93 protein-coding genes, 2 pseudogenes and 1 riboswitch (2 of these 96 only partly in view) are annotated in these 115,343 nt (G+C 72.8%); of the genes and pseudogenes, 49 read left to right on the top strand and 46 right to left on the bottom strand.

Annotation, left to right across the window (positions count from 1 at the left end):
- A protein-coding gene (locus JQX11_RS03265) for a LacI family DNA-binding transcriptional regulator (protein ID WP_204923435.1) crosses the window boundary here: on the bottom strand, positions 1 to 172 show its 5' portion. The gene continues 866 nt to the left of window position 1, outside the view; 172 of the gene's 1,038 nt are visible here — the first part of the coding sequence; its start codon is at positions 170 to 172; the stop codon falls past the left edge of the window.
- A 285-nt stretch (positions 173 to 457) separates the two neighbouring features.
- Between JQX11_RS03265 and JQX11_RS03260 the strand changes: the two genes are divergently transcribed.
- Positions 458 to 919: a VOC family protein gene (locus tag JQX11_RS03260; RefSeq protein ID WP_204923434.1), complete on the top strand. Its 462-nt coding sequence runs from the start codon at positions 458 to 460 to the stop codon at positions 917 to 919.
- A 290-nt stretch (positions 920 to 1,209) separates the two neighbouring features.
- On the opposite strand, the gene JQX11_RS03255 is transcribed toward JQX11_RS03260, so the two are convergent.
- Complete coding sequence (locus JQX11_RS03255) at positions 1,210 to 2,235, bottom strand: LacI family DNA-binding transcriptional regulator (protein WP_232377014.1); 1,026 nt, start codon at positions 2,233 to 2,235, stop codon at positions 1,210 to 1,212.
- On the opposite strand from JQX11_RS03255, the pseudogene JQX11_RS33295 reads away from it, so the two are divergent.
- The 7 genes and pseudogenes from JQX11_RS33295 to JQX11_RS32915 form a co-directional block, all read left to right on the top strand.
- A pseudogene (locus tag JQX11_RS33295) lies at positions 2,180 to 4,234 on the top strand (glycosyl hydrolase family 28 protein); the annotation flags it as partial. The gene JQX11_RS03255 and the pseudogene JQX11_RS33295 overlap by 56 nt on opposite strands.
- Before the next feature lie 87 nt (positions 4,235 to 4,321).
- Positions 4,322 to 4,756: pseudogene (locus JQX11_RS03250) on the top strand (cellulose binding domain-containing protein); the annotation flags it as partial.
- A 308-nt stretch (positions 4,757 to 5,064) separates the two neighbouring features.
- A complete protein-coding gene (locus tag JQX11_RS03245; protein ID WP_204923432.1) occupies positions 5,065 to 5,919 on the top strand; it encodes an ABC transporter permease in 855 nt (284 codons plus the stop codon).
- Positions 5,916 to 6,638 carry an ABC transporter ATP-binding protein gene (locus JQX11_RS03240; RefSeq protein WP_204923431.1) on the top strand — a complete coding sequence of 241 codons (723 nt, stop codon included), beginning with the start codon at positions 5,916 to 5,918 and terminating at the stop codon, positions 6,636 to 6,638. The genes JQX11_RS03245 and JQX11_RS03240 overlap by 4 nt, the downstream gene beginning before the upstream one ends.
- Before the next feature lie 87 nt (positions 6,639 to 6,725).
- Entirely contained in the window at positions 6,726 to 7,739 is a 1,014-nt protein-coding gene (locus JQX11_RS03235) for an ABC transporter substrate-binding protein (RefSeq protein WP_204923430.1), read from the top strand.
- 7 nt (positions 7,740 to 7,746) lie between these two features.
- Positions 7,747 to 9,234, top strand: a complete 1,488-nt coding sequence (locus tag JQX11_RS03230; protein ID WP_204923429.1) for an MFS transporter — start codon at positions 7,747 to 7,749, stop codon at positions 9,232 to 9,234.
- Between the two features lie 37 nt (positions 9,235 to 9,271).
- Positions 9,272 to 10,174, top strand: coding sequence for an ABC transporter substrate-binding protein (locus JQX11_RS32915; protein ID WP_204923428.1), 903 nt, complete (start codon positions 9,272 to 9,274; stop codon positions 10,172 to 10,174).
- Between the two features lie 87 nt (positions 10,175 to 10,261).
- Here the strand turns inward: JQX11_RS32915 and JQX11_RS03220 are convergent, their stop codons facing one another.
- The gene (locus JQX11_RS03220; protein WP_204923427.1) at positions 10,262 to 10,720 is read right to left on the bottom strand and encodes a MarR family winged helix-turn-helix transcriptional regulator; all 459 of its coding nucleotides are present in this window, start codon (positions 10,718 to 10,720) and stop codon (positions 10,262 to 10,264) included.
- Positions 10,721 to 10,804: 84 nt separating this feature from the next.
- Between JQX11_RS03220 and JQX11_RS03215 the strand changes: the two genes are divergently transcribed.
- Complete coding sequence (locus JQX11_RS03215; RefSeq protein ID WP_204923426.1) at positions 10,805 to 12,241, top strand: DHA2 family efflux MFS transporter permease subunit; 1,437 nt, start codon at positions 10,805 to 10,807, stop codon at positions 12,239 to 12,241.
- Positions 12,242 to 12,303: 62 nt separating this feature from the next.
- On the top strand, positions 12,304 to 12,867 hold the full coding sequence (locus tag JQX11_RS03210; RefSeq protein WP_204923425.1) for an NADPH-dependent FMN reductase: 564 nt from the start codon (positions 12,304 to 12,306) through the stop codon (positions 12,865 to 12,867).
- Between the two features lie 38 nt (positions 12,868 to 12,905).
- Here the strand turns inward: JQX11_RS03210 and JQX11_RS03205 are convergent, their stop codons facing one another.
- A complete protein-coding gene (locus JQX11_RS03205) occupies positions 12,906 to 15,077 on the bottom strand; it encodes a HelD family protein (protein WP_204923424.1) in 2,172 nt (723 codons plus the stop codon).
- Positions 15,078 to 15,422: 345 nt separating this feature from the next.
- Here JQX11_RS03205 and JQX11_RS03200 point away from each other — a divergent pair, with 345 nt between their 5' ends.
- Positions 15,423 to 16,466, top strand: a complete 1,044-nt coding sequence (locus JQX11_RS03200; protein ID WP_204923423.1) for an arabinan endo-1,5-alpha-L-arabinosidase — start codon at positions 15,423 to 15,425, stop codon at positions 16,464 to 16,466.
- Here the strand turns inward: JQX11_RS03200 and JQX11_RS03195 are convergent.
- Positions 16,460 to 17,464: a helix-turn-helix transcriptional regulator gene (locus JQX11_RS03195; RefSeq protein ID WP_204923422.1), complete on the bottom strand. Its 1,005-nt coding sequence runs from the start codon at positions 17,462 to 17,464 to the stop codon at positions 16,460 to 16,462. The genes JQX11_RS03200 and JQX11_RS03195 overlap by 7 nt on opposite strands.
- Before the next feature lie 54 nt (positions 17,465 to 17,518).
- Here JQX11_RS03195 and JQX11_RS03190 point away from each other — a divergent pair, with 54 nt between their 5' ends.
- The gene (locus tag JQX11_RS03190; RefSeq protein ID WP_204923421.1) at positions 17,519 to 18,202 is read left to right on the top strand and encodes an alpha/beta fold hydrolase; all 684 of its coding nucleotides are present in this window, start codon (positions 17,519 to 17,521) and stop codon (positions 18,200 to 18,202) included.
- 218 nt (positions 18,203 to 18,420) lie between these two features.
- Here JQX11_RS03190 and JQX11_RS03185 read toward each other — a convergent pair whose 3' ends face one another.
- Positions 18,421 to 19,155 carry an alpha/beta fold hydrolase gene (locus JQX11_RS03185; RefSeq protein ID WP_204923420.1) on the bottom strand — a complete coding sequence of 245 codons (735 nt, stop codon included), beginning with the start codon at positions 19,153 to 19,155 and terminating at the stop codon, positions 18,421 to 18,423.
- A 164-nt stretch (positions 19,156 to 19,319) separates the two neighbouring features.
- Between JQX11_RS03185 and JQX11_RS03180 the strand changes: the two genes are divergently transcribed.
- Both JQX11_RS03180 and JQX11_RS03175 read left to right on the top strand, forming a co-directional pair.
- Positions 19,320 to 19,694 (top strand): UBP-type zinc finger domain-containing protein, encoded by a 375-nt coding sequence (locus tag JQX11_RS03180; RefSeq protein WP_307826043.1) that lies wholly within the window; start codon positions 19,320 to 19,322, stop codon positions 19,692 to 19,694.
- A 58-nt stretch (positions 19,695 to 19,752) separates the two neighbouring features.
- A complete protein-coding gene (locus JQX11_RS03175; protein WP_204923419.1) occupies positions 19,753 to 20,289 on the top strand; it encodes a hypothetical protein in 537 nt (178 codons plus the stop codon).
- A gap of 111 nt (positions 20,290 to 20,400) precedes the next feature.
- Here the strand turns inward: JQX11_RS03175 and JQX11_RS03170 are convergent, their stop codons facing one another.
- The 6 genes from JQX11_RS03170 to JQX11_RS03145 all read right to left on the bottom strand — a co-directional run bounded on the left by JQX11_RS03170 (position 20,401) and on the right by JQX11_RS03145 (position 25,734).
- Entirely contained in the window at positions 20,401 to 21,837 is a 1,437-nt protein-coding gene (locus JQX11_RS03170; RefSeq protein WP_307826042.1) for an RICIN domain-containing protein, read from the bottom strand.
- A 280-nt stretch (positions 21,838 to 22,117) separates the two neighbouring features.
- Positions 22,118 to 22,600, bottom strand: coding sequence for a hypothetical protein (locus JQX11_RS03165; RefSeq protein WP_204923417.1), 483 nt, complete (start codon positions 22,598 to 22,600; stop codon positions 22,118 to 22,120).
- Positions 22,597 to 23,766, bottom strand: coding sequence for a molybdopterin-dependent oxidoreductase (locus JQX11_RS03160; RefSeq protein WP_307826041.1), 1,170 nt, complete (start codon positions 23,764 to 23,766; stop codon positions 22,597 to 22,599). The genes JQX11_RS03165 and JQX11_RS03160 overlap by 4 nt, the downstream gene beginning before the upstream one ends.
- Positions 23,763 to 24,404 carry a methyltransferase domain-containing protein gene (locus tag JQX11_RS03155; RefSeq protein ID WP_204923416.1) on the bottom strand — a complete coding sequence of 214 codons (642 nt, stop codon included), beginning with the start codon at positions 24,402 to 24,404 and terminating at the stop codon, positions 23,763 to 23,765. Before JQX11_RS03155 ends, JQX11_RS03160 begins: the two co-directional genes overlap by 4 nt.
- Complete coding sequence (locus JQX11_RS03150) at positions 24,401 to 25,078, bottom strand: TIGR04282 family arsenosugar biosynthesis glycosyltransferase (protein WP_307826040.1); 678 nt, start codon at positions 25,076 to 25,078, stop codon at positions 24,401 to 24,403. Before JQX11_RS03150 ends, JQX11_RS03155 begins: the two co-directional genes overlap by 4 nt.
- Positions 25,075 to 25,734 (bottom strand): glycosyltransferase family 2 protein, encoded by a 660-nt coding sequence (locus tag JQX11_RS03145; RefSeq protein ID WP_204923415.1) that lies wholly within the window; start codon positions 25,732 to 25,734, stop codon positions 25,075 to 25,077. The genes JQX11_RS03150 and JQX11_RS03145 overlap by 4 nt, the downstream gene beginning before the upstream one ends.
- A 143-nt stretch (positions 25,735 to 25,877) precedes the next feature.
- Between JQX11_RS03145 and JQX11_RS03140 the strand changes: the two genes are divergently transcribed.
- The 3 genes from JQX11_RS03140 to JQX11_RS03130 all read left to right on the top strand — a co-directional run bounded on the left by JQX11_RS03140 (position 25,878) and on the right by JQX11_RS03130 (position 30,361).
- Positions 25,878 to 26,930 (top strand): NAD-dependent epimerase/dehydratase family protein, encoded by a 1,053-nt coding sequence (locus tag JQX11_RS03140; protein ID WP_307826039.1) that lies wholly within the window; start codon positions 25,878 to 25,880, stop codon positions 26,928 to 26,930.
- 122 nt (positions 26,931 to 27,052) lie between these two features.
- Positions 27,053 to 28,360: a hypothetical protein gene (locus JQX11_RS03135; protein ID WP_372444539.1), complete on the top strand. Its 1,308-nt coding sequence runs from the start codon at positions 27,053 to 27,055 to the stop codon at positions 28,358 to 28,360.
- A 216-nt stretch (positions 28,361 to 28,576) separates the two neighbouring features.
- Positions 28,577 to 30,361, top strand: a complete 1,785-nt coding sequence (locus tag JQX11_RS03130; protein ID WP_204923412.1) for a DUF1996 domain-containing protein — start codon at positions 28,577 to 28,579, stop codon at positions 30,359 to 30,361.
- A 116-nt stretch (positions 30,362 to 30,477) separates the two neighbouring features.
- Here JQX11_RS03130 and JQX11_RS03125 read toward each other — a convergent pair whose 3' ends face one another.
- The 3 genes from JQX11_RS03125 to JQX11_RS03115 all read right to left on the bottom strand — a co-directional run bounded on the left by JQX11_RS03125 (position 30,478) and on the right by JQX11_RS03115 (position 34,279).
- Positions 30,478 to 32,034, bottom strand: a complete 1,557-nt coding sequence (locus JQX11_RS03125; RefSeq protein ID WP_204923411.1) for a cellulase family glycosylhydrolase — start codon at positions 32,032 to 32,034, stop codon at positions 30,478 to 30,480.
- Between the two features lie 127 nt (positions 32,035 to 32,161).
- Entirely contained in the window at positions 32,162 to 33,004 is an 843-nt protein-coding gene (locus JQX11_RS03120; RefSeq protein ID WP_204923410.1) for a LacI family DNA-binding transcriptional regulator, read from the bottom strand.
- Positions 33,005 to 33,022: 18 nt separating this feature from the next.
- A complete protein-coding gene (locus JQX11_RS03115; protein ID WP_307826038.1) occupies positions 33,023 to 34,279 on the bottom strand; it encodes an ROK family protein in 1,257 nt (418 codons plus the stop codon).
- Positions 34,280 to 34,497: 218 nt separating this feature from the next.
- Here JQX11_RS03115 and JQX11_RS03110 point away from each other — a divergent pair, with 218 nt between their 5' ends.
- The 7 genes from JQX11_RS03110 to JQX11_RS03080 all read left to right on the top strand — a co-directional run bounded on the left by JQX11_RS03110 (position 34,498) and on the right by JQX11_RS03080 (position 48,175).
- On the top strand, positions 34,498 to 35,499 hold the full coding sequence (locus JQX11_RS03110; protein ID WP_204923409.1) for a LacI family DNA-binding transcriptional regulator: 1,002 nt from the start codon (positions 34,498 to 34,500) through the stop codon (positions 35,497 to 35,499).
- A gap of 306 nt (positions 35,500 to 35,805) precedes the next feature.
- A complete protein-coding gene (locus JQX11_RS03105) occupies positions 35,806 to 37,182 on the top strand; it encodes an ABC transporter substrate-binding protein (protein WP_204923408.1) in 1,377 nt (458 codons plus the stop codon).
- A gap of 67 nt (positions 37,183 to 37,249) precedes the next feature.
- On the top strand, positions 37,250 to 38,209 hold the full coding sequence (locus tag JQX11_RS03100) for a carbohydrate ABC transporter permease (protein WP_088646828.1): 960 nt from the start codon (positions 37,250 to 37,252) through the stop codon (positions 38,207 to 38,209).
- Between the two features lie 3 nt (positions 38,210 to 38,212).
- Positions 38,213 to 39,100: a carbohydrate ABC transporter permease gene (locus JQX11_RS03095; RefSeq protein ID WP_204923407.1), complete on the top strand. Its 888-nt coding sequence runs from the start codon at positions 38,213 to 38,215 to the stop codon at positions 39,098 to 39,100.
- A gap of 71 nt (positions 39,101 to 39,171) precedes the next feature.
- On the top strand, positions 39,172 to 40,797 hold the full coding sequence (locus tag JQX11_RS03090) for a glycoside hydrolase family 13 protein (RefSeq protein WP_204923606.1): 1,626 nt from the start codon (positions 39,172 to 39,174) through the stop codon (positions 40,795 to 40,797).
- A gap of 115 nt (positions 40,798 to 40,912) precedes the next feature.
- On the top strand, positions 40,913 to 43,789 hold the full coding sequence (locus JQX11_RS03085; RefSeq protein WP_204923406.1) for a galactose-binding domain-containing protein: 2,877 nt from the start codon (positions 40,913 to 40,915) through the stop codon (positions 43,787 to 43,789).
- 99 nt (positions 43,790 to 43,888) lie between these two features.
- On the top strand, positions 43,889 to 48,175 hold the full coding sequence (locus JQX11_RS03080; RefSeq protein WP_204923405.1) for a discoidin domain-containing protein: 4,287 nt from the start codon (positions 43,889 to 43,891) through the stop codon (positions 48,173 to 48,175).
- Positions 48,176 to 48,272: 97 nt separating this feature from the next.
- On the opposite strand, the gene JQX11_RS03075 is transcribed toward JQX11_RS03080, so the two are convergent.
- Genes JQX11_RS03075 through JQX11_RS03065 form a run of 3 tightly spaced genes read right to left on the bottom strand, consistent with a single transcriptional unit; the run spans position 48,273 to position 50,544 of the window.
- Complete coding sequence (locus JQX11_RS03075) at positions 48,273 to 49,073, bottom strand: hypothetical protein (protein ID WP_307826037.1); 801 nt, start codon at positions 49,071 to 49,073, stop codon at positions 48,273 to 48,275.
- A gap of 35 nt (positions 49,074 to 49,108) precedes the next feature.
- Complete coding sequence (locus JQX11_RS03070) at positions 49,109 to 50,134, bottom strand: zinc-dependent alcohol dehydrogenase (protein ID WP_204923404.1); 1,026 nt, start codon at positions 50,132 to 50,134, stop codon at positions 49,109 to 49,111.
- Positions 50,131 to 50,544, bottom strand: a complete 414-nt coding sequence (locus JQX11_RS03065) for an L-rhamnose mutarotase (RefSeq protein WP_232377013.1) — start codon at positions 50,542 to 50,544, stop codon at positions 50,131 to 50,133. The genes JQX11_RS03070 and JQX11_RS03065 overlap by 4 nt, the downstream gene beginning before the upstream one ends.
- Positions 50,545 to 50,635: 91 nt before the next feature.
- Here JQX11_RS03065 and JQX11_RS03060 point away from each other — a divergent pair, with 91 nt between their 5' ends.
- A complete protein-coding gene (locus JQX11_RS03060) occupies positions 50,636 to 51,331 on the top strand; it encodes a FadR/GntR family transcriptional regulator (RefSeq protein WP_204923403.1) in 696 nt (231 codons plus the stop codon).
- Positions 51,332 to 51,342: 11 nt separating this feature from the next.
- On the opposite strand, the gene JQX11_RS03055 is transcribed toward JQX11_RS03060, so the two are convergent.
- From JQX11_RS03055 to JQX11_RS03035, 5 genes are all read right to left on the bottom strand, one after another.
- The gene (locus tag JQX11_RS03055; protein ID WP_204923402.1) at positions 51,343 to 52,224 is read right to left on the bottom strand and encodes an amidohydrolase family protein; all 882 of its coding nucleotides are present in this window, start codon (positions 52,222 to 52,224) and stop codon (positions 51,343 to 51,345) included.
- Positions 52,221 to 53,546 carry an enolase C-terminal domain-like protein gene (locus tag JQX11_RS03050; protein ID WP_204923401.1) on the bottom strand — a complete coding sequence of 442 codons (1,326 nt, stop codon included), beginning with the start codon at positions 53,544 to 53,546 and terminating at the stop codon, positions 52,221 to 52,223. The genes JQX11_RS03055 and JQX11_RS03050 overlap by 4 nt, the downstream gene beginning before the upstream one ends.
- A gap of 83 nt (positions 53,547 to 53,629) precedes the next feature.
- On the bottom strand, positions 53,630 to 54,667 hold the full coding sequence (locus tag JQX11_RS03045) for an ABC transporter permease (protein ID WP_204923400.1): 1,038 nt from the start codon (positions 54,665 to 54,667) through the stop codon (positions 53,630 to 53,632).
- On the bottom strand, positions 54,660 to 56,189 hold the full coding sequence (locus JQX11_RS03040) for a sugar ABC transporter ATP-binding protein (RefSeq protein ID WP_204923399.1): 1,530 nt from the start codon (positions 56,187 to 56,189) through the stop codon (positions 54,660 to 54,662). Before JQX11_RS03040 ends, JQX11_RS03045 begins: the two co-directional genes overlap by 8 nt.
- Positions 56,186 to 57,253 carry a sugar ABC transporter substrate-binding protein gene (locus JQX11_RS03035; protein WP_204923398.1) on the bottom strand — a complete coding sequence of 356 codons (1,068 nt, stop codon included), beginning with the start codon at positions 57,251 to 57,253 and terminating at the stop codon, positions 56,186 to 56,188. The genes JQX11_RS03040 and JQX11_RS03035 overlap by 4 nt, the downstream gene beginning before the upstream one ends.
- Before the next feature lie 657 nt (positions 57,254 to 57,910).
- On the opposite strand from JQX11_RS03035, the gene JQX11_RS03030 reads away from it, so the two are divergent.
- From JQX11_RS03030 to JQX11_RS03020, 3 genes are read left to right on the top strand one after another with little or no spacing between them, the layout of a single operon-like run.
- Positions 57,911 to 59,557 carry an amino acid adenylation domain-containing protein gene (locus JQX11_RS03030; protein ID WP_204923397.1) on the top strand — a complete coding sequence of 549 codons (1,647 nt, stop codon included), beginning with the start codon at positions 57,911 to 57,913 and terminating at the stop codon, positions 59,555 to 59,557.
- Positions 59,554 to 60,891, top strand: coding sequence for an FNR domain-containing protein (locus JQX11_RS03025; protein WP_372444531.1), 1,338 nt, complete (start codon positions 59,554 to 59,556; stop codon positions 60,889 to 60,891). Before JQX11_RS03030 ends, JQX11_RS03025 begins: the two co-directional genes overlap by 4 nt.
- A 16-nt stretch (positions 60,892 to 60,907) precedes the next feature.
- A complete protein-coding gene (locus JQX11_RS03020; protein ID WP_204923396.1) occupies positions 60,908 to 61,672 on the top strand; it encodes an enoyl-CoA hydratase-related protein in 765 nt (254 codons plus the stop codon).
- Positions 61,673 to 61,715: 43 nt separating this feature from the next.
- Here the strand turns inward: JQX11_RS03020 and JQX11_RS03015 are convergent, their stop codons facing one another.
- Complete coding sequence (locus JQX11_RS03015; protein ID WP_204923395.1) at positions 61,716 to 62,396, bottom strand: response regulator transcription factor; 681 nt, start codon at positions 62,394 to 62,396, stop codon at positions 61,716 to 61,718.
- A gap of 55 nt (positions 62,397 to 62,451) precedes the next feature.
- Entirely contained in the window at positions 62,452 to 63,816 is a 1,365-nt protein-coding gene (locus JQX11_RS03010; protein ID WP_232377012.1) for a sensor histidine kinase, read from the bottom strand.
- 498 nt (positions 63,817 to 64,314) lie between these two features.
- Here JQX11_RS03010 and JQX11_RS03005 point away from each other — a divergent pair, with 498 nt between their 5' ends.
- Positions 64,315 to 65,844: a non-reducing end alpha-L-arabinofuranosidase family hydrolase gene (locus JQX11_RS03005; RefSeq protein WP_204923393.1), complete on the top strand. Its 1,530-nt coding sequence runs from the start codon at positions 64,315 to 64,317 to the stop codon at positions 65,842 to 65,844.
- Positions 65,845 to 66,227: 383 nt separating this feature from the next.
- Here the strand turns inward: JQX11_RS03005 and JQX11_RS03000 are convergent, their stop codons facing one another.
- A complete protein-coding gene (locus JQX11_RS03000; RefSeq protein ID WP_204923392.1) occupies positions 66,228 to 69,782 on the bottom strand; it encodes a ThuA domain-containing protein in 3,555 nt (1,184 codons plus the stop codon).
- 523 nt (positions 69,783 to 70,305) lie between these two features.
- Between JQX11_RS03000 and JQX11_RS02995 the strand changes: the two genes are divergently transcribed.
- The 7 genes from JQX11_RS02995 (at position 70,306) to JQX11_RS32910 (ending at position 77,875) form a co-directional block, all read left to right on the top strand.
- The gene (locus tag JQX11_RS02995; protein ID WP_204923391.1) at positions 70,306 to 71,817 is read left to right on the top strand and encodes a sugar ABC transporter ATP-binding protein; all 1,512 of its coding nucleotides are present in this window, start codon (positions 70,306 to 70,308) and stop codon (positions 71,815 to 71,817) included.
- A gap of 114 nt (positions 71,818 to 71,931) precedes the next feature.
- Positions 71,932 to 72,906 (top strand): ABC transporter permease, encoded by a 975-nt coding sequence (locus tag JQX11_RS02990; RefSeq protein WP_204923390.1) that lies wholly within the window; start codon positions 71,932 to 71,934, stop codon positions 72,904 to 72,906.
- A 2-nt stretch (positions 72,907 to 72,908) separates the two neighbouring features.
- Complete coding sequence (locus JQX11_RS02985) at positions 72,909 to 73,892, top strand: ABC transporter permease (protein WP_204923389.1); 984 nt, start codon at positions 72,909 to 72,911, stop codon at positions 73,890 to 73,892.
- Positions 73,893 to 73,903: 11 nt separating this feature from the next.
- Entirely contained in the window at positions 73,904 to 75,088 is a 1,185-nt protein-coding gene (locus tag JQX11_RS02980) for a substrate-binding domain-containing protein (protein WP_307826036.1), read from the top strand.
- Positions 75,089 to 75,108: 20 nt separating this feature from the next.
- Positions 75,109 to 75,963, top strand: a complete 855-nt coding sequence (locus tag JQX11_RS02975; RefSeq protein WP_307826035.1) for a sugar phosphate isomerase/epimerase family protein — start codon at positions 75,109 to 75,111, stop codon at positions 75,961 to 75,963.
- 169 nt (positions 75,964 to 76,132) lie between these two features.
- Positions 76,133 to 77,212, top strand: a complete 1,080-nt coding sequence (locus tag JQX11_RS32080) for a cellulose-binding domain-containing protein (RefSeq protein ID WP_232377011.1) — start codon at positions 76,133 to 76,135, stop codon at positions 77,210 to 77,212.
- A 225-nt stretch (positions 77,213 to 77,437) separates the two neighbouring features.
- Positions 77,438 to 77,875 carry a cold-shock protein gene (locus tag JQX11_RS32910; RefSeq protein ID WP_307826034.1) on the top strand — a complete coding sequence of 146 codons (438 nt, stop codon included), beginning with the start codon at positions 77,438 to 77,440 and terminating at the stop codon, positions 77,873 to 77,875.
- A 45-nt stretch (positions 77,876 to 77,920) separates the two neighbouring features.
- Here the strand turns inward: JQX11_RS32910 and JQX11_RS02955 are convergent, their stop codons facing one another.
- The 6 genes from JQX11_RS02955 to JQX11_RS02930 are packed head-to-tail and all read right to left on the bottom strand — an operon-like array spanning position 77,921 to position 83,916.
- Positions 77,921 to 79,501 carry a hypothetical protein gene (locus tag JQX11_RS02955; RefSeq protein WP_204923386.1) on the bottom strand — a complete coding sequence of 527 codons (1,581 nt, stop codon included), beginning with the start codon at positions 79,499 to 79,501 and terminating at the stop codon, positions 77,921 to 77,923.
- Entirely contained in the window at positions 79,501 to 79,824 is a 324-nt protein-coding gene (locus JQX11_RS02950) for a YciI family protein (protein ID WP_204923385.1), read from the bottom strand. The genes JQX11_RS02955 and JQX11_RS02950 overlap by 1 nt, the downstream gene beginning before the upstream one ends.
- On the bottom strand, positions 79,821 to 81,143 hold the full coding sequence (locus JQX11_RS02945) for a helix-turn-helix domain-containing protein (protein WP_204923384.1): 1,323 nt from the start codon (positions 81,141 to 81,143) through the stop codon (positions 79,821 to 79,823). The genes JQX11_RS02950 and JQX11_RS02945 overlap by 4 nt, the downstream gene beginning before the upstream one ends.
- 43 nt (positions 81,144 to 81,186) lie before the next feature.
- Positions 81,187 to 82,011, bottom strand: coding sequence for an SDR family NAD(P)-dependent oxidoreductase (locus JQX11_RS02940; RefSeq protein ID WP_204923383.1), 825 nt, complete (start codon positions 82,009 to 82,011; stop codon positions 81,187 to 81,189).
- Positions 82,008 to 82,988: an alpha-ketoacid dehydrogenase subunit beta gene (locus JQX11_RS02935; protein WP_204923382.1), complete on the bottom strand. Its 981-nt coding sequence runs from the start codon at positions 82,986 to 82,988 to the stop codon at positions 82,008 to 82,010. Before JQX11_RS02935 ends, JQX11_RS02940 begins: the two co-directional genes overlap by 4 nt.
- Positions 82,981 to 83,916 carry a thiamine pyrophosphate-dependent dehydrogenase E1 component subunit alpha gene (locus tag JQX11_RS02930; protein WP_204923381.1) on the bottom strand — a complete coding sequence of 312 codons (936 nt, stop codon included), beginning with the start codon at positions 83,914 to 83,916 and terminating at the stop codon, positions 82,981 to 82,983. The genes JQX11_RS02935 and JQX11_RS02930 overlap by 8 nt, the downstream gene beginning before the upstream one ends.
- A 131-nt stretch (positions 83,917 to 84,047) precedes the next feature.
- Between JQX11_RS02930 and JQX11_RS02925 the strand changes: the two genes are divergently transcribed.
- The gene (locus JQX11_RS02925; RefSeq protein WP_204923380.1) at positions 84,048 to 85,178 is read left to right on the top strand and encodes a mandelate racemase/muconate lactonizing enzyme family protein; all 1,131 of its coding nucleotides are present in this window, start codon (positions 84,048 to 84,050) and stop codon (positions 85,176 to 85,178) included.
- 65 nt (positions 85,179 to 85,243) lie between these two features.
- On the opposite strand, the gene JQX11_RS02920 is transcribed toward JQX11_RS02925, so the two are convergent.
- The 6 genes from JQX11_RS02920 to JQX11_RS02895 form a co-directional block, all read right to left on the bottom strand.
- Positions 85,244 to 85,594 (bottom strand): L-rhamnose mutarotase, encoded by a 351-nt coding sequence (locus tag JQX11_RS02920; protein ID WP_204923379.1) that lies wholly within the window; start codon positions 85,592 to 85,594, stop codon positions 85,244 to 85,246.
- A gap of 103 nt (positions 85,595 to 85,697) precedes the next feature.
- Positions 85,698 to 86,531, bottom strand: coding sequence for a carbohydrate ABC transporter permease (locus JQX11_RS02915; protein ID WP_088644292.1), 834 nt, complete (start codon positions 86,529 to 86,531; stop codon positions 85,698 to 85,700).
- Complete coding sequence (locus tag JQX11_RS02910; protein ID WP_204923378.1) at positions 86,528 to 87,487, bottom strand: carbohydrate ABC transporter permease; 960 nt, start codon at positions 87,485 to 87,487, stop codon at positions 86,528 to 86,530. Before JQX11_RS02910 ends, JQX11_RS02915 begins: the two co-directional genes overlap by 4 nt.
- A 62-nt stretch (positions 87,488 to 87,549) precedes the next feature.
- Positions 87,550 to 88,845 (bottom strand): ABC transporter substrate-binding protein, encoded by a 1,296-nt coding sequence (locus JQX11_RS02905; RefSeq protein ID WP_232377010.1) that lies wholly within the window; start codon positions 88,843 to 88,845, stop codon positions 87,550 to 87,552.
- A 29-nt stretch (positions 88,846 to 88,874) separates the two neighbouring features.
- Entirely contained in the window at positions 88,875 to 89,861 is a 987-nt protein-coding gene (locus JQX11_RS02900) for a Gfo/Idh/MocA family protein (protein WP_204923377.1), read from the bottom strand.
- Positions 89,858 to 91,105, bottom strand: coding sequence for a M20 metallopeptidase family protein (locus JQX11_RS02895; protein ID WP_204923376.1), 1,248 nt, complete (start codon positions 91,103 to 91,105; stop codon positions 89,858 to 89,860). Before JQX11_RS02895 ends, JQX11_RS02900 begins: the two co-directional genes overlap by 4 nt.
- Before the next feature lie 111 nt (positions 91,106 to 91,216).
- On the opposite strand from JQX11_RS02895, the gene JQX11_RS02890 reads away from it, so the two are divergent.
- The 3 genes from JQX11_RS02890 to JQX11_RS02880 all read left to right on the top strand — a co-directional run bounded on the left by JQX11_RS02890 (position 91,217) and on the right by JQX11_RS02880 (position 94,586).
- The gene (locus JQX11_RS02890) at positions 91,217 to 92,041 is read left to right on the top strand and encodes an amidohydrolase family protein (RefSeq protein ID WP_204923375.1); all 825 of its coding nucleotides are present in this window, start codon (positions 91,217 to 91,219) and stop codon (positions 92,039 to 92,041) included.
- Between the two features lie 143 nt (positions 92,042 to 92,184).
- A complete protein-coding gene (locus tag JQX11_RS02885; protein ID WP_232377009.1) occupies positions 92,185 to 93,558 on the top strand; it encodes a glycoside hydrolase family 43 protein in 1,374 nt (457 codons plus the stop codon).
- A gap of 83 nt (positions 93,559 to 93,641) precedes the next feature.
- Positions 93,642 to 94,586, top strand: coding sequence for a hypothetical protein (locus JQX11_RS02880; RefSeq protein WP_204923373.1), 945 nt, complete (start codon positions 93,642 to 93,644; stop codon positions 94,584 to 94,586).
- Positions 94,587 to 94,636: 50 nt separating this feature from the next.
- Here JQX11_RS02880 and JQX11_RS02875 read toward each other — a convergent pair whose 3' ends face one another.
- Positions 94,637 to 95,026 carry a winged helix-turn-helix transcriptional regulator gene (locus JQX11_RS02875; RefSeq protein ID WP_307826033.1) on the bottom strand — a complete coding sequence of 130 codons (390 nt, stop codon included), beginning with the start codon at positions 95,024 to 95,026 and terminating at the stop codon, positions 94,637 to 94,639.
- Positions 95,027 to 95,151: 125 nt separating this feature from the next.
- On the opposite strand from JQX11_RS02875, the gene JQX11_RS02870 reads away from it, so the two are divergent.
- Entirely contained in the window at positions 95,152 to 95,805 is a 654-nt protein-coding gene (locus tag JQX11_RS02870) for an NAD(P)-dependent oxidoreductase (RefSeq protein WP_204923372.1), read from the top strand.
- A gap of 67 nt (positions 95,806 to 95,872) precedes the next feature.
- Here JQX11_RS02870 and JQX11_RS02865 read toward each other — a convergent pair whose 3' ends face one another.
- Positions 95,873 to 97,258, bottom strand: coding sequence for a short-chain fatty acyl-CoA regulator family protein (locus tag JQX11_RS02865; RefSeq protein ID WP_307826032.1), 1,386 nt, complete (start codon positions 97,256 to 97,258; stop codon positions 95,873 to 95,875).
- A 239-nt stretch (positions 97,259 to 97,497) separates the two neighbouring features.
- On the opposite strand from JQX11_RS02865, the gene aceA reads away from it, so the two are divergent.
- The 6 genes from aceA (at position 97,498) to JQX11_RS33680 (ending at position 105,417) form a co-directional block, all read left to right on the top strand.
- Complete coding sequence (gene aceA / locus JQX11_RS02860) at positions 97,498 to 98,769, top strand: isocitrate lyase (RefSeq protein WP_204923370.1); 1,272 nt, start codon at positions 97,498 to 97,500, stop codon at positions 98,767 to 98,769.
- Positions 98,766 to 100,373 carry a malate synthase A gene (gene aceB / locus JQX11_RS02855; RefSeq protein WP_204923369.1) on the top strand — a complete coding sequence of 536 codons (1,608 nt, stop codon included), beginning with the start codon at positions 98,766 to 98,768 and terminating at the stop codon, positions 100,371 to 100,373. The genes aceA and aceB overlap by 4 nt, the downstream gene beginning before the upstream one ends.
- 158 nt (positions 100,374 to 100,531) lie before the next feature.
- Positions 100,532 to 102,073: a glycoside hydrolase family 43 protein gene (locus JQX11_RS02850; RefSeq protein ID WP_204923368.1), complete on the top strand. Its 1,542-nt coding sequence runs from the start codon at positions 100,532 to 100,534 to the stop codon at positions 102,071 to 102,073.
- A 285-nt stretch (positions 102,074 to 102,358) separates the two neighbouring features.
- Positions 102,359 to 103,990, top strand: a complete 1,632-nt coding sequence (locus tag JQX11_RS02845) for an ABC-F family ATP-binding cassette domain-containing protein (protein WP_204923367.1) — start codon at positions 102,359 to 102,361, stop codon at positions 103,988 to 103,990.
- Positions 103,991 to 104,226: 236 nt separating this feature from the next.
- Positions 104,227 to 104,781: a PIG-L family deacetylase gene (locus JQX11_RS02840; protein WP_204923366.1), complete on the top strand. Its 555-nt coding sequence runs from the start codon at positions 104,227 to 104,229 to the stop codon at positions 104,779 to 104,781.
- 45 nt (positions 104,782 to 104,826) lie between these two features.
- Positions 104,827 to 105,417 (top strand): DUF7402 domain-containing protein, encoded by a 591-nt coding sequence (locus JQX11_RS33680; RefSeq protein WP_443673932.1) that lies wholly within the window; start codon positions 104,827 to 104,829, stop codon positions 105,415 to 105,417.
- Positions 105,418 to 105,482: 65 nt separating this feature from the next.
- On the opposite strand, the gene JQX11_RS02830 is transcribed toward JQX11_RS33680, so the two are convergent.
- From JQX11_RS02830 to JQX11_RS02820, 3 genes are all read right to left on the bottom strand, one after another.
- Positions 105,483 to 106,460 (bottom strand): ribonucleotide-diphosphate reductase subunit beta, encoded by a 978-nt coding sequence (locus JQX11_RS02830; protein WP_232377177.1) that lies wholly within the window; start codon positions 106,458 to 106,460, stop codon positions 105,483 to 105,485.
- Between the two features lie 53 nt (positions 106,461 to 106,513).
- Positions 106,514 to 108,889, bottom strand: a complete 2,376-nt coding sequence (locus JQX11_RS02825; RefSeq protein WP_204923364.1) for a ribonucleoside-diphosphate reductase subunit alpha — start codon at positions 108,887 to 108,889, stop codon at positions 106,514 to 106,516.
- 121 nt (positions 108,890 to 109,010) lie between these two features.
- Positions 109,011 to 109,224, bottom strand: a riboswitch (cobalamin riboswitch).
- 27 nt (positions 109,225 to 109,251) lie between these two features.
- Positions 109,252 to 110,139: a helix-turn-helix transcriptional regulator gene (locus tag JQX11_RS02820; protein WP_204923363.1), complete on the bottom strand. Its 888-nt coding sequence runs from the start codon at positions 110,137 to 110,139 to the stop codon at positions 109,252 to 109,254.
- A 127-nt stretch (positions 110,140 to 110,266) separates the two neighbouring features.
- Between JQX11_RS02820 and JQX11_RS02815 the strand changes: the two genes are divergently transcribed.
- The gene (locus JQX11_RS02815; RefSeq protein ID WP_204923362.1) at positions 110,267 to 111,169 is read left to right on the top strand and encodes an oxidoreductase; all 903 of its coding nucleotides are present in this window, start codon (positions 110,267 to 110,269) and stop codon (positions 111,167 to 111,169) included.
- Between the two features lie 55 nt (positions 111,170 to 111,224).
- Positions 111,225 to 111,944, top strand: coding sequence for a hypothetical protein (locus tag JQX11_RS02810; RefSeq protein WP_204923361.1), 720 nt, complete (start codon positions 111,225 to 111,227; stop codon positions 111,942 to 111,944).
- 137 nt (positions 111,945 to 112,081) lie between these two features.
- On the opposite strand, the gene JQX11_RS02805 is transcribed toward JQX11_RS02810, so the two are convergent.
- The 3 genes from JQX11_RS02805 to JQX11_RS02795 form a co-directional block, all read right to left on the bottom strand.
- A complete protein-coding gene (locus tag JQX11_RS02805; RefSeq protein ID WP_204923360.1) occupies positions 112,082 to 112,468 on the bottom strand; it encodes a hypothetical protein in 387 nt (128 codons plus the stop codon).
- 118 nt (positions 112,469 to 112,586) lie between these two features.
- Complete coding sequence (locus JQX11_RS02800) at positions 112,587 to 113,153, bottom strand: TetR/AcrR family transcriptional regulator (protein ID WP_204923359.1); 567 nt, start codon at positions 113,151 to 113,153, stop codon at positions 112,587 to 112,589.
- A gap of 6 nt (positions 113,154 to 113,159) precedes the next feature.
- A protein-coding gene (locus JQX11_RS02795) for a PEP/pyruvate-binding domain-containing protein (protein ID WP_307826031.1) crosses the window boundary here: on the bottom strand, positions 113,160 to 115,343 show its 3' portion. The gene runs 171 nt beyond the window's last position; only the last 2,184 of its 2,355 coding nucleotides appear in the window; its start codon lies off the right edge, out of view; it ends in the stop codon at positions 113,160 to 113,162.

Here is a 115,343-nt window from a genome sequence, read left to right as displayed (position 1 = left end):
GCCGGCTGGCCAGGCCCCGGGCCATCGCGTTGGGCTGGTAGTCGAGCTGCGCCATGGCGGCGAGCACCTTGGCCCGGGTCGCCTGGGAGATCGGCCGGGCCCCGGTGAGGACGTAGGACACGGTGCTGACCGAGACCTGCGCCAGGCGGGCGACGTCGTGCATGGTGGCCATCGCGCACCTCCTCCGGTCAGGCGGGGAACCGCACGTGAGTGATCGTCGAAGCGGTTCGACGAAGCGGTTCGACAGACGCTAAGCCCCCTGTTACGGCGACGTCAATAGCCGATGTCGAACGGGGGTCGCCGCCCGGGTGGGGTGGACCGTCGCCGGGGCCGGCGGGCAGGTGGAGATTTCCGGCATGACCCTGCTCCGCCCGCGGTAGGTGCCACTCCCTGTCACCTACTGCTGCGAGTCTCGTTCTCAAGCCAACCCCATCGGGAACAACCACAAGGAGCCCTCATGGCCATCACCACGACCACGCACCTGAACTTCCGCGGCGAGGCCCGCGCGGCGCTGGAGTTCTACCGGTCCGTCTTCGGCGGTCACCTCACCGTCGTCGCCTATCGCGACTTCGGCATGCCCGGTGACCTGCCCGACGCCGACAGGGTCGTCTTCGGTCAGGTCACCGCCGACAACGGCTTCACGATCATGGCCTACGACGTCCCCGGCCCGGGGCCCGCCGCGGTGCCGGCCGTGACCACCTCCCGCGAGCACGGCATGACCCTGACCGGTGAGCGGTTCTTCGTCTGCGTCCGCGGCGAAACCGCCGACGAGGTCAGCGCGCTGTGGGACGGGCTCGCCGACGGCGCCGAGATCATCGAGAGGTTCGGTCCCTCCCCGTGGACCCCGGGCTTCGGGATGCTGACCGACCGGTTCGGCGTCACCTGGATCCTCGACGTCGCCGTGGCCCACTCCCACTGACCCGACGCACCTCCCGCGGTCCGGGGCCGCCCGACACCCCGACTTCGGTCGGGGCGACCCTTGCCTACCCCGGCACTCTCGGCCATCCCGAGAGTGCCGGTATTCGCCGCCTCTGTACCGTCTGATCTGGAGGCCGGCGCCCGGACGGGATGCCCGTTGGGGGCCACCGGTGGTGCGGACCGCGAGCACGGCAGGCCCACTGTGGACTCTGGCGGCTTCCGCCGAGCGGGCGGTCAGAGCCGGGATGGTCGGGGCCGGCCGTCCGGGGTCGCGGCGTTCGACGTCGGCCGTCAGGCGTTGGGCGGAGCGGTGCTGTGCCGTACCGCAAGCGTCGTGGCCAGCTCGATCCCGGTCTGCGCGGGCCGCTCGCCCCGGCCCAGCGCGAGCACCATCCCGGTGGCGGTGACCGCCATCTGGCCCAGCGGCCGGTGGACCGTGGTCAGCGGCGGGTCCAACTGGGCGGCGACGGGCAGGTCGTCGAAGCCGATGACGCTGAGATCCTCCGGGATGCGCAGGCCGGCTGCCCGCGCAGCCTGGTAGACGCCCACCGCCTGCAGGTCGTTGCCGGTGACGACCGCGGTCGGCCGGTCCGGTCGGGCCAGCAGGTCGCGGGCGGCCGACCGGCCGCCCTCCCGGGTCAGGTCCCGCCGGGTCACGAGCGCCGGCTGCCCGGTGTGGCCGGCTTCCTCCAGCGCGGACCGGTGGCCGTCGAAGCGCGCCCGGCGGGACAGCACGTGGTCGGGTCCGGTGACCGCCGCGATGCGGCGGTGCCCCAGGCCGAGCAGGTGCCGGGTGGCAGCCCGACCACCCGACCAGTTCGTCGCCCCGACGAACGGCACGTCCTCGGGCAACTCGTGGGTGGGGTCGACGACCACGAAGGGGATCGCGTGCCGACGGAGCTGGTCCCGCGCGTCGGCGTCGAGCTGCGCGACGGCCACCACGCCGAGGGAACGACGCGACACCGCGTGGTCGAGCCAGTACCGTCCCGGGTCGTCGCCGGGACCCGACCCGGACAGCACCACACCGAGCTGGCGCTCGCGGGCGACCTGCTGGACGCCCTGGATGATCTCGATGCCCGGCAGCTCCCCGCCCTGCCCGATGACCAGCTCGATGGTGGTGCCGCCGGCCGGTGGAGCGGACTTGCGGTAGCCGTACTCGCTGATCAGCGACTCGACCCGGGCCCGGGTCCCGGGCGCCACCCCGGCCCGGCCGTTGATCACCTTCGACACGGTCGGCACGGACACGCCGGCCGTCCTGGCGATGTGGGAGATGGTCACCGGTCGCGGTGGGTCGGCTGCCGACCGCCTCGACGACATGCCCGCTCCCCTTCCTGCCGGCGTGCGGGTCCGACCGGCGCAAGCCGCCCCGGCGGACGCCGGCCGTCGGGGCGAGCGTATCGGGTCCGTCGCCCGGGGCGCCGGTCGGCGCGAGGGGGACAGGTCGGGGCGGTCCGCAGGGGTTCACCCCGCGGGCTCGATCCGGCACCGTCATCAGATCGGTCGATGGAAAGTTTCCGGCTTCCGATCCGATAGTTTCTATCCGCAACATCTCCCCTCATTGACGAATATCCATGTCAAGCGTAGTGTCCGCTGTGGAAACGTTTCTTGGCGGGGCCCATTTGCCGGTTCCGTGTCCCCGTTGCGAGAAAACCGGGCAGCGCGGCGAGCGACACGGAAGGGCCCGTCGGGACCAGTGCGGTCCTGCGCCACGGCCAGCGGTCGCGCCGGTGCCGACCCGCCTGTGGCGGGAGTCGTCCGGGCGTACCCAATCCATCCCCCGAGAAGGGTCCCCATGAAGAACAGACGCCTCGCGATCTGGGCAACGATCGCTCTCCTCGCCGTCGGCGGTGTCGCGACCGGCGCGGTGGTGGCACCGGTCCACGGTGCGACCGCGGCAGCCGCGAACGGCTCGTCAGGTGCGGCCGCCGGCGGCTGCGTCGCCGATCCCGCCCTGCGCGGCGCGACGAAGAGCACGTTCTACACCGTCACGGCGGACGCCACCCCGCTGTTCGTCGAGAAGATGACCAAGTACGCCCCGGAGATGCAGGTGCACTACGCGCACTGCTCAATGGCGGCGGCGGGAACCGCCCAGTTCTCGGTCACCGTCGCCGAGGGCTTCAGCTCGTACACCGTCAGCCCCAAGAGCCGGAAACTCGCTGTCGCCCGCAGCGGCAACACGATCAGCTTCACCAGCGGCCCCAACTACCTGATCGTCCAGTTCGACACCAAGGAACTGCTGTTCGTCCTGATCGACGCGCCCGAGGCGGACGCGCCGCAGGTGGGCGACGCCGACGTCAAGAGCCTGGCCGACTACGGCGTCGACAACACCGGGGGGACGCTGGTCACCTCCAAGATCCAGAGCGCCATCAACGCCGCGTCCGGGGCGACCCGGAACATCCTGTACGTGCCGCCGGGCCGGTACCAGGTCGGTGAGCTGTGGATGAGGAGCAACATGACCCTCTACCTGGCCGCCGGAGCGATCCTCTACGGCTCGAACCAGAAGGCGGACTTCAACACCGGCAGTGGCGGGGTGAACATCGAGGGCATGCAGCACGCCTCGCTGCGGATGTACCAGGTGCGCAACGCCAAGCTGCTGGGCCGTGGGGTGATCGACGGCAACGGCAAGTACCTGCGGGCCCAGGGCATCAACCTGGCCGTGCTGAAGATCGAGGAGAGCTCCGACATCCTGGTCGACGGCGTCACCGTCCGCGACTCCAGCTACTGGAACACCCTCGTCTACCGCAGCGACCGGGTCACCATCCGGAACTACAAGCTGATCAACTGCCGGCCGAACTCGGGGTACAACAACACCGACGGCGTGGACTTCGACGAGTCGACCAACAGCCTGCTGTCCAACGCGTTCCTCTACACGGGCGACGACAACATGGCGACCAAGAACGAGTTCGCCAGCGGCATCGTCAACACCAGGAACGTCGTCCACGAGCACGTCGTCTGCTACAGCAACTCCGCCTGCGCGAAGATCGGCACCAAGACCGAGGGAACGTCGATGGACGGGATCGTCTTCCGCGACATCGACGTGGTGAAGGCGGGACGTTCGATGGTGATCGACGCGGTCGACACCGCCGTCGTGTCCAACACCCGGTGGGAGGACGTCCGGGTCGAACAGACCGACAGCCTGATCGACCTCCAGGAGGACCGCCCGCCGTCCTGGCGGACGGTGAAGAACACCTCGACGATCCGCAACGCCTACTTCACCAACGTCTCCTCGGACGTGAAGAAGGTCGTCAACCTGCACGGGCGGTCCTCGACGGTCAACATCAGCGGCGTGCACTTCACCAACTTCACCGTCCAGGGTCGACAGGTCACCAGCCAGACCGACGGGGACGCGAGCTGGAACATCAACTCCTACGTCTCGAACATCACCTTCGCCACGACGCCGCCGACCACCCCGCCCCCCACGACGCCGCCGCCCACCACCCCGCCCCCGACGACGCCGCCCCCCACCACCCCTCCGCCCACCACGCCGCCCCCGCCCACCACCCCGCCGCCGGGCCAGTCCGGTGACTGCGCGGTGGGCTACACGATGAACTCCTGGAACGACGGGTTCACCGCCAGCATCCGCATCACCAACCGCGGCACGTCGGCGATCAACGGGTGGACCCTGGCGTTCACCCTGCCCACCGGGCAGACGCTCACCAACGGCTGGAACGCCACCTACACCGGCTCCAGCGGTCAGGTCTCCGCCCGCAACGTCTCGTACAACGCGACGCTGGCGGCCGGCGAGTCCACCGACATCGGCTTCCAGGCCACCCACACCGGCAACACCGGCCGGCCCGGCTCCTTCACCCTCAACGGGGTCAGCTGCGTCGTCTCCTGACCCGACCGTCACACCGGCCGGTGTGACCGCCTCCCCTCGGGGTTGCGGTCACACCGGCCGTTCGTGCGTGCACGCCGGGCCCGGTCACCCCGACCGGCGGCCGGACCCTGGACGCCCCGGTCGGTGACGGTCACCCGTTGCGCTCGGCCAACTACTCCACAAGATGTATCCCGTCAGATGGGACGACATTGCAAGCCTACTAATCCTATCGGCAGGATAGGAAATGCAGCGGCTGGCGTTGTCGTGCTGGTCACTGGTCTGCCGGCGTCGAGGACGACGCGGCCCGCGTACCGAAGGATGGGATGTCGATGACCGTCACGCACCCCGTCGGCGTCGAGGAGGTCGTGCTCGGCGGTCGGCGGTCGCCCGCGCCGCCGGGCCGCCCACCCGCCACCGGCGTCGCCGCACGCCTGACCCGGCCACTGCCCGCGCTGCTGCTCGTCGGCCTGCTCGCGGCCGGCTGGCAGCTCATGGCGCACACCGCCGGCAGCGCCCTGATCCCCGGCCTCGGGGAGATCGCCCGCAACCTGGCCGACATCACCACCAGCGGCGCGCTGGCGGAGAACGTCCGGGTCACCCTCACCCGCGTCGTGCTCGGCTTCGCGGCGGCGTTCGTCGTGTCCGTCGCCGCCGGCATCGCGATGGGCCGCAGCGAATGGCTGCGCCGCTTCCTGGAGCCCGCCGTCCTCATCGGACTGGCCACCCCCGGCCTGGTCAAGGCCCTGCTGTGCGTGATCTGGTTCGGGGTGAGCCTGCTCAACCCGGTCCTCACCGTGGCCCTCGCGGCAGCCCCCGCGCTGACTATCAACGTCGCCCAGGGCGTCCGCTCGGTCGACCCGGCGCTGAGCGAGATGGCCCACGTCTACCGGTTCGACGCGCTGACCCGACTGCGGTACGTGTGGCTGCCCGCCATCGTCCCCGACCTGTTCACCGGGGCGCGGCTGGGCATCGCGATGGCCTGGAAGGTCATCGTGCTGGTGGAGATCTTCGGCCTCGCCGACGGCGTCGGCTACCAGCTCAACCTGGAGTTCTCCCAGCACAACGTGGCCGGGGTGCTCGCCTGGACCGTCGCCTTCGCCCTGGTCATGGCCGCCATCGAGTACGGGCTGCTGCAGACCCTGGAACGCCGGGCGGTGCGCTGGCGGCGGGTGGCGCTGCGATGAGCGTCCGGATCAGCCTCGACAGGGTCGACAAGGCGTTCACCAACCGGCGTACCGGCGAACGGCAGCAGATCTTCCGCGACTTCTCCCTCACCCTCGCCCCCGACGAACTGGTGGCCGTGGTCGGCGGCTCCGGCACCGGCAAGACCACCCTGATGCACCTGATCGCCGGCCTGGAACGCCCCGATGCGGGCACCGTCTCCACCGGCGGCGGACGACCCCGCCTCGGCATGGTGTTCCAGCAGCCCCGGCTGCTGGACTGGACGTCCGTCGAGACCAACGTGCGGCTCGCCGCGACGGCGGCCGGCGTCGACACCGCGGAGGTCGCCCCGATCCTCGACGCCGTCGGCCTGACCGACTACGCCAGGTCGTACCCGTCGGTGCTCTCCGGCGGGCAGCGCCAGCGCGTCGCCGTGGCCCGCGCGTTCGTCGTCCGCCCCGAGGTGCTGCTGCTCGACGAACCGTTCAGCGCGCTCGACGAGCTGACCGCCCGCCGCCTGCGGCTGCTGCTGCAACAACTCTGGCTGCGGACCCCCCGCACCGGCCTGCTGGTCACCCACAACGCGCTGGAGGCCGCGTTCCTCGCCGACCGGGTGGTGGTGCTCGGCGGACGTCCCGCCGAGGTGGTCGGGGAGTACCGCATCGACCGCCCGCGCCCCCGAAGCCCCGAGGACCCGGACCTGTTCGACGTGCACCGCCGCATCGTCGCCGCCCTCACCTGAACCCGCCCCACCCGACGGCGCGGCCACCGGTCCGCCGCCCACACCCCGCGAGCCGGGGCACCCCTGAACCATCTGGAAGGAACCCCCGTGTCCACGACACCCCTCACCCGACGATCCCTGCTGCGTGCCGCCGGGCTTGTCGCCGGCGGCGCCGGCGCGGCCACCCTGCTGAGCGCCTGCGGCGACGACGAGCCGGCCGCCGCCGGCACCCGCAGCGCCAAGGTGCAGCCCCGCAGCCCCGGCACGGCGGGGGCGATCCGCGACTCCGTCGCCGAGCAGTTCGGCCTGGAGGCCAAGCACGGCCTCCGCCTCGACCGCAGGGCCGGCGGCGGCCCCGGCGCGGGGCAGGAGCAGCTGCTCACCGGCGTGCTCGACATCTACGCCTTCGGCCCGCTGGGCGCCACCGAGGTGAACACCAGCGGCCATGACGTGGTCATCGTCGGGCCGTCGCTGTGGAACCACGGCCGCTGGATCGTCCCGGCCGACAGCCCCTACCAGAGCATCGCCGACCTGAAGGGCAGGAAGGTCGGCGTGCAGCCACCCAGCAGCGACACCTACCGGGCGGCGGCGCTCGCCTCGGCCGTCAACGGCATCCGCTTCGACAGGGAGTTCAAGCTGTTCACCGGGCAGCCCATCGCCAACCTCGCCCTGTACGAGCGCGGCGACCTCGACGCGATCATCGCCATCGAACCCAACGCCACCCGCCTGGTCGGCTCCGGCAACCGGCAGCTCGCCTCCGTCGACGAACTGTGGCGCACCGGTACCGGCGACAGCAGCCCGTTGTTCCTCAACGGCACCGCCGTACGCCGCGACTGGCTGGCCGCCAACCGGGAGACCGCGAAGGCGTACGTCGACTTCACCCTGGACGCCTGGCGGCTGATCAAGAAGGACCCGACCCTGATCGGGAAGTACCACGCCGACTACGGCGTCCCCGCCGACGAGAAGAAGGCGATCCAACTGCTGCCGGAGCGGCTCGCCCCGGTCTACGCCGACGTGTGGGACGACACCGTCTTCGCCAACCTGGAGAAGCAGATCGACCTGGCGGTCGAGGTCGGCGTGCTGAAGAAGCGGGCCGCCAAGCCGGTGTACGAGAAGCTCTGACCCGGCGATGTCCCTGCCCTGGCGCAGCCGCGCCGCCCTGCTGGTGTGCTGCGGGACGCTGTTCCTCGGCGTCCTCGACGGCGCGGCGCTGAACCTGGCCCTGCCGTCGGTGCACCGCGAACTGCGGCTGAGCACGACCGAGCTGCAGTGGGTGGCGACCGGCAACGCGCTGGTCCGGGCCAGCCTCACCCTGCTCTGCGGTGCGGTCGCCGACCGGTACGGGCGGCGGCGGGTGTTCCGGGTCGGGCTGCTGGTGTTCGCGGCGGGATCGGTGCTGTGCGGGGTGGCCCCGCACGCGCCCGCCCTGATCGCCGCCCGGGGCGTGCAGGGGGTCGGGGGAGCGTTGATGGCCCCGCCCGCCCTCGCCCTCATCGCCAACCTGTTCCCCGACGCGGTACGGCGCGGCCGGGCGCTGGGCACCTGGAGCGCGACGGCCGGGGTGTCGGCCGCCTGCGGGCCCCTGGTCGGCGGGGTACTGGTGCAGGCCGCCGGCTGGCGCAGCCTGTTCGCCGTGAGCGTCGGCGGCGCGGCGCTGCTCTACCTGGGCACCCGGCTGCTGCCGCCGGGCGTGGTGGACGGCCCGCCCCGCCGCCTCGACGCGCTGGGCAACACCCTGGCCGCCCTGGTCCTGGTCGGCTTCACGTTCGCCCTGATCGACGGCCCCACCCGGGGCTGGTCGACCGGCCCGGTCCTGGTCGCCGTGGCCGTGGCGGTCGCCGCCGCCGTCGGCTACCTGCCGGCGGCCCGCCGCCGCCCCGACCCGGTGCTCGACCCGCGCCACCTGGCGATCCCCGCGCTGCGCGGCGCGGTGCTCACGGCGGTCGTGGCGTACCTGGTGCTGGGCGGGTTCACCTTCGTCAACACGTTCTACCTGCAACAGGTCCGCGGGTTCAGCCCGCTGGCCACCGGCCTGCTCACCCTGCCGACCACCCTCGGCACACTCGTGCTCGCCAACGTCTCCGGCCGGATCGTCGGCCGGCACGGCGGCCGGCTGCCCGCCACCGTCGGGCACCTGTCGTTCGTGGCGTCGATGACCCTGCTCGCCCTGACCGTCACCACCGACGCGGGCCTGGCCCCGCTGCTCGTCGGCTACCTCCTGCTCGGCGCCGGCATGGGCCTGGTCAACCCGCCGGCCACCAACACCGCCGTGAACAGCCTGCCCCGCGACCGGGCCGGGGTGGCCAGCGCCATCACCAGCGCCTCCCGGCAGATCGGCACCAACCTCGGCGTCGCCGTCCTCGGCGCGGTGGTGGTGTCCGTGCTGGCCCTGACCGGCCAGCCCACCGACGACGTCGCCCGGGTCGCCGCCGAGGCCGGCGACGACTTCACCACCGCCCTGCGCGTCGCGTACGGGCTCGTCGCGGCCACCGCCGCGTCCTGCGCGTACGCGACGTGGCGGCTGTTGCGACCGCCGTCCGACCCGACCCCGGGAGAGGAGGTGGTGGGGATCGAGGACGCCCCGACGGCAGCACCGACCGCCACACCCGCCCGATAACGCACAGCACGACACCAGTACAGAAAGGACCACCACGGTGGCACTCACCAAGGTCAGGAGCGTCCGCAGCGGCGCCATCTTCACCCTGCCGTACCTCGTCGGCCTGGAGCACGGCTACTTCGCCGAGGAGGGCATCGACCTGGAACTGGTCGCCCCCGGCTCGTACGACACGGTGCTCAAGCCGATCGAGGAGCACGAACTCGTCAGCTCGTTCGGCGGCATCTCCACACCGTTCGAGAGCGGCGACGTCTCCCTCTACCGGGCCTGCGAGTGGGGGCAGATCCGCCGCTCCCACGACAGCGGGCGCGGCGGCCAGATCATCGCCAAGCGGGCCTCGGTGGCCAGCCAGGCGATCTTCGTACGGCCCGACTCCGGCATCAAGCACCCGCAGGGCCTGGCCGGCCGGACGGTCGGGGTCAACTTCCACCACGGCTCGCACTACCTGGCCATCCAGTCCCTGGAGGGCTTCCTGGACCCCGACGAGATCAAGGTGGTGCACGCCGGCGGACCGGCCGAACGGTTCCGCAAACTGCGCGACGGCGAGATCGACGCGGTGGCGCTGATGGAGCCGTGGACCACCGCGGCCGAGAAGCTCGGCTACGTGCTGATCACCGAGGCGTTCTACGTCGGCTCGGAGATCGCCAGCGCCGACGTCGACCCGGCGACCTTCGCCGCCGTCGACCGGGCCGTCCGCCGGGCGGTCAAGAAGATCAACGAGGACATCCGGCCGTACCTGCACCACTTCGTCGCCGAGGTGCCCGAGGACCTGGTGAAGCTGGAGCCGGTGGACTTCCGGCTGGGCCGGTTGCGCTACGTCGACCCGCAGCCGTACCCGGAGGCCGAGTTCGAGCGCACCTACCGGTGGATGGTGAAGTGGGGTCTGATCACCCCCGAGTCGACGTTCACCTCCATCGTGGACAACCGGGTCGTCCCGGTCTGACCGGGGTGTCGGGGGCCGGCCCGGCCGACGACGTCCGGGTCGGCCCGGCACCCGCTGGACGCGGCCGGGCCGTCGGTGGCCTGCCGGTCAGCCCGGCGGCAGGTCGACCAGGCGGTGCAGGAGGCGGCTGAGCCGGGCGCGTTCGGCCGGGGTGAATCCGCTGAGCAGTTCGTCCTGGGCCGCGTCGACCAGGTCGTCCAGCTCGCGCATCCGGGCGGTCCCGGCGGCGGTGATGTGGACGACGTTGCGACGTCGGTCCGCCGGGTCCGGCTCGCGGCGCAGCAGCCCCTCGGCCGCCATCGCGTTGAGCGTGTCGACGGCGTCGCCCCGGTCGATGCCGAGCCGGCGGCACAGGTCCGCCTGGCTGATGCCGCCGAACTCGTCGAGCGCGGCGAGGATGGCGTACCGCATCCGGTCGGCGGGCCGGTCCAGGTGCCGGGTGACGACCCGGTTGGCGCGGGCCGCCGCGTGGTGGAGCAGCCAGCTGGTCAGCCGCGGCAGCCGGGCCGGTGGCGCTCCCGGTGTCGGTTCGCTGCGCTCTGTCATCCGCCCAGTGTACCTAAACGTTGGACCTCCAACGACTTCACTGATATCGTTGGAGGTCCAACAATTCTCGGGTCGGAGGTGGCGATGACGGCAGCCGGCGGGAACGCCGACCCGGCCTCCGCGACGGGACGTGTCCCCACCACGGCGGTGCCGGCCTCGGTGTGGTGGCTCGCGGTCGTCCTCGCCTCGGGCTCGGTGCTGACCGGCATCGACACCTCGCTGGTCAACGTCGGCATCGAGGTCATCGGGCGCGACCTGGGCGCGTCGTTGACCGAGGCGCAATGGATCAACAGCGGCTACCTGCTGGCTCTCGCCGCGACGCTGCCGGTCTGCGGCTGGCTCAGCCGGCGGATCGGGCCCGGCCGGCTCTGGCTCTGGTCGCTGGCCGGGTTCACGCTCACCTCCGCATCGTGCGCACTCGCCAGCAGCGCCGACATGCTCGTCGTCGCCCGGGTGCTCCAGGGGCTCACCGGCGGACTGCTCATCCCCGCCGGAATGGCCATCCTCGGCCAGGCCGCCGGCCGGGAGCGGATGGGTCGGGTCATCGCTGTCGCCAGCGTCCCGTCGATCCTGGCCCCGGCCTTCGGGTCGATCATCGGCGCCCTGCTCGTCGACAACTTCTCCTGGCACTGGTTGTTCCTGGTCAACGTGCCGATCGGGATCGTCGGACTGCTGCTGGCCCTGCGGGTGGTCCCACGCGGCGAGGCCGGCCGGGCCGGCCGGCTCGACCTGCCGGCCCTGCTGCTGGTCGCACTCGGGCTGCCGTTGCTCACCTACGCCGTCACCCGGGCGATGGACCACGGCGAACTGCTCGCGCCGCCGGTGCTGGTGCCCCTGGTGGCCGCGCTCGTCGCGTTGGCGCTCTTCGTCCACCGGTCGCTGCGCGCCGACGAGCCGTTGATGGACCTACGCCTGGCCCGGGACCCCGTCTACGCCGCCGCGGCGGGCACCATCGTCTTCTCCGGTGCCGCCCTGTTCGGTGGGCTGATCGTGATGCCGCTCTACTTCCAACTCGGGACGGGCCGGGACATCGTCGACACCGGGCTGCTGCTGATGGCGTTCAGCCTCGGTGCCGCGGTGACCTTTCCCCTCGCCGGCCGGTTGGCCGACGAGCACGGTGGCGGCGTCGTGGCCCTGGTCGGCCTGATGGTCGTCGTGGTCGGCACGATTCCGATGACGCTGCTGCCGGCCGACCCCGACCTGGTGCTCGTCGAGGCACTCCAGGTGGTCCGGGGTGTCGGTCTGGCGCTGGCCGGGTCACCCGTCGTCTCCGCTGCGCTGGCCCGGGTGCGATCCGACCAGATGTCGGACGCCAGTTCGCAGGTGAACACCCTGTCCCGGGTCGGCGGTGCGCTCGGCAGCGCGCTGTGCGCGGTGGTGCTTGCCGGCGCGCTGGCCGACGCCGGCTCCGACGCCGAGGTCGCCGCGGCCTTCCGGGTCACCTTCCGGTGGCTGACCGGCATGGCGCTGGTCGCCCTCGTCCTCGCCGCCCGGCTGCACCGGGCGCAGCGACGCGCCTGACGTGCACAGGCCCGGTGACCGGAACCCCACCGGGCACATCCCACCGATCAGGAGGTCATCTCATGCGTACCGCCATCATCATCGGCAGCACCCGACCGGGACGACGGGGCGCGGCGGTGGCCCGCTGGGTCCACCGGCTGGCCGCCGAGCGGGGCGACGCGGTCTACGAGGTCGTCGACCTGGCCGACCACGACCTGCCGCACCTCGACGAGCCGGTCCCGGCCGCCATGGGGCCCGAGCACTACACCGCCGCGCACACCCGCCGCTGGGCCGGGACCGTCGCTTCCTACGACGGGTACGTCTTCGTCACGCCGGAGTACAACCACTCCTGTCCCGGCGTGCTGAAGAACGCGATCGACTACCTCTACACCGAGTGGCACCACAAGTCGGCGGGTTTCGTCGGGTACGGCCTCAACGGCGGCGTCCGGGCCGTCGAGCACCTGCGGCTGGTGCTGGCCGAAGTGCACGTCGCCGACGTCCGCGACCAGGTCGGCCTGCACTGCTTCGCCGAGTTCGACGTCGACGGCGAGGTGCGGCCCACCGGCAACCAGGTGGACGTCCTGCACCGGATGCTCGACCAGGTGACGGCCTGGGGCGGTGCGCTGGCCACGGTGCGTCGGCGGTGACCGGCCGCCGGGGGTCGGCGGCACACCGCAGACTCCCGCTACGCGAGAACCAGCTGTCCGAGTTCCTGGGTGCATCGGGTGAGCGCGACGTAGAGGCCGTTCCATCCACGCGGCCCGGCGGCGATGCCCTGGGGGTCGACGAGGAGCGCCGCATCCCATTCCAGTCCCTTGGCCTGGACCGCGGTGAGCACCGGTACGTCACCCAGTACGGCGTGGAGTTCGGCGATGCGGTCGGCGGGGGCGATGACGCCCACCGTGCCGCCGTGCCACCGTTGCTGCAACTGCCGCACCGCCCGGGCAGCGGTGGCGGCAAGCTCCGCCGGGGCGACCGTGCGTATCCAGGGGTCGATGCCGCAGGAACGCACCGCCCGGGGCGGGGAGTTGTGGCTACCGGCCTGCTTCAGGACGGGCCCGGTGAGGTCCATGACCTCGCGCGGGGTGCGGTAACAGATGGTGAGTTCCGCCGCGGTCCACCGCTCGCCGAAAGCTGCCCGTACCGCCTGTGCCCAGGTGGTGTGCCGGTGCGCCGCCTCCGTCTGATCGATGTCGCCGACCGCCGTGACGGATCGACCGGGACAACGCCGTAGCACCATCTGCCACTGCATCTCGGACAGCTCCTGCGCCTCGTCGATGACGACGTGGCCGTACACCCAGCCGCGCTGCCGGCGGGCGTGGTCGGCGACGAAATCGCCAGGCGGCGGCGGGGCCTCGGTTTCGCCCAGCAGGTCGGCGACGGCGTCGAGCAGGGGGATGTCGCTCGAAGCCCACGGTGCGGTGGGCTCGGTCGATACGGCGGTGATCTCCGCTGCGGACAACCGGGGAACGAAGCGGGCGAGCAGGGCGGGGTCGGTCAGGAGATTCCTCACCAGCTCTTCGGCGTCGAGGGTGGGCCACCAGGCCTCGACGAACCGGGCGATGGTCGCGTTCTCCCCGATCCGACCCCGGAGAATGTCGATCTCCTCCTCGGAGAGCAGCCCGTCGACGTCACTGCCGGTGGGCCCACCTCCGGGCCGGTGGTCCTGCTCCATGCTCCGGTCGACGCGGGCGAGGATGTCCTCGAAACCCTCCTCCATCGCGTGCATCAGTGCCTCGCGTCGGTCGACGACGGCTTCGGTCAGGAGGTGGTGCAGCTGCTCGGCGCACGCCTCGCGGGCCCGGTGATAGGGACGCCCCCGCACCGAGGCGAGTATCTGGGCGACCGTCCCGGCGGGAATGACGTAGAACTCGCCCTCCCAGCGCAGCTTCAACTCACGGGGCCGGGGGAACAGTGAGCCGACATAGTTCTCGAGCGCGGCCTGCCACAGGGCGCGGCCCTTGATCTCGGCGAGAGTGCGGCTCTCGTCGCGGCCCACGCGGATGTCGGGCAGCAGGGTGTCGCAGGTCGCCGAGACGACGGCGGTCTCACCGAGCGCGGGCAGCACCTGGGCGATGTACCGGAGGAAGCGCGGGGAGGGGCCGAGGACCAGGACCGCCTGGTCGGCCATTGTCGCGTGGGCGAACAGCAGATAGGCGACGCGGTGCAGGGCCACCACCGTCTTGCCGGTGCCGGGACCGCCCTGCACGATCAGCGGGCCCGTCGCCTCCGCCCGGATGATGTCGTCCTGTTCGCGTTGCAGCGTGGAGATCGCTGCCGACATGTGACCGGTGCGCCGCTGGTCCAGGGCGGCCAGCAGTGCGCCCTCACCGACGAGTTCCGCTGTCATGGTCCCGTCCAGCGGCTCGTCGTCCACCCCGACGACCACCGGGCCCGTCGTGCGGATGTGCCGACGCCGCGCCTGCCCCTGCGGGTCGACAGCCGTCGCGGTGTAGAACGGCCGGGCCGCGGGAGCGCGCCAGTCCAGCAGCAGCGGCTCACCGTCCTCGTCGTCGTTGCGCAGGCCGACCCGGCCCACGTGCCGCACGGTGCCGTCACGACCGTCGAGGCGGCCGAAGACCAACCGTTCCTGCGCCTGCCGCAGCTGCTCGTACTGCTGGCGGAGCAGGCGCAGCCGCGCCCGTTCCAACACGTCCAGGGCAGCTGAGGAAAGCTCTGCCCGCAGGTGGTCGACGAGAGCGTCGCGCCGGGCCATGGCCGAGTCGAGAAACTGCTGTTCCTCGGCGACCGCGGACCGGCGCGCGGCGTCCGCTGCGGGGGAGGTTGACGTTCCACTGCGGGTAATTGCCGTGGTGACGTCGGCGATGCCATTGTCCAGAGCAGATTTCCGACGCATTCGTAGATCCTCGGACTGGTGCTTTTCCTGCCACCCGACCGGCCGCAGGCATTCCGGCGACAAGCATAGGGTCGCTGTCTCCTCGTCGCGTCCCGATGCTGTCGGCGGAGATGAGCGTCTCAATAGCTCGCAATTCCTTGCCGTTCGTGGCCCTGTCCCATCGTGGCGGGTCGTGCCGCCCCTTCCGGGAGCGTCCGCGGGCGGGGAGCAGCAGCGCTAAGCGTTGACATGCTTCGATGGCTGCGTTAACTTCGGGGAAAACACGAATGCAATGATCTCGACATTTTTGTCGACGTCTCGTCGCGTCGGCATCACGCTGCCCGACGCCCGACCCAGGGAACTGTCGTGACCACTTCGCTCGCGTCCGTACAGAATCCGTCCACCCTCCGCCGGCTGGCGTCGGTCTGCCTGTCGGTCGTGCTGGTGGCCGCCGGCATCGCCGGAGGATCACCGTCGGCGTCGACGGCCGCGCCCCGGGTGGCGGCGACCCCCACCACGCCACCCGCGTCCTACCCCGGCCCGGGTCGGGTCACCGGCGACGTCGGGGTGCACGACCCGACGGTCGTGATCCGCCCCGGTGGCGGCTACCTGCTGGCGCACACCGGCGACAACATCGCGCTCAAGACCTCCACCGACCGGGTCGCGTTCCGCAACGCGGGAACGGTGTTCCCCGGCGGCGCGCCGTGGACGACGACGTACACCGGGGGCAGTCGCAACCTGTGGGCACCGGACCTGACCTACCGCGACGGCCGGTACTGGCTGTACTACTCGGCCTCGACGTTCGGCTCCAACCGGTCGGCGATCTTCCTGGCCACGAGCACCACCGGTGCGTCGGGCAGCTGGACCAACCAGGGTCTGGTGATCGAGTCCCGGACCTCGGACAACTTCAACGCGATCGACCCCAACCTGGTGGTCGACGCCACCGGCAGGTGGTGGCTCAGCTTCGGGTCGTTCTGGTCCGGCATCAAGATGGTGGCGCTGAATCCGGCCACCGGGAAACGCTCCGACACGACCGTGCTCAGCATCGCGGGCCGCAACGGGGGCGCCATCGAGGCCCCCGTGATCGTGCGGCACGGCAACTACTACTACCTGTGGGTGTCGTTCGACAGGTGCTGCCAGGGCGCGGCGAGCACCTACCGGGTCATGGTGGGCAGGTCCACCTCGGTCACCGGCCCGTACGTCGACCGCAACGGGGTGGCGATGACCGCCGGTGGCGGCACCCAGGTGCTCGCCGGGCACGGCAGCATCCACGGGCCCGGGCACCAGGCGGTGTTCACCGACACCGACGCCGAGGTCCTCGTCTACCACTACTACGCCGACAACGGCACGTCGCTGCTCGGCATCAACCTGCTCGGCTACGACACCGCCGGCTGGCCGTTCGTCTACTGACCGGGGCGGGGTTCGTCCTCCGACCGCGCCGCCGCCGGTCCAGGGTCGTCGGCCACGGCGGCGGTGAGGCGGGCGGCGAGCGCGGCCACCGCGGCCCGCAGCTCGGGCCCCTCCTCCACGGTGAACCCGAACGGGACGGCGGCCAGCCACTCCCCGGCGTACATCCGGGTGTTGGTGGTGCTGCCGGTGAGCACGCAGCGCTCGCCGGCGGGCTCCAGCCGACCCATCGTCGGCCCGACCCAGGGGGCCACCCGTTCGTAGGGCTCGTGGAACACCACCCGGGTCGGGTACCTCCACCCGGAGCCCAGATGCGCCTCCAGGGTGGCGACGGGGTCGAGGTCGGCGGGCGGGGTGAACGGCTGCGGCAGGTGCCGCACCGCCCCGATCCGGTCGATCCGGTACGTGCGGACGGCGTCCGCCCGGTGCGAGTGGCACAGCAGGTACCAGCGGCCGTGGCGCACCACCACCGCCCACGGGTCGACCTCGACCTCCCACGACGTGCCACCCTCGGTGGTGTAGCCGACCGCCACCCGGCGACGGTCGGCCACGGCCGTGACCAGCGCGCTCGTCGTGATCGGGTCGGCGTGCACCGCCCGCCGGTCGGCGGCGGCCGCCGCGTACGTGCGTAGTACCACCGCCTGCCGTCCGACGTTGTCGGGCAGTGCCCGGATGAGTTTGCTCAACGCGGCGCCGACCAGCCCGTCGGCGTCGATCGCGGCCGGCTGTCCGTCGAGCACGGCCATCACCAGGCCGAGGACCTGCTCCTGGGTGAACACGACGGCCGGCAGCCGCGCACCCCGGCCGAGCCGGTAACCCCCGTAGGGCCCCCGGACGGACTCGACCGGGATTCCGGCCTCCCGGAGGACCTCGACGTAGCGGCGCGCGGCGCGCTCGGTCACGCCGAGGCCCGCGGCGAGCTGGGCGGCCGTCGTGCCGGGCCGGTCGCGCAGGATGTCGAGCGTCCGCAGGGCGCGGGCGGTGGGGCTGACGTTCTCCACGCCACGGACGGTACCGGAAGGAAAACGTCCGGAACCGGCTCTAGGTTGACCCGTATGACTGATGAACGGATCGTCCTCGTCGGTGGTCTCTGGCTCGATGCCCCGGTGTGGGACGGCGTGGTGGCCGAACTGGCGACGCGCGGCCGCCACGCGGTGGCGGTACGCCTGCCCGGCCAGGGGGACGGGAACACCACGGCGACGCTCGACGACCAGCTCGACGCGGTACTGGCCGCCGTCGACGCGGCACCGGGCGGGTCGGTGGTGGTGGGGCACTCGGCCGCCTGCTCCCTGGCCTGGCTGGCCGCCGACGCCCGGCCCTCCACGGTGAGCAGGGTCGTGCTGATCGGCGGGTTCCCACCGGCCGACGGGGACTCCTATGCCGACTTCTTCCCGATCGAGGACGGCGTGATGCCCTTCCCCGGCTGGGCGCCCTTCGAGGGCCCGGACGCGGCCGACCTCGACGACCGGGCCCGGCGGGAGTTCGCCGCCGCCGCCGTCCCGGTGCCCGAGCAGGTCGCCCGGGGGACCGTCCGGCTGACCGACACCCGGCGGTACGAGGTGCCGGTCGCGCTGGTCTGCCCCGAGTTCTCCCCGGCCCAGGCGCAGGCCCTGATCGACGCCGGTGACCTGCCCGAACTCGCCAAGGCCCGGCACGTCGACCTGGTCGACATCGACTCCGGGCACTGGCCGATGCTCAGCCGGCCGGTCGAACTGGCCGGCATCCTGGCCGACCTCTGACGGGTCCGGCGCGCACCCGGCCGACCCTGCCGGGCCCGCCGGTGACCCGGCGGCACCGGGCGACGGTGAACGGGGGCGCACCGGTGCGGTCGGGTGACCCGGGCCGGCGGGGCGCGTGGGAGCACCGCCGGGGGTGGTCCGCCCGGGGGTCGCCGGCGTCGGCCGGCGGCCCCGCAGCGGTACCCCGTAACGCGGCACCAGCCGTTCGGGCCGGGCGGTCAGGGCGTGGTGGTCGCCCCGGCGGCCTCCCTGATCAGGTCGACCAGCATGCCCGCCTCCGGGATGGCCACGGTGTGCGAACCGCCGGGCACCTCCACCGTCCGCCGGGAGCCGGCCCGCTCGGCCATGAACCGGTGGGCCGCCACCGGGATGTTGAGATCCTCGCTGCCGAACAGGAACCAGGACGGCAGCGACCGCCAGGCCGGCTCCCCGGACGGCTCACCCAGCGCCGCCTCGGCGATCGGCCGCTGGGTCACCGCCATCACCGCGGCCTGCGCCGCCGTCGAGTCGGCGGCGAACTGCCGGTGGTAGCGGTCCTGCCGGATGTAGAGGTCAGTCGCCCCGTCGGGCAGCGTCACCGGGGCCAGCGTGTCGCCCAGGGTGCTGCCGGGGAACCGGCCGGCCAGGTCGGCGGCGCTCTCCCCGGCCAGGGGTGCGAACGCCCCGACGTAGACCAGCGCGGTGACGTCCGTGCCGGCCACCGGCACGTTGGAGATCACCATGCCGCCGTAGGAGTGGCCGACGAGCAGCACCGGCCCGTCGATCCCGGTGAGCACGGCGCGCAGGTAGTCGGCGTCGTGCCGGACACCTCGCAGCGGGTTGGCCACCGCCACGGCGGGATAGCCGTCGTCGACCAGGGCGGCGATCACCCCGGCCCAGCTCGCCGACTCGGCGAACGCGCCGTGGACGAGGACGACCGTCGGGGTGCCGGGCCGTGCGGTGGTGATGGACATTGCCGGGTACCTCCGGACAGTGGCGCGGATGTCCGTTCCATTCTGCGGTCGTCGCCGCGCCACGTCGTGCCCCGGGCGGCCGGCTCACCCGGCCGGGGTAACCGGGGCGGGACGTCACGGCGACGGTCCGGGTACCGTAGCCGGCGAGTCGAGAGGAACGCCGCGTGCAGGATCAACCCGAGCCGATCACCGCGACCACGGTGGGGATCAATCCGGCCACCCCGCCCAGCGGCCCCGGCTGCGTCGAGTGCGAGTCGTCCGGCGGATGGTGGTTCCACCTGCGCCGCTGTGCGGCCTGCGGCCACGTCGGCTGCTGCGACTCGTCGCCGGGCCAGCACGCCACGGCGCACGCCACCGGCGAGGGGCATCCGGTGGTGCAGAGCTTCGAACCCGGCGAGGACTGGTTCTGGGACTACCCGGCCGACCAGTTCCACCCGCACGGCCCGGAGCTGGCCCCGCCGCAGTCGCGTCCGTCCGACCAGCCGGCCCCCGGCCCCGAAGGCCGGGTACCGGAGGACTGGAAGCGTCGGCTGCACTGACGCGCATGCCCGCGGGACGGCCCGTTTGGCCCGGTGACCTGCCGGGCAGGTCACTGCGGTGACCGCCGCCGACGAACCGTCCACCATCGAGTTCCGTCGCTCCCGCAGGCGTCAGGTCGCCCTCCTGGCGGCGGGCCTGCCGACGGCGGTGCTGGTGGTGGCGGTGGTCAACCTGGCCACCGGTGACCCGTGGTGGGACGGGCTGTGGATTCCGGGGTGGATCCTGGCCCTCGGGCTCCTGCGCGGGGCGGCTCGTCCGTCGTCCACCGGTCACCAGCCCCGGCTGCCGCTGCGGCTCACCCCGGACCACCTCGAGGTGACCGGGCCGGGGGAGCGCACCCTGGTCATCGGGTGGTCGAACGTCGCCCGCGCGGAGATCACGGGGCGGCTGTACCCGGTCCTGGTGGTCGAGCCGGCCGACCCGGACCGGACCGTCCCCCCGCTGGCCCGGTGGGAGTGGGCGGTCGCCGGGCAGAGCCGGCCGTACGAGATCCGGGTTCCACTGGTCTACCTGAGCCCCGGCCGTGACCGGCTGCGCCGCGAGCTGTCCCATCGCCTGCCCGGCCCCGCCGCCGGCAGCCGGCCCACCCCGTAGGGCCCGCTCCCGCGATCGCGGATCACCGGCCCACGGGAGACCCGACACCCGGCCACCGCACCGACCGCTCGGGTGCGCGGGTCGGTGCGGTGGCCGGGTCGGGACGGGGCGTCAGACGGCCGTGCGGGACCACTGCTGGTTGGCGCCGGTGTTGCAGGTGTACTGCTTGAGCACCTGGCCGTCGGCGGTCGACGAGGCCGGCACGTCCACGCACTTGTTGCTGTGCCGGGCCCGGAGCTGGAAGTAGCTGCCGTTGGTGACCATCTGGAACTGCTGGTTGGTGCCGCTGCCGCAGGTGTACTGGATGAGTTCGGCGCCGTCGGCGGTGGAGGCGCTGGTCACGTCGAGGCACTTTCCGCTGTGCCGGCTGACCAGCCGCCACCAGCCGCTGCCCGCGTCGACGAACTGCCACTGCTGCCAGGCGTTGCCGGCGTAGGTGTACTGGCCGACCCGCGCGCCGTTGTCGGTGTTCGGCTGCTGGACGTCCATCGCCTTGCCGCTGTGCCGCACGGTGAGCCGGTAGTACGTTCCGGTGCTCGGGGGTGGCGTGGTGGGGCCGTCGCCGACGGTGTCGCCCCACCCGTAGCGGACCCGGTCGGCCCCGGAGGGGTTGCGGATGCTCAGGTTGAGGTCGGTGCCGCTGCCGCTGAGCGCGTACATCGAGTACCAGTCGTAGCCGATGGTGCCGGGCTTGCCGCCGAGGGCGGGCCAGTAGGTGCCGCCCATCTGGTTGTCCCGCATCACCTGGGCCATGGCCCGGATGTGCCTGACGAAGTTGTCGGTGCTGTTGGCGTCGGCGTAGTTGCGGCCGTCGTTCATCGGCGCGCCCCACTCGGTGGCGACGGCGCGGGAGGCGCAGTTGCCCAGGCGGGTCTGGATGTGGCTGCGGAAGGCGTCGTAGCTCATCTCGCCGTAGAAGAAGGCGTAGTGGTGGAAGGAGAGCAGCGTCGCGTTGAACCGGCTGTCGTTGCAGATGTCCCGCAGGTCCTGGCTGAAGCCGGTGCCGCCGATGAGCACCCGGCCGGGCACCGCCGAGTAGTGGTAGCTGAGCCAGTTGGCGGCCACGGTGCGCCACTCCGCCGAGCTGTAGCCGTGCGGCTCGTTCATCGGTTCGAAGTAGACGTTGGGGTTGGTGCCGTAGGTGTTGGTCACCGTGGACCACATCGCGTTCCAGGCGGCGAGGTTGGTGATCCGGCCACCGGAGGCGGCGCCGTCCTCCCAGTACGCCAGGATGACCTTGAATCCGCGGGCGGTGGCGGCGTCGATGGCCCCCCGGTACGCCTCCCACCACGCCGTCCCGACGGTGTGCGTGTTGATCGGCAGCCGGACGGTGTTGACCCCCATGGTGGCGGCCATGTCGTCGTAGAGGGCGTTGGCCTTGGCCCGAACCGTCGCGTTGCTGTCGGAGGCGCTGAGGCCCTGCACGACGAGCGGGCCGGTGCTGAAGTTGTCGCCCAGCACGGCCCAGTTCATGCCACGGAACCCGCTGGTGGCGGCGGTGGCCGGGGACGACACGACGACCGCGCCGCCGACCATCGCGGTCGCCACGGCGGCCAGCGTGACCAGCAGCCGGCGGAGCGGACGGTGTCGCCGCGACGCCGCTGGGGACGACGTGGTCCGGGTCGGGGAGTGGTCGGTCACGTGATCGGGCCTCTCTGGTCGGGACATCGCACCGAGATCGCTGTTAGCGTTAACATTGGTGCGTCGCGACCGGTGCCCTGATTGTTGCCTACGTGTTGCAGACAAGTCTCAGCGATCGTTTCCGGGGTGTCAATAATCGACGGGCATCGTTCGATGTGGGGTGGTGTCGTCGTCGGGCGGCACCCGGTCACGGTGGATCGACAGGCCCTGGCGTGCTCGCGTCGTCGGCCCGCGACCTCGCCCCCGTCCCGCCCCGACCGGCCGTGCGTCGACGGTGCCGCAGCTCCACCGGCAGGCAGCCCACCGCCGTCGCGGCGGCGACGAGCAGCAGCACCACGGCGAGGTTGCGGCCGTACGGCAGCGGCAGCACCGACGGATCGTCCGGCGGGCGGCCGAAGCCCAGCACCAGTGGCAGCGCCACGACGGTGAGCGCGGCGGCACCGATCACCCCGGCCCGTACCACCGGCCGGTGCCGGCGCGGGACGAACCGGGCCAGCAGCGCCCCGACGGCCAGCACCCCGGCCATCCAGACGACGTCGTGCCCGACCAGCACCCCGGCCAGGAACACCAGCACCCCCGCCGGGGCCAGCTCCGGGTCGGCCCACGCGCCCGCCACGGCGTACCCGATGAGCAGGGTGCCGGCCGCGACGAGCGCCACCCGGGTCCTCACCCCGCCTCCCGCACGACGAGCCGGCCGACCCACTTGGTCTGGAGCACGCCCGGCCGGTTCGGCGCGATCAACCGGGCCGGGTAGCCGTGGTCGGGATGCAGGGGTTCCCCGCCCAGCCGCAACGCGATCAGCGTCGCCGGGTCACCCACGTGCGCCGGGCCGACCGTCGACGCCCGGTAGCGGCCGGCCGCCTCCAACGACTCGACGCGGACGCTCGCCCGGTCCGGGTCCGCCCCGACCAGCGCGACCAGGTCCCGCAGCCGCACCCCCGTCCACCGCCCCGTCGCGCTCCACCCCTCCACACAGGCGATCGGCAGGTCGGCGGTGTGCTGCGGCAGGGCGTGCAGGGCGGCGAGATCCAACGCGACCCGCCCGCCCGGCCCGTCGACCACCAGCCGGTACGCCGGATCCCCGACGTCCACCCCGGCCCGGCGGGCGGTCCGGTTCACCGGCAGCCCCTGCGGGCCGACGTCCGGCCGGCGCGGGGCGAGCACCGCCAGGCCGGACAGCGGCCGGACGGTCTGCCCGACCGTGGTCAGGGTGATCAGCCCGGCCGCGGCGGCCACCCCGGCGAGCAGCCCGCGCCGGCTGAGCCGCTCCTGCGGCGACTCGACGCCCGGGCGGGCCAGCGCGGCCCGGACCGCCGGCAACTGCACGCCGACGTGCACCAGCAGCGCACCCACCGCCAGCCACGCCACCCGGTAGTGCCCGGCGGTGAAGAAGAACGGCATCGGCGCGTACCAGCGGGCGACGTTCAACACCCCGCCGACCACCTCGAACAGGGCCGCGGCGACCAGCACACCGACGCTCGCGCGTTCGACCGCGTGCGCGACCGACCGCACCGGCGGCCAGCGGAACAGGTGGTGGTAGACCGACCACAGCTTGGCCCCGAGCAGCGGCACCGTGGCCAGCCCGGTCGCCACGTGCAGCCCCTGGGTGAACCGGTAGAGCCCCACCGGCCGGGCCGGCCACCGCAACCAGCCCGGCGGATGCTGGATCAGGTGGCTGAGCAGCCCGGTGAGGAAACACACGGCGAACGCCACCCCGAGCGCGACGCCGAGCTGGCTGGTCAGCCGGGTCGACCGCAGCGGGGACGGGAACCGGTCGGGGGCTGGTGCCGACCACCGTCGGGCGGGCCGCCGCAGCACCGGCGTACGGCCGCTCACCGGGGGTCGAGGGTGGCGAACCACCGGCCCGCCTCGGTCCAGGTGTCGCGCACCCGCAGCGCCGTCTGTCCGGCCAGCGTCGACAGACCGTCCAGGGGTACGCAGGCCCAGGGCAACGGACCGTCCGCACCGTCCGGCGTCCGCACCGTGGCCGTACCGGACCAGGCCGGCGTGCCGGGGGGCGCGCACTCGACGTGCAGCCGACCGTCGGCGGCCAGCAGCCGGCGGCACCGGCGCAGCAGCCGGTACGGGTCGCCGCCGATGCCCACGTTGCCGTCGGCCAGCAGCAGGTGCCGCCACCGCCCGGCCCCCGGCACCGGCCCGAACACGTCCCGGCGCAGGGCCACCGCGCCGCGCCGCCGGGCCAACCGGACGGCGGTGGCGCTGACGTCGATGCCGAGCGCGGGCCGCCCGGCGTCGATCAGCGCGCCGGTGAGCCGGCCCGGTCCACACCCGACGTCGAGGGTCGGCCCGGTGCAACGGGCCAGCAGCGACGCGTCCCCGGCGACGGCGTCCCGGCACCAGAGCGCCGGGTCGAAGCGCAGCACCCCGCCGCTGGGATGCCGGGCGGTGAACGCGGCGGGGACACCCGACGCGGCCCGGTCGAACGCGGCGTCGAACAGCGCCACCGCGTTCATCCGGCCACCGCCGTCGACGACGGGACGTCGACGGCGACCGCGCGGGCGAACCGGCTGCCCGGTGGGCACAGCGCCGCCACCGCGTGGGCGTCGACGGCGGTGTCCACGTCCCGCAGCCGGGGCAGCAGGTGCACCCGCAGGCCCCGGCGGCGCAACGCGGCCAGGGTACGCGCGCCGGTACTCGCCACGGAGGTGGGCACCGTCCGCAGCACCGTGGCGTGGCCGGGATCGCGCAGCCCCAGCGTCCACCAACCGCCGTCCTCGGCCGGCCCGAGCACCGCGTCCGGCCCGTCCGCCCGGCCGAGCAGGTCCCACGCGGTGTCCAGGTGCGCGGCGGTGAGCTGCGGGGTGTCCATGCCGACCAGCAGGGTCGCCGCGCCCGCCGTACGGGTGTCGACGAACGCGTGGGCGAGCCGGTCGGCGAGCGGGCCACCCCGCTGGGCGAGCCGCGTCCAGCCCGGCGGGGCCGGCAGGTCACCGTCGACGACCAGCACCCGGGCGTCGACGGTGGCCGTGGCGACGGTGTCGAGGGTGTCGGCCAGGGCCGCCGCGGCGACCCGGGCGGCCTGCACTGGCGTACAGGGCGGGCAGAGCCGCGTCTTGACCCGGCCGGGCACCGGCGTCTTGGCCAGCACCAGCACCCGCAGGGTGGTCGGTGGACGGTGGGCGTTCACCGGGCCAGCACCGTGCCCATGTCCCGCACGGCGCGGGCGGTGCCGAGCACCGTGCCGGTCACCTTCGACCGGGTACCGGCCGCCCGGGGGTGGTAGTCGACGTCGACCTCCACCACCCGCCAGCCCGCCCGGCCGGCCGCGATCAGCAGCTCCAGTGGGTAACCGAAGCGGCGGTCCCGCAACCCCAACGCCAGCAGGTCGTCGCGGCGGACGGCCCGGATCGGCCCGATGTCGTGCACGTCGAGGCCGGTGGTGCGGCGCAGCCGGTGGGCCAGCACGGCGTTGCCGACCCGGGCGTGCCAGGGCCACACCCCACGTCCCGTCGGCCGACGCCGGCCGGTGCCCAGGTGCGCCGCGCCGGACCGGACCGGATCGGCCAGCAGGGGAAGCTGCGCCGGGTCGAACGATCCGTCGGCGTCCAGCACGCACACCACCCCGTCGACCGGGTCGGCCGCCAGCACCCCGGCGTGCACGGCCGCGCCGTACCCGGGCTCGGCCACGCTGATCACCTCGGCCCCGCAGGCCCGGGCCACCGCCGCCGACCCGTCGGTCGAGCCGTTGTCCACCACGATCGGCCGGTAGCCGGCCGGCATCCGGGCCAGCAGGTCGGGCAGGGCCGGGGCCTCGTCGCGGCAGGGAAGAACCACATCGGTCATGCTGCGCGACGCTAGGGCACCAGCCGCCCGGAAGTTCTTACCTGACGATGACGGAATCCCCGGCCGCCGCGCAGTTCTTACGAACCACTGACGGCTGGTCGCGGCCGGCGTACGACGGCGGTCACCGGCCCTACCGTCGGCGGGTGACCCACGTACTCGTCACCGGCGGCGCCGGTTTCATCGGCACCCATGTGGTGACCGCCCTGCACGATGCCGGCCACCGGGTGACCGTGGTGGACTCCGGCCACCCCGGCGCGCACCGCGGTCCGTTGCCGGACACCGTGGCGGGCGCACCGCTCGTCCGGCTCGACGTCCGGGACCGGCCCGCCCTCGCCGCCGTCCTGGCCGACGGGGTCGACGCGGTGGTGCACCAGGCCGCCATGGTGGGCCTCGGCGTCGACCTCGACGACCTGCCCGAGTACGTCGGCTGCAACGACCTCGGCACCGCCGTGCTGCTCGCCGTGATGGCCCGCGCGGGCGTGCACCGGCTGGTGCTGGCCAGCTCCATGGTGGTCTACGGCGAGGGCGCGTACGCCTGCGCCGGGCACGGTCCGGTGCGCCCCGCGCCGCGTACCGTCGCCGACCTGGCCGCCGGCCGGTACGAGCCGACCTGCCCGCGCTGCGCCGCCCCGCTCACCCCGGGGCTGGTCGACGAGGACGATCCGCTCGACCCGCGCAGCGTGTACGCCGCCAGCAAGGCCGCCCAGGAACACCTGACCGCCGCGTGGGCGCGACAGACCGGTGGCGCGGTGGTGGCGCTGCGGTACCACAACGTCTACGGGCCGGGGATGCCCCGCGACACCCCGTACAGCGGGGTCGCGGCGATCTTCCGGTCCGCGCTGGAGGCCGGCCGCGCGCCCCGGGTCTTCGAGGACGGCGGGCAGCGCCGCGACTTCGTCCACGTCCGTGACGTGGCGGCGGCCAACCTCGCCGCGCTGAACGCGACCGGCACCGGCACCGGCTGGCGGGCGTACAACGTGGCCTCCGGCCGGCCGGTCACCATCGGCGAGGTCGCCACGGAGCTGGCCCGCGCCGCCGACGGGCCGCCGCCGGTGGTCACCGGCGAGTTCCGGCTCGGCGACGTGCGGCACGTGGTCGCCTCGCCCAGCCGGGCGGAAACCGAACTCGGGTTCCGGGCCACCGTGGGACTCGCCGAGGGGATCGCCGAGTTCGCCCACGCCCCCCTGCGCGGGTGAGCGGCACCCCCGGCGACCGTCCGGCCCGGGTTCCCGGCACCCGTCCGGCTCCGCCCGAGGGCGTAGGAGGACTCCGGACGGAGCCGGACGGTGGCCCCCGCCGCCGCCCGCCGCGTGCCGACGTGCTCGCCGCCGCTGCCGCCGTCGGCCTGTTCGCGGTGGCCGCCGTCACCGGCGGGGTGCTCTACCTGCTCGGCCACCCGGTGCACGCCAGCGCCGCGCCGCTGTTCGCGCAGTGGCTGCCGCACCTCGGCATCGGCACCCCGGCGGCCCTGCTGGTGGCCGCGCTGGTCTGCTGGCGCGGGCCGGCGGTGGCCGCCCGGCTGCCCTGGCGACCGCTGCTCGCCCTCGGCTACCTCACCGCCGTGGCCTGGACGCTGTCGCTGGCCCTGGTCGACGGCTGGCACCGGGGCGTCGCCGGGCGGCTGACCACCCGCCACGAATACCTGCACGAGGTGCCCGGCGTCACCGACGTCCCCGCCATGCTGGCCGGCTTCGCCGGTCGGATCCTTGACGGGCAACCGGACTCCTGGACCACCCACGTCTCCGGCCACCCGCCGGGGGCGCTGCTCGTCTTCGTCGGGCTCGACCGGGTCGGGCTGTCCGGCGGGGGGTGGGCGGGGACGCTGTGCATCCTGGTGGCGGGCCTCGTGGCCGTCGCCGTGCCGCACACCGTACGACTGCTCGGCACCGAGGCGGCGGCCCGCGCGGTGCTGCCGTTCGTGGTGCTGTTCCCCGGGGCGGTCTGGGCCGGGGTGTCGGCCGACGGGCTGTTCGCCGGGGTGACCGCCACCGGCATCGCCCTGCTGGCCCACGGCCTCACCCGGGGGCGGGCGGTGGGGGCGCTCGCCGGTGGGGCCCTGTTGGCGTTCGGTTGCTACCTGTCGTACGGGCTGGTGCTGATGGCTCCGCTCGCGCTGGCGGCCGTCGTGTTGGCCGGCCGCCACCGGCGCACCGTGGGGTGGGCGTTCGTCGGGGCACTGCCGGTCGTCGCCGGGTTCACCGCCGCCGGGTTCTGGTGGCCCACCGGCTACCACCTGGTCGTCGAACGCTACTACCAGGGGATCGCCGCCGACCGGGCGTACGGCTACTGGGTCTGGGCCGACCTGGCGCTGGTCGTGGTGGCCGCCGGCCCGGTGGCGGCGGTGATCCTGCGGCGGGCGGTCCCGGCCGGCCGGCGGGCCCTCGCGGCGCGGCGGCCGGACGCGGAGCACGCCGCCTGGCTGCTGCCGCTCGCCGCCACCGCGATGATCGTCGCGGCGGACCTCTCCGGTTACAGCAAGGCCGAGGTGGAACGCATCTGGCTGCCCTTCACCGTCTGGCTGACGGCCGGTGCCTCCCTGATCCCCGCGGCCGACCGGCGCGGCTGGCTCGTGGTGCAGGCGGCGGTCGCGCTCACGGTCAACCACCTGCTGCTGACCACCTGGTAGTCCACCGCCCTCCCACCTTTCGACGACGCCGTCACCCGCGGCGGCCCGGTGACCCCGTCACCCGGCCGCCGCGTCCGGCTGCGCCCGGTCGGGCTCGGGACTTCTTACCGAACCATGACGTACCCGCCCGACGGTGACCGTTTCCCACCCGCCGGGCCGTACCCCCGGCAGACAGCACATCACCGCAGCCGGTTTCCGGCTTGGAGGAGATTCCCGATGAACCGCAGACCCGACGGGACCCCGCTGGTCCACACCCGGCCGGCCCGGATCGCCCTGGCCGCGCTGGTGCTGGCGGCCACCGGTGCGCTCACCGTCACCTTCGTCTCCGGTGGCGGCCGGGGCACCGCGGACGCCGCCACCAGCCTGGACCAGTTCGTGCCCATCGAGAAGGTGCCGCCGAACGTGCGCGTCCCGCAGCCGGCGGCCGGCGCGTCGACCGGCCGGTTCACCGTGGACTGCGGCACGAACGGCAACGGCAAGTTCAGCCCGGACAACCCGGTGGCCCAGCCCGGTATCCGCAACGGCGCCGAACACGTCCACGACTTCGTCGGCAACCTGGCGATCACCGCGAACTCCTCCAACGCCGACCTGGACGCCTCCGGCACCACCTGCCGCAACGGCGACAAGTCGTCCTACTTCTGGCCGGTGGTGCGCATCGACAAAAGTGTCCGCAACGACGACCAGGTGCGGCAGGCCCTCGCCCAGACCCAACCGATGGTCGTCTGCCCCTCGGTCGGAAAGCGGCTGCGCGCCGTCCCCACCGGGGCCCGGGGCACCGTCGACCGGCTGCTTGCCGACCTGGACCGCCAGCAGGCCGCCGCGAACCAGCGGATGACCGCCAGCCGGGGCCGCATCGACGCCGCGTTCAACCGGGAGGTCACCGACGCGTTGCGGGCCCGCCGCGCCGCGACGATCAGGCAGATCAGCACCACGGTCACCGCCGCCGGCGGCAACCAGCCCGGCCTGGTCTCGCTGGTCGAGTGCGACGTCAGCTACGACGACATGCACGCCCGGATGCCCGCCGGCGCCCACCGCGCCAGCGTCACGGCGGCCCAGGCGGCCAACCCGCGCATCCAGTGCCCGACCGTGCGGGACAAGCTGCCAGGTGTCCCGGCCGGGGCGCTCGCCGAGGTGAACCGCAACCTCGACGAACTCGACAGGCAGCTCTCCGAGGCCAACGAACGCCTCGTCACCAGCCGGGGCCAGGGCGGCCCGGCCTTCGTCGACAACGCCATCCTCGGCCCGCTGCGCGCCAAGCGGATCGCGGTGCTCGACCGGATCGCCATCGCGATCGGCAGGCAGGCCGCCCGCCCGCAGGGCCTCGACGCGTTCGCCACCTGCACCCTGGATCAGGCCCCCGGCACCCCGGGCAACGCACCCACGACCGCTGCGCCCACCACAGCAGCCGCGCCCACCACCGCCGCCGTGCTGCCCGACCCGCAGGGTCCCGACCTGGAACTGCCCGGCAACACCGGCGGCATCGTCCGCCCGGCGCAGGTGCTGATCGAGTACCGCGGCAACCCCGTCAGCCGGGTGGTGCCGATGCCGAAGTTCCTCCGGGCGCTCACCGGTGACGCCAAGCCCACCAGCCGTGGCCCGGCCAACGCCCGCGCCACCTGGACCTGCTCGGGCTTCGCCGACCGGCTGGCCGACAAGTACCCGATCTGCCCCGCCGGCAGCCAGGTGCAGCGGGTGCACGACTTCCCCGGCTGCTGGGACGGCAGGAACATCGACAGCGACAACCACCGCAACCACGTCGCGTTCGCCGACCGGGCCACCGGCGCCTGCCCGCAGGGCTTCCGGGCGATCCCGCAGCTGAGGATCACCGTCGGCTACGACATCCCCCGGGACGTGCAGCTCAAGGGCCAGTACGCGCTCGACTCGTTCCCGGAGGAGAACCACAACCCGTTCTCCGACCACAACGACTTCGTCAACGTCAACTCCGCCCAGACCATGCAGCGCATCGCCACCTGCATCAACAAGGGCAAGAACTGCTCCTGACCGCCGGGCCGCCCGGCACGGGGCCGCGCGACACCACCGCCACGCCGAGGGCGGTGGTGTCGCGCTGACCCGGGGCTCACCCCGGCCGGACGGACCGACGTGGGTCGGTCGCTCGGTTACGGGGTGACGGAGAGCAGGTGGGCCCGGTAGCCCTCGCCGTAGCTCTTGGTCGGGGTGCCGTTGTAGTCCTCGATGAGCACGTTGCCGCCGCTGCAACCCCACGGGTTCCAGGTCCACGCTGTGTAGCCCAGCCGCTTGCTGTCCAGCCAGGTCATCAACCTGTCGATGTAGTCGTGGGCACAGGTGTCCTGGCCGATCTCCCCGGCGTGCACCGGCACCTGCGCGGCCACCGGCGCGATCTGGGTGTCCCAGCAGGTCTCGGTGACGCAGGCGTTGAAGTTGTACGAGTGCCAGGAGGCGACGATGTTGTTGCGCGGGTCGGTCGGCTTGTAGGCCAGCCACTGGGTCAGGTCGTTGGTCCAGGTCAGGCCGGGGACGAGCAGGACGTTGGTGGCCCCGGTCGCGCGGACGGCGTCGACCAGGCTCTGCATGCCCGCCACCGGGTACTCGATGCCGGTGCAGGTGCCGCCGTCACGCAGGCAGCGCCACGCGGCCGTCATGTCCGACCAGTTGTTGGCGGCGTCCGGGTACGGCTCGTTGAACAGGTCGAACAGCACCGCGTCGTTGCCCTTGAACGCGGTGGCGACCCCGGTCCAGAACTGGGGCGTGTACTGCCGGCTCGGCATCGGCTTCTGGCAGGTGGCGTTCACGTCGGTGCAGGCCGAGATGTTGCCGGTGTACTGGCCGTGGGTCCAGTGCAGGTCGAGGATCGGGTTGATCCCGTTGGCGACGAGCAGGTTCACGTACGCCTTGACCGCCTGCTGGTAGGCGGGGCCGCTGGGCGACCCGGACAGACCGAGCCAGCAGTCCTCGTTGAGCGGGATGCGCACCGCGCGGATGTTCCAGGCCTTCATCGCGTCGACGGAGGCCTGGTCGACCGGGCCGCTGTCCCACATGCCCTTGCCCTGGACGCAGGCGAACTCGCCGCTGGCCCGGTTGACGCCGAGCAGGCGGTAGGTCGCCCCGGCGGCGGTCACCAGCCGGTTGCCCGACACCCGCAGGCTCGGCGCGGCCCCGCCCGGCGGCGGGGTGGTGGTCGGCGGCGGGGTGGTCGGCGGGGGAGTGGTGGGTGGCGGCGTGGTGGGCGGTGGGGTGGTCGGCGGTGGCGTCGTCGTGGGCGGGGGTGTCGTCGGGCTGACCACGCCGGTGCAGGTCGTCCCGTTGAGCGCGAACGACGTGGGTACGGGGTTGGTCCCGCTCCACGCGCCGTTGAAGCCGATCGTGGTGGACGCGCCGGTGTTCAGCGCACCGTTCCAGCTCAGGCTGGCCGCCGACACCCGGGCACCGGACTGCGACCAGGTGGCGCTCCAGCCCTGGGTGACCCGCTGGTCGGTGTCCGGGAAGTCGAACGTCAACGTCCAGCCGGCCAGCGCCGAGCCGAGGTTGGTGATGGCGACGTTGCCGCTGAACCCGCCGTGCCACTGGCTCTGCACGGTGTAGGTGACCGCACAGCCAGCGGCGGCGGCCGAGGCGGGCAGGGTGGCCGCGGTCAGGCTGGCGGCCACCAGTGTGCCGGCGGCTGTCGCCGCCAGCAGGGCATGACGACGTGTCATGGAAGCTCTCCTAGGCATAGAGGGGAGCGTCGATGGGAGCGCGCCTGCGAGCTTTCTTTATTCGCCTTACTAAGTCAAGCGTATCGATGCCGTTTCGACGGATAGCCAGGTGGAACCGTTTCCCGCGCTACCCGGGCGGGCCCGTCGTGCCCCGGGCGACCACCGTCTCGGTGGCACACCAGCGCTGCGGCACCGTCTCGCCGGCGACCAGCCGCAGCACCGCCTCACCGACCGACTCGCCGAACGAGTGCACGTCGAGGCTCATCGTGGTCAGCGCGGGCGACGCCAGGCGGCACAGGCTGGAGTCGTCCCAGGCGATCAGGCTGACGTCCCGGGGGACCCGGTGACCCCGCTCGGTGACCGCGTGCAGGCCCGCCACCGCCATCAGGTCGTTGTCGTAGATGATCGCGGTGGGCGGTTCGGGCCCGTCCAGCAGTCCGGTGGTCAACCGCGCCCCCGACTCCGCCGAGTAGTCACCCGCCACCACCACGGCGTCCACGGCCGACTCCGCCGCCGCCGTCAGCATCGCGGCCGTACGGGTCCGGGTGTGCAGCAGCGCGTCCGGTCCGCTGATCCGGGCCACCCGCCGGTGCCCCAGGGCCACCAGGTGCGCCAGGGCCGCCCGCATCGAACCGGCGTCGTCGCGGCGTACCGCCGGGTTGTCGTCGGTGGGCTCACCCGCGACCACCACGGGCAGCCGCAGGTCCCGCAGCACCGCCGGCCGGCGGTCGTCGACCGACGGGTTCACCAGGACGACCGCGTCGACCAGCCGTTGCCGCGCCCACCGGCGGTACGCGGCGATCTCGGCGTCGTGGTGCGCGACGACGTGCAGCAGCACCGACCGGCCGTGCGCGGCGAGCCGCTCCTCGATGCCCGCGATGAACTCCATGAAGAACGGCTCGGTGCCGAGCAGGCGGGGCGGCCGGGCCAGCACCAGCCCCACCGCGCTCGTGCGCCACGTGTCGTCCATCGCGTACCCCCGGGTCCCTCAGCCTGCCGATTCGGTGAGCCGGACCCGCTGACCGGCCACCTGCTCGGGCGGGCGTGGTCCGTGCCCCGGCGGGACCAGCTCGGATTCGAGGACCAGGGCGGCCGCGCCGACGGCCGAGGCCGTCGCGGCGGAACGGGAGAGCCGGACGTCGACGGTGTGCGTGCCCCGGGCGAAGCAGGCACGCAGTTCGTGCCGGACGATCGGCAGGTACACCGACCCGGCGGTGGCCAGGCTCGGCCCGGTCAGCACGAGCACCTCCAGGTCCATCAGGTTCGCCAGCGTCCGGGCGGCCACCCCGACGTGCCGGGCCGACCGCTCCAGCAACGCCAGCGCGTGCGGCTCACCCCGGCGCGCGGCCCGGCTGATCGCGGCGAAGTCGGCGACCACCGAGGGCCGGCGGACGCCGGGCGTGAACCCCACCGCCCGTGCCGTCGCCGGCTCCGACCGGGCGGCGGCGACCACCGCGGCCGGCCCGGCCAGCGCCTCCACGCAGCCCCGCGCCCCGCACCAGCACCGGGGCCCGTCGGCCGACACGCACACGTGCCCCAGCTCGCCGACGTTGCCGCTCGGCCCCCGGTAGGTGCTGCCGTTGATGACCAGCCCGGCACCGATGCCGGTGCCCATGTAGAGGGCGGCGGCCGAGGCCGCCGTGCCGAACCCGCCCGTCCAGTGCTCGCCCAGCGCCGCCGCGGTCGCGTCGTTGTCCAGCGCCACCGGCAGGGTCGTCACCTGTTCCAGCGCCGCGCCCAGCGGGAAGCCGTTCCACTGCCGCATGGCGGGGGCGAGCCCCACGTCCGGTGGGCCACCCATGCCCCGGGTCGCGTTGACCGGCCCGGGGAACACCAGGCCGACGCCGAGGATGCGGTCCCGCTCCACCCCGACCCCGTCGATCAGCGCGGCGATCTCGGTGGCGATCCGGGCGACCACCACCGCCGGCTCCTGCGCGCCGGCACCCGGGCGGGAGATCCGGGCCACCACCGTGCCGCCCAGGTTGGTCAGGGCGTACGTGATGACGCCGTGGTCCAGGTGGACGCCGACGGCGTACCGGGAGGCGTGGTTGAGCTGGAGCAGGACCCGCCGCTTGCCGCCTGTCGACTTCGCGTGGCCGGTCTCGACCACCAGGTCCTCGTTGATCAGCTTGCGGACCAGGGTGGAGATGGTCGGCGCGGTGAAACCGGTGGCCCGGATCAGGCCGACCCGGCTGATCGTGCCGGCCGCGCGGATCGCGTCGAGGACGACCGACCTGCTGCTCACCTGGGGTTTGCTCGCTGCTGGTCCGCTCACTGCTTCTCTGCCAGGGGCTGTTAGGTCGGCGGACCAGAGTATACAAGTACCCCGATGGCCCAGGATCGTGGCCGAGGGGCGGGCCGCCGACCCGCTGACCCGCTCCGACGTCGTGGCGGTCCGGGTCGGACCGATTCTCGCCGTCCTACTGTTCAGTTTTTGCAAGAATCCGACGTAGTATTGCCGCCGTGACGAAGCGTCTGACGGAGGTGGCCCGCAAGGCGGGAGTCAGCGAGGCGACCGTGAGCCGGGTGCTCAACGGCCGCGGGGGAGTGTCCGAGGCGACCCGGGCGGCGGTGCTGACCGCCCTCGACGTGCTCGGCTACGAACGCCCGACGAAACTGCGCGGCGAACGGGCCCGGCTGGTCGGCCTGGTGCTGCCGGAGTTGCAGAACCCGATCTTCCCGGCGCTGGCCGAGGTGGTCACCGGCTCGCTCGCCCAACGGGGGTTCACCCCGGCGCTGTGCGCCCGCACCATCGGCGGCGTGCCGGAGTCCGGCTACGTGGAGATGCTGCTCGACCACCAGGTCAGCGGGGTCATCTTCGCGGGCGGCTCGTACGCGCTGGCCGACGCCTCGCACGAGCACTACCGGCGGTTGACCGACCGGGGCCTGCCGGTGGTGCTGGTCAACGCGGGCGTCGAGGAACTGGGCTTTCCCCGGGTGTCCACCGACGACGCGGTCGCCGTCGAGCAGGCGTACGGGCACCTGCGCTCGCTCGGTCACCAGACGATCGGCATGGTGCTCGGTCCGGCCGACCACATCCCGTCGCGGCGCAAACTGGACGCGATGGTCCGTACCGCCGGCTGGGATACCGACCGCCACCTGGTGGAGCGGTCCAGCTTCTCGATGGAGGGCGCCCGGGTCGCGGCGACCAGGCTGATCGAGCGCGGCGTGACCGGCGTGATCTGCGCCAGCGACGTGCTGGCGCTGGGCACCGTCCGGGCCGCCCGCCGGCTCGGCCGCGCGGTGCCGGCCGACGTGTCGGTGGTCGGCTTCGACGACTCGGCGTTCATGACCTGCACCGATCCGCCGCTGACCACGGTGCGCCAACCGATCGAGACGATGGGGCAGGCCGCGGTCGATCTGCTGGTCACCCAGATCGAGGGGGCCGGCGTGCTGCACGACGAGCTGCTCTTCGAACCCGAACTGGTGGTACGCGGCTCCACCGCCCCCGTGCCCCGCGACTGACCCGTCACGACCGACCCGCGACGCCCTGAGGCCGTCGACCGCACCCGCGGTCGACGGCCGTTCTGCTGTCCGGGGGTGGCATCGTTGCGATCAACCACTCCAGAGTCGATTTCTTTCGTCATGCGGTCGAAACCTTGCTGTAAAGAGTCCACGTCGCTACATTGACTCCACTCAACCCCGACCCCGGGCACCGAGTCCGGGGCAGGGCGCGGGCGGCTGCCACCCCACCACCCCCGTCACCGGCTGCCGCCCGGTCACCGCAGATCAGTGCAGGTCATGGATAACCGTTCCCGAAGGGATGGACAGATGTCCGTACCGCAGTACCGGAAGGTCGCGGCCCTGACGCTCGCGGCCGGCCTCGGGCTCAGCCTGGCGGCGTGCTCCACCAAGAGCGACGACAGCAGCGACGCCGGCGGCAAGGTCACCATCACGGTCGACTGCCAGCCGGTCGGCGCGCAGAAGGAACTGCTGAAGAACTGGAACGACGACGTCGCCGCGTTCCAGCAGCAGAACCCGGACATCGTCGTCAAGAGCGTCAGCGTCGGCGAGCAGTGCAACAACCCGCCGGACTTCACCGCCCGCCTCGCCGGCGGCACCGTCACCGACGTCTTCTACGGCTACATGACCGACCTGACGCAGGTGCTGGACTCCGGCCAGGCCATGGACATCACCGACTACGCCACCAGGGACACCATCCCCACCTGGGACAGCGTCGACCCGGCGCTCAAGGAGGTCTTCACCGACGGCGGCAAGCTCTACGGCGTACCGGTGAAGAACTACTCGATGGGCCTGATCTACAACAAGGCGCTCTTCCAACGTGCCGGCCTGGACCCGGCCACCCCGCCGAAGACCTGGCCCGAGGTGCGCGCCGCGGCCAAGAAGATCTCCGCGCTCGGCGGTGGCGTCGCCGGCTACTCCGAGTACAGCGCCGGCAACACTGGCGGCTGGCACTTCACCGCGCTGCTCTACTCGCAGGGCGGCCAGGTGCTCACCGCCGACGGCAAGAAGGCCGACGTCAACAACCCGGCGGGCAGGCAGGTCCTGCAGAACCTCAGGGACATGCGCCACGGCGACGACAGCATGGGCAGCCGCCAGCTCCTGCAGTGGGGTGACCTGCTGACCAACGCCGGCGCCGGCAAGGTCGGCATGTTCATCGGCGCGCCCGACGCCACCCAGGCGATCGTCACCCAGTTCCAGGGCCGCTACCAGGACTGGGCGATGGGCCCGCTGCCCGGCCAGGACGGGCCGGCGACCGCGACGCTCGGCGGCGGCGAGGGCTACTTCTTCAAGAAGGGCCTGTCGCCCGAGCAGGTCAGGGCCGGCCTGAAGTGGATCGCCTTCCAGAAGCTCACCCCGGGCAAGGGCCAGTTCGACTACGTCCGGGCCAAGCCGCAGAACTACCCGGTGGGCCTGCCCCAGCCGCTGCTGTTCGCCGCCGGCAGCGACGCGCAGAAGCAGGAACTGGACCTGCGCAAGGCCAACGCCAACGTGGACACCGCCAACTTCGCGGCCTTCGAGGCCAACCCGGTGCCGATCAAGGGCGAGCCGCGCAACGCCCAGGCCATCTACGCGGTCCTCGACGCCGCGATGTCCGGGGTGCTGACGAACCCGAACGCGAACATCGACGCCCTGCTCAGCACGGCCGAAGGCAAGATCAACCAACTGTTGGCCGCCGACAGCTGACCCGCCCGCGTGGGGGCCGGCCACCCGGCCCCCACGCCACCGCGACCCACTACCGCAGGGAGTTGCCTTGGCGCTCACCGCCGCCCCGGGAGCCACCCGCCGCCCCGGCCGCCCCACGCCGTCGCCGCAGCCCACCCCCGCGCGACGGGCCGGACGCGGCCGGCGGGTACGGGACAACCTGACCGGGCACACGTTCCTCGTCGGCGCGCTCGTCTGCTTCGCCGTCTTCTCCTGGTACCCGATGGTGCGTGGCGTGGTGATGAGCTTCCAGCGCACCCGACGCGGCGAGACCACCTGGGTCGGCTGGGACAACTACGCCCGGATCATCGCCGATCCGAGCTTCTGGACGGCCTGGAAGAACACCTTCGTCTTCACCGGCCTGGCCCTGGTGCTCGGCTACGCCGTCCCGTTCCTCGTGGCGATCCTGCTCAACGAGCTGCGCCACGCCACCGGCTACCTGCGGGTGCTGGTCTACCTGCCGGTGATGCTGCCCCCGGCGTCCGCGCTGTTCCTGTTCAAGTTCTACGCCTACGACCCGAGCGGGGCGGGACTGTTCAACGCGGTCCTCACCGCGCTCGGCCTGCCCACCTCCGAGTGGATGCAGTCGCCCACCATGACCATGCCGGCCATGGTGCTCGCGTCGACCTGGATGAACATGGGCGGCGCGGTGCTGATCTACCTGGCCGCGTTGCAGAACGTCCCCGGCGAGCTGTACGAGGCCGCCGAACTCGACGGCGCCGGACTGTGGCGGCGCATCGTCCACGTGACCGTCCCGCAGACCCGGCTGATCCTCGCCCTGCTGGCCATGCTCCAGATCGTCGCCACCATGCAGCTGTTCATCGAGCCGCTGATCCTCGCCAACGGCGCCGGCACCCAGGACTCGGCGACCTCGGTGGCGTACCTGATCTACCAGCACGGCTTCTTCCAGAACGACCTCAACGGCGCCGCCGCGCTCGGCGTGATCATGCTGGTGGTGCTGGCCGGGTTCTCCGCCGTCTACCTGCGACTGACCGCGAGACAGGACTAGGACATGGCCGCCGACCCCACCACCCGGTCCCTCATCGCCCCGGCACAACTGCGACGCGGACGCGGCCGGGTCCTCTACTGGACCGTGCTGACCGTCGTCGTGGTCGTGTTCACGCTGGTCTTCCTCGGCCCGCTCTACTGGATGGTCACCGGCGCGCTCAAGAGCGGCCAGGAGATCGCCCAGACGCCGCCGTCGCTGTTCCCCCACGACCCGCAACCGGGCAACTACGTCGACGCCTGGACCAACCTGGACCTGGCCAAGCTGCTGTTCAACACCTTCTACTACGCCACCGGCGCGGTGCTGTTCCAACTCGTGTTCGACACCGCCGCCGCGTACGCGCTGTCGAAGCTGCGCCCGGTGCTGGGCGGGCTGATCCTCGCCATGATGCTGGCGACGCTGATGATCCCGGCGATGGTGCTCATCGTCCCGCAGTACGTGACCGTGATCGACCTGCCGGTCGTGCACCTCAACCTGCTCGACTCCCCGTTCGCGATCTGGCTGCCGCTGGTCGCCAACGCGTTCAACATCTTCCTGCTCAAACGGTTCTTCGACTCCATCCCGGACGACCTGATGGCCGCCGCCGTCGTCGACGGCGCGTCACCGCTGCGCACCCTCTGGTCGATCGTCCTGCCGATGTCCCGCCCGATCCTCGGCGTGGTGGCGATCTTCGCGGTGACTGCGGTCTGGAAGGACTTCCTCTGGCCCAAGCTGGTCATGCCCTCACCGGAGACCCGCACGGTCAGCGTCGGCATCTACGCCTTCGCCGGCGGCACCCCGATGAACGTGGTGATCGCCGCCTCGGTCATCGCCGCTATCCCCACCGTCGTGCTGTTCCTGATCTTCCAACGGAACATCATGTCCGGCCTGACCACCGGCGGCCTCAAGGGCTGACCGGGCACCCCGCCCGCCGCTCGCGGCCCGCCGCAGCAGAACCGACCCGCAGAAAGCAGGTGACCGTGCCCATGGTCGACAGCAGCCCGTGGTGGCGCTCCGCGGTGATCTACCAGGTCTATCCGCGCAGCTTCGCCGACGGCGACGGCGACGGGATCGGCGACGTCGCCGGCATCCGCTCCCGCCTGGACCACCTCGCCGCCCTCGGCGTCGACGCCATCTGGTTCAGCCCCTGGTATCCGTCACCGATGGCCGACGCCGGCTACGACGTCGCCGACCACCGCGACATCGACCCGGTCTTCGGCACCCTCGCCGAGGTCGAGGCGCTGATCACCGAGGCGCACGCGCTCGGCGTCCGGACCATCGTCGACGTGGTGCCCAACCACTGCTCGGAGGCGCACCCCTGGTTCCGGGCCGCGCTCACCGGCGGCCCGGACGCCCCCGAACGGGAGCTGTTCTGGTTCCGTCCCGGCCGGGGACCCGACGGCGACCTGCCACCCACCGACTGGACGGGCGAGTTCGGCGGCCCCACCTGGACCCGCACCACCGACCCGGACGGCGCCCCCGGCGACTGGTACCTGCACCTGTTCGCCCCGCAACAACCCGACTTCAACTGGGACCACCCCCGGGTCCGCGCCGAGTTCGAGGACATCCTGCGCTTCTGGTTCGACCGGGGCGTGGACGGCATCCGGATCGACTCCGCCGGCCTGCTGGTCAAGGACGGCACGCTGCCGGAGGTCCACCCGGACCGGCCGCACCCGTTTCACGACCGGGACGGCGTGCACGACATCTACCGCGCCTGGCGGCGCATCGCCGACTCCTACCCGGGCGGGCGGGCGCTGGTCGGCGAGGTGTGGCTGCCCGACCGGCAGCGGTTCGCCGACTACCTGCGCCCGGACGAACTGCACACCGCGTTCAACTTCGACTTCCTCGGCTGCGCCTGGGACGCCGCCGCGCTGCGCGAGAGCATCGACGGCACCCTCGGCGCGCACGCCCCGGTCGACGCCCCGGCCACCTGGGTGCTGTCCAACCACGACGTCACCCGGCACGTCACCCGCTACGGCCGGGCCGACACCCGGTTCAGCTTCGCCGCCAAGCGCGAGGGCATCCCCACCGACCTGGAACTCGGCACCCGCCGGGCCCGGGCCGCCGCGCTGCTCAGCCTCGCCCTGCCCGGTGCCGCCTACGTCTACCAGGGCGAGGAACTGGGCCTGTGGGAGGTCGAGGACATCCCGTACGCGCTGCGGCAGGACCCGATGTGGGAACGCTCCGGGCGGGTCGACCCGGGCCGCGACGGCTGCCGGGTGCCGCTGCCCTGGCAGGGAGACACCCCGCCGTTCGGGTTCAGCCCCGACGGGGCCGCCGCCGCCCCCTGGCTGCCGCAGCCGACCGACTGGAAGGACCGCACCGTCCGCGCCCAGACCGGCGACCCGCACTCGATGCTGGAGCTGTACCGGGCCGCGCTGGCACTGCGCCGGGCCGAACCCGCCCTCGGCGACGGCACGCTGACCTGGCTGCCCGCGCCGCCACCGGTGCTCGCGTTCGCCCGGGAACCCGGGTTCGCCTGCCTGGTCAACCTCGGTGCCGAGGCGGTGGCGCTGCCCGCCCACGACCGGGTGCTGCTGGCCAGCGGGCCACTGCACGACGACCGGCTGCCCCCGGACACCGCGGTCTGGCTGCGGACCCGGCCGGCCTGAACCGCACCACCCGGCGGCCCGTCCCGGCCGCCGGAACACCTGGGGAGGAAGGGAAGGAGACAGCAGCACCGCCGCACGGGGGACCTGGCCACCGACGAAAGGGAGCACACCCCGCATGGCCGAGCACCCGCACCACCGACGCCCCACCGGGCTCGCGGCCCTGGCCGCCGCCGTACTCGCCGCCTCGACACTGACCGTCGTGGCGTTGACCTCCACCGCCACCCCGGCGCACGCCGCCGGCCTGTCCCCGTTCGACATCGCCGGCCGGGGCGCGACCGTGCCGTTCCGGGAGCAGGAGGCGGAACAGGCCGTCCACACCGGCACCAGGATCGGCCCCGACCGGCGCTACGGCACGCTGCCGTCCGAGGCGTCCGGCCGGGAGGCGGTCACCCTCGACGCGGTCGGCGAGTACGTCGAGTTCACCCTCACCGCCCCGGCGAACGCGGTCACCTTCCGCTACAGCCTGCCCGACAACGCCGCCGGCACCGGCCGGGACGCCAGCATCGACCTGCGCGCCAACGGCACCCTGGTCAAGGCCGTCCCGGTCACCTCCCGGTACGGCTGGTACTACGGCGGATACCCGTTCAACAACAACCCGGGCGACACCAACCCGCACCACTTCTACGACGAGACCCGCACCATGTTCGGCACCACCTACCCGGCCGGCACGACGATCCGCCTCCAGGTCTCCTCGACCGCCCAGTCACCCACCTTCACCATCGACCTGGCCGACTTCGAGCTGGTCGGGTCGCCGATCGCCAAACCCTCGGGCGTGCTGGACGTGGTGACCGACTTCGGCGCGGACCCGACCGGCGGCACCGACTCGACGGCGAGGTTCCAGGCCGCGGTGGACGCCGGCAGGGCGCAGGGGAGGGCGGTGTGGATCCCGGCCGGCACGTTCACCCTGTGGGACCACGTGGTGGTCGACGGCGTGACGCTGCGCGGGGCCGGGCCGTGGTACTCGGTGCTCGGCGGCCGGCACCCCGCCGACCGCAAGCGCGCCGCCGGCATCTACGGCAAGTACGTACCCGGCGGCGGCTACTCCGGGGAGATCCGTTCGCACGAGGCCGGCGGACCCAGCCGCAACGTCACGCTGCGGGACTTCGCCATCATCGGTGACATCCGGGAGCGGGTCGACGAGGACCAGGTCAACGCCATCGGCGGCGCGATGACGAACTCGGTGGTGGACAACCTGTGGTTGCAGCACACCAAGGTCGGCGCGTGGATGGACGGCCCGATGGACAACTTCACCATCCGCAACAGCCGCATCCTCGACCAGACCGCCGACGGGGTGAACTTCCACTGGGGCGTCACCAACTCCACGGTGACCAACACGTTCGTCCGCAACACCGGCGACGACGCGCTGGCCATGTGGGCGCAGAGCGTGCCGAACGTCGGCAACTCCTTCACCCGCAACACCATCGGCGTCACCGTCCTGGCCAACCACCTGGTCACCTACGGCGGGCGGGACATCACCATCGCCGACAACGTGACCGCCGACTCGGTGACCAACGGCGGCGGCATCCACGTCGCGAACCGCTACCCCGGGGTCACCGGTCCGACGGCGGTGGCCGGCACCATCACCGTGGCCCGCAACACCCTGATCCGCAACGGCAACTCCGACTACAACTGGAACTTCGGGGTCGGCGCGATCTGGTTCTCCGCGCTCAACGAGCCGATCCAGGGCGCGGCCGTCAACGTCACCGACACCGACATCCTGGACAGCTCCTACGCGGCGCTGCACTGGATCGAGGGGCAGACCAGCGGAATCGCGTTCAACAACGTCCGGATCGACGGCGCGGGCACCTATGCGCTCCAGGTGCAGGCCCCCAGCCAGGTCAGCTTCACAGGCGTCCGGGCCACCAACATCGCCCAGGCCAACCCGATGCACAACTGCGTCGGCAGCGGCTTCCAGATCACCCAGGGCACCGGCAACTCCGGCTGGTACACGCCCACCCCGTACTGCGGGCCGTGGCCACAGCCGCAGTGGGGCAACGGCCCGTCCAGCCCGCCGCCGACCAGCGTCCCGCCGACCACCGCGCCCCCGACCACGGCCCCGCCGACCACCCCACCCCCGACCACCCCGCCGGCCGGCGGGAACCTGGCCCTGGGCCGGCCGGCCACCGCCACCAGCGTCAACCAGTCCTACGCGGCCGGCAACGCGGTCGACGGCAACGCGGGCAGCTACTGGGAGAGCGCCAACAACGCGTTCCCGCAGTCGCTGACCGTCGACCTCGGGGCGGCGCGCACCGTCGACCGGGTGGTGCTCAAGCTCCCCGCCGGCTGGGAGCGCCGCACGCAGACGCTGTCCGTGCTCGGCTCCACCGACGGCTCCTCCTACGGCACGCTCGCCGCGTCGGCGGGCCGCGTGTTCGACCCGGCGGGCGGCAACAGCGTCTCGATCGCGCTGCCGTCGGGCACCCGCCGGTACGTCCGGGTCACCGTCACCGGCAACACCGGCTGGCCGGCCGCCCAACTCGCCGAACTGGAGGTGTACGGCGGCGGCGTCACCACCCCGCCGCCCACCACGACGCCACCCGCCACCACGCCGCCCCCGACCACCGCTCCGCCGGCCGGCAACCTGGCCGCTGGCCGGCCGGTCGCGGAGACCAGCCACGCCGACGTCTACGGCGTCGGCAACACCGTCGACGGCAACCCGAACACCTACTGGGAGAGCGCCAACAACGCCTTCCCCCAGTCGGTGACCGTCGACCTGGGCAGCGCCCGACCGGTCGCCCGGGTGGTGCTCAAGCTGCCGCCGTCGGCGGCCTGGCAGACCCGTACCCAGACGGTGACGGTGCTCGGCTCCACCGACGGCTCGTCGTTCACCACCCTCAAGGCGGCGGCCGGTTACGCGTTCGACCCGGCGTCCGGCAACAGCGTGTCGATCGCGCTGCCCGCCGGTGACCGCCGCTTCGTGCGGCTGACGTTCACCGGCAACACCGGCTGGCCGGCCGGTCAGCTCTCCGAGTTCGAGGTCTACGCCTCCTGACCCGGCGCGGCGGGGACCCGCCCGGGTCCCCGCCGCACCACACCCCCCACCCCCGTCAACGCCTCTCCACCTCCCCCGGGAAGAAGGTGTCCGTCCACCATGTCCAGACTCCGTACCAGAATCGTCGCGGTGCTCGCCGCGGTCGGCCTGGCCGTCACCGCGGCGCCCGCCCCGCCGGCTCTCGCGGCCGGCGGCCCGAACCTCGCCGCCGGCCGGCCCGCCACCGCCAGCAGCGTCAACGGGCCCTACGTCGCCGCCAACCTCACCGACGGCAACCAGGGCAGCTACTGGGAGAGCAGCGGCGCGCTGCCCCAGTGGGCCCAGGTCGACCTCGGCACCGGCCGCGCCGTCGACCAGGTGGTGCTCAAGCTCCCCGCCGCCTGGGAGGCCCGCACTCAGACGCTGTCCGTGCAGGCCAGCGCCGACGGCAGCGGCTTCACCACTGTCGTCGCGTCCGCCGCCCGCTCGTTCGGCCCGGCCGCCGGCAACACGGTGACGCTCGGCTTCAGCGCCACCAACGCCCGCTACCTGCGCGTCGTCGTCACCGCGAACACCGGCTGGGCCGCCGCCCAACTCGCCGAGCTGGAGGTCTACGGCACCGCCAGTTCCTCGACCAACCTGGCGCTCGGCAAGACGATGACCGAGAGCGGCCACTCCGACGTGTACGCCGCCGGCAACGCCAACGACGGCAACGCGGGCACCTACTGGGAGAGCCCGAACAACGCGTTCCCGCAGTGGATCCAGGCCGACCTGGGCGCCACCACCAGCGTCAACCGGCTGGTGCTGCGGCTGCCCACCGGCTGGGGCGCGCGCACCCAGACGCTGACCGTGCAGGGCAGCACCACCGGCTCCACGTTCGGCACGCTCGTCGCGTCCGCGTCGTACGCGTTCGACCCGGCCGGCGGCAACACGGTCAACGTCACCGTGCCCACCGCGTCCACCCGCTACCTGCGGCTGCTGTTCACCGCGAACAACGCCTGGCCCGCCGGACAGCTCGCCGAGCTGGAGATCTACGGCGCGGCGACCGGAGACACCCAGGCGCCCAGCGCGCCCGGCAACCTGGCGTTCACCGAGCCGGCCACCGACCAGGTCCGGCTGACCTGGACCGCGTCCACCGACAACGTCGGCGTCACCGGCTACGACATCTACGCGGGCGGCGTGCTGCGCACCAGCGTCGGCGGCACCACGCTCACCTACACCGACACCCAGCCCGCCGGCAGCACCGTGTCGTACTACGTGCGGGCCCGCGACGCCGCCGGCAACGTGTCCGCCAACAGCAACACGGTCACCCGCACCGGCAACACCGGCGACACCACCGCGCCGACCGCGCCCGGCAACCTCGCCTACACCCAGCCGGCGAGCGGCCAGATCCGGTTGACCTGGACCGCGTCCACCGACAACGTCGGCGTCACCGGCTACGAGGTGTGGGCCAACGGCACGCTGCGCACCACCGTCGGCGGCTCCACGCTGACCTACACCGACGGCCAGCCGGACAGCGCCACCGTCTCCTACCAGGTGCGCGCCCGCGACGCCGCCGGCAACGTGTCCGCCAGCAGCAACACGGTCACCCGCCCCGGCAGCACCACCGGTGGCACCAACCTGGCCGTCGGCAAGCCGGCCACCGCGTCGTCGGTGGTGCACGTGTTCAACGCCGCCAACGCGGTCGACAACGACGTCACCACCTACTGGGAGGGCGCGCCGGGCGCGTACCCGGGCACGCTGACCGTCGCGCTGGGCGCGAACGCCAGCATCAGCGCGGTGGTGGTGAAGCTCAACCCGGACCCGGCGTGGGGCGCGCGCACCCAGACGTTCCAGGTGCTCGGGCGGGAGCAGTCCGCCTCCGGGTTCACCAGCCTGGTCGGCTCCGCGACGTACTCGTTCAACCCGAACACCGGCAACACCGTGACCGTCCCCGTCTCGGCGACCGCCGCGGACGTCCGGTTGCAGTTCACCGCGAACTCCGGCTCGTCCAACGGGCAGGTCGCGGAATTCCAGGTCATCGGCGTGCCGGCGGCCAACCCGGACCTCACCGTCACCGCCCTGACCGCCTCGCCCACCGCGCCTGTCGAGACCGACGCGATCACCCTGTCCGCCACCGTGCGCAACGCCGGCACCGCCGCGTCCGCCGCCACCACCGTCACCCTCTACCTGGGTACGACGAAGGTCGGCACCGCCGCCGTCGGCGCGCTCGCGGCCGGCGCGTCCACCACCGTCTCGGCGAGCATCGGCGTTCGCGACGCCGGCAGCTACCAGCTCACCGCCAAGGTCGACGAGGCGAACACGGTGATCGAGCAGAACGAGGCGAACAACTCCTACACCAACCCGACCGCGTTGACGGTCAGCCCGGTGGCCAGCTCCGACCTGGTGGCCTCGGCCGTGACGTGGTCGCCGGGCACGCCGGCCGCCGGCGCCACGGTCAGCTTCGCGGTGACGCTGCGCAACCAGGGCACGATCGCGTCGGCGAGCGGCACGCACGGCATCACGCTCACCGTGCTCAACGACGCAGGCTCCGTGGTCCGCACGCTGACCGGCGCGTACTCCGGCACGATCGCCGCCGGGGCCACCGCCGGCCCGGTGTCGCTCGGCACCTGGACCGCCGCCAACGGCCGCCACACCGTGCGGGTGGTGCTCGCCGACGACGCCAACGAGTTGCCGGTGAAGCGGCAGAACAACTCCAGCGACCGGCCGCTGTTCGTCGGCCGGGGCGCGAACCTGGGCTACGACGCGTACGAGGCCGAGGACGGCTCGGTCGGCGGCGGCGCGCAGGTGATCGGCCCGAACCGCACCATCGGCGACCTGGCCGGCGAGGCGTCCGGCCGGCGGGCGGTCACCCTCAACACCACCGGCGCGTACGTCGAGTGGACCACCAGGTCGGCCGCGAACGCCCTGGTCACCCGCTTCTCCATCCCGGACGCGCCGGGCGGCGGCGGGATCGACGCGACGCTCAACGTCTACGTCAACGGGGTGCTGCACAAGCCGATCAGCCTCACCTCGAAGCACATCTGGCTCTACGGCGCGGAGGCCGCCCCCAGCGACTCGCCAGGCGCGGGCGCGCCCCGGCACCTCTACGACGAGGCGAACGTGCTGCTCGACTCCACCGTCGCGGCGGGCAGCCGGATCCGGCTCCAGAAGGACCCGGCGAACGCCACCACGTACGCGATCGACTTCGTCAACACCGAGCTGGTGTCGCCGCGCGCCAACCCGGACCCGACCCGGTACAAGGTGCCGACCGGCTTCAGCCACGCCGACGTGCAGAACGCGCTGGACGCGGTGCGGATGGACACCACCGGCACCCTGGTCGGCGTCTACCTGCCCGCCGGCAGCTACGAGACCGCGCAGAAGCTCCAGGTGTACGGCAAGGCGGTGAAGGTCGTCGGCGCGGGCATGTGGTACACCCGCTTCCAGACGCCGACGAACCAGCAGAACACCGATGCCGGGTTCCGGGTCGAGTCCTCGGCCAGCGGGTCGACCTTCGCCCACCTGGCGTTCTTCGGCAACTACACCAACCGGATCGACGGTCCGGGCAAGGTGTGGGGTGAGCTGAAGGACGTCGACGACCTGACGTTGGACAGCGTCTGGGTGGAGCACACCGTCTGCGCGTACTGGGGGGTGAGCGTGGACGGGCTGACCATCCGGGACAGCCGGTTCCGCAACACCTTCGCCGACGGGGTGAACATGACCAACGGCAGTACCGACGCGCTGGTCACCAACACGGAGGGCCGCTCCAACGGCGACGACGCGTTCGCGTTGTTCTCCGCCACCGACTCCGGCGGCTCCGGCGGCAACCACGGCAACGTGTTCGAGAACCTGACCGCCACGCTGACCTGGCGGGCCGCCGGCATCGCCGTGTACGGCGGCTACGACAACACCTTCCGCAACCTCTACCTCGCCGACCAGTTGACGTACTCGGGCATCACCATCAGCTCGCTGGACTTCGGCTACCCGTTCGTCGGGTTCGGGGCGAGCCCACCCACCCGGTTCGAGAACGTCTCGCTGATCCGCTCCGGCGGGCACTTCTGGGGCGGTCAGACGTTCCCGGCGATGTGGTTGTTCTCCGCGTCCAAGGAGTTCCGGGGCATCCGGGTCAGCGCCGTGGACATCGTCGACCCGACGTACTCGGGGATCATGTTCCAGACCAAGTACACAGGCGGCCAGCCGGAGAACCCGATCACCGACACGGTGCTCACCGACGTGTCGATCTCCGGGGCCCGGCGCAGTGGTGACGCGTTCGACGCGAAGTCTGGCTTCGGCATCTGGGTCAACGAGATGCCCGAGGCGGGGCAGGGCCCGGCGGTCGGCTCGGCGACGTTCACCAACCTGCGACTGAGCGACAACCACCAGGACGTCCGCAACACGACGAGCACCTTCACCATCGTCCGAAACTGATCCACCGATCAGCCGACGCCGCGGCGTCGGGTCGACCGGGCCGGGTGGCCTGCGCGGAGGGCCGCCCGGCCCGGGTGGTCCTCCGCGCCGCCGCGGCTCAGTCGTCGGCGGCCGGTCCCGTCCCGCGCCACCCGAGCACCGTCGCGTCGTCGGTGGCGACCCCGTGCCGGGCCTCGGCCTCCCGGACCCGCCTGATGATCCCGCCCGGCCCCTCGGTGTCGAGAAGACGCAGCAGGCCCGCCCAGTCGGTGAGCCCGAAGGTGTCCACGAGCCGGCTCGCCCCGTTGCTCAGCAACGCCGCCACCGTCACCCCGACCGCCGGGCAGTCGCCGGTGACCGCCTCGTCGACCACCCCCGGGTCGTCCTTGGCCACCCAGAAGCCGCCCGGGGCGTTGCGGTGCCCCCGCAACTCGGCCAGCAACCGCCGGTGCTCCCCGCTGCCCTCGGCCACGCCCACCAGCCGCCGCTCGAAGGAGCGGGCGATCACCGGCTCGCGGGGGTCGTGGGCGACGAGCGGCCCGCCGGCCACCCGGCCGACGACCGCCACCGCGTCCCCGAGGACCAGGTGCTCGACCAGCCCACCGGCGCACCGCAGCACCGCCACGGCCGCGTACGGGCTGCTCGGGTGGGTGACGTCGCAGGTGCCCCGGTGCGCGTCGGTGACCTGCCCGATGCCCTCGGCCAGCACCGCCCGCAGGCTCCCGCCCGTCGACAGCCCGCCCAGCAGCGCGCCGCCGAGCCGCCGGGCGTACCAGGCCACGCCGTGCCGGCAGACCTCGCCGGCCCCGGGGACGCCGCCCGCGCCGTCGACCAGCACCAGGCCGGCCGGCACCGCCCCGGCGAAATCCTCGTTGGCCCGCCCGGGGTGCCCCGCGTCGGTCGCCAGCAGCACCCGCACCCGCCGATCATCACACGGTCGGGTCCGGCCGGGTTTCACCCGGTGACGCCGCAGTCGACGAGGATCTTCACCTCGCCACCGGCGGCGAGCGCCCGGAACGCCTCGGCCACCTCGGGCAGCGGCACGACCCGGGTGATCAGCCGCCCGGCGGGCACCAGGCCGGCATGCACCAGCCGGACGGCCTCGGTGTAGTCCTCCCGCTCGTACACCCGCACCCCGATCAGCTCCAGTTCGCGCCAGAAGACGCGGTGCAGGTCCACCTCCCGGGGGGTGGGGTGGATCGCCACGACGACCAGCCGGCCGCGTGCGGCGAGCAGGTCGGTCGCGGTGCGGACCCCGGCGGCGGACCCGGACACCTCGAAGGCCACGGCCGCCCCGGCGCCGCCGGTCGTCTCGTGCACGTGCCGGGCGACGTCCACCGTCGCCGGGTCGACGGTACGCAGCCCGAGTTCGGTGGCGAGGGCCCGCCGGCGCGGGTCGAGTTCCAGCACCGTCACCTCGGCCCCGGTGACCCGCGCGACCGTCCCGATGAGCAGGCCGACCGGCCCGGCGCCGACGACCACCGCGTGTTCACCGGCGGTCAGCCGGGACCGGCGTACGTCGTGCACGGCGACGGCGGTCGGCTCGATCAGCGCGGCGTGGGTCAGCGGCAGGTCTGCCGGCAGCGGCACCACGATGCGTGCGGGCACCGTCCACGAACGCTGCATCGCCCCGGGGGAGTCGATGCCGACGAAGGTGAGCCGGTGACAGATGTGGCTGTTGCCGGCCCGGCAGGCGGGGCAGTCGCCGCACCACTCCAGCGGCATCACGGTCACCGGGTCGCCCACCCGGTGCCCCCGCACCCCGGGGCCGACCTCGGCGATGCGTCCGGACATCTCGTGGCCGATCACCGCCGGCACCCGGACCCGCTGGTCCATCGCGCCGTGCGCCACGTGCAGGTCGGTGCCGCAGATCCCGGTGTACGCGACGTCGATGCGCACCTGGCCAGGGCCGGGCGGCACGACGGCGGTCCGCTCGACGACGAAGGTACGGTCGCCGACGTAGTGCGCGCTGTGGTTCACGACTCCTCCTCGGACAGGTGCCAGACCTCCCGCATCGGCGCCCACCAGTGCCCCGAGGCGGGCTCGGCGACCGACTCCTGGCACGGGTCGGTCAACGTCCACCACTCCTGCGTGCGCGGGTCGTCGGCGATGCGCCGCTGGTCGGCGTCGTGGTCCTCGCCGACGTACTCGTAGTAGCCGAAGAGCAGGTCGCCGTGCAGGAAGATGCTGTAGTTGCGGATGTTCGCCGCGCGCAGCGTCCGTTCGACGTCGGGCCAGACGGCGGCGTGCAGGCGCAGATAGGTCTCGCGGTGCTCCGGTCGGAGCCGGATCAACCAGCCGTAGCGCTGCACGTCACGCCCCTTCGGTGCGGGTGGTAACCGCCGGTCCACGGCGGCGGGCCGTGGGACGGCCGCCGTCGGGGAAAACATCGGATGTCTCTATATTGGTGGGGGTCGCCGTCGGTCGGCTCAGCCGCAGCGGCCGGGACGACGCGCGACCGGCCGGCCGGAGGGGGACGTGATGGCACTGACCGACGACGCGATCGCCAAGATCCGGAGCATGGTGCAGAGCGGTGAGCTGCCGCCGGGTGCCCGGCTGCCACCCGAGCCGCAGCTCGCCGAGCAGATGGGCCTGTCGCGCAGCGGGGTCCGGGAGGCGGTGAAGGTCCTCGAGTCGGCCCGGGTGCTCGACGTGCGTCGGGGCGACGGGACGTACGTCACCAGCCTCGCCCCCCGGCTGCTGCTGGAGGGGCTGGGGGTCGCGGTGGAGCTGCTGCGCGACGACACGCTGCTGGAGGTGATGGAGGTCCGGCGGCTGCTGGAACCGATGGCCACCGGGCTGGCGGCGCTGCGGATGACCGAGGCCCAGCTCGACGACCTCGGCGGCATCCTGGAGGAGATGCGGGCGGCGGCCGACGACGCCGAGAAGCTGATCCGGTTCGACACGGCGTTCCACCACACCGTCGTCGCCACCACCGGCAACGAGACCCTCACCTCGCTGCTGGACGGGTTGTCCAGCCGTACCCTGCGGGCCCGGGTGTGGCGCGGGCTGATCGAGGGCAACGCGGCGCACACCACCATCGACGAGCACCACGCGATCTACCGCGCGCTGCGCTCGCGTGACCAACTGCTCGCCCAGGCGAGCGCGTTGATGCACGTCAACACCTCCGAGGCGTGGCTGCGGACGGTGCTGGCCGCCAAGGCGGGGGCCGCCTGACCCGGCCGGCCTCACGCGGGCCCCGCCGGAGGGGCCGCGCCGACCCGGTCGGCCAGGCCGTAGGTGCGTACGGCGGTGCCGGCGAGGATCTCCCGGTGTTCCCGGTCCGACAGCGGTGGCAGCGCTGCCGTCAACGCCCGCAGCACCCCGGGGTAGTCCGACCGGAGCAGGCAGACCGGCCAGTCCGAGCCGAACATCAGCCGCTGGGCGCCGAACTCGGCGACGGCCACCGCGACGAACGGCCGCAGGTGGTCCGGGGTCCACGTCGGGGCGGCCTCGGTGACCAGGCCGGACAACTTCGCGGTGACGTTGGGGTTGGCGGCGAGGGCGGCCAACGGACCGCGCCAGCTCCGCAGCCCCGCGTCACCCTCGTCGATGCGGGGCTTGCCCAGGTGGTCCAGGACGAACCGCAACCCCGGCACCGCGCGGGCCGCCCGCGCCGCCGCCGGTAGCTGGTCGGCGCGGATCACCAGGTCGAACGCGAGCCCGGCGTCGGCGAGCGCGGCGAGCCCGCGCCGCACGTCGGGCCGGTCCAGGTAGTCCGGGTCCGGCTCGCCCTGCACCTGCGAGCGGACCCCGGCCAGGTACCCGCCGCCGCGCAGCCGGCGGTAGCGGGCCACGGTGGCGGGCACGTCGTCGGCGGCGACGTCGAGCCAGGCCACCACCGCCAGGATCGGCGCGGTGTCGGCGGCGTAGCCGAGAAATTCGGCGGCCTCGTCGCGATGGCAGCGCCCGCCCTCGACCAGCACGGTGCCGGTGACCCCGGCGGCGGCGAGTTCGGCGGTCAGGTCCGCCGGGGTGAACGGCCGCCGGATGGTCGCCAGCTCGGGCGCGTCCAGCCAGGTGTACCCGCGTTCGGGTCGCCACAGGTGGTGGTGCGCGTCGATGATCACGGCGTCACCGGGTCCGGGGTCGCGGCGGTGTCGGCCCACTGCGGGCCGTCGGGGAACCGGTACGCGGCCAGGGACTCCGGCCGGATCTGCCCGCTCATGCCCGGTGCGGTGGGGGCCAGGTAGCGCCCGCCGGTGACCCGCACCGGGTCGACGAAGTGGTCGTGCAGGTGGTCGACGTACTCGATGGCCCGGTCCTCGGTGCTGCCACTGACCGCGACGAAGTCGAACATCGCCAGGTGCTGCACCAGTTCGCACAGCCCCACCCCGCCGGCGTGCGGGCAGACCGGCACCCCGAACCGCGCGGCGAGCAGCAGGATCGCCAGGTTCTCGTTGACCCCGGCGACCCGGCAGGCGTCGATCTGCACCACGTCGACGGCGTCGGCCTGGAGCAGCTGCTTGAACACCACCGCGTTGTGCACGTGCTCGCCGGTGGCGACCCGGATAGGGCTGAGCGCCTTGCGGACGGCGGCGTGCCCGAGGACGTCGTCCGGCGACGTCGGCTCCTCGATCCAGTACGGGTCGAACGCGGCCAGCTCCCGCATCCACCCGATCGCCTCGGGCACGCCCCAGATCTGGTTGGCGTCGACCGCGAGGCGGACCTGCGGCCCGACGGCCTGCCGGGCGATGCCCATCCGGCGTACGTCGTCGGCCAGGTCACCGCCGACTTTGAGTTTGATCAGCCGGTAGCCGTCGCGGACGGCCTCCGCGCAGAGCCGGGCCAGCTTCTCGTCGTCGTAGCCCAGCCACCCGGGCGTGGTGGTGTACGCGGGGTAGCCCTCGGCCAGCAGCCGCTGTTCCCGCTCGGCCCGTCCGTCGGCGGCCCGCCGCAACAGGGCCAGCGCCTCGTCCTCGGTGAGGGCGTCGCGCAGGTAGCGGAAGTCGACCTGGGCGACGAGCTGTTCCGGGGTGAGGTCGGCCAGCAGTTTCCACAGCGGCTTGCCGGCCCGTCGGGCGGCGAGGTCCCACACCGCGTTGACCAGGCCACCGGCGGCCATGTGCACGACCCCCTTGGCCGGGCCGAGCCAGCGGATCTGGCTGTCGCCGACGAGCCGTCGCGCCAGCGCCCCGGGGTCGGCGGTCAGCTCGTCGACGGGTTGGCCGACGACCATCGCGGCCAGCGACCGTACGGCGGCGACCTGGATCTCGGTGCCGCGTCCCACGGTGAAGACCAGCCCGTGTCCCTCGTCGCCCGTCGACGTCCGCAGGACGACGTAGGCGGCCGAGTAGTCGGGGAACGGATTCATCGCGTCCGACCCGTCGCGGTGCACGGAGGTGGGGAAGCGGACGTCGATCGTGTCCACCGCGGTGATGCGCTCAGTCAACGGAACTCCTGGTTGAGGGGATCGGGGGCGTCGGCGGTCCGCCTCGTGGGCGGGTCGCGCGGGGTCGGGCCGGCGGGGGCGGTTCAGGTCTGTGCCTTGCCGCCGGTGATGCGGGAGACCACCAGGGCGATCAGGATGACCGCGCCGTTGAGGAAGTTCGTCCACTGTGCGGGCACCCCGGCCAGGGTCAACACGTTGATGATCATGAAGAGCAGCAGGACGCCGGTGAACGCGCCGAAGACGCTGCCCCGGCCGCCGTTGAGGCTGACCCCGCCGATCACCGCCGCCGCGAACACCTGGAAGATCGCGCCGTCGCCCTGGGCCGCCGGCACCGCCGCCAGCCGGCCGCTGATCAGCAGGCCGGCCAGGGCGGCGAGCACGCTGGCCACGACCAGCGCGACCCACAGCACCCGGTCGGTGCGGATGCCGGCGGCGCGGGCCGCGTCGGCGTTGCCGCCGATGGCGTAGAGCGCGCGGCCGGCGCGGGTGTGGCCGAGCACCACGATCCCGGCGGCGAACAGCAGCAGCGACACCCAGATCGAGGCCGGCACCCCGAGCCAGCTCGTCGAGCCGAGGTACGTCATCGACCCGGGCAGCGCGAAGAAGGTCTGCCCGCCGGAGATGCCGGTGAGCAGGCCGCGCAGGATGATCAGCATGCCCAGCGTCACGATGAACCCGTTGAGGCCGAACCGGACGATGAGCAGCCCGTTGAACGCCCCGACCAGCGCCCCGACCAGCAGCACCACCGGCACCGCCCAGGCGTCCGGGAGCAGGCCGAGCCCCAACCCCCGGGTCAGCTCCGGGTCGACGACCAGCCAGGCGGCGATGCCCGGGGCGAGCCCGAAGGTGCTCTCCAGCGACAGGTCCATCTTGCCGGTGATCAGCACGATCGTCTGGGCCAGCACCAGGATCGCGATCTCCGACATGCTCTGCAGCACGTTGAGGACGTTGTCGGTGCTGAGGAAGACCGGGCTGATGATCCACCCGACGATCGCCACCGCGACGATCGCCGGCACCAGCGCCAGGTCCCGCAGCCGGGCGACGGCCAGGTGCCGCGACGACGGGCGGGTCGGCGGGGGCGCCGACGCCGGCACCGTGCCGGTGGACAGCGTGTCAGACATGGTGGAGGTCCACCCCTTCCATGGCGGCTACCAGATCGTTGTCGCTCCAGCCGTGGGCCATCTCGGCGACCACCCGGCCCTGGAACATCACCAGCACCCGGTCGCAGATGCGCAGGTCGTCCAGCTCGTCGGAGACCACCAGCACGGCGGTGCCCCGGCGGCGGACGTCCTCGACGACGCCGAGCAGGGTCTGCTTGGACCGCACGTCGACCCCGGCGGTGGGCGTGATCAGCACCAGCAGCCGCGGATCGTTGGCCAACGCCCGGCCCATCACGACCTTCTGCTGGTTGCCGCCGGACAGGTCGGCCACCGGCGTCTGCGGCCCGGACGCCTTGATCGTCAGCGCGGCGATGGTGTCCCGGGCCAGCGCGTCCCGGCGGGCCCGGGAGATGAACCCGTAGCGCCCGACCCGCTGCGGCACGGTCATCGTGACGTTCTCCCCGATCGACAGCCCCGGCACCAGGCCCTCCCGGTGCCGGTCCTGCGGCACCAGCCCCACCCCGGCGGCGAGGGCGTCGGGCACGCTGCCCGGCCGCAGCACCCGGCCGGCGAGGGTGACCGAACCGGCCACCGGGCGGGCCAGACCGACGACCGCCTCGGCGACCTCGACCTTGCCGCTGCCGCCACCACCGGCGATGCCGACCACCTCGCCCGCCCGGGCCCGCATCGACAGCCGGGCCCCGGACCCGGTGACCAGGTCCCGCACCGACAGCAGCACCGGCGCGTCGGACGCCGGCGGCCGGTGGTCGGCCTCCGGCATGCTCACGTCCTCCCCGGTCATCGCGGCGACCAGCGCCTGCCGGCTCAACCCGGCGACCGGGGCGGTGAGGATGTGCCGGGCGTCGCGGAAGACCGTCACCCGGTCGCACAGGTCGTAGATCTCCTGCAGGTGGTGGCTGATGAACAGGAACGTCACCCCCTGCGCCCGCAGGTCGCGGATGCGGGTGAACAGGCGGTCGATGCCGGCGGCGTCGAGCTGGGCGGTCGGCTCGTCGAGGACGATGAACCGGGCGCCGAAGGACAACGCGCGGGCGATCTCCACGAACTGCCGCTGCTCGACCGAGAGCGTCGCGGCCGGCTGCCGGACGTCGACGTCGACCGACCACTGCGCCAGCAGGTGTTGCGCCTCCCGCCGCAGGCTCGACCAGCGGATCAGGCCGGCGCGGGAGCGGGCGTGCCGGTTGAGGAACAGGTTCTCCGCCACGGTGAGGGTGGGAATGATCGTCGACTTCTGGTAGACGCAGGCCACCCGCCGCCGCCAGGCGTCCCGGTCGGCCAGCGGTGGCGCCGGCCGGCCGTCGAAGGCGACCGCCCCGCCGTCGGCGGCCTGCAACCCGGTCAGGATGCCGACCAGCGTCGACTTGCCGGCGCCGTTGCGGCCGACCAGGGCGTGCGTCTCGCCGCGCCGGACCATGATCCCCGCCCCGGACAGGGCGAGTGTGGAGCCGAAGCGTTTGGTGATGTCGACCGCCTCGACGACCGGTGGGTCGTCGTCGCCGGGGTGGTGCGGGGCGGTGGTCATCCCTTCCGGCCCCACAGCGAGGGGTCGTCGTACTTCACCGTGGGCTGCCCGGCGACCGGTGCGCCGTCCAGGGTCACCAGGGGTGCCGGGAGCTGGTCCTCCAGCAGGCCGTCGCGTACCTGGATGATGGTGCTGCCGTGGTCGGTGGGGCCGGGCTGGAACGTCTTGCCCTCGATCGCCGCCTTGGCGTACTCCAGCCCGTAGCGGGCGTACAGGTCGGCGGGTTGGCTGACGGTGGCGTCGATCAGGCCGTCGCCGATGTTCTTCAGCTCCTCGGGGATGCCGTCGTTGGACACCACGAAGACGTGCTTCGGGTCGGTCGGCGGCACCTGCAGGCCACGCTGCTTGAGGATCTGCAGGGTGCCCGACAGCGCGAACGACGACTGCATGTAGACGCCCCGGATGTCCGGGTCGGACGCGAAGCGGGTCTGCAACTTCGACGCCGCGACGTCGGCCTTCCAGTCGGTCGCCTCCCCGAAGACCTTGATGCCGGGGAACTCCTTGCCCATGCACTCGCTGAACGCCTCGGTGCGGTCCCGGCCGTTGATGGAGTCCAGGCCGCCCTGGAGCATGACGACCTTGCCCCGGCCGCCGAGCTTGGTGCCCAGGAACTGGCAGGCCTTGGTCCCGTACGCCCGGTTGTCGGCGCGGACCACCATGAACACCGTGCCGGTGTCGGGCCGGGTGTCGATGGTGACCACCGGGATCTTGCGGCTCTCCAGCTGGGCCAGGGTCGGGGCGATCGCGGCGGTGTCCTGCGGGGCCATCACCACCCCCTTGACGCCCTGGCTCATGAAGGTCTGGGCGTTCGAGATGAGGTTCGCGATGTCGTTCTGCGAGTTGGTGGTCTTGAGGTCGACCCCCAACTGCCCGGCGGACTGCGGCACGTACCTGATGTAGGAGTTCCAGAAGTCGGTGTCCGAGCGGGGGTAGTCGACCCCGATGAGCGGCTTGCCGCCGCCCGTGCCGGTCCCGGCCCCCCGGTCACCGCAGCCGGCGGTGAGGGCGACCGTCGCGCCGAGCAGCACCGTCAGCCCCGCGCTCACCAGACGTCCGTGGTTCATCGTGTTCGCTCCGTTTCTGCGGGAGTGCTCCGGCGGGCACGGCCGTCGCGTGGGGCGGCGGCCGTGCGCCCGGATGGCGCACTGCGGGCCGGGCGTGCTGGAACCTTGCGCCGGCTGCCGGGTCGGGGGACGGCACGCGGAGGTCCCCTCCCTGGGTGGGAGGTGGGTGGTGCCGACACGCACGGTCGAGACATCAGACGTTAGAGTTTCCATTGTGTAACGTCAATGCCCCGCAGGTTACTGCGGGGAGCGGCTGCTGGCGGCCGGTCGCCGGGGTGGAGCTTCGGTCGCGACACCCCAGACGTCCTACCAATGCCGTGCCCGGTCGGACGGCCCCTGCCTGGCGTGGCGTCGCAGGTGGCGGCGGCCGGTCGGCCCGTCGATGAACATTAACGTCGACGCCTGTAGTTCTTTGCCGCGTCGGGTCGCCTGCGCCGGCCGGACCGTCCCGCGCCCGATCGACCCGCGCGCCGGGCGGCAGCCGCCCCGCGCCCCGCCCGCCGTGGCCCCTCGGCGATCCGATCGGGCGTGCGTCGACGCACGCCGGTGCCGCCCTGGACGGCCGCTGCGCCCCGGATCTAAGAGATTTCCCATTTGTATTGGCCAGCATCGATTCCGATCGCCGCGCAGGGCGGCCGGTCAGAACAGGAGCGGCCCATGTCCGTACGACAGACCACCGACGACACCGCCAGCCACCCGGTCGGCACCCTCCCGGCCGGGCCGGACGGCTGGCGGTCGGTCCTGCTGGACCACCTCCCACCGCGTGACCGGCGGCTGTTCCACCGGTTCGGTCAGGGCCCCCGGGTGCCCGCCCCCGACCTGCGCATCCACCAGGCGTTCGCCAGGTGGGCCGCCGCCACCCCGGACGCCGTCGCCGCCGAGCACCTCGGGGTACGGATCGGCTACCGCGAACTGGACCGCCAGGCCAACCGGCTCGCCGCCCACCTCGTCGCCCTCGGCGTGCGCACCGGCGACACCGTGGGCGTGTTCACCAGCCGGTCCCTGCCGATGCTGGTGGGCATCCTGGCCACCCTCAAGGCCGGGGCGGCCTACGTCCCGCAGGACGTCCGGATCGCCCCCGCCGGGCAGTTGCGCCAGGTCGCCTCGACCGCCCGCTGCCGGGTGCTGCTGACCACGTCGGCGACCCTGGACGCGGTGCCGGCGTCGCCCGGTGTGCCCCGGCTCGCGGTCGACGAGATGATGGCCGAGCCGCTGCCCCCCGGCCTGCACCTCACCGCCCCCGTCCCGGACCGCCCGGTACGCGCCGACGACGGCTGCTACGTGCTGTTCACCTCCGGCACCACGGGCACCCCCAACGGCGTCACCGTCACCCACGGCAACGTCGCCAACATCCTGCTCACCACCCCGGGCGACCTGGGGATACGGCCCGGCCGGACGGTCGCCCAACTGCTCAACGTCGCCTTCGACATGGCCGCCTGGGAGATCCTCGGCTGCCTCGCCAACGGCGGCACCCTGCTCGTGCGCGACCGGGACCTCACCGCCACCGCCGCCCGCGCCGACGTGGTGGTCGCCACCCCCTCGGTGCTCGCCCGGATCGACCCGGACCGGTGCGCCGGGGTGCGGGTGGTCGCGGTCGCGGGGGAGCCCTGTCCGCGTCCGCTGGCCGACCGGTGGGCCGCCGGCCGGATCTTCTACAACTGCTGCGGGCCGACCGAGACCACCATCGTCAACACCATGCACCGGCACCGGCCGGGTGCGCCGCTGACCATCGGCCGGCCGACCCCGAACAACACCGTCTACGTCCTCGACGACGACGGACGCCCCTGCCGCATCGGCGAGGTCGGCGAGATGTGGGCCGGTGGCGACTGCGTCTCCGCCGGCTACCTGGACAACGACGCGCTCAACACCGAGCGGTACGCCCCGGACCCGTTCCTCGGCGGCGACCGGCTGATGTTCCGTACCCGCGACCGGGGCCGCTGGCGCGCGGACGGGGAACTGGAACATCTCGGCCGCACCGACGACCAGGTGAAGGTCCGGGGTTTCCGGGTGGAGCTGGACGCGGTCTCGACCGTGCTGGAGACGGTGCCGGGCTGCCGGAGCGCGGTCACCCTCCGGGTCACCGACCGGGACCTGGTCTCCTTCGTCGTCCCTGCGGAACTGGACCCGCAGCGGTGCCGGGAGACGGTGGCCGCCGCGCTGCCCTACTACTGCGTGCCGGCGGCCGTGCACCCGCTGCCGGAGCTGCCGATGACCGGCCGGGGCAAGGTCGACCGGGACGCGCTGCACCGGCTCGCCCTCGACCTGCGGTGGCAGTTCGCCCACGTCGAGGAGGCGGCGGCGTGACCACCACCGGTCTGCGACCCGTGTCGACGCCGCCGCGCACCGGCCCGGCGGGCCACCCCGACGAGGTGCTTCCCCCGCCGGTGTCGACGCTGCGCCGGGTCCTGGCCCATCCCCGGTTCATGCACCACCACCGGCTCGTCGCGGCGGTGCTCGCCGGCAACGCCGTGCTGCTGGCGTACGGGCTGGCCGCCGGCTGGTGGCACGGCCCGGGGACCGCCGACGCGTTGGGCGTCGCCGCGCTGGCGAACGTCGCGCTGGCCGTGCTGATCCGCCAGCAGTACGTGATCAACCTGCTGTTCCGGCTGGCCACCCGGGCACCCACCAGGTGGCCGCTGCGGGTGCGGGCCACGTTGGGCAAGGTCTACCACTTCGGTGGGCTGCACGTCGGCGCGGCGCTGGCCGGCACCGCCTGGTTCCTTGCCCAGCTCGGCGCGTTGACCGCGCGTGGCGGCCCGGCGGGGGCGCTGGTCACCGGGTACGCGGTGGCCGTCCTGCTGTTGGTCGTCGTCGGCACCGCGCTGCCGCCGGTGCGCTCGCGCCGGCACGACCTGTTCGAGCGCACCCACCGCCTCGGCGGCTGGGCGGCCCTGCTGCTGCTCTGGGCGCAGGCCAATTTCCTGGCCGGCGGGCCGGTCGCGCTGGCCGCCTCCCCGCAGGGATGGGTGCTCGCGGTGCTGACCGCCAGCATCGCCCTGCCCTGGCTGCGGCTGCGCCGGGTGCCGGTGGTGGTGCAGCGTCCGTCGTCGCACGTGGCGCTGGTCCACTTCGACCACGGGGTGACGCCGTTCCCCGGCTCGTCCACGGCGGTCAGCCGCAGCCCGCTGTGGGAGTGGCACTCGTTCGCCAACGTGCCGACGCCGGGCCGCAGCGGGTTCCGGCTGACCGTCAGCCGGGCCGGTGACTGGACCGGCCGGTTCGTCGACGACCCGCCGCGCCGGGTCTGGGTGAAGGGGATCAGCACCGCCGGGGTGGCCAACATCGAGACCCTGTTCCGCCGGGTGCTGTACGTGGCGACCGGCAGCGGGATCGGCCCGGTGCTGCCGCACCTGCTGGCCGGGCAGGTGCCGGCCCACCTGGTCTGGGTGGCCCGCCGGCACCGGGAGACCTTCGGCGACGACCTGGTCGACGAGATCCTCGCCCACCAGCCCGACGCGCTGCTGTGGGACACCGCCCGCGACGGCAAGCCCGACATGCTGCGGCTGGCCTGGCAGGCGTGCCGCCGCTCCGACGCGGAGGCGGTCATCTGCATCTCGAACCGTCCGCTGACCTGGCAGGTGGTGCGGGGCATGGAGGAACGCGGGGTGCCCGCGTACGGCGCGATCTGGGATTCCTGAGGACATGGAGGCGACGATGAGGATCACCGTGGAGAAGGACGACCGGGTGGTCACGGTGCGGTTGTGCCGGCCCGAGGTGCGCAACGCGTTGGACACGGCGCTGCTGACCGAACTGGTCGAGACGCTGCGCCCGCTGGACCGCGACCCGGGGGTGGGCTGTTTCGTGCTCACCGGCTCCGACGAGGTCTTCGCGGCCGGGGCGGACATCCGGGAGATGGCCGGGAAGTCCTTCCTGGACGTGGCGTTGGACGACCACTTCGCCGGTTGGGACGCGTTCGCCGCGCTGCGTACCCCGAAGATCGCGGCGGTGGCCGGCTACGCCCTCGGCGGCGGTTGCGAGCTGGCGATGATGTGTGACCTGGTCTTCGCGGCGGACAACGCCCGGTTCGGGCAGCCGGAGCTGCGGCTGGGGGTGATGCCCGGCATCGGCGGCACCCAGCGGCTGACCCGGCTGGTCGGCCCGGCGCGGGCGATGGACCTGGTGCTCACCGGCCGGCAGCTCGACGCGGCGCAGGCGTACCGGTGGGGCCTGGTGTCCCGGGTGGTGCCGACGGACCGGCTGCTGGCCGAGGCGAAGGCCGCGGCGGCGGTGGTGGCCGGGTATCCGAAGCTCGCGACGATGCTGGCCCGGGAGGCGGTCCGGCAGGCCGAGGAGGTCGGCGTGCAGGCCGGGGTGCTGTTCGAACGGCGGGCCTTCCACGCCCTGTTCGCCACCGAGGACCAGCGCGAGGGGATGGCCGCCTTCCTGGAGAAGCGTCCGGCCCGGTTCGTGGGCCGCTGAGCCACCGCGCCGCCCGGGGCCCGTCGGGCCCCGGGCGGCCGGCTCACAGCGCGCCGATCTGGTAGCCCAGGCCGTGCACGGTGCGCACCACCCCGTCGCCGAGCTTGCGGCGCAGGTAGTGCACGTACGTGTCGACCACCGCCTCGGTGCGGTCCGCGCCGAACACCCGCCCCCGGAGCTGGCTGCGGCTGTGCACCATCCGGGGTTGGCTGGCGAGCAGCCGGATCAGCTCGAACTCCCGGCCGCTGAGCGTCACCTCCCGCCCGTCGGGCAGCCGCACCCCGCGTTGGGCCAGGTCGAGCTGCCCGGCCCCGATGGGGATCAGTTCGGCCCCGTCGAAGCGGCGGCGGGTCAGCGCCCGGACCCGGGCCATCAGCTCGGTCACCTCGAACGGTTTGGGCAGGTAGTCGTCGGCGCCCGCGTCGAGGCCCCGGATGCGTTCGTCGAGGTCGCCGAGCGCGCTGAGCATCAGCACCCGGGCGGCGACGGAGCGCCGCCGCAGCCGGATGAGCAGGTCGACCCCGTCGATGGCCGGCAGCCGCCGGTCCAACATGATGACCTGGTAGGGGCCGCGCAGCGCCAGGTGCAGTCCGCGCTGACCGTCGCGGGCCAGGTCGATCCGGTACCCCGCCCGGTGGAACAGCTCGACCAGCATGTCGGCCAGTTCCGCGTCGTCCTCGACGAGGAGCAACGGGCCGTGCGCCGGGGGTGACGGGTCGGTCATCCGTTCATGGTCGCACCGAAACGGCAGAAGGTTGACCGGTGGAATTTCTCGCCGGTCAGAATCTACTCGTCGCGCGTTCCCCGCCCGCCCGGTCCCGGCCCGCCCACCAGCGCAGGGGCCACCGGCCGCCGCCCGGGTCGCCGTCCGTCGGCGGGCCACCGGCGCGCCCCCCGCCGGACACCGGCAGCCGTACGGTGAAGGTGGCGCCCGCCCCGGGCCGGCCGGTGGCGCTGATCGTGCCGCCGTGCGCGGTGACCACCTCGCGGACCAGCGCCAACCCGAGCCCGGCCCGGCGGTCCCCGGCGTCGGGGCCCCGGTGGAACCGGTCGAAGATCCGGCCGGCGTGCCGGGGGTCGAACCCCCGGCCGGAGTCGCTGACCACCAGCTCGACCCGGTCCGCGCCCGCCGGACGCAACCGCACCTGCACCCGCCCGCCGGCCGGGGTGTGGTGCAGGGCGTTCGCCAGCAGTTCCGCCACCACCCGGTGCAGCGCGGGCCCGACGCCGCGCACCGGCACCGGGTGGTCCGCGCCGGTCACCCCGAGCGTCACCCCGAGGGCGGCGGCGCGCGGCGCGTCGGCCCCGATCGCCTCGACGACGAGCGCGGCGAGGTCGACAGTGGCCGGCGGCCCGGTCATCGCCGCCGGATCGGCCAACCGGGCCGACAGGAGCAACTCGTCGACGATCTCCCCGAGCCGTCGGGTGGTGTGCAGCAGCCGGTCCAGGTCCTGCCGGTCCGCGTCGTGCGCCGCGCCGGTCGTCCGCTGGGCCAGCAGTTGGGCCGCCGTGTGCACCCGGGTGATCGGGGCCCGCAGCTCGTGGCTCGCGTCGGCGACGAAGCGGCGTTGCCGGTCGAGCGCCTCGGTCAGCGGCAGCACCGACCGGCGACGCAGCCGCAGGTCCGTCGCGGTCGCCGCGACCAGGACGGCCAGCGCGGCGGTCGACACCGCCCACAGCAGGTAACGCCGTTCGGCGAGCTGGAAGCGGGCGTCGAAGACCACCTGGACGACCTCGCCGTCGCGCCACTGGGTCCGCACGTGGTAGACGGTGCCGTTGCGGGCGACCTGGCCGACCTGGGGGCGGCCGGTGCGGGCCACGGTGTGGACCGCCCCGTGCTCCGGGAAGCCGGCCGGCGGCGCGCCACCGTGACCGGTGTCGCTCGCGCCGCCGAAGATCCAGGTGCAGCCGGACGGGTCGGCCGGGCGGCCGTGCACCATCGCCCAGTCCAGCTCGTGGCGGATCCTGGCCTGCTGGACGTGCACCAGGGCGGCGTAGCCGACCCCGCCGGCCAGCGCCAGCAGGGCGACGACCAGCAGCCCGACGGCCAGCCCGGTACGCGGCCGGGCGTGGGTCGCCCGCAGCCGGCGCATCCGGCCGGGGTCACCGCCGGCGCGTCGGCCAGCGGCGCTGGTCAGCGGCATCGTGCCGCCGCCCCGTCCCTGCGGATCCGACCTCGTCCGCCTGCCCGGCAACCGACCCGCATCCATCGAAGATGACACATCGCGCACCGGATCGGAAGGGATCACCGTCGCCTCCCGGATGCCGGGCCGGCCCGGCGTTCCCCGGGACCGGGGACGCGAAGGGTGAACGTTAACACTCGGCCGGGAAGGTTGACCCGGCAACGGGTCGTGCCCGGTGGCGGCGAGGCGACCGGGTGTCCGGGGCGCAACTCTTGAACCACCCGAAACCCTCTGGTAACATCGCCGGATCTGAATGGAACCCCTGCCGGTTCGTTCGCCCCCACCAAACCGATCATGCATCCGTTCGACCCGCGCCGATCGATGTGAGCGTTAACACTCGCCGGTCGGCTCCGTTTCGACCACGGAGTGCCGGTCGGTCAGACCACCTGAGGCCCTCGGCGACCACGTCACCGGGGGCCGCCGCGCAGGGGCCACCCGTCCTTGAGAAGGAGCACCCCCATGCACCTCCCGGCTGAGCATCCCGGCCCGGCTCTGCGCCGTCCCGGCCGTCGGCGCTGGCTGCTGTCGGCGGCCACCGCGCTCGTGACCGCCCTGAGCGGCGGTGCCGTCGTCGCGGCCACCGCGACGGAAGCCGCCGCGGCCACGATCGACACCGGCGCGTCGTACGTGCTGGTCAACCGCAACAGCGGCAAGGCCCTCGACGTCTACAACCTGGCCACCACCGACGGGGCCCGGATCACCCAGTGGACCCGCAACGACGGCAGCCAGCAGCAGTGGCAGTTCGTCGACTCCGGCGGCGGCTACTACCGGCTGAAGTCGAAGCTGTCCGGCAAGGTGCTCGACGTCTCCGGCAAGTCGACCGCCGACGGCGGACCGATCGTGCAGTGGACCGACAACAACGGCACCAACCAGCAGTTCAGCATCCAGGACATCGACGGCTACATCCAGCTGATCAACCGCAACAGTGGCAAGGCCGTCGAGGTGCAGGGCGCGTCCACCGCCGACGGCGGCAACATCGTGCAGTACGCCGACTGGAACGGCACCAACCAGCAGTGGCAGCTCGTCAAGCTCGGTGGCACCACCCCGCCGCCCACGACCCCGCCGCCGAGCGGCAACTGCACGCTGCCGTCGTCGTACCGGTGGTCGTCGACGGGTCCGCTGGCCACCCCGAAGTCGGGCTGGGTGTCGCTGAAGGACTTCACGGTCGCGCCGTACAACGGCAGGCAGCTCGTCTACGCCACCACGCACGACTTCGGCAACTCGTGGGGGTCGATGAACTTCGGCCTGTTCACCAACTGGTCGGAGATGGCCTCGGCGTCGCAGAACACCATGAGCCAGGGCACCGTGGCGCCGTCGCTGTTCTACTTCGCGCCGAAGAACATCTGGGTGCTCGCCTACCAGTGGGGTGGCGCGGCGTTCTCCTACCGTACGTCGACCGACCCGACCAACCCGAACGGTTGGGGTCCGGCCCAGACGATGTTCACCGGCAGCATCTCCGGCTCCGGCACCGGCCCGATCGACCAGACGCTGATCGCCGACAGCCAGAACATGTACCTGTTCTTCGCCGGTGACAACGGCAAGATCTACCGGGCCAGCATGCCGATCGGGAACTTCCCCGGCAACTTCGGTTCCAGCTACACGACCATCATGAGCGACACCTCGGAGAACCTGTTCGAGGCGCCGCAGGTCTACAAGGTCGCCGGCCAGAACCAGTACCTGATGATCGTCGAGGCCAGGACCAGCTCCTGGGAGCGCTACTTCCGCTCGTTCACGGCGACCAGCCTGAACGGCACCTGGACGCCGAACGCGGCGACCTACAACAACCCGTTCGCGGGCAAGGTCAACAGCGGTGCCACCTGGACCAACGACATCAGCCACGGTGAGCTGCTGCGCACCAGCGCCGACCAGACCATGACCATCGACCCGTGCAACCTGCAACTGCTCTACCAGGGCCGGTCGCCCAGCTCCGACGGCGTCGACTACGGCCTGCTGCCCTACCGGCCGGGTCTGCTCACCCGGCAGCGCTGATACTGCGCACCGGCGGACCTCGGGGGTTCCTGAGGTCCGCCGGTGGCCCGGGATGGACCGGGCCGTCGGATCACCTGAACGACATCCGCACCACCGATCGGCAGGGCCCGCACCTCGGGTCCTGCCGATCACCGTTTCGCCGCCGACAGCGGGCAGTACCGACTGCCGGCCGGGACCGTCCGGCGGCGTCCACGACCGGCCGTTGCGTACGTCGGCCGCCCGGCGGTGATCCGGCACCGCTGGCCATCACGCCGGCCCGGACCGGGACGGTCCGCCCACCGCCCAGGGTGGGCGGGGCCCCGACGCGACCGCAGAGGGCCGGCTCCGACATCCGGAGCCGGCCCTCCCGGCCTACCGCCGCCGCGACGGCGGCGGATCGTGCGTCACACCTGGGTGAACCGCCACTGCTGGTTGCTGGCGCTGTGGCAGGTCCACTGCAACAGCCGCGCCCCGTCGGTGGTGGAAGCACCGTTGACGTCCAGGCAGAGCCCGCTCTGCACGTTGCGCACCGTGTAGACCCCGGCGGTCGTGGTCGCCGTCGCGGTGAACTTCTGCGAGTTGCCGTTGTTGCAGGTGGCCTGCTGGAGGAACGCACCCGCCGTGGTGGAACCGCCGATCACCTCGGCGCACTTGTTGCTGTGCACCGCCTTCAGGTAGACCGCGCCGTTACCGGCGTCCACGGCCTGCCACTTCTGGTTGTTGCCGCCGGTGGCCGCCCACTGGGTGAGCTGCGCGCCGTCGGCGGTGGAGACGCCGCTGACGTCCATCAGCTTGCCGCTGTGCAGCGCGGTGAGCGTCCAGGTCTTCCCCGCCACGCCGGTTCCGGTGCCGGTGCCGGGCTGGCCGACACCCGCCCCGCCGAAGGTGTGCGAGTCGAGGTCGAACCAGTTGTTCGTGCTGCCCTTGAACACCAGGTAGAGCGGGTGCGTCCCGGACAACGCGGCCACGTTCACCGGCGCGGTCGACTGGTAGTTGTTCCAGCCGCCGGTGCTGGGCACCGGGGTGGTGGCCAGCAGCGTGCCGGTCGGTGAGTCGGCCCGCAGCTCGATCGTGCCGCCACCGGACGGCGACGACAGCCGGTAGCTGACCGTCGAGATGCCCGACAGGCTCATCGGGTTGAACGCGATCCAGTCGTTGTTGGAGATGTCACCGACCCGCTTGGTGCTCTCCGCACCGGCCTCGTCGACGACCCGGATGCCGGAGCTGCTGCTGAAGTACTCGGCCTGCTTGTGCTTGGGTTGCAGGATCGCCTGCGCCGTGCCGGTGAGCGGGGACGAGCCGCCCGGACCACCGCTGTCGGTGTAGCGGGCGTTGAGCACGTAGAAGAGGTTCGCGCCGTCGGGGTGCCCGCCGAGCAGGTCGGTGGAGATGGTGCCCGAGCAGCCCGGGTACTCGGTGGTCTCGTGCGCGTGGTCGTCGTGACCGAGCGCCGGGTTGACGACCACCTTGCTGCAGTCGACCGTGCCGCCGTCCGGATCGGTGACGCTGATCTGGTACGACACCTTGTCCCCGAAGGTGAGCATGCCACCGTTGGCCGGGGTGGTGATGGTGACCACCGGCGCGGAGTTGCCGACGGTGATCTGGACGTTGGCGAAGCCCGTCTTGCCGGTGTTGTCGGTGACCTTCAACTGCGCGGTGTAGTTGCCGTTGGTGGTGTAGACGTGCGACGGGTTGGCCGCCGTCGAGGTGGTGCCGTCACCGAACGTCCACTGGTAGCTCAGCGTGTTGCCCGGGTCCGGGTCGGTGGTACCGGCGCTGCTGAACTGGACGTTGAGCGGGGCCAGGCCGCTGGTGGGCGTACCGACGGCCTTGGCGATCGGCGACCGGCCGCCCTGGATGTAGTCGATCCGGTAGAGCCCGGAGTCGCTGTTGCCGCCACCGAAGTTGGTGCCCCACTCCAGCACGTAGAGCGAGCCGTCCTTGCCGAACTCCAGGTCCATCGGCTTGTTGAACCGTCCCCCGGGCAGGAACGTGTTGGTGCGGGTCACCGCCGTCGCGGAGTCGAAGTGCACCTCCTTGATGTAGCTGCGGGACCACTCGTAGAAGAAGTGCACGCCGTCGTAGTAGGGCGGGAACTTGGTGGCCGACGGGTTCGCCGGGTCGTACCGGTAGACCGGTCCGCCCATCGGGCCGGAGCCCCCGGAGCCGAGTTCCGGGAAGGTCGTCGAGGTGCCGTAGCCGTACCACATGTTGGGGGCGACGATCGGCTTCAGGCTGGTCAGGCCGGTGTTGTTGGGGGAGTTGTTGACCGGGGCGTTGCAGTTGAACTTGGCGCCGACCACGCCGGTGTCCGGGTTGTACGGCGCGTAGGGCTGGTTGTCGCCGTGGCAGAACGGCCACCCGTAGTTGCCGGGCGACTTGATCACGTTGAGTTCGACCAGGCCCTCCGGGCCCCGGTTGGTGGTGGGCGGGTTACGGTCCGGCCCGTAGTCGGCCAGGTAGACCCAGCCGTTGGCCGGGTCGATCGAGAACCGGAACGGGTTACGGAAACCCATCGCGTAGATCTCCGGCCGGGTCTGCGCCGTGCCCTGGGGGTAGAGGTTGCCGGTCGGGACGGTGTAGCCGCCGTTGTCCGACGGGCGGATGCGCAGCAGCTTGCCCCGCAGGTCGTTGGTGTTGCCGGCGCTGCGGGCGGCGTCGAGGTTGGACTTGCCGGCGCGCCAGTCCAGCGGCGCGTAGCCCTGCCAGTTGGGGTCGAGGTTCGGCGGGGTGTCGTCACCGGTGCCGATGTAGAGGTTGCCGTCCGGGCCGAAGTCGATGTAGCCGCCGGTGTGGCCGGGCTCGGGGAACGTGCGGTCCCGGTACGCCGGGATGTCGATGATCCGCGCCTCGGTGGACAGGTTGAGGGTGTCACCGGACAGCGTGTAGCGGGAGACGCGGTTGACGTCGGTGCTGCTGCTCGCCGGCGAGTGGTACAGGTACACGTAGCCGTTGGTGGCGAAGTTCGGGTCGATCGCCATGCCGGTGAGACCGTCCTCGCCGCCGGTGTAGACGCTCAGCGTGGCGGCGGTCACGGTGCTGTTGGTGCTCGGCTTGAAGATCTTGACCTGGCCGCCGCGCTGGACGTACATCACCCGGCCGTCGGGCAGCACGTTCAGCGCCATCGGGTCGACCGTGTTGTCGTCCAGGGTGCGCTTCTCGAAGTTGCCCCACACGGTGCCGCCGCAGTCGCCGGGCAGGTTGCCGGCGGCCCACTTCACGCCGCCGAGGACGTGGTTGCGGAAGTTCGTCTCGCTGTAGGAGTCGATCGCGTGGCCCATCGCGGTGGCCCACACCCGCCCGCCGGCGGCGGTGCGGCACCAGGAGATCGGGTGGTCCGGGCCCATCGCCCGGGAGCCGGGGTTGTACGTCCGCTCGTCGGCGGTCACCAGCACGTGCACGTTGCCGCGCGGGTTGCTGTCGAAGTTGTACCACTCCTCGCTGCGGTTCCACCGGTCCGGCAGGCCCGTCGTCGACGGGTGCTGCTTGTCGGCGACGATGGCGGTGCCGGGCAGTACGCCGGGGGAGTGCTCGGGCATGTGGGCGCCGCCGTTGAGGGTCTGGTCCCACCAGGGGTACTCGCCCTCGATACCCATGTCCAGGGCGTTGTGGATACCGACGATGCCCTTGCCGCTGGCGAGGTAACCCTCCACGGCCTGCCGTTGGGCGGCCGAGGTCCAGACCATGCCGGAGGTCTGGAACATGATGATCACGTCGAAGGTGGCGAGGTTGGCCGCGGTGAAGACGCTGGAGTCCTCCGTCTGCACCAGCTCGAAGTTGTTCGCCGCCGCCTGCTGCTGGAACATGCTGATCCCGGCGGGGATCGAGTCGTGCCGGTAACCCACCGTCTTGGTGAACAGCAGGGCGCGGAAGGCCGGAGCCGCCGACGCGGGTGGTGCGAGGCCGAGCGACAGTAACAGCCCGGCGATCATGCCGATGAGCAACGTGGTGCGACGCATGCCGTCTCCTAGGTGTCGGCGGGAACTTCCGGTGGCGACCACGGCCCGCCCGCGCGTCCGGTGGACGCCGGGGCGCACGGCGGGCACGGGCGTGCTGCCCGGGGTCGGCGTGCCGTCCGCCGCAACGGCCGTCGCCCCGCATTGCGTCACGCAGAGTGACGTCGGTGATGTGCTCGCCCGGTGGGCCGCGAGGCCAGGATGGGTCAGTCATCGATGAGTGTCAATGGAATGGGCAAGGTTCGATGTTTCGACGGTCTGGCCGTGGGCGCGCGTCGACCTCCCGACCCGGCATCGACGCCGCTCGGGTGCTCGAACCGGCGACCCGTGAAGATCGAGGATTGTGGACAGGCATCGAAACATCTATCTTCATACGTGTGATGTTTCGTCGATGTCAAGGAAAGTTTGCTCCTTGACGACGTAAGCGCTCACGAGCGACAGCGAAAGTTCACCGGCCGGCAGCTCCACCGTGCCGGGCACGGAACATCGACCACGCCGATGACTACTTACTGTGAGGGTTTCCGGGATGCCCGATCCGCCGCCGACACCGCTGCTGACCCTCCGGGGCATCGGCAAGTCCTTCCTCGGGGTGCGCGTACTCGACGGGGTCGACCTCGACGTCGCGCCGGGCGAGGTACACGCCGTCGTCGGTGAGAACGGGGCCGGCAAGTCCACCCTCATGAAGATCGTCTCCGGCGGGTACGCCCCGGACGCGGGCACCGTCGAGGTCGCCGGTGCGCGCCGGGCCTTCCGGGGCCCCCGCGACGCGCAGCGGGCCGGGATCGGCATCATCCACCAGGAGTTCAACCTGCTGCCGGAGCGCACCGTCGCCGAGAACGTCCACCTCGGACACGAACCGGTCCGGCGCGGGCTGGTCGACCGGCGGGCGATGCGGGAACGCACCCGGGACCTGCTCGCCTCGATCGGGGAAGCCGACCTGGCCGCCGACACCCGGGTGGGTCGGCTCGGTGTCGCGCAGCAGCAGGTCGTCGAGATCGCCAAGGCGCTCGCCCTGGACGCCCGGCTGCTCATCATGGACGAACCCACCGCCGCCCTGGCCGACCACGAGGTCGAGCTGCTCTACGGGCTGGTCCGCCGGCTCCAGCAGCGGGACATCGGCGTGCTGTACGTCTCGCACCGGCTCACCGAGGTCTTCGACCTGTCCGACCGGATCACGGTGCTCAAGGACGGCCGTCGCGTCACCACCGTGGCCACCGCCGACACCTGCACCGACGACCTCGTCCGGCACATGGTCGGCCGGGAGCTGTCCAGCTACTACCCCGACCGGGCCGGCCCCGACGACCTCGGCCCGGTACGCCTGACCGTCCGGGGCGCGGGCAACCGGAAACTGCGCGCCGTCGACCTGGACCTGCGGGCCGGCGAGGTGCTCGGTATCGGCGGGTTGCAGGGCTCCGGGCGCTCGGCGCTGGCCCGTGCGCTGTTCGGCGTCTCCCCGTTCACCACCGGCGACGTGAGGCTGGACGGCCGGCCGGTGCGGCTGCGCTCGCCCCGTACCGCGATGCGGGCCGGCATCGCCTACGTCACCGAGGACCGCAAGGGGGAGGGGATCGTGCCCCGGCAGTCGGTGCTCGACAACGCGCTGCTCGCCGGCCGGGCCGTCTTCCCGGCCCGGTCCGGGCACGCCGCACGCACCCGCCGGGTCCGCGACCTGCTCGCCACCGTCGAGGTCCGCGCCGCCGGCGACGACCAGGAGATCCGTTTCCTGTCCGGCGGCAACCAGCAGAAGGTCGTGCTGGCCCGCTGGCTGGCGCTCGACCCACGGGTGCTGTTGTTCGACGAGCCGACCCGGGGCATCGACGTGGGGGCGAAGTCGACCATCCACGACCTCGTCCGCCGGCTGGCCCGCGACGGCGCGGCGGTGCTGATGATCTCGTCGGACCTGCCCGAGCTGCTGGGGATGAGCGACCGGATCGTCGTCATGCGTGACGGCCGGATCGCTGGCGAACTGCCCGCCGGCGCGACCGAGGAGGACGTCGTCACCCTCGCCGTCGGCCACACCCCGGAGATCAACCGGTGAGTGCGAGGAGTGAGCCGGGTTTGCGAGCCCCGCAGTCGCGAACGGAGATCAACCGGTGAGTGCGAGGAGTGAGCCGGGTTTGCGAGCCCCGCAGTCGCGAACGGAGATCAACCAGTGAGCGCCCTGTCGTTGCTGCCGGCCCGACGCCCCGTGCCGGGGGTGTTCGTGGCGCTGGCCCTGACCCTGGCGGTCGGCTGGCTGGTCGTCCAGGTCGACGGCGGGCAGCTGTTCAACCAGGCCACGACGGTGAGCCTGCTGCACGTCGCCGCCGGTCTCGGGCTCGTCGCCGTCGGGCAGACGCTTGTCATCCTCGGCGGGTCGTTGGACCTCTCGGTGGCGTACGTGATCAGTCTGAGCACCCTGGTCGCGGCCGAGGCGATGAACGGCAGCGACGGTGCGCTGCTGCCGGCGGTCGGCCTGGCGCTCGCGGTCAGCGCCGGGGTCGGGCTGCTCAACGGGCTGCTCGTGACCCGGTTCCGGGTCAACGCGTTCATCGCCACCCTCGGCGTGGGGTTGCTGCTCAAGGGGTACCTCGACAGCAACTACGACGGACCGGCCGGGGCCACCTCGCCCGCGCTGGTGCAGTCGCTGGGCTACCAGCGGGTCGGTCCGGTGCCGTTGTCGTTCCTGCTGCTGCTGGCGTTGACCGGGGCGGTCTGGTTCGCGCTGTCGCGGACCCGCTTCGGGCACCACCTGGTCGCCGTCGGCGGTGATCCGGAGGTGGCCCGGCTCTCCGGGGTCCGCAACGACCGGGTCCTCGTCACCGCCCACGTGCTGTGCTCGCTGTGTGCCGGGCTCGCCGGGATCTACCTGGCCAGCCGGCTCGGTTCGGGTGCGCCCCGGGTGGGCACCGAGGGCCTCTACGACCTGGAGTCGATCGCGGCGGTGGTGATCGGCGGGACCGCGCTCGCCGGTGGGCGGGGCGGGGTCGTCGGCACGGTCGGCGGGGTGCTGCTGCTCGCCAGCATCGACGCGATCTTCAACCAGCTCGAGGTGGACGCCTTCTTCAAGCAGGTGATCCGGGGCGTCATCATCATCGCCGCGGTCGCCGTCTACGCCCGTCGGGCCCTGCGGAAGGCGGCGTCCTGACCATGCCGACCGTCGCGCGTCGTGCGCTGTCCCCGATCCGCCCGCGGGTACGCCCTGGCGGGGTGCTGCCGATCCTGGCCCTCCTCGCGGTGCTGCTGGTGCTCGTAGGCATCCGGCAGCCCGGCTTCCTCGACCCGCCGTCGCTGATGTCCTTCCTTGGCCGGTCGGCGCCGGTCATCCTGCTCGCCGCCGGCCAGTACTTCGTGATCGTCTCCGGCGAGTTCGACCTGTCGGTGGGTTCGCTGGTCACCGCTCAGGTGGTGGTGGCGGCCCGGCTGATCGACAGCGACCCGGCCCGCACCTGGCCGGTGGTGCTGCTCCTGTTGGCCTTCGGCGCGCTGGTCGGGCTGGTCAACGGGCTGGTCACGACGCGGCTGCGGGTGCCGTCGTTCATCACCACCCTGGGCATGTTCCTGATCCTGGTCGGCGCGGTCTACCTGTGGTCCGACGGCGCGCCGAAGGGCGGGCTCTCCGAGGAGTTCCGCCGGTTCGGCCGGCGGGCGATCGAGGACGTGCCGCTGCTCGGCCGGGTGCCGTACGCGCTGCTGGTGCTGGTGGTCGTCGCGGCGCTCGCCGTGCTGCTGATGCGGTCGGACTTCGGCCGGACCCTGGTCGCCGTCGGCGACAACGCGCGCACCGCACAGCTGAGCGGGGTACGCGTCTGGCGTACCCGGACGGTCGCCTTCGTCCTCAGCGGGCTCGCGGCGGCCGTGGCGGCGATCCTGCTCGGCGGCTACAGCGGGGTGTCGTTCCAGGCCGGGGCGGGCCTGGAGTTCGGGGCGATCACCGCGGTGGTGCTCGGTGGCGTGGCGCTGGGCGGGGGCCGCGGCTCGGTCGTCGGCGCGATGCTCGGCGCGCTCTCCCTGGAACTGCTCTTCGCGTTGATGAACTTCTACGGCGTCTCCGGCGCCCTCAGGTCCACCGTCCAGGGCGCGATCATCCTGCTCGCCGTGGCGGTCTCGGCTACCCGTTCGTCGTCTCGATAAGGGGAAACATAGTGCGACGTTGCCTGGCGGCGCTGGCCGCCGTCACCCTGCTGTCCCTGACCGCCTGCGCCACCGACGAACCGGGCGGGGGGCCGGCGGGCGGTTCCACCTCGGCCGCCGGCTCCGGCACCGGGGAGCAGTCGAAGTTCTTCGTGCAGGCCGACTACGACGCCGAGTTGGCCCTGCTCGGTGCGACCCCGACCGGCCCGGCGGACAAGCCGTGGGAGCAGATGCTCAATCCGACCATGGTGGACACCTCGAAGTTCAAGAAGGCCGGGCCGCACAAGCTGTGCTTCTCCAACGCGGCGTTGAACAACCCGTGGCGGCAGGTCGGGTTCAAGACCATGCAGGCCGAGGTGGCCGCGCAGGGCAGCCGGATCAGCGAGTTCGTGCACGTCGACGCCGAGGGCAAGGACCAGAAGCAGATCGCCGACATCAACGACCTGCTCGGCAAGGGCTGCGACGCGCTGATCGTCTCGCCGAACACCACCGCCACGCTCACCCCGGCGGTCGAGGCGGCCTGCAAGGCGGGACTGCCGGTGGTCGTCTTCGACCGTGGGGTCAGCACGAAGTGCCCGGTGACGTTCGTCAACCCGATCGGCGGCTACGGCTTCGGCCACGTCGGGGCGGAGTTCGTCAGCCAGCGGATGAAGCCGGGCGGCAAGGTCCTCGCCCTGCGCATCCTGCCCGGCGTCGACGTGCTGGAAACCCGCTGGTCGGCCGCGAAGGTGGCGTTCGACAAGGCGAAGGTCGACGTGGTGGGGGTCGAGTTCACCGACGGCGACCCGGCCAAGACCAAGAAGATCGTCGACGACTACCTCCAGCGGTACGGCACCATCGACGGCGTGTGGATGGACGCGGGCGCGGTCGCCGTCGCGGCGGTCGAGGCGTTCCAGGACGCGGGCAAGCCGGTGCCGCCGATCAACGGCGAGGACCAGCTCGACTTCCTGAAGGTCTGGAAGGACAAGGGCCTCACCGCGATCGCGCCGACGTACCCGACGTACCAGTGGCGTACGCCGGTCATCGCCGCGCTGCGCATCCTCGACGGGCAGCAGGTGGCCAACCCGTGGAAGCTGCCCCAGCCGACCATCACCCAGGAGAACCTGGACCGGTACCTCGACCCGGGCATGCCGCCGCTGCACTACGCGATGTGCGGCTGCACCGACCTGCCCGGTTACCCGCAGCGCTGGAAGTAGGCCCGGTGTACGCCTTCGGCGTGAACCCCTGGGTGTGGGCGTCGCCCGTCGACGACGAGGCCCTCGCCATGTTGGTGCCGCGGATCGCGGCGTTCGGCTTCGACGCGGTGGAGCTGCCGATCGAGCAGCCGGGCGACTGGGATCCGGCCCGGACCCGGGACCTGTTGGCCGCGCACGGTCTGGTCGCGGCGGCGGTCTGCGCGGTCACCCCGCCGGGGCGGGAGCTGGTCGACGCCGCCCCGGCGGTGGTGGAGTCGACTGTCGACTACCTCCGGGGGTGCGTGGCGAGCGCGGCGGCGGTCGGCGCACCCTGTGTGGGCGGCCCGGTGTACGCCTCGGTGGGGCGTACCTGGCGGATGTCGTGGGCGGCGCGGGCGGCCTGCCACGCGGACTTCCGGCGGGCCCTGGCACCGGTGGCCGAGCAGGCCGGCGAGTGCGGCGTGAGCATCGGGGTGGAGGCGCTGAACCGGTACGAGACGAGCGTGGTCAACACCGTCGCGCAGACGATCGAGCTGATCGACGGGTTGCCGTCGAGCGTCGGCATCATGATCGACACGTACCACATGAACATCGAGGAGTCCGATCCGTACGCGGCGCTCGCCGCCGCCGGCCCGTACGTCAAGCACGTCCAGGTCAGTGGCACCAATCGGGGCGCCCCGGGCGCGGACCACTTCGACTGGCCGCGGTTCTTCGCGGTGCTGGGGGCCACCGGGTACCGGGGTGCGGTCTGCATCGAGTCGTTCACGGGGGAGAACGACACGATCGCCACGGCGGCGGCGATCTGGCGTCCGCTGGCCCCCTCGCAGGACCGGCTCGCCACCGACGGTCTGCGGCACCTGCGGGCGGTCACGACGGGCGCCCCCGCCGGGGGATAGGGCGTTCGGGGCGGCCGTCGGGACGTCCCGTCGGGGTGGCGGGACCATCGTCCGGCCACCCCGACGTCCTGCCGGCGGCAGGACTCTCTGCCTTGTCTTGACAAGGCAAGCGGAACCGCAGGACAGTCGTCATACCTATTGATACTCAACGATTTGTGGCGGGTGTGACATGCGAAAGTCGCTGACGGCTGTGATCGCCGTCGTTGTCGCCATGGTCGGCGTGCTGGCAGCGGGCCTGTGCGCCAGCGCGGCGAGCGCCGCGGCCGGTTGCCGGGTGAACTACGTCGTCAGCAGCCAGTGGACCGGCGGCTTCAGCGCCGACGTCACGGTCACCAACCTCGGTGACCCGATCAGCGGCTGGACGCTACGGTTCGGCTTCCCCGCGGTCGACCAGCGGATCGCGCAGACCTGGAGCGCCACCTGGGCCCAGTCGGGCCAGCAGGTCAGCGCGACCAACCTCAGTTGGAACGCCAACCTGGGCACCAACGCCTCGACCACCATCGGCTTCGTCGGCACCTGGTACGGCAGCAACCCCCCGCCGCCGTCGTTCACCCTCAACGGGGTCGCCTGCACCGGCGGGGTCCTGCCCACCAGGACGCCGACCGGGCCGACCACCTCGCCGCCGGTCGCCGACTACCCGGCGATCGTCACCTGGATCAGCCCGGCCGCCGGGGCGGTCCACACCGCGCCGGGCCCCGTCCCGCTGGCGGCGACCGCGACGGTGGGAGGCGGCCACTACATCACCTCGGTGTCCTTCCGGGTGGACGGCGTCACGGTGGCCCAGGGGGCGAGGTCCGCCGGCGACCGGTTCGACGCGTCGTGGACCCCGCCGGTCGGGGCCCCCGGGACCAGCACCACCTACGTGCTGAACGTCTCCGCCGGCACCGACCAGTCGCTGTCCGGCGGTGCCCCGCCCCGGCTGATCACGGTGGTCACGCCCCCGACCAGCGGCGTCAACCAGCCGCCGGCGGTGGCGCTGAGCACTCCCGGCGGGCAGACGTACTTCCTCGAACCGACCACCGTCACGCTGGTCGCCGACGTCACCGACGCCGACGCCGGGGACGTGGTCGACCGGGTGGAGCTGTATCTCGGCGGGACCCGGGTGGCCGCGACGCCGACCCGCAGTGGACAGCGCTTCCAGTTCCAGCTCGACCTGGCGGCGGCCACGTCGTCCACCTTCACCGTCCGGGCGTACGACGCCCACGGTGGCGTCGGCATCTCCAATCCGCTGACCTTCACCATCCGCTAGTCCGGCGGCGGCGTCCGCGACCGGGACCCACCCGGTCACCGATGTCCTAGGATGCTTTAGGGGTCGTGCCCCGCGTCACCGGCGCGGGGCACGACCATGACCACGCGACCACGCGTGAGTAGGGGTTCCGGATCGGGCCCCGCGCACTACCATGGGTGCTGCGCCGGAAACGGCGCGGCGACGTTTCTGTTCTGGTGGCTCTTGTTTCGTTGGGTGGTGGTCGCGGTGGCGGTCGGTACGATTCTCAGCTTCGACGACGTGAAGGGGTACGGCTTCATCAGCCCGGAGGGCGGTGGTGAGGACGTCTTCGTGCACGCGAACGACTTCGGCGACCAGCGTCCGTCGGTCGCGCCCGGAATGCGGGTGGAGTTCGAGTCGGTGGAGGGCAACCGCGGGGTCAAGGCGCTCTACGCGCGCCTGCTCAACCCCGGTGCCCCGGTCGCGTCCCGCCCGGCGGCGTCCGGCGCGCCGACCGTGACCCGGCTGCCGGTGACCGACCGGGGCGACGACGAGGAGTGCGACGTCCTGACCGCGTTCACCTTCCGGTCCAACATCACCGACCTGCTGGTCGAGCAGGTGCCGACGCTCACCGGCGCCCAGATCAGCCAGATCCGGCAGCACCTCACGCAGTTCGCCCGTTCCCACGGGTGGATCGAGGACTGACCCCCGTCCGGTGCGGGCCCACCCTGTGGTGGGCCCGCACCGGCGTCAGCCGGCGGCGTAGGCGTACCGCGAGGTCCGCTCGGCGAGCCAGAGCCACCGCCGCCGCACCTCGCCGCTGGTGGCCGCGACCATGCCGAGCGCGTCGGCGGACACGGCGGCCAGCGCCGCACCGGTCGCCGCCGGATCGTCGAGCAGCGCCGCACCGTCGCGGAACGCCTCCGCCTCGGCCCCGCCGCCGAACCGGGGCGCGACCTCGTCGCGCCAGAAGTCGGCCCAGGCCAGCTCCGGGTCCCAGGAGAACCGGGCGTACGCCAGGTAGCTGATCTCGTTGGTCGGGTGGTACGCGGACGGCTCGGCGAAGATGGTCAACCCGCGCATCCCGGCCGCCCCGGACCGACCGGCCATGTCGGCGTACATCTCGGGGACCCAGGAGTGGCGCTGCCGGTTCCACTGTGAACCGGCGTGGGTGCGCAGCACGTTCGTGGTGTGCGGGAGCCGCTCGACGTGCTCGGCGGTCAACCGGTCCCGCTGGTCGTACCAGAAGGCCCGGTTCACGCAGTACTGGTAGGCGACATCGTCGGGCAGGTCGGCCAGGGGCTTCTGGGCGTCGAGGTCGAAGATGTTGTCCCAGTACACCTCGACGAGGTGGCGCAGCGGCACCCCGGCCGGGCCGGGCCGCCGGGCGGTCGCAAGCAGCGTCGGGTACACCGACCGCATCGCCTCGTACGACCAGGAGGTGCGCTCGCCCCCGGTGCGGGCGGCGCACCGGGCGCAGGCGCAACTGCCGTAGTCGCCGGTCTCGAAGTTGATCCCGCCCACCGGAAGGGTGTCGAGCAGCCAGTCGATGGCGTCGCGGTGCCAGGCCAGGTTGTCCGGCTGGGACGGGCAGGCCGCCATCATGTACTCGCTGGCCGGGAAGTGCAGGTCACCGAACTCGTCGATGTCGAAGCCGACCTTCTTTGGCAACTCGGCGGCGAGGTCGGGGCGTTGCCGCAGCCAGGTGGCCAGGTTGTAGCGGTGCCGGCCGTCGAAGTAGATCCCGCCGTAGGCGTTGATGCCCACCCCGGCGATGATCCGCACACCCCGGGCGTTGGCGTACTCGCACAGGTCACGGGCCGCGGCGACCCCGCCGTGGGCGTCGCGCAGCAGCCCGTACACGACGATGCCGCCGATGCGTTCCCGCGAGCAGAAGTCGACCAGGCGGCGGTAGTCGGCGCCGAACGCGTCGGCGGACTTCGCGTACGGGTTGAGCGCGCCGATCTCCTGCTGACCGAGCTGACGGGTGTCCCAGTTGGTGGAGTGGTCCCAGGTCCACAGGGTGCGCAGCGGCAGCCCGGGGGCGCTCACCGTGCTGCCCACCGGCAGCCCGGCGGGGGTGGCGGCGGCGACCAGGGCGCGGGCGGCGTACACCAGGCCGGCGAACGGGTCGCCGACGAGCCGGACCTCACCCTGTTCCGGCACCTCGACGCGGTGGCCGCCCTCGGGCAGCGTCGGGTCGGCGACGAACCGGACGGGCACCGCGTCGGCACCGCCCTCACCCCACGCCGCGCGGAGCAGGTCGGCGGCGAACGGGGCGTGCCCGGCGTCGAGCACCCGTACCCCGGAAAGCTGGCGGAACGACGTCATCATGACCTCCCGATGGTCGGTGCGGTGGCGGCCAGGTAGTCGACCACGTCGATCGCGGTCCACACCCCGTGCCGCCAGTAGGGGTCCTGTTCGAGACGGGCGCGGGCGGCGGGCGCGTCGGCGGCCCGCAGCACCAGCACCGAGGCGCGCAGGTCGGCGCGGGCCCCGACGACGAGGGCGGTGCCGTCGGCGAGCAGGTCACGCATGTGCGCCAGGTGCGCGGCCCGGTACGGCTCCCGCCGGAGCGCGGCGTCGGCGGCGAAGGTGGCGGTGACCAGGTAGGTCGGTGTGAAGCGCAGCTCCCCGGTGGCGGTGTGGCTCACGTGTCGGCTCCGATCGCGCCGAGCAGCCGCTGCATGGCGACCCGGTAGACGGTCTGCGGGCGGCCCGCGCCGGTGCTGACGTGCACCCCGACCTCCTCGGCGAAGCCGGCCGCGCGCAGCGCGTTGAGCAGCCGGCGGGCCGAGCGGGCCTCCACCCCGTACGCGTCGGCGAGGCCCCGGGCGGTGATCTGGTCGGGGTCCATCTGGTGCAGCGCCTCCAGCAGCCGCCGGGTGGACAGCGGGCCGATCCGGAGCTGCTCGGAGACGCGCAGCATGCCCGGGCCGGTTTCGCGCAGCCGGGGACGCACGGTGGTCTGCCGGCTGGAGTGAACCTCCCCGTCGGGGAAGACCACGTGGGTGTCGCCGCTGTGCCGGCCCAGGGCGAGGGCCTTGCGGGCGTTGTCCTCGGCGGCGGCGATGGTGGTGCCGGCACCGAAACCGACGGCGTGTTCGACGTCGACGCCGCGCAGGGTGAGCAGGGAGGCGTGCCCGTCGCGGTGCCGGGCCAGGGCGCTCTCCACGGTGCCCCGGGTGGTGGTGATCAGCATCGTCCGGTCGTCGACGGTGGCGAGCCGGCCGCGCATCCGTTCGGCGTGTTCCAGCAGCGCCTCGCGGACCCGTAGCCGCTGCCGTTCGGCCTGGTACGGGTCCTGTGCCCGCTGGGTGGGGGCACCCAGGTCGACCATCATGACCGCGATCTGGGTGGCCCGGGACTGGCGTACCTCGGCGGCGAGCCAGGCCCGGCGCAGCGCGTCGCGGACCGATGCCCGGGTGTGCTCGACACGCCACACCGGCACCCCGCTGTCCTCGAGGTCCCGGTGCACCGCGCCGAGGCAGGTCAGGCACGCCTCGACCGCGCCTGAGGCGTACCGTTCCCGGTGGTAGGCGGTGATCTCGTCGAGGCCGGAGAAGAGCAGCCCGGACGAGTCGGCGATGGGCAGGATCTCGGTGGGCGGCTCGACCTCGATGTCGTGGTACGTCTCCCGGACGGTCTCCGCCTCGATGGTGTCGACGCTGACCCGGGGCAGTCGTCCGCCGGTGGCCAGCAGGATCCGGGACAGCGTGCGGTAGAGGTCGATGCCGGCGTGCCGGACGTAGTCGATCTCGGCGCGCAGTTCCCCGGTGGCCGTGGCGAAGGCGTACGGGATGCGCCCGGTGAACAGCAGCACCTGGCACATCTCGTCGAGTTCGCGGGCCAGGTCGGGGGCCTGCTCCGGCCGGGTGTACGCGCGGGTGGTGATCGCCTCCGCACGGCCCTCCCCGGCCGCGACCTCCCGGACGAGCCGGATCGAGTCCTCCGGGCCGATGATGCCGATCACAATGCCTCCACGTGGTGTGCCGCTGCCCTGGTGGGTGGGGTGCTCAGCCGGTGCAGACCGTGCCGGTGAGGCCGGCGCTCGCCGACGACGCCAGCAGGACCAGCGCCGAGGCGACGTCCTCGGGGCGGCCCAGCGCGGCTTCGACGGCGGCGATCCGTCCGCCGTCGGCGCCGTTGGCCCGTGCCTCGGTGAGCGACCGCCGCATCAGTGGCGTGTCGATGTCGCCGGGGCAGAGCGTGTGCACCCTGATCCCCTGTGGACCGAGTTGGCGGGCCAGTGTGAGCGCCAGACCGTGCAACCCTCCCTTGCTCGCGCCGTAGGGTACCGAGCCGGAGCCGGTCTGCACGCCCGCCTTCGAGCCGACCAGCACGAGCACCCCACCGTGGGGGAGCAGGTGCCGGGTGGCGTGCTTGGCGACCAGGAACGGCCCGGTGAGGTTGACGGCGATGACCTGGGCCCAGAGCGCGACCGGCACGTCCCGTACGTCGAGGCCCTGCCCGCGCATCACCCCGGCGACGTGCAGCACGGCGTCGATCCCGCCGAGGTCGGCGGCGGCGGCGTCGAGCGCCGCGGCGACCTCGGTCTCGACGGTGACGTCCACCCGGTGCGCGCAGGCCCGGCCGCCGGTGGCGCGGGCCTGCTCGGCGGCGGTGTCCGCGCCGGCGGCGTCGGCGTCGAGCACGGCGACCGCCGCGCCGGCCGCGGCGGCGGCGGCGACGGTGGCCCGGCCGATGCCGGACGCACCGCCGACGACGACCACCCGCCGGCCGGCGAGCAGGCCGGCGGGTGCGGTGCCGGTGCCGGTGCCGTGCGCGTCGGCCTGCTCGCCGGGTCTGCCGGTGGCGGCGGGTGGGACCGTGTCGTTCACGCCCGGACCGTCCGGCGGACGGCGTCGGCGACGGTCGCCGCCTCGGGCACCACGACCGCCTGGAGGGCGGGCGCGGCGGGCATCGGCACGTCCGGGGCGGCGACCCGGGCGATCGGGGCGCGCAGGTCGGTGAAGCACTCGGTGGCGGCGCGGGCGGCGATCTCCGCGCCGAAGCCGCCGGTCAGGTTCGCCTCGTGGGCGACGACCAGCCGTCCGGTGCGGGCCACCGACGCGGCGACGGTGTCGAAGTCCAGCGGGTTGAGCCAGCGCAGGTCGACCACTTCGGCGTCGATGCCCTCCTCGGCGAGGGTGCCGGCGGCGTCGAGGGCGGCGGAGACCATCCGGGACCAGGCCACGACGGTGACGTCGGTGCCGGGGCGGACCACCCGGGCTCCGCCGACGGGCTCGACCGGGGCGTCGGTGCGCACCGGGCCCCGGGTCGGGTAGAGCATCCGGGCCTCGGCGACCACCACCGGGTCGTCGCTGACCACGGCGGTGCGCAGCATCTGGTACGCGTCGTCGGGGGTGGCCGGCAGGGCGACCCGCAGGCCGGGGGTGTGCGCGAAGTACGCCTCCGGGGAGTGCGAGTGCTGGGCGCACGCGCCGGGGGAGTAGCCCTGCTGCATCCGGATCACCAGCGGGGCCTTCCACCGGCCGGCGCTGGAGTAGTGGATGGTGGCGATCTGGTTGACGATCTGGTCCATCGCGACGAACGAGAAGTCGGCGTACATGATCTCGGCGATGGGGCGCAGCCCGGTCATGGCCGCGCCGAGGGCCATGCCGAGGAAACCGGTCTCGGAGATCGGGGTGTCGAAGATCCGTTCGGAGCCGAACCGCTTGTGCAGCCCCTTGGTCGCGCCGAACGGCCCGCCGGGCAGCGCGACGTCCTCGCCGAAGTAGATGGTGTCGGTCCGGCTGTCCAGGGCCCAGGTGAGGGCGGCGTTGACGGCCTGGATGTAGCGCAGCGACTCAGACATAGACGTGCTCCTCGGCGGTCGCCGGGTCCGGGTGGGGGACGGCGCGGGCGGCGGTGACGGCGGCTTCGATCTCGGCGGCCACCTCGGCGTCGATGGCGTCGAGCCGGGCGGTCAGGTCGGCGTCGGCGGCCTGGCGGATGCGGGCCAGGGGTTCGCGTTGCCGGGCGGCGGCGATCTCGCCGGCGGGACGGTAGTGCTGGGCGTCGCCGCTGTAGTGGCCGACGAGGCGTTCGGTCATCGCCTCCACGATGGACGGGCCGGAGCCCTCCCGGGCCCGGTCGACGGCCTCGGTGACCGCCCCGGCGACGGCGTCGGGGTCGTTGCCGTCGACCACCCGGGCGGGCAGGCCGTAGCCGGGGGCCCGTTCGGCGAGCTGCTTCACGCGCACCATGTCGGAGATCCGGGACATCTCGGAGTAGACGTTGTTCTCCACCACCAGCACCAGCGGCAGGTCGAGCACGGCGGCGAGGTTGAGCGCCTCGTGCACGTTGCCCTGGTTCATCGCGCCGTCGCCGATGCTGACCACGCTGACCGCTCCGCTGCCGGTGCGCTGGGCGGTGAGCGCCGCGCCGGTGGCGATCGGCACCCCGGCGCCGACGATGGAGTTCTCGCCGACGAACCAGCGTCCCGGGTCGGACAGGTACGGCGAGGCCGCCCGTCCGCCGCACAGCGCGGAGTCGCGTCCCATCATCTCGGCGAACAGGCCGGTCAGGTCGACGCCGCGGGCGATCGCCCAGCCGTGGCCGCGGTAGGTGGCGGTGACGTGGTCGCCGTCGCGTAGCGCCCGGCACGCGCCGACCGGGATGGCCTCCTGCCCGTTGCACAGGTGGATCGAGCCCGGGATCTCGCCAGCGTTCTTGAGGGCGGTCAGCCGCTCCTCGAACCGGCGGATCCGGGCCATCAGCCGATAGTCGTCGAGCTGCCCCATCACACCCCCAGAGATAATTGAGCCCTATTCCGGCTCGTTGGTTGAGGAGCCTAGACCAGCAGTCCAGGGCTATGGAAGAGTGCACAAGCAAGTTTGTGGCCGTTATTGGTCTCTAATTGGGGGGAGTCGGCATGGAGATCGTCGAGGTGGAGTCGGCGGTACGCGGGGACGCGCACTTCGTCCAGGTGCGCACGTCCGACGGGCGGACCGGGGTGGGCCAGTCCGCGTGCTGGGGATACCCCGACGCGGTGCACGCCGTGGTGCAGACGTTCCGGCCGTACCTGCTCGGGGCCGACCCGGACCGCATCGAGCACCACTGGCACCACCTCTACCGGATGGGCCCGTTCCGGGGCTCGGTGCTCACCGCCGCCGTCTCCGCCGTCGACCTGGCGCTGTGGGACCTGCTGGGCAAGCGGCTCGGGGTGCCGGTGTGGCAGCTGCTCGGCGGCCGGGTGCGCGACCGCATCCGGCTGCACCTGCTGCTGCCCGGCACCGGCGCGCAGGCGCTCGCCGAACAGGCCGCCGCCGCGGTCGCCGACGGCTTCACCGCCGTGAAGTTCGACCCGCTGCCGGCCGCCTACGGCGACCTGTCCCAGGCCCGGCTGGTGGCCGAGACCGAGGCCACCACCGCCGCCGTCCGCGACACCGTCGGCCCGGACGTCGACCTGCTCATCGAGCTGCACCGCAAGCTCACCCCGTTGCAGGCGCAGGCGGTGGTGCCGGCGCTGGCCCGGCACCTGCCGCTGCTGGTCGAGGACCCGATCCAGATCGACAGCGTGAGCAGCCAGGCCGAGGTGGGCCGGCGGGCGCCGCAGGTGCCGATGGCCAACGGGGAGCGGCTGCACACCATCTGGGAGTTCAAGGAGCTGCTGGCCCAGGCCGGCGCGCAGTACGTCCGGCCCGACGTCGGGCTGGCCGGTGGGCTCAGCCACGCCCGTAAGATCGCCGCGCTGGCCGAGGCGCACCACGCGGCCGTGGTCACCCACAACTGCCTGGGCCCGCTGCTCACCATGGCCTCGGTGCAGCTCGACACGGTCATCCCGAACTTCGTCACTCAGGAGTACTCGCCGTTGGACGACCAGCTCGCCGACGGTCCGGCGCGGGCCTGCGTCCGCCGCGAGGGCGGGTTCCTGCCGGTGCCGCAGGAACCCGGCCTGGGCGTGACCCTCGACCTGACCGACACCCGGCCGCTGGACCTGACCGGCCGGCCGCTGACCCGCATCCCGTTGCGCGCCGACGGTTCGGTGGCGTACGCGGTCTGACGGCGGGCACCGCGACGGACCGGCGGGGACCTCCCCACCGGGCCGTCGCGGCACGGTCGCGCCGCTCACGGCGGCGGCTGCCCCGGATGGTGGAACACCGGGTACGCCCACAGCGGCTCGCCGTCGGCGTCGGCGATCTCGGCGAACAGCTCCGACAGCGACGCCGTCCAGCGGGCCTGCACCGGCGAGGCGGCGGTGACCGCGCGGGCCTCGGCGAACCCCCGACGGGTACGCAGCACGCAGATCAGCAGCAGGTCGTGCCGGTAGATGTGGTAGTCGTAGACGCCTGCCTCGTCGAGCAGCGCGGACAGCTCCGGCCACACCCGGGCGTGCCGCCGCTCGTACTCGGCCTGCGCGCCGGGGCGCAGCCGGTAGAGGTGGCACACCTGCTCACCCGGCCCGGCCGCCCCGCTCACCGACGCCCCCGCCGCAGCGGACCGGCCGGCGTCACCCGGCTGCGGCCGGTCGACGTCCGCCGGCAGCGGCCGACCGGCGTCACCCGGCTCCGGTCAGCCGGCGTCACTTGCCGGAGCCGGCGAGCGCGCCGGAGACGAGCTGCCGCTGGAAGACCAGGTAGACGATCAGCACCGGCAGCAGCGCCACGATCAGCCCGGCGCTGACCAGCGGCACCGACACGTCGTACTGGCCGCTGAGCAGGGAGACGCCGACCATCAGCGTCTTGCTGTCCGAGCCGCCCATGATGACCAGCGGCAGCAGCAGGTCGTTCCACATCCAGACGAAGTTGAAGATGGCCAGCGCCGCGATGGCCGGGGTGGCGATCGGGGCGAGCAACCGGAACAGGATGGTCAGGTGTCCCGCGCCGTCGACCCGGGCCGCCTCGATCAGCTCGTCGGGCACCTGCTGGAAGTAGCCGGCGAGCTGGTAGGTGCCCAGCGGCAGCCCGAACGCCGCGTACGCCAGGATCAGGCCCTGGTACTGGCCGGACATGCCCAGGTCCAGCACCGTCTGGTACAGCGGGTAGATGATCGCCTGGCTGGGGATGGTCAGCGTCACGATGATCAGCAGGAAGACCACCTTCCCGCCCCGGAACCGCAGCTTGGTCACCGCGTACGCGACCAGCAGGGCGGCGAGCACCGACAGCACCAAACCGCCGAGCGTGGTGACCAGCGAGTTGAGCAGCAGCCGGGGCATGTCCATCCGGCGGAACGCCTCCAGGTAGTTCTCGAAGGTGATCCCGGCCGGCAGGCCCAGCGGGTCGTCGGCGAAACCGGACTGGGTCTTCACCGAGCTGACCACGGTGAACAGCAGCGGGTAGATCGCCGCGACGGCGACGACGACCAGTGCGAACGTCAACAGGTAGCGCCCGATCCGGGCGAAGTGGCGCGGGTTCATCGCGGCTTCCGGGTCCCCTCGGTGAACATGTGCCGGACGCTGAAGATGGACAGCACGGCGACGAAGACGAACAGGGCGATGCCGATGGCCGAGCCGTAGCCACGGTCCAGGAACTGGAAGGTGGTGAGGAAGACCAGGTACTCGGGGAGCATGGTGGCGTCCCCCGGGCCGCCCTGGGTCAGCGCGTAGATCAGCGGGAACAGCCAGATCAGCACGCCGGAGGCGCACAGCACGCTCCAGTACGCCACGGTCGGGCGCAGCATCGGCACGACCACCGACCACAACCGCCGGAAGAACCCCGCCCCGTCCAGGTAGGCCGCCTCCAGGGTCTCCTCCGGGATGGTCGCCAGGCCGGCGAGGTAGGTCATCACCCCGAGCCCGAAGAAGCTCCACAGGGCGACCGCCACCAGCGAGAACAGTGCGCTGTAGCGGCCGTTGAGCCATTCGATCGCCAACGGTTCCAGCCCGACGAAGCGCAGCAGGGCGTTCAGCGGCCCGTCGGGGGCGAGGATCTGCCGGAACATGATGCCGACCACGATCGGCGCGATGGTGTACGGCACGAAGTACACCGCCCGGAAGAACTTCCACCCGGGCGAGCGCTGGTGGATCAGCAGCGCCAGGATCAGCGGGAGCACGATCCACACCGGCAGGGTGGCCACCACCAGCAGCGCGTTGCGGAAGCTGGTGAGCACCATCGGGTCGTCGAACATCCGGGTGTAGTTGTCCGCCCCGGCGAACTCGCTGCCACCGAAGCCGCTCGACGACTCGAAGCTGGTGACCACCCCGCGGACCAGCGGCACCAGCTTGAACAGCACGGCCAGAACGAGGGCGGGGAGCACCAGCGCGGCACCGAGCCACCACTCCCGGGCCCGCCCGGGGCGGGGCGGCCGGCGGGTCGGCGCGGGCGGGGCGTCGGCGCCCACCGGGTCCGACACCGGCGCGGTGGAGATCGTCATCAGGGTTCCTCTCCCCGGGTCGGGCGGGCGGGGCGACACGGTGCCGCCCCGCCCGCCGGTGGTTACTTGCCCTGCTTCTTGGTGGGGCTGCGCTCCAGCGCCTGCTGCATCTGGTCGGCCCACTTGTCCACGGTGAGCTGACCGAGGGTGACCTGCTGCCAGCCCCGGGCCAGGGCGTCGGCCTCCGGGCCGGAGAGCATCACGCCGGCGTGCAGGGTCGGCTGGGCGACCAGTTCCTGGATCTTGAGGAAGGCCGGCGACGACGGCAGCAGCGCCTTGTCGACGGTCCTGTTCAGGGGCTGGCCCTTGCCGTACTTCACCCAGAGCTCGCCGTTCTCCTTGCCGGCGAGCCAGCTGATGAACTCCAGCCCGGCCTGCTTCTTCTCGCTCCACTGGGTGACCCCGTAGACCGCGCCCTCGATGCCGGAGAACTTGCCGGCCAGCGGCGCGGCCGGGTCGATCGCCGGCCACCGGGTGACGCCGAGCTTGTCGTCGCCCAGGGCCTTGCCGAACGCCTCCCAGTTCACCGCGTCGGAGATGATGGTGCCGGCGAACGCGGCGTCGCCGCGCTGGAAGATGTCCGCGCCGTCGGGCAGCATCGTGATCGACGGGGCGTTCTTGTTGGCCCAGCCCTTGGTGGTGATCTCGGCCAGCTTGCCGAGCACCGACACCAGCTTCGGGTCCTTCCAGGACAGTTTGCCGGCGAGCAGCGCCCGGATGTCGTCCTCGGTGAGGTAGTTGCGGGCGATCTCCGGGAAGTCCCAGTACGCGGGGAAGGTGCCGGACAGGCCCAGCGCCAGGCAGGTCTTGCCGGCCTTCTTCACCGCCTCGCAGGCGGCCCCGAACTCGTCCCAGGTGGCCGGGGGCTGCTCCGGGTTCAACCCGGCGGCGGTCAGGACGGCCTTGTTGTAGTACAGGACGTTGCCCTGGTAGGAGAACGGCACCCCGTAGCAGGTCTTGCTGGTGTCGAAGCCCTCGCAGGCCCCGCTGTAGGTGACCAGGTCCTTGGTGATCTCGGCGGCCTTGTCACCCAACGGCACGTACGCGCCGCGCCTGTCGAACAGCTCCAGCCCGGCGTTGTTGGCCATCACGTCCGGACCGGACTGCGAGGTGATGTACGGGCCCTGCACCTCGGGGTACTTGTCGAACGGGACGGACTGCATCTCCAGCTTGATGTCCGGGTGGCTGCCCTCGAAGCTGGTCTTGACCTGCTTCCAGTACTCGGCCCCACCCGGCTCCCAGGTCAGCACCTTGAGGGTGACCGGGCCGTCGGCGGCGTCGTCGCCACCGCATCCGGTCAGCAGGGCGGCGGCGGCCATGCCGGCGGCGAGGGCACCGGCCAATCTCCGTCGAAACATCGGTTAGCTCCTGTCACAGGTGGGGGGGCTCAGGGGAGTCGGCGGACCGCGCCGCCGCTGTCGGCGCTGCCGGCCACGGCCTCGGCGACCTGCACCACGTGCAGTCCGTCGGCGAGTGGGACGACCGCCGTCGGTGCGGTGCCGTCGATCCGGCTCAGGAAGTGCCGTAGCTCGGCGGCGAGCGCGCCGCCGCCGTCGACCGGGGACAACAGCCAGTCCGGCGCCTCGGTCGGCTCGCCCTGGACGAGCAGCGTGGGGTGGCCGAGGTCGACGTGGGCGACCCCGTCGGTGCCGTACACCTCGACCAGGTCCGAGGTGTGGTGGGGAGTGCTCTCGGGAAGCAGGTAACTGTTGCGGATCGACGACACGACGTCGTTGGCGTGTCGCAGCTCCGCCCACACCAGGACCGGGGTCGCCGATCCGGGTCGGGTCCGGGCCGCCGCGCGGACCTCGACCACCGGCGCTCCGGCGTACCAGAGGGCCAGGTCGATGTCGTGGACGGCGGTGAGCAGCGCGGGGTGTTCGCGCGGGAAGAGCCGGCTCAGGGTGCGGGGCCGGTCACGGCGGGACGACACGGCGAGCACGTCGCCGAGCCGGCCGGCGCGGATCGCGTCGTGCAGGGCCCGGTGCGGCGGGCTGTGCCGCAGAATGTGCCCCGGCTGGCAGAGCACCCCGGTGCGGTCGGCGGTGTCGACGATGGCGGCGGCGGCGGCGACGGTGGTGGCCAGCGGCTTCTCCACCAGCACCGGCACCCCGGCGTCGAGCAGCGCCACGGCCACCGCCCGGTGTGCCGGGCCGGGCACGCAGACCGAGGCGGCGTCCGGTGTCGTGTCGGCGAGCAGGCTTGCGACGTCGGCGTACGCCTGCGGCACCTGGTACTGCGCGGCCACCCGGGTGCGGGTCGCGGCGTCCGGCTCGACCAGGGCCGCCACCGGCACGCCGAGCGACCGGTACGCGGCCAGGTGCCGGACCCCGAACGCCCCGGCCCCGATCACGGCCACCGACGGGCGGCTCATGCCCCGACCGCCTCGACGGCGTCGGTCCGGTCACCCGGGCCGGGCCGACCGGGCCCGGCGTCCCCGTGACCGTCGGGAGCGGCCAGCCGGCCGTCGAGCACCGCCCGGGTGAGCCGTTCCAGGGCGGCCACCCCGACGCCGAGGCAGCGTTCGTCGACGTCGAAGGCGCCGGAGTGCAGCGGTGCGCCGCCCTGCTCGCCGGTGACGCCGAGCTTGACGTACAGGCTGGGGCCGAGCGCGGCGAGCAGCGCGAAGTCGTCGGTGGTCAGTGGGGGCTCGGTCAGGTCGGCGACCTCGACCACCCCGGGCAACTCGGCGCGGGCGAGCGCCACCAGGGCCGCCGCGTTGCGGACCGGGGGCATCTCGTTGGCCCAGGTGAACCGCAGCCCGAGGTCGAGCGCGGCGGCCTGCTGCCGGGCGATCCGCTCGATGACCTCCTTGAGCCGGGCGCGGGTGGCCTCGTCGTGGGTGCGCAGCGTGCCGGTGCCCTCGGCCCGCTCGGCGACCTGGCTCTGGCTGGCCCCACCGGCGATCGTGCCGATGTTGAAGGCCACCAGCTCGTGCGGGTTGCGGGAGCGGGCCACCCCGGCGTGCAGCAGGTTGACGATGCCGGCGAGGCCGAGGATCGCGTCGCGGCCCAGGGCCGGGGTGGCGGCGTGCGCGGCCCGACCGGTCACCTCGAAGCGGAAGGCGTCCTTGGCCGCCATCGCGGTCACCCGGTCCACCCCGATCGTCCCCACCGGCAGGTCCGGCCAGCAGTGCAGGCCGAGGACGGCGTCGAAGCGCCTGTCGCGCAGGGCTTCGTCGGCGAGCACCGCGGCGGCGCCGGAGGTCGCGCCGAACGGGATCTCCTCGGCCGGCTGGAACAGCACGGTCACCGAGCCCCGGGCGGGCGGGTCGGCGGCGAGCCGGGCGGCGACGCCGGCCATCACGGTCATGTGCACGTCGTGCCCGCAGGCGTGACAGACCCCCGGGTTGGTCGACGCCCAGGGCACCTGCTTGGCGTCCTGAACCGGATAGGCGTCCATATCGGCCCGAAGCAACACCGAGGGTCCCTCGCTGCGTCCTTCGATCTCCGCGAGCAGGCCGGTGCCGGCGAGGCCGGTGTGGACCCGGGCGATCGGCGCGAGCCGCCCGGCGAGTACGGCGGCGGTCTGCTGTTCAGTGAACCGCAGCTCGGGGTGCTGGTGGAGCTGCCGACGCAGCCGTACCAGATCGTCAACGTCCTCGTGCGCCTGCACCACGCGGTTCACTCCTCGCCTACGTCCGATAATCCGGACCTAATTGAGACAAGAACCTAAGTGAGGGGTCCTCCCGCGTCAATGGGCAGCTCAGAATCGGTTAGGGTCCGCCCCATGGAACGCGCCGACGCCCACCTGCACCTGTTCGCCGACGGTTATCCCGGCCGGTACGGAAGGTCACCGGCCGGGGGTGACGAACTCGCCGTCTACCGGACGTTGCGCCACGAACACGGCATCGCGCGGGCCCTCGTGGTCGGCTACGAGGGCGGCCCGGAGTTCACCGGCAACAACCGGCACCTCGCCCGGCTCGCCGCGGCACACGACTGGATCGCCCCCCTGGCGTACGTTCCGGTCACCGGCGTCGACCCCGCCGGGCTGGACCGCATCCGGTCGGCGGGATTCGTCGGTCTCGCCGCGTACCTGCCGGACCCGGCCGCCGCCGACACCTTCGCCGAGTGGCTGACCGGGACCGCCGCGCCGCTCGCCGACACCGCGACGCTGCTCAGCCTCAACGCCCCACCCGAGGTCGCCGGACGCCTCGGCCGGGCGCTGGCCGCCCTCGACGGGTGCCCCGTGCTGTTCAGCCACCTCGGCCTGCCCGGCCGGCAGTCGACCGTCCCCGCTCCGCAGGCCGCCGCCGACCGGCTCGCCCCGCTGACCGACCTGGCCCGGCTGTCCCACGTCGGGGTCAAGGTCTCCGGCCTGTACGCCGTCAGTGACCCCGCCGAGGGCTACCCGCACACCGCCGCCCGACCCTTCGTCGAGACGCTGCTGCACCACTTCGGCGCGCGCCGGCTCTACTGGGGTTCCGACTTCGCCCCCAGCCTCGACCACGTGTCGTTCGCCCAGACCCTGCACCCGGTCGGCCTCGACGGACTCTCCGCCGCCGAGGCGGCCGACGTGTACGGCGGCAACCTGCTGCGCGCCCTGGATGGCTGAGCAGGAGTCGACCGGCCCGGGGCGCGATGCTTCCGACCTGCGGGGCAGGGGGAGCGGGCCCGTCGAGACACTTGACGTCATCAATGTTAGCGATAACGTACGGGGACCACCGCCACCCCGCCTCCACCACCCCGAGGTGCCCGTTGAAGCGTCGTACCCTGCTGTCCGCCACCGGCGCCGCCCTCGCCGGCGCGACCCTGCTGCGCCCCGCCACCGCCTCCGCCGCGCCCGGCGACGGCTACGTCATGGCCTACTTCACCGAGTCGCCGAGCATGACCGCCGCCAACTACGGACTGCACCTCGCCGTCAGCACCGACGGCCTGAACTGGACCCCGCTCAACCAGAACCGCCCCGTCGCCACCCCGACGCTGGGCAGCCGGGGCCTGCGCGACCCGTTCGTCCTGCGTAAGCAGAACGGCGGATTCGTGGTGCTCGCCACCGACCTCAACGGCACCGACTGGAACTACCAGAGCCAGTACCTGCACGTCTGGGACTCGGCAGACCTGCGCACCTTCACCGGCTACCGGCTGCTCAAGGTGCACTCCCTGGCCACCCACGCCTGGGCGCCCGAGGCGTACTGGGACCCCGGACGCGGGCAGTACGCGGTCGTCTACTCCGCCGTCACCGGCGGTCGCAACGTGCTGATGGTCAACTACACCGGCGACTTCGTGACCGCGTCCGCCCCACAGACGTTCTTCGACCCCGGCTACGACGCCATCGACGGCAGCTTCGTCAGCGTCAACGGGGTCAACTACATGTACTTCAAGAACAACACCAACAGCACCCTGCTCGGCACCCGCTCCACCACCCTCGACCCGGGCAGCTTCAGCGTCCACACCGCCGCCATCGGCCCCGGCCGGGGAGTCGAGGCCCCGCAGATCGTCAAGTCACACACCGCGAACACCTGGTACCTGTGGGGCGACACGTGGAGCCCCAACGGACGGTTCTTCTGCTGGCAGACCAGCAACGTGGCAGGCGGCGCGTGGAGCCTGCTCAACGACCGGGCGTACACGCAGCCGTTGAACTCCAAGCACCCCGGGATCGCCCCGGTCACCGCGGCCGAACTCACCGCGCTCACCGCCGCCTGGGGGCTGCCCACCTGGAACCGGATCAAGTCGTACAACTTCCCCGACCGCTACGTGCGGCACGGCAACAACGTCGGACGCATCGACACGTACCCGTTCGAGCCGTACCAGGACCAACTGTGGACCCTGGTGCCCGGCCTGGCCGACCCGGCCGGGGTGTCGTTGCGCTCGGTGAACTACCCCGACCGGTACCTGCGCCACTACGACTACACGATCCGGCTGGCCGCCAACGACGGCACCAGCGCGTTCCGGGGCGACGCCACGTTCTACCGCACGGCCGGCCTCGCGGACTCCTCGTGGACGTCGTTCCGCTCGTACAACTTCCCCGACCGCTACCTGCGCCACTACGACTACCTGCTGCGCATCGACCCGCTCAGCGGCAGCTCACCGGCCACCGACCGGCAGGACGCCACCTTCCGGATCGGCTACTGACCCGTCCGGAGCAGCGCCCCGGCACACCGGCGGACGCCAAACCCGCCCGCCGGTGCCGGTGCGGCCGGTCCTATCCTGACGCGATGCCGTACGCCGAACTCCGTGTCGATGCGTGGAACGACCGGTCTGAGGAGGCCGCCGGCCGAATCGCCCGGGAGATCGCGGCGCGGCACGACCTGACCGTGGTGGGCCTGCGGGACACCGGCTACGCGGGACGCCGGCACCGCACCGCGCTGTTCGACCGGGGTGGGCTGCGGTTCGCGCTGGTGCCCGGCGGCCGGCCGACGCTCGGCTACGACGGGACGCGGTTCCGCCCCGGCGCCGCCCAGGCAGCGAGCTATGCCGACAGCGCGCAGGAGTACGGCCTGCCGCCGCTGACCGAGTACGTCGACGCGATGACCTCGCCCCTACGCGACGTCGACCTGCCGGCGATGCTGGTCGCGGTGGAGGCGTTCGAACCCGGCGAGATGCCGGTGCCGCCTGACGATCCACGGGTCGGTGAACTCGTCGCGTCCCTCGACCACCGGGGCGACGGGGTGAGCACCGTGAGCTCCGCCGACGGGCTGACCGTCGAGCTGGACGCGGCCGGCCGGGTGACCCGGGCCGTGCTGGTCGAGGAGTTCGACCACGACGAGGCGACGGCCGCCCTGGCCGACCTGGGCCTGCGGACCACCAGCCCGGACGAGTGGGAGTGGGCCTGCGGCGCGGGCGCGACCACCCTGTTCCGCTGGGGCGACGACAGCCCCGACGACGGCTACCCGGTGGAGCATCCGACCGGGGCGCACCGGACGCCGAACCTCTGGGGGCTGGCGATCGGTCAGGACTCCTACCGGTACGAGGTGACGACCGAGCCGACGGTGGTGTGCGGCGGTGACGGCGGCGTCGTCACCTGCGGCGGCAGCGGATTCTTCCTCGGCTGGCTCACCCTCGCGACCGCCTACCGCGACGGGGACTTCGGCCGGTGGCTCGCCTCCGACGACGGGTACGCCGACGAGACCCTGACCCGACCGGTGATCGACCTGGCCTGATCCGCCGACCGGCGCGGCCGGTGCCCGGAGAACCGGCACGCAGTGCCCGGTCAGCGCAGGCCCGTCGGGCCCTGGCGGGCGTGTTTGCGGTCGTACGCCTCCTGTGCGTCGAGCATCGCGCCGAGATGGTCGTGCGCCCACTCGACGGCCAGCGCGATGGCGGGCAGCAGGGTCCGGCCCAGCCCGGTCAGCCCATAGTGGACGCTGCGGGGTGGGCCGGGCTGCTCCGTGCGGTCGACGAACCCGTCCCGCTGAAGGTCACGTAGCGCCGCCGTCAGCACCTTCGCCGTGACCGGACCGATCTGCGCCCGGATGGTGGAGTACCGCATCGGCTCCTGCGCCAGCAGGGAGATCACCATCGCCGTCCACTTGTCGCCGATGCGGATCGGCGCGATGCCGGACGGGCAGACCGGATCGAAGCGCGCGGCGGGGTCCGTCACCGGCACAGCCTAACGAGGTTTCCCGGAGGAAACCCCGGTGCCCGTTACGGTGGCGCACCGGCGCTGTTCGCCGCCGTACGCACGGGCGGCACCGGCACATCGGCATCGTGGGAAGGGGACAACCAGTGGTCAGGATCGTGGTGTTCGGCGCGGGCGGAAAGGCGGGCCGGGCGGTCGTGGCCGAGGCCGCCGGCCGTGGGCACGAGGTCGTCGCGGTCGTCCGGGACACCGCCCGGTACGCCGACCTCGCCGGTTCCGGCGTCGCGGTGGTCGCGGGCGACGTCACCGACCGGTCGCAGGTCGCCGCCCTGGTCAAGGGCGCGGGCGCGGTGGTGAACGCGGTCGCCCCCGGCCCCGGGGACGCCCCGGGGACGTTCTTCACCGCCGCCGCGAACGCGCTCGTCGACGCCATCGCCGGGGCCGGCGGGGGCCGCCTCGTCGCTATCGGCCTGTCGGCCTGTCTCGACGCCGCGCCCGGCGTCCGGGTCCTGGACACCCCCGGCTTCCCGGCGCAGTTCCAGGACTTCGCGAGGGCTCACGCGGCGGCGTTGGACGTTCTGTGGCAGGCACCCGCGACGGTCGAGTGGTCGGTGGTGGTGCCGGCGATGGAGTTCGACCCGCAGGGCGAGCGGACCGGGACATACCGCGCGGGCGACACCGGCCTGCTGACCGACGCCGACGGCGTCAGCCGCATCTCCTACCGCGACTTCGCCATCGCCGTGCTGGACGAGGCCGAGCAGGGCGCACACCCGCGCACGCACTTCGCCGTCGCCTACTGACCGTCGGCGGTGTCGCACGGGCGATGCGGCCGCGACCGGTCGCCGCGCCAGGGTGACGCCGCCGGTCTCAGCCCTTCAACGGGTACGGGATGAAGGTGCTGCGGTTCTCGTCGAGGTCGAGCCGGCCGCTGATCGGCGCGGCGGCCCGCTGCGGGCAGGTCATCCGTTCGCAGGTCTTGCACCCCGGGCCGATCGAGGTGACGGCGTCGGCGTCGAACAGGTCGATGCCCCGGGAGTAGACCAGCCGGTCGGCGTGCCGGATCTCGCAGCCGAGCCCGATCGCGTAGACCTTGCCGGGCTGGTTGTAGCCGCCATGGTGCCGGGTGATGGTGCGGGCGATCCACAGGTAGCGCTGCCCGTCGGGCATCGCGGCCACCTGCACCACCACCCGGCCGGGCGCGCCGAACGCCTCGTAGACGTTCCACAGCGGACAGGTGCCGCCGGTGAGCGAGAACGGGAACCCGGTGGCGGACTGGCGTTTGGACAGGTTGCCGGCCCGGTCGACCCGGACGAACGAGAACGGCACCCCGCGCGCCCGGGGCCGTTGCAGGGTGCTGAGCCGGTGGCAGACGGTCTCCCAGCCCATCGTGAAGTGCTGGGTGAGCAGGTCGATGTCGTACCGGTGCTGTTCGGCCGCCGCGAGGAACGGCCCGTACGGCAGGATCAGCGCGGCGGCGAAGTAGTTGGCCAGGCCGACGCGGGTGAGGATCTGGGTCTGCGGGTCGTCGAACCGTTCCTCCTCCACGATCTCGTCGATCACGTCGGCGTACTCCAGCAGGGCGATCTGCGCGGCCATCCGCATCGCCTCCTGCCCGGCGCGCAGCGACGTCGACAGGTGCAGGGTGCGGGTCTGCGGCCGGTAGCGGTGCAGCTCGTCGCCGAGCAGGGTGGCGTCGTCGCGGCGTACCTGCACGCCGTGCCGCTGGGCGAGCCGGTCCTGGAGGGTGGACCGGACCTCGCCGCGACGCATCCCGATCGTCGCGGCGAGCCGCTCGGCCGCCTCGTCCAGATCCGGCACGTAGTTCTGCCGCCGGTAGAAGAACTCGGTCACCCGGTCGTGCGGGCTGCGCCCGACCGTCTCCCGGTCGCCCAGCAGCTCGGCGAGCTGCTCGTCGGCCTGCCGGTAGCGGCGGTGCAGGTCGAGGACGGCCTCGGCGACCTCGGGCAGCCGGGTGGCGAGTTCGGTGAGGTCGGCGACGCCGGGCCGGCCGGGCAGCGCCTCGCGCAACCCGGCGACCAGCCGGGGGGTGTCCCGGGGGGCGAAGACCGTCGGGTCGACGCCGAACACCTCGGTGATGCGCATCAGCACCGGCACGGTCAGCGGCCGGGTGTCGTGCTCGATCTGGTTGAGGTAGCTGGGCGAGATGTTGAGCAGCCGGGCCAGCCGGGACTGGCTCAACGCGCGGTCCTCGCGCATCCGGCGCAGCCGGGCACCCGCGAAGGTCTTGCTCACCACGATCACCTCCCCGCTGCTCTTTCAGCAGCCCAGCACCCCTTGGCAGAGTGCGAATATACCTGTTCGCAACTTCGCAGAACCGGGTGTGAACTTCTCAGAACTTGGCTTCTTCCGTCCCTCGACCACGCCCCGGACACCGTGTGACCGTGGGTGACACGCCGGCCGGGCGACGCGTTCGCACCGCCGGACGGCACGACGGCCGGTGCCGGCGTCACGACATCCGAGGAGACGAGATCATGCAGAACGACGTGGAGCGGTTGCGTACCGAGTGGGAGACCGACCCCCGCTGGCAGGGGGTGCGCCGCAGCTACCGCGCCGAGGACGTGGTCCGCCTGCGGGGGACCGTGCAGGAGGAGCACACCCTGGCCCGCCGTGGGGCGGAGCGGCTGTGGGAGCTGCTGCACACCGAGGACTACATCCACGCCCTGGGCGCGCTCACCGGCAACCAGGCCGTGCAGATGGTCCGGGCCGGACTCAAGGCCATCTACCTCTCCGGCTGGCAGGTGGCCGCCGACGCCAACCTCGCCGGGCACACCTACCCCGACCAGAGCCTCTACCCCGCCAACTCGGTGCCCGCCGTGGTGCGCCGGATCAACAACGCGCTGCTGCGCGCCGGCCAGATCACCACCGCAGAGGGCGACGACGGCGGCGTCGACTGGCTCGCGCCGATCGTCGCCGACGCCGAGGCCGGCTTCGGTGGCCCGCTCAACGCCTACGAGCTGATGACCGCCATGATCGGGGCCGGTGCCGCCGGGGTGCACTGGGAGGACCAGCTCGCCGCCGAGAAGAAGTGCGGCCACCTGGGCGGAAAGGTGCTCGTCCCGACCGGCCAGCACGTCCGCACCCTGGAGGCGGCGCGGCTCGCCGCCGACGTGGCCGGGGTGCCGTCGGTGGTGATCGCCCGCACCGACGCGCAGGCCGCCACGCTGCTCACCACCGACGTCGACGAGCGGGACCGGCCGTTCGTCACCGGCGAGCGCACCGCCGAGGGGTTCTACCGGGTGCGCAACGGCATCGAGCCGTGCATCGCCCGGGGCCTGGCCTACGCCCCGCACGCCGACCTGCTGTGGATGGAGACCTCCACCCCCGACCTGGACGTCGCCCGCCGCTTTGCCGAGGCGATCAAGGCCGAGTACCCGGACCAGCTCCTCGCCTACAACTGCTCGCCGTCGTTCAACTGGCGCAAGCACCTCGACGACTCGACCATCGCGAAGTTCCAGCGCGAACTCGGCCACCTCGGCTACCGGTTCCAGTTCATCACCCTGGCCGGCTTCCACGCCCTCAACTACTCGATGTTCGACCTGGCCCGGGGTTACGCCGCCGACGGCATGTCCGCCTACGTGGCGTTGCAGGAGCGGGAGTTCGCCGCCGAGCCGGCCGGCTACACCGCCGTCAAGCACCAGCGCGAGGTCGGCACCGGCTACTTCGACCTGATCAGCACCGTGCTCAACCCGGCCGCCGAGACCACCGCCCTGCGCGGCTCCACCGAAGAGGAGCAGTTCGCATGAGGTACGAGATCATCGGAGCGCTGGCCGACCGGTTCGACGAGGTCCTCACCCCCGGGGCGCTGGAGTTCCTGGTGGCGCTGGACAGCGAGTTCGCCGCCCGCCGGGTGGCCCTGCTGGACACCCGCCGGGCCCGCCGGGACCGCTACGCCACCGGCCAGTTCCCCGACTTCCTGCCGGAGACCGCCGCGATCCGGGCCGACCCCGACTGGCGGGTGGCCCCGCCCGCACCGGGCCTCACCGACCGGCGGGTCGAGATCACCGGTCCGACCGACCGGAAGATGACCGTCAACGCGCTCAACTCCGGGGCCCGGGTGTGGCTCGCCGACTTCGAGGACGCCACCGCGCCGACCTGGCACAACGTGATCTCCGGTCAGCTCAACCTGATCGACGCCCTGGACCGGCGCATCGACTTCACCGACCCGCGCGGCAAGCGGTACGCCCTCGGCGCGCAGCTCGCCACGATCGTCGTCCGGCCGCGCGGCTGGCACCTGGTGGAGAAGGGGATCGTGGTGGACGGCCGGCCCATCTCGGCCAGCCTGGTCGACTTCGGGCTCTACCTGTTCCACTGCGCCCAGCGGCAGCTCGACGCGGGCGCCGGGCCGTACTTCTACCTGCCGAAGCTGGAGGGCCACCGGGAGGCGCGGCTGTGGAACGACATCTTCCTCTTCGCCCAGCAGCGCCTGGGCCTGCCCCGGGGCACCATCCGGGCGACCACGCTGATCGAGACGATCACCGCCGCCTTCGAGATGGAGGAGATCCTCTACGAGCTGCGGGAACACTCGGCGGGACTGAACGCCGGCCGGTGGGACTACATCTTCAGCGTGATCAAGAACTTCGGGCAGTGGAACGACTTCGTCCTGCCCGACCGGTCCGAGGTCACCATGACGGTGCCGTTCATGCGGGCGTACACCGAGCTGCTGGTGGCGACCTGCCACCGGCGTGGGGCGCACGCGATCGGCGGGATGGCCGCGTTCATCCCGAGCCGGGACCCGCAGGTCAACGAGGTGGCCCTCGACCGGGTCCGGGCGGACAAGCGGCGTGAGGCCGGCGACGGGTTCGACGGCTCCTGGGTGGCCCACCCGGGCCTGGTCGACACCTGCCGCCGGGAGTTCGACGCGGTGCTCGGCGACCGCCCGCACCAGCTCGACCGGCTGCGCGACGACGTCGCCGTCACCGCCGCCGACCTGCTCGCCGTCGACAAGACCCCCGGCCGGGTCACCGCCGCCGGGGTGCGGGCCAACCTCGCCGTCGCGGTGCGCTACGTCGACGCGTGGCTCGGCGGCACCGGCGCGGTGGCGCTGGGCAACCTGATGGAGGACGCGGCCACCGCCGAGATCGCCCGCTGCCAGGTCTGGCAGTGGCTGCACCACGGCACCCCGCTGGCCGACGGCGGCTGCGTGACCGAGGACCTGGTCCGGTCGATCCTCGCGGAGGAGCTGGCCGCCCTGGTCGCCGGGCGCGACGGCGTCGACCGGGAACGGGCCGGCTGGGCGGCGCGGATCGTCGAGGAGACCGCCCTCGGTGAGGACCTGCCCGCGTTCTTCACCACCGGCGCGTACGCCCGGCACCTCGGCCCGGCCCGGCGTCCCGTGCCGGTGGGCTGACCCGGCACCGCGTGGCCGGGAGGTGGCCCGACGACCCCTCCCGGCCCGGCACCCGGCACCCGGCGGCGGGCCGGGCGCCGGTGGGGCAGCAGGCGGTGCCGCCCCCGTGGGATCGTGGGCGGGTATCCATCCCGGTCACGATCCCAGGGGGTTGGTGGATGAATCCGGTCGGGGCCGACGCGGTGACCGGGGGTGCGGCCGGCTGGCCCGACGGCACCTTCGCCAACCCGGTGCTGGCCGGCTTCCATCCCGACCCGAGCGTCTGCCGGGTCGGCGACGACTACTACCTGGCCTGTTCCAGCTTCGAGTACTTCCCCGGGGTGCCGCTGTTCCACAGCCGGGACCTGGTGCACTGGGAGCAGATCGGCAACGCGCTCGACCGGCCCGGTCAGCTCACCCTGCCGGTCGACATGCCGTCGTCGGCCGGGGTGTACGCGCCGACGCTGCGCCACCACGACGGCCGGTTCTGGCTGATCGTCACCAACTGCGCGGACGGCGGCGGCACCCTGATCTGCACCGCCACCGACCCGGCCGGCCCCTGGTCGGATCCGGTCCGGGTGCCCGGGGTGGACGGCATCGACCCCGACCTCGCCTGGGACGCCGACGGCACCTGCTGGTGCACGTACGCGGGGATCGCGCAGGTGCGCCTCGACCCGGAGACCGGACGCACCGTCGGCCCGGTCCGGCGGCTGTGGTCCGGGGCCCCGGGCGCGCAGGCCCCGGAGGCGCCACACCTGTACCGGATCGGCGACCACTGGTACCTGCTGATCGCCGAGGGCGGCACCGAACGCGGGCACGCCGTCTCGATCGCCCGCGCGACGAGGCCCGACGGCCCGTACGAGCCGGGTCCGGCCAACCCGATCCTCACCCACCGGGGCACGCACCGGCCGATCCAGAACACCGGCCACGCCGACCTGGTGCAGGGGCCCGACGGGTCGTGGTGGCTGGTGCTGCTCGGGGTCCGCCCCGGCGGCGGCACCCCCGGCTGGCACGTGCTCGGGCGGGAGACCTTCCTGGCCCCGGTGACCTGGGTCGACGGTTGGCCGGTGGTCGGGGACCTCGCGCCGGTGATGCCCGCCCCGCCCTGGGCCGCGCACCCCGTGCCGGCGCCGCCCGTCCGCGACGACTTCGACGCCGACCGGCTGCACCCGCGCTGGGTCTCGGTGCGGTCCCGGCCGGCGGAGGTCTGGTCGCTCGCCGTGCGGCCCGGTTGGCTCACGTTGCGGGCCCGGGGCGCGTCCCCGGACGCGCCGGACGTCACGTTCGTCGGCCGCCGCCAGCAGCACCCGTCGTGCCGGGTCCGGACCCTGGTCGACCCGGCTGACGGGCACGGTGGTCTGGTGGTGCGCCTCGACGAGCGCCACCACTACGACATCGAGGTGGGCGGCGGCGAGGTACGGGTCGTCGCCCGGATCGGGTCGGTGCGCTCGACGCCGGCCACCCGGCCGGTCGGGGCCGGCCCGGTCCACCTGCGGATCGAGGTGCTCGCCCCGGCTCCCGGCGACTGGCACCCCGCCAAGGAACCCGACCTGCTCCGGCTCGGCGTCGAGCACCCGGACGGGACCTTCGACGTGCTGGCCGAACTCGACGGCAGGTACCTGTCCACCGAGGTCGCCGGCGGTTTCACCGGCCGGGTCATCGGCATGTACGCCGCCCGGGGCGACGTCGCCTTCGACTGGTTCGACTACGAGCCGTGCTAGCCGCCCACGCCGGGCGTGCGCCGGTGCCGGGCGGACCGGGTTATCCTGGTCCGGTCGACCAGGCAGGACACGGTTCGACCGGGCAGCCAACAGTTCGACCAGGCAGGTAACAGTTCGACCAGGGCAGGGAGCAGATCGTGGCAGGTGACGACGACATCTCCGGGTGAACACCCGGCTGCGGTGACCGACGGCGGATGACCGCCCCGTCGCGTCGCCCCTGTCGTCCTGCCCTGTTCACCCCGGGCAGCGCCCGCGCGCCCGGATCATCTGTCTCCGAGGTTCACCATGTCCGACAGTCACGTCGTCTGCTCCCACCTGTCCTTCTCCTGGCCGGATGACACCCCGGTCGTCGAGGACCTGTCGTTCTCCGTTCCCGGCGGCCGCACCGGTCTGGTCGCGGCGAACGGCGCCGGCAAGTCCACCCTGCTGCGGCTCATCGTCGGCGAGCTGCGTCCCACCGCGGGCAGCGTCACCGTCGAGGGGGTGCTGGGCTACCTGCCGCAGCACCTGCCGTTCGCGACGCGGCAGACCGTCGCCGAGGTGCTCGGGGTCGACCGCGTCGTCGCCGCGCTGCACGCCATCGAGGCCGGTGACGCCGCCGAGGAGCACTTCGCCACCGTCGGCGACGACTGGGACGTCGAGGACCGCACCCGGGTCACCCTCGACCGGCTCGGCCTGACCGGGGTGACGCTGGACCGCCGGCTCGGCACCCTCAGCGGCGGCGAGGTGGTCTCCCTCGGCCTCGCCGCCGAACTGCTCAAACGGCCCGACGTGCTGCTGCTCGACGAGCCCACCAACAACCTCGACCGGCCGGCGCGGGAACGACTGCTCGCCGTGCTGCGGTCCTGGCCGGGCACGCTGCTCGTGGTCAGCCACGACCGTGTGCTGCTGGACGAGATGGACCGCATCGCCGCCCTCGACCACGGCGGGATCCGCTTCTACGGCGGCAACTTCACCCACTACGAGCAGGTGGTACGGGCCGAGCGGGAGGTCGCCGAGCGGCAGGTGCGTCAGGCCGAGCAGGACGTGAAGCGGCAGAGGCGGGAACTCCAGCAGGCCCGCGAGCGGGCGGCCCGCCGGGCCTCGACCGCCGCCCGGAACCTGTCCGACGCGGGGCTGCCCCGGATCGTCGCCGGCAACCTCAAGCGGGACGCGCAGGTGTCGGCGGGCCGGGCCGACGACGTGCACACCGCCCGGGTCGCCGATGCCCAGGCCCGGCTGGACCAGGCCGGTGAGGCGGCCCGCCGCGACGACCAGCTCGTCCTGGACCTGCCCGACACCACGGTGCCCGCCGGTCGCACCGTCTTCGCCGGCCACGGGATGCGGGCCGGCTACGCGGGCCGGCCGGTCTTCGCCGGTGACGGGGTCGACCTGACCATCCGGGGTCCCGAACGGATCGCCCTGACGGGGCCCAACGGTGCGGGCAAGTCGACGCTGCTGCGGCTGGTCGGCGGCCGGCAGGAGCCGGAGGCGGGCACCGTCGCGCGGGCGTCGGGGCGGGTGGCGTACCTGTCGCAGCGCCTCGACCTGCTCGATCCGACCCGGACGGTCGCGGAGAACCTCGCCGGGTTCGCCCCGGCGCGGACCGGGGCGGAGCGGCTGAACCTGCTGGCCCGGTTCCTGTTCCGGGGTGCCCGCGTCCACCTGCCGGCGGGGGTGCTCTCCGGCGGTGAGCTGCTGCGCGCCACCCTGGCCTGCCTGCTCTTCGCCGAACCGGCACCGCACCTGCTGCTGCTCGACGAGCCCACCAACAACCTTGACCTGGTCAGCGTGGCCCAGTTGGAGAGCGCGCTGCTGGCGTACCGGGGGGCATTCGTGGTGGTCAGTCACGACGACCGGTTCCTGGCCGGGATCGCCGTGGACCGGTGGCTCCGGCTGGCCGACGGGCGGCTCACCGAGGCCGGACCCCCGCAGTGATCCGGCCCGCCGTGATGCCCACCGACGGGGCAGAGATAGACGCTCGTGCATGGTAGAAAGGGGACGCACGCTACTGCTACGGGGAGGTAACTGTGCGTCACTTCATGCTGCGAACATTTCGCCGTCGTCCGGCCCGGTGGTCGCTTGCCGTTCCGGTGGTGGCCGCCTGTGCGGCGGCGACCCTGGCCGGCCCGCCGGCAGCCCAGGCCGGGCCGGGCTGTCCGGCGGGAGCGATCATGAACGTGGTCGCCCACCAGGACGACGACCTGCTCTTCCTCAGTCCGGACCTGCTGCACGACGTGCAGGCCAACCGCTGCGTCCGCACGGTCTTCGTCACGGCGGGCGACGCCGGCCGGGACAGCACCTACTGGACCGGTCGGGAGACCGGGGCGCGGGCGGCGTACGCCCAGATGGCCGGGGTGGCCGACAGTTGGACCCAGGCGGACGCCGGGATCAGCGGGCATCCGATCCCGGTCTTCACGCTGACCGCCCGGCCCACCGTGTCGCTGGTCTTCCTCCGGCTGCCGGACGGCTATCCCGGCGGCACGGGGCACCCGAACACCGGCTCGCAGAGCCTGCAGAAGCTCTGGCTCAACGGCATCTCCACGATCACGTCGCTGGGCACCGGCGCGTCCAGCTACAGCCGGGCCGGCCTGATCACCACCCTGGCCGGGCTGATGGCCGCCTACCAGCCGACCGCCGTCAACACCCAGGACCACGCGGGTGGGTTCGGCGACGGTGACCACAGCGACCACCACGGCGCGGCCTACTTCGCCCAGGCCGCCGAGTAGGCGTACGTCGGTTCGCCCACGTTCACCGGCTACCACGACTACAAGATCAAGAACTATCCGGCGAACCTGGGATCGACCGACGTCGCCGGCAAGTCCGCGGCCTTCTTCGCCTACGGCCAGTACGACGACGGGGCCTGCACCAGCCTGCCCACCTGCGCCGGCTACGACTACCCGGCCTTCCTCCAGCGGCAGTACAAGGTCCTCGGCCCCAACCTGGCCCGGACGGCCACCGTCACCGCGACCAGCCAGGACACCGGCAGCGGGCAGACGGCGGCCAAGGCCGTCGACGGGGTGGTCGCCGGCTGGCCCGACGACCAGACCCGGGAGTGGGCGACCGTCTACGGCGGCGTCGGCACCCAGCTCACCCTGAGCTGGCCGGGCCCGCGCACCGTCCGCCGGGTCGTCCTCTACGACCGGCCCAACCCCAACGACCAGATCACCGGCGGCACCCTGCTGTTCAGCGACGGCACCTCCACGGCCGTCGGTGCCCTGGACAACGGCGGCGGTCCGACGGAGGTCATCCTCCCGGCGGCGAAGACGGTGACCAGCGTCAAGCTCACCGTCACCGGGGTCGGCGGCAGCACCGTCAACGTCGGCCTCGCCGAAATCGAGGTGTTCGGCAACGCCGGCCCCTGAGCGGACGGCCGAGGCCCGGTCCGGTGGGGGTGTGTGACCACCGGACCGGGCCCCGGCCGCGCCGGTCAGAAGTCGTCGTCGAAGGTGACGCTGCCGCTGACCCCCACCTGGTAGGCCGACACCCGACGCTCGAAGAAGTTCGACAGCTCCTGCACGTCCTGCAGATCCATGAACGCGAACGGGTTCTGCGCGCCGTAGCGCGGCGCGATGCCGAGCTGGGCGAGCCGCCGGTCGGCGACGTGTTCCAGGTAGGTCCGCATGTCCGCAAGCGACAGCCCCGACACGCCCTGGTCGAGCAGGTCCTCGGCGAACTGCACCTCGCACTCGACGGCCTCGGCGAGCATCTCGGTCACCTGACGTTCCAGGTCGGCGTCGAACAGGTCCGGCTCCTCCCGCCGGGCGGTCTCCACCACGTCGAAGGCGAACGCCATGTGCATCGACTCGTCGCGGAAAACCCAGTTGGTGCCCGACGCCAACCCGTTGAGCAGGCCCCGGGACCGCAGGAAGTAGACGTAGGCGAACGCGCCGTAGAAGAAAAGCCCCTCGATGCAGGCGGCGAAGCAGATCAGGTTCAGCAGGAACGCCCGCCGGTCCGCGCGGGTACGCAGCTCCCGCAGCTCGAAGACCGAGTCGATCCAGCGGAAGCAGAACTCGGCCTTGCGCCGGATCGACGGGATGTTCTCGATGGCGGCGAACGCGGCGAACCGTTCCTGCTCGTCGGGGACGTACGTGTCGAGCAGGTTCAGGTAGAACTGCACGTGCACGGCTTCCTCGAACAGCTGCCGGGACAGGTAGAGCCGGCCTTCGGGAGAGTTGACGTGCTGGTAGAGGTTGAGCACCAGGTTGTTGGCGACGATCGTGTCACCGGTGGCGAAGAACGCCACCAGCCGGGACACCAGGTGCCGCTCGGCCGGCGACAGCCGCTCCAGGTCGGCCAGGTCGGAGTGCAGGTCGACCTCCTCCACCGTCCAGGTGTTGCGGATGGCGTCCTTGAACCGGTCGAAGAAGTGCGGGTAGCGCATCGGCCGCAGGGTGAGGTCCATGCCGGGGTCGAGCAGCAGCTGCCGCCCGGCGGTGCGGGGTTCGTCGACGGTGGTCACTGGCACGCCTCGCAGCTCTCGGGGTTCTCCAGGGAACAGGCCAGCGCCTCGGCGTCGGCCGCCACGACCGGGGCGACGGTGACGGTGGCCTGCTGGATCCGGGTCGCCGGACGCGACCGCAGGTAGTAGGTGGTCTTCAGCCCGGACTTCCAGGCGTACAGGTACATCGAGGACAGCTTGCCGATGGTCGGCGCGCTGAGGAACAGGTTCAGCGACTGCGACTGGTCGACGTACGGCGCCCGCGCGGCGGCCAGGTCGATCAGCGCCCGCTGCGGCAGCTCCCACGCGGTCCGGAACAACTCCCGCACCTCGGCGGGCAGGTCGACGATGCCCTGCACCGAACCCTCGGCCCGCTTGATCCGGTCGCGGATCTCCGAGGTCCACAGGCCGCGCGCCTTCAGCTCGCGTACCAGGTAGGTGTTGATCTGGAGGAACTCGCCGGACATGGTCTCGCGCTTGAACAGGTTGGACACCTGCGGCTCGATGCACTCGTAGCAGCCGGCGATCGACGCGATCGTGGCGGTCGGGGCGATCGCCACCAGCAGCGAGTTGCGCAGGCCGTGCGCGGCGATCTGGGTGCGCAGCGCCGCCCACCGCGCGGTCTGGGTGGGCTCGACCCCCCACAGGTCCGGGTGCAGGTCACCCCGGGCCGCCCGGGTCTGCGGGTACGCCGGGTGCGCGCCGAACCGTTCGGCCAGGCCGGTCGAGGTCTCCAGAGCGGTCAGGAAGATCTCCTCCTGGACCCGGGTGGACAGCTCCCGGGCACCGGGCGAGTCGAACGGCAGCCGCAGCGCGAACAACGCGTCCTGCAGCCCCATCAGCCCCAGCCCGACGGGCCGCCAGCGCGGGTTCGACGCCGCCGCCTGCTCGGCCGGGTAGTAGTTGATGTCGATCACCCGGTCCAGGAACACCACAGCCGTACGGACCGTGGCGCGCAGCCTGTCCCAGTCGACGCCGTCGGCGGTGAGGTGCGCGCCGAGGTTGACCGAGCCGAGGTTGCACACCGCCGTCTCGGTGTCGCTGTTGACCTCCAGGATCTCGGTGCACAGGTTGGACAGGTGGATCGTGTTGCCCGGCACGCCGGTCTGGTTGGACAGCCGGTTCGCCGGGTCCTTGAACGTCATCCACCCGTTGCCGGTCTGTGCCAGGGTGCGCATCATCCGCCCGTACAGGTCCCGGGCCTTCACCGTGCGGACCGCCTTCTTCTCGGCGACCCGGTACGCGGCGTCGAACTCCTCGCCGTACAGGTCGGGCAGCTCCGGGGCGTCCGACGGGTCGATCAGCGACCAGTCGCCGTCGGCCTCGACCCGGCGCATGAACTCGTCGGGGATCCAGTTGGCCAGGTTGAGATTGTGGGTGCGCCGGGCCTCCTCACCGGTGTTGTCCCGCAGCTCCAGGAACTCCTCGACGTCCGGGTGCCAGGGTTCCAGGTAGACGCAGGCCGCCCCCTTGCGCCGGCCGCCCTGGTTGACCGCCGCCACCCCGGCGTCGAGGGTCTTCAGGAACGGCACGATCCCGTTCGACCGGCCGTTGGTGCCCCGGATCAGCGCCCCCCGGCCGCGCACCCGCGTGAAGGAGATGCCGATGCCGCCGGAGAACTTCGACAGCTTCGCCACCTGGTGGTAGCGCTCGTAGATGGAGTCCAGCTCGTCGCGCGGCGAGTCGACCAGGAAACACGACGACATCTGGGTGTGCCGGGTGCCCGAGTTGAACAACGTCGGGGAACTCGGCAGATAGGCCAGCGACGACATCAACCGGTAGAACCCGACCGCCTCGTCGGGCGTGGTGGACAGCCCGCAGGCCACCCGCAGCAGCCAGTACTGCGGGGTCTCCACCACCAGCCGCGACTGCGGGTGCCGCAGCAGGTACCGGTCGGCCACCGTACGCAGCCCGAAGTACTCGAACCGCAGGTCACCGGCCGGGTCGACGGCGTCGTCGAGTTGGCGTGCGTGCCGGGCCACGAACGCGGCGGTGTCGTCGGCGATCAGGCCGAGGCCGTGGGCGTACCGGATGGACTCGCTGAACGAGGTCACCTCCTGCCCACGTACCTCCTCGTCCACGTAGGCGGCCAGCAGCCGGGCCGCCAGGCGGGAGTACTGCGGTTCCGTGCCGATCAGCTCCGCCGCCGTCTGGATCGACAGCTTGTCCAGCTCGGCCGTGGTCGCCCCGTCGTAGAGGCCGCTGATCGTCCTGGTGGCCACCCGCAGCGGGTCGACCTCGTCCAGGTCGGTGGTCCACCGGGCGACGGCCGTGACGATCCGGTTGACGTCCACCGGCTCGGTGTCGCCGTCGCGCTTGCGGACCCGCATCGCGGGCCGGCGTGGCTGCGCGCCGTCGACGTCGGACGGTGGGCTCTGCGCTGTGCTCGTCATGACCTCTCCTCGCTGTCACCGATGGCCATCGGGACGCGGGAGGACGCCGACGGGCGCGGCACGGCGGCCGGCCCGGGTGCTGGCGTCGGTCGTCCCGCGCGACCTCCGACCGCCGCGCGCAGCAGCGCACGGCGCACTGGCAGGTCTTCGGACTCGTGGGCGTGACCGGGGTCGGTCGCCTACTGGCCGTCGCTTCCCGGACCTCGCGGTCCAGTGCTCGATGACGGCGGTCGTTCCCACTTACCGCTGCGGGGCAGTCCCGGATTTCCACCGGGTTCCCTGTTGCCTCGACCGGACCACCGGGCCCGGCCGAACCAGCTGCGTGGCACACCATATATGGCGTAGATGGGGGAGAGGCAACACTAGATGTCGCGTCGGTGTGTCGGATAACTCTCATCCGACCGCCCGGTGGCCCGCAGTGACGCCAGCAGCCGCAGCGCGTCGGCGTCGGCGCTGCCGGGCTCGGCGGTGAAGACCAGCATGACCGGGCCGGGGTTTCCGGGCAGCGGGTAGGTGTCCCAGTCCAGGACGATGTCACCGACCTCGGGGACCTGGAAGGTCTTGGTGCCGCTGACCGACCCGCGCACGTCGTGCCGGGCCCACAGCCGCCGGAACTCGGCGCTGCGGATGCTCAGCTCACCGACGACGGCGGTGGCCCGGGGGTGGGTGGGGTCCGTGGCCACGGCGGCGCGCATCATGCCGATGTAGTCCATGGCCTGCTGCTCCCAGGACGCGCAGCGCCGCACCGGGGTCGCCGCCTCGTCGAACATCAGCAGCAGCATGTTGAGCCGGTCCGGCGGGTGGTCCGCCGGATCGCCGAGCAGCGCCACCGCCCACGCGTTCCAGGCGAGCAGGTCCAGGTGCCGGCCGAGCACCACCGCCGGGGTGTCCAGCACCCGCAGCAGCCGCCTGGTGCTCTCCGGCACCCGCTCCGGGCCGTGGTCGACCCGGGCGGGCGTCGGCCGGCGGGCGGCGCGGGCCAGGGTGAACAGGTGCCGGCGTTCCGCGTCGTCGAGGCCGAGCGCGGCGGCGAGCCCGTCCAGCACGTCGTCGGACGGGCGCACCTCCCGGCCCTGCTCCATCCGCTGGTAGTAGTCGGTGCTCAACCCGGCCAGCAGCGCCAGCTCCTCGCGGCGCAGCCCGGTGACCCGGCGTCGTCCACCCGGCTCCAGGCCGACGTCCCGGGGGTGCAACCGGGCGCGCCGGGCACGCAGGAAGTCACCGAGTTCACGGGCGTACGGACGGGTCATGTCGCCAGTGTGGCGCGGCCCGGACCGGCGTGGGTAGGTCTGCGGGACCTAGGCAACCGGGTACGACCGGCCCCGCCCGGTCGGGCCCTAGCGTCGGTGGTCCGATCCGACCGTCAGGGAGCAGCAGATGACCTGGACCGCCGACCACATCCCCGACCAGCACGGCCGCACCGCCGTCGTGACGGGCGCGAACTCCGGCCTCGGCCTGGTCACCGCCACCGCCCTGGCCCGGCGGGGCGCCCGGGTCGTGCTCGCCGTGCGCGACACCGCCGCCGGCCGGCGGGCCGCCCACGGCATGGGCGGCGACGTCGAGGTACGCGAGCTGGACCTCGCCTCCCTGGCCTCGGTACGGGAGTTCGCGGCGGCCCTGGCCGCCGACCGTCCGGTGCTCGACCTGCTGGTCAACAACGCCGGCGCGGTGCTGCTCGGCCCGCGCCGCACCAGCGTGGACGGCCACGAGCTGCACCTCGCCACCAACCTGCTGGGCCACTTCGCGCTGACCGGCCTGCTGCTGGGCAACCTGGCCGCGGCGCGGGCGGCCCGGGTGGTCAGCCTCAGCTCGATCACCCACCGCAACGCACACCTGGACTTCACCGACCTGATGGGCGAGCGCGGCTACCGGGGCTCCACCGCGTACGGCAGGTCCAAGCTCGCCACCACCGTCTTCGGCATCGAACTGGACCGCCGGCTGCGCGCCACCGGGTCGCCGGTGATCAGCGTGCTGGCCCACCCCGGTGTCACCCGCACCAACCTGACTCCCCGGGCCTGGTCCCACCAGGGTCGGCGCGGCCGGGTGATCGCCCGGCTCGGCCTGCTGGCCACCCAGCCGGTCGAGCAGGGTGCGCTGCCCCAACTGCGCGCCGCCACCGACCCGCAGGTCCACGGCGGCCAGTTCTTCGGCCCGGCCCGGTTCTTCCAGACCTGGGGGCCGGTCACCGAGGTGCGGGCCAGCCGGGAGGCCACCGATCCCGCCGTCGGCCGGCGGCTGTGGACGGCGGCCGAGGAACTGACCGGCGTGCGCTGTCTCTGACGCCGGGCCGCACTAGCATGGCTGCGGTCGGTGAGGGCGGCGGAGACGAGGCGACATGGGATGGCTCGGGCGGGTGCTGGGCGGCGGGGGCCGGCAGGTCCAGGAGGATCCGGTCCGGCAGGCGGCGCTGTCGGCCGAGGTGCGGCAGCGCTTCGGCGCCCACCTGGCCGTCCGACCTGCCGAGCAGGTGGCGGCGATGGTCGGGCTGCTCGACGACGGCGACGGCCTGGCGGTGGCGGCCGGCATCGTCGGTGAGTTCGCCGACGCGGCCCACGCGGACCTGCTGGCCCAGACGACGGAGCTGTACCGGCGTACCGGTCAGCGGTTCCCGGTGGACCGGCGCAACTACCGGCCACTGTGGCGCGAGGCCGGTGGCCGGCTGCACTGGCCGCTGTTCGCGCTGCCGGGCGGCCTGCACCCGTACGTGCACGTCGCCGCCGCCACCACGGTCGTCGGCACCCGGGCGGCGCAGTTCGTCCGGGCGACCGACCCCCATCCGCTGCTCGCCCGCCTGTTCGAGGTGCTCGACCTGACCACCTGCGGCTGGGAGTACGGCCGGGTGCGGGTGGACCACGACGGGGCGTCGCTGGTCGGTCGGCTGATCTCCACCACCCGCGACGTCCGGGCGGCGATGAAGGAACCCCCGTCGCTGCCGCCGTCGGTGCGGGAACTCATGCGCACCAACCGGGCGGTCGACGTCTTCGACCTCACCGGCGACCGGGTCGTCGGCACGATCAACGTGGGTGGTGAGCTGCGCCCGGCGCTGTTGACCTGACGCCGTCGGGTCGACCTGCGGGGCCGGCCTGCCCGGGGTGGACGCGGTTGCCGTCCACCCCGGGCTGCCGGGTCCCGTCACACCTGCGCACCGCTCGAAACGTCGAGGGGCACGCCGTGCCGGGCCGGCAGCCCCGGTCAGGCGACGCGGTGCGGGGCGAGCCCGTTGGAGCAGTCGGCGATGGTGACGGTCTGCGAGAAGCGCAGCGCGTCCCGGCGGGCCCACCCGTTGATCCCGGTGGAGGTGTTGCGGACGAAGAACCACAGGTCGCCGGTCAGCGTGGCGCAGTGCACGTCGATGTTCTGACTGGGATAACCCTGGCCCCTGGACTGGCAGTCCCGGTGCGGGTAGGCGTGGATGTAGGTCCCGTCGCCCCACGAGATTCCGCCCCCGCTGTAGCGGTCCGGGTGCTGCCCGTGGCCGTCGCAGTGGGCGCTGGCCGGGCTGGCGGGTATCAGGGCCAGCACCGAGCCGCTCACCGCGAGCGTCAGCGCGGAGGCGATGGAGAGGAGCCGAGATCGCATGGAAGTCCCCTGTCGATAGGTGACGATCACTGTCCACAGAGGATTACACGGGTCGGCCGCACCCGCACGGCGAACGGTGGGCACCGGGGCACCGCCGACCCGGCGAGACAGCCTCCGGTCAGGTGAAGAGCAGGTCCAACTGGTGGTCGAGGGCGGCGGTCGCCTGCACCGGGGTGTACTGCCCGCCGAGCAGGTACACCCCCAGCCCCTCCACCAGCGCCAGCAGTCCCGCCGCAGCGTCCGACGCCGGTGCACGCGGCAGCAGCCCGGCGATGAACTCCACCAGTTGCGCGGTGTCCGGCCGCAGGCCGGGGGCAGCCGCCGGGTGCAGTGCGGTCCAGGACAGGAACGCCAACGCCACCCGCCCGTCCTCGCGCGCCGCCTCGTCCAGCGGCAGCAACGCCGCAAGCAGGGTGCGCAGCAGCAGCCGGGGCTGCGGGTCCGGCCCGAGTGCCGCGACCGCCGCCTCGACCCGGGCCCGACCCCGGTCACGGACGACGGACAGCGCGAAGGCCATCATCTCGTCCTTGGTGGTGAAGTAGTGCTGCACCATGCCCGCGGACACCCCCGCCTCGGCGGCCACGTGCCGCAGACTCACCGCCTCCAGACCCCGGTCGGCGGCGACCCGCATGAGCGCGTCCGCGATCAGCGTGCGGCGCTGACGGGGATCGACCTTCCTGGGCATCGGGGCCTACCGTGCCGTCGTCACGGTGCCGGCCGCGCCGTCCACGGTGATCACCTGACCGGTGACGATCCGCGAGGTGGCGCCCGGCACGCTGATCACGGCCGGGATGCCGTACTCGCGGGCCACGGTGGGACCGTGCGCCATGATCGCGCCGGTCTCGGTGACCAGCGCCCCGGCGGTCAGGAACAGCGGCGTCCAGCCCGGGTCGGTGGTGGCGGTCACGAGGATCTCCCCGGGTTCGAGGTACGCGGTGGCCGGGTCGGTGACCACCCGGGCCGGGCCGGTCACCCTACCCGTCGCCGCTCCCACGCCCCGCAGCAGTCCCGCCCCGTCGGCGGGGGCCGGCAGGGTGCTCTCCACGTCCGTCCCGTCGGACAGCAGCGCCACCGGCACCACCCGGCGGCGCAGCTCGCGCCGGTGGGTCGCCCGGCGTCGCGCGACCAGCCCGGTCAGGTCGGCGCCGTCGAGGGCCGCCTCGACCTCGTCGAGGGTGAGGAACATGACGTCGTCCGCCGCCGGGAACAGCGTCGCCCCGATGAGCAGCAACTGCTCGCGTACGGTCCGGAGCCGGTACAGCCCGGCGAACTTCCCGGACTCCCGCAGCCCCGCCAGCCGTCGTGCCCGCCGCAACAGGAAGATCGCGATCCGGCCCCGGACCGGGCGACGTCGGCGGACCCGGGCAGCCAGCTCGTCGAGCGCGGCCCCGGCGGCTGCGGCGGCCCCGGCGAACCGTCGGTCGGGTGCCTGCGTGGGGTCGGTCAACCGCAGGTAGTTGGCGACGGCAGCGAAGACCGGGGTGGGGTCCTCGGCCCAGCGCGGCACACCGACGTCGGCTTCGGCCGCCGCCCGGTGGCCGTAGCGGGACAGGAAGGCGGACAGGCCGATCTCGGGGAGCGCGCCCCGCAGGTACCGGGCCGAAAGTTCCGCCGGTGGCGTGTCGAGGAGCAGCTCGCGGTGCGGGCGGGCGGCGCAGGCCAGCGCCCACAGCGCGAGATCCATCTCGATGGTCACGTTGTGCGGGACGCCGCGCAGCACGGCGTGGATCTCGTCCTCGGTGGCGACCCCCCTGAGCAGGTGGGCGGGCAGGGCCGAGGCGAGCATCCCGGCCACGATCGGCCAGGTGATGTCGTCGGCGGCACCGCCGTCGCCGTCGCCGTGGTCGCGGACGAACCGCAGTCGCTCGTGGGCCGTCCGCAGGTGCGCCGGTGCCGCAGCCTCGGCCCGTAGCCGGTCGACGGCCGCGACCAGCCGACGCCGTGCCGCGTCCGGTCGTGCCAGCGCCCGCAGGATGCCCCGCAGGGCCCGCAGCGCCGTCGACAGCGATGCGTCCGCCGGTCGGCGGGACCTGCCGCCGGACGGTGCGAACCGGGGGTCCCGCAGGACGTGCTCCATCACCGCCTGGGCGCGCGGCCCGAAGTCGACGGCCATCAACCGGACGAGCCGTCGGCGGCTGGCGGGCCGACGGACCAGGTCGGTCAGGTCGCCGTAGAGCCGCCCGCCGATGTCGACGATCTCCACCCGCATCCCGAGCGAGGCGACCATGGCGGCGATCATCGCGCGGAGCGTGGCCATGCCCATCGGGGTGACCGGTCGCAGCATCCCCTGCACGTTGCCGAACTCGACGTACACCCGCAGGTCGTCGGTCTGCGGCGGCACCGGGAACAGCGTGCTGACCGGCCGCGACTGGAGCAACCACAGCGTCCCGTCGTGGTCGGTCGCCCACTCGACGTCCTGCGGCGTGCCGAAGTGCGCCTGCACCCGCCGGCCGGCGGCCCACAGCTCGCCCTGCCACCCGGGGTCCGCGCTGCCGGCCGGATCGGCCAGCACGACGCGCGTCACCTCGGTGCGGCCGTCGACGACCGTCGTGCCCGGCCCGACCTCGACGAGCATCTCGGTGCGGTTGCCGGTGACCGGGTTCGCCGTGTAGAGCACGCCGGCCCGGACCGGAGCGACCATCCGCTGCACCACCACCGCCATGTGCACGTCGGCGGGGTCGGTCCCACGCGCCTGGCGGTAGGCCGCCGCCCGGCTGCCGTGCAGCGATTCCCAGCACGTGCCGATCGCCGCCAGCAGGTCCGCCTCGCCCTCGACGTTCAGCACCGTGTCGTGCTGACCCGCGAAGCTGGCGTCCGGCAGGTCCTCGTCCGTCGCGCTCGACCGCACCGCCACGGGCCCGCCGCCCAGCCGCGC

The sequence above is a fragment of the Micromonospora humida genome (assembly GCF_016901255.1).
In the GTDB taxonomy this organism is placed as follows: Bacteria; Actinomycetota; Actinomycetes; order Mycobacteriales; family Micromonosporaceae; genus Micromonospora; species Micromonospora wenchangensis.
This window is presented reverse-complemented; position numbering and strand designations above follow the sequence as displayed.

What these genes read in the sequence shown, in the direction of transcription:
- JQX11_RS03005 (WP_204923393.1), top strand. Translation starts at nt 64,315, where the DNA reads ATGCACCTCCCGGCTGAGCATCCCGGCCCGGCTCTGCGCCGTCCCGGC.
- JQX11_RS02985 (WP_204923389.1), top strand. Translation starts at nt 72,909, where the DNA reads ATGCCGACCGTCGCGCGTCGTGCGCTGTCCCCGATCCGCCCGCGGGTA.
- JQX11_RS03260 (WP_204923434.1), top strand. Translation starts at nt 458, where the DNA reads ATGGCCATCACCACGACCACGCACCTGAACTTCCGCGGCGAGGCCCGC.
- JQX11_RS02935 (WP_204923382.1), bottom strand. Translation starts at nt 82,988, where the DNA reads ATGTCTGAGTCGCTGCGCTACATCCAGGCCGTCAACGCCGCCCTCACC.
- JQX11_RS02825 (WP_204923364.1), bottom strand. Translation starts at nt 108,889, where the DNA reads ATGACGAGCACAGCGCAGAGCCCACCGTCCGACGTCGACGGCGCGCAG.
- aceA (WP_204923370.1), top strand. Translation starts at nt 97,498, where the DNA reads ATGCAGAACGACGTGGAGCGGTTGCGTACCGAGTGGGAGACCGACCCC.
- JQX11_RS02930 (WP_204923381.1), bottom strand. Translation starts at nt 83,916, where the DNA reads ATGGGGCAGCTCGACGACTATCGGCTGATGGCCCGGATCCGCCGGTTC.
- JQX11_RS02830 (WP_232377177.1), bottom strand. Translation starts at nt 106,460, where the DNA reads ATGGACCTCACCCTGCGGCCGATGCGCTACCCGCACTTCTTCGACCGG.
- JQX11_RS03010 (WP_232377012.1), bottom strand. Translation starts at nt 63,816, where the DNA reads ATGCCGCTGACCAGCGCCGCTGGCCGACGCGCCGGCGGTGACCCCGGC.
- aceB (WP_204923369.1), top strand. Translation starts at nt 98,766, where the DNA reads ATGAGGTACGAGATCATCGGAGCGCTGGCCGACCGGTTCGACGAGGTC.
- JQX11_RS03120 (WP_204923410.1), bottom strand. Translation starts at nt 33,004, where the DNA reads ATGGACGACACGTGGCGCACGAGCGCGGTGGGGCTGGTGCTGGCCCGG.
- JQX11_RS02845 (WP_204923367.1), top strand. Translation starts at nt 102,359, where the DNA reads ATGTCCGACAGTCACGTCGTCTGCTCCCACCTGTCCTTCTCCTGGCCG.
- JQX11_RS03000 (WP_204923392.1), bottom strand. Translation starts at nt 69,782, where the DNA reads ATGCGTCGCACCACGTTGCTCATCGGCATGATCGCCGGGCTGTTACTG.
- JQX11_RS03060 (WP_204923403.1), top strand. Translation starts at nt 50,636, where the DNA reads ATGGCACTGACCGACGACGCGATCGCCAAGATCCGGAGCATGGTGCAG.
- JQX11_RS03090 (WP_204923606.1), top strand. Translation starts at nt 39,172, where the DNA reads ATGGTCGACAGCAGCCCGTGGTGGCGCTCCGCGGTGATCTACCAGGTC.
- JQX11_RS03065 (WP_232377013.1), bottom strand. Translation starts at nt 50,544, where the DNA reads ATGTTTTCCCCGACGGCGGCCGTCCCACGGCCCGCCGCCGTGGACCGG.
- JQX11_RS02820 (WP_204923363.1), bottom strand. Translation starts at nt 110,139, where the DNA reads ATGACCCGTCCGTACGCCCGTGAACTCGGTGACTTCCTGCGTGCCCGG.
- JQX11_RS03030 (WP_204923397.1), top strand. Translation starts at nt 57,911, where the DNA reads ATGTCCGTACGACAGACCACCGACGACACCGCCAGCCACCCGGTCGGC.
- JQX11_RS02905 (WP_232377010.1), bottom strand. Translation starts at nt 88,845, where the DNA reads ATGTTTCGACGGAGATTGGCCGGTGCCCTCGCCGCCGGCATGGCCGCC.
- JQX11_RS03155 (WP_204923416.1), bottom strand. Translation starts at nt 24,404, where the DNA reads ATGAACGCGGTGGCGCTGTTCGACGCCGCGTTCGACCGGGCCGCGTCG.
- JQX11_RS03190 (WP_204923421.1), top strand. Translation starts at nt 17,519, where the DNA reads ATGACTGATGAACGGATCGTCCTCGTCGGTGGTCTCTGGCTCGATGCC.
- JQX11_RS03035 (WP_204923398.1), bottom strand. Translation starts at nt 57,253, where the DNA reads ATGAACCACGGACGTCTGGTGAGCGCGGGGCTGACGGTGCTGCTCGGC.
- JQX11_RS02955 (WP_204923386.1), bottom strand. Translation starts at nt 79,501, where the DNA reads ATGACGTCGTTCCGCCAGCTTTCCGGGGTACGGGTGCTCGACGCCGGG.
- JQX11_RS03020 (WP_204923396.1), top strand. Translation starts at nt 60,908, where the DNA reads ATGAGGATCACCGTGGAGAAGGACGACCGGGTGGTCACGGTGCGGTTG.
- JQX11_RS03105 (WP_204923408.1), top strand. Translation starts at nt 35,806, where the DNA reads ATGTCCGTACCGCAGTACCGGAAGGTCGCGGCCCTGACGCTCGCGGCC.
- JQX11_RS32080 (WP_232377011.1), top strand. Translation starts at nt 76,133, where the DNA reads ATGCGAAAGTCGCTGACGGCTGTGATCGCCGTCGTTGTCGCCATGGTC.
- JQX11_RS03015 (WP_204923395.1), bottom strand. Translation starts at nt 62,396, where the DNA reads ATGACCGACCCGTCACCCCCGGCGCACGGCCCGTTGCTCCTCGTCGAG.
- JQX11_RS02840 (WP_204923366.1), top strand. Translation starts at nt 104,227, where the DNA reads ATGAACGTGGTCGCCCACCAGGACGACGACCTGCTCTTCCTCAGTCCG.
- JQX11_RS03215 (WP_204923426.1), top strand. Translation starts at nt 10,805, where the DNA reads ATGACGGCAGCCGGCGGGAACGCCGACCCGGCCTCCGCGACGGGACGT.
- JQX11_RS02890 (WP_204923375.1), top strand. Translation starts at nt 91,217, where the DNA reads ATGGAACGCGCCGACGCCCACCTGCACCTGTTCGCCGACGGTTATCCC.
- JQX11_RS02925 (WP_204923380.1), top strand. Translation starts at nt 84,048, where the DNA reads ATGGAGATCGTCGAGGTGGAGTCGGCGGTACGCGGGGACGCGCACTTC.
- JQX11_RS03220 (WP_204923427.1), bottom strand. Translation starts at nt 10,720, where the DNA reads ATGACAGAGCGCAGCGAACCGACACCGGGAGCGCCACCGGCCCGGCTG.
- JQX11_RS03045 (WP_204923400.1), bottom strand. Translation starts at nt 54,667, where the DNA reads ATGTCTGACACGCTGTCCACCGGCACGGTGCCGGCGTCGGCGCCCCCG.
- JQX11_RS03040 (WP_204923399.1), bottom strand. Translation starts at nt 56,189, where the DNA reads ATGACCACCGCCCCGCACCACCCCGGCGACGACGACCCACCGGTCGTC.
- JQX11_RS02805 (WP_204923360.1), bottom strand. Translation starts at nt 112,468, where the DNA reads ATGCGATCTCGGCTCCTCTCCATCGCCTCCGCGCTGACGCTCGCGGTG.
- JQX11_RS02915 (WP_088644292.1), bottom strand. Translation starts at nt 86,531, where the DNA reads ATGAACCCGCGCCACTTCGCCCGGATCGGGCGCTACCTGTTGACGTTC.
- JQX11_RS02810 (WP_204923361.1), top strand. Translation starts at nt 111,225, where the DNA reads ATGGGATGGCTCGGGCGGGTGCTGGGCGGCGGGGGCCGGCAGGTCCAG.
- JQX11_RS02815 (WP_204923362.1), top strand. Translation starts at nt 110,267, where the DNA reads ATGACCTGGACCGCCGACCACATCCCCGACCAGCACGGCCGCACCGCC.
- JQX11_RS03145 (WP_204923415.1), bottom strand. Translation starts at nt 25,734, where the DNA reads ATGACCGATGTGGTTCTTCCCTGCCGCGACGAGGCCCCGGCCCTGCCC.
- JQX11_RS03095 (WP_204923407.1), top strand. Translation starts at nt 38,213, where the DNA reads ATGGCCGCCGACCCCACCACCCGGTCCCTCATCGCCCCGGCACAACTG.
- JQX11_RS03240 (WP_204923431.1), top strand. Translation starts at nt 5,916, where the DNA reads ATGAGCGTCCGGATCAGCCTCGACAGGGTCGACAAGGCGTTCACCAAC.
- JQX11_RS03080 (WP_204923405.1), top strand. Translation starts at nt 43,889, where the DNA reads ATGTCCAGACTCCGTACCAGAATCGTCGCGGTGCTCGCCGCGGTCGGC.
- JQX11_RS03210 (WP_204923425.1), top strand. Translation starts at nt 12,304, where the DNA reads ATGCGTACCGCCATCATCATCGGCAGCACCCGACCGGGACGACGGGGC.
- JQX11_RS03205 (WP_204923424.1), bottom strand. Translation starts at nt 15,077, where the DNA reads ATGCGTCGGAAATCTGCTCTGGACAATGGCATCGCCGACGTCACCACG.
- JQX11_RS02880 (WP_204923373.1), top strand. Translation starts at nt 93,642, where the DNA reads ATGCCGTACGCCGAACTCCGTGTCGATGCGTGGAACGACCGGTCTGAG.
- JQX11_RS03130 (WP_204923412.1), top strand. Translation starts at nt 28,577, where the DNA reads ATGAACCGCAGACCCGACGGGACCCCGCTGGTCCACACCCGGCCGGCC.
- JQX11_RS02900 (WP_204923377.1), bottom strand. Translation starts at nt 89,861, where the DNA reads ATGAGCCGCCCGTCGGTGGCCGTGATCGGGGCCGGGGCGTTCGGGGTC.
- JQX11_RS02850 (WP_204923368.1), top strand. Translation starts at nt 100,532, where the DNA reads ATGAATCCGGTCGGGGCCGACGCGGTGACCGGGGGTGCGGCCGGCTGG.
- JQX11_RS03085 (WP_204923406.1), top strand. Translation starts at nt 40,913, where the DNA reads ATGGCCGAGCACCCGCACCACCGACGCCCCACCGGGCTCGCGGCCCTG.
- JQX11_RS03245 (WP_204923432.1), top strand. Translation starts at nt 5,065, where the DNA reads ATGACCGTCACGCACCCCGTCGGCGTCGAGGAGGTCGTGCTCGGCGGT.
- JQX11_RS02995 (WP_204923391.1), top strand. Translation starts at nt 70,306, where the DNA reads ATGCCCGATCCGCCGCCGACACCGCTGCTGACCCTCCGGGGCATCGGC.
- JQX11_RS02800 (WP_204923359.1), bottom strand. Translation starts at nt 113,153, where the DNA reads ATGCCCAGGAAGGTCGATCCCCGTCAGCGCCGCACGCTGATCGCGGAC.
- JQX11_RS03185 (WP_204923420.1), bottom strand. Translation starts at nt 19,155, where the DNA reads ATGTCCATCACCACCGCACGGCCCGGCACCCCGACGGTCGTCCTCGTC.
- JQX11_RS03125 (WP_204923411.1), bottom strand. Translation starts at nt 32,034, where the DNA reads ATGACACGTCGTCATGCCCTGCTGGCGGCGACAGCCGCCGGCACACTG.
- JQX11_RS03230 (WP_204923429.1), top strand. Translation starts at nt 7,747, where the DNA reads ATGTCCCTGCCCTGGCGCAGCCGCGCCGCCCTGCTGGTGTGCTGCGGG.
- JQX11_RS02910 (WP_204923378.1), bottom strand. Translation starts at nt 87,487, where the DNA reads ATGACGATCTCCACCGCGCCGGTGTCGGACCCGGTGGGCGCCGACGCC.
- JQX11_RS03255 (WP_232377014.1), bottom strand. Translation starts at nt 2,235, where the DNA reads ATGTCGTCGAGGCGGTCGGCAGCCGACCCACCGCGACCGGTGACCATC.